Origin of the sequence: Microbacterium sp. NPDC091662 (assembly GCF_044756705.1) — a bacterium.
Classification (GTDB): domain Bacteria; phylum Actinomycetota; class Actinomycetes; order Actinomycetales; family Microbacteriaceae; genus Microbacterium.
Genome location: NZ_JBIVTM010000003.1, coordinates 1 through 84,136, shown reverse-complemented (window position 1 = coordinate 84,136; position 84,136 = coordinate 1). Strand labels below are relative to the sequence as shown.

Annotated in this window: 105 protein-coding genes and 1 pseudogene; 62 read left to right on the top strand and 44 right to left on the bottom strand. The window is 65.7% G+C overall.

The window, feature by feature from the left end; all coding sequences use genetic code 11:
* The first annotated feature begins 394 nt into the window (after positions 1-394).
* From ACIQLD_RS18685 to ACIQLD_RS18630, 12 genes are all read left to right on the top strand, one after another.
* A complete protein-coding gene (locus ACIQLD_RS18685) occupies positions 395-1,024 on the top strand; it encodes a hypothetical protein (protein WP_402610480.1) in 630 nt (209 codons plus the stop codon).
* Between the two features lie 148 nt (positions 1,025-1,172).
* The gene (locus ACIQLD_RS18680) at positions 1,173-1,658 is read left to right on the top strand and encodes a hypothetical protein (protein ID WP_402610478.1); all 486 of its coding nucleotides are present in this window, start codon (positions 1,173-1,175) and stop codon (positions 1,656-1,658) included.
* A 76-nt stretch (positions 1,659-1,734) separates the two neighbouring features.
* Positions 1,735-2,391, top strand: a complete 657-nt coding sequence (locus ACIQLD_RS18675; protein ID WP_402610476.1) for a hypothetical protein — start codon at positions 1,735-1,737, stop codon at positions 2,389-2,391.
* Between the two features lie 99 nt (positions 2,392-2,490).
* Positions 2,491-3,492: a DUF4192 domain-containing protein gene (locus ACIQLD_RS18670; protein ID WP_402610474.1), complete on the top strand. Its 1,002-nt coding sequence runs from the start codon at positions 2,491-2,493 to the stop codon at positions 3,490-3,492.
* A 54-nt stretch (positions 3,493-3,546) separates the two neighbouring features.
* Complete coding sequence (locus tag ACIQLD_RS18665) at positions 3,547-3,894, top strand: hypothetical protein (RefSeq protein WP_402610471.1); 348 nt, start codon at positions 3,547-3,549, stop codon at positions 3,892-3,894.
* Positions 3,891-4,088, top strand: coding sequence for a hypothetical protein (locus tag ACIQLD_RS18660; RefSeq protein WP_402610469.1), 198 nt, complete (start codon positions 3,891-3,893; stop codon positions 4,086-4,088). The genes ACIQLD_RS18665 and ACIQLD_RS18660 overlap by 4 nt, the downstream gene beginning before the upstream one ends.
* A 165-nt stretch (positions 4,089-4,253) precedes the next feature.
* On the top strand, positions 4,254-5,177 hold the full coding sequence (locus ACIQLD_RS18655; protein WP_402610467.1) for a DNA-processing protein DprA: 924 nt from the start codon (positions 4,254-4,256) through the stop codon (positions 5,175-5,177).
* 175 nt (positions 5,178-5,352) lie between these two features.
* A complete protein-coding gene (locus ACIQLD_RS18650) occupies positions 5,353-5,499 on the top strand; it encodes a hypothetical protein (RefSeq protein ID WP_402610465.1) in 147 nt (48 codons plus the stop codon).
* On the top strand, positions 5,496-5,765 hold the full coding sequence (locus ACIQLD_RS18645) for a hypothetical protein (protein ID WP_402610463.1): 270 nt from the start codon (positions 5,496-5,498) through the stop codon (positions 5,763-5,765). The genes ACIQLD_RS18650 and ACIQLD_RS18645 overlap by 4 nt, the downstream gene beginning before the upstream one ends.
* A complete protein-coding gene (locus tag ACIQLD_RS18640) occupies positions 5,762-5,959 on the top strand; it encodes a hypothetical protein (protein ID WP_402610461.1) in 198 nt (65 codons plus the stop codon). The genes ACIQLD_RS18645 and ACIQLD_RS18640 overlap by 4 nt, the downstream gene beginning before the upstream one ends.
* Positions 5,952-6,176 carry a hypothetical protein gene (locus ACIQLD_RS18635; RefSeq protein ID WP_402610459.1) on the top strand — a complete coding sequence of 75 codons (225 nt, stop codon included), beginning with the start codon at positions 5,952-5,954 and terminating at the stop codon, positions 6,174-6,176. The genes ACIQLD_RS18640 and ACIQLD_RS18635 overlap by 8 nt, the downstream gene beginning before the upstream one ends.
* A 207-nt stretch (positions 6,177-6,383) precedes the next feature.
* On the top strand, positions 6,384-6,911 hold the full coding sequence (locus ACIQLD_RS18630; protein ID WP_402610456.1) for a hypothetical protein: 528 nt from the start codon (positions 6,384-6,386) through the stop codon (positions 6,909-6,911).
* Between the two features lie 13 nt (positions 6,912-6,924).
* Here the strand turns inward: ACIQLD_RS18630 and ACIQLD_RS18625 are convergent, their stop codons facing one another.
* The 6 genes from ACIQLD_RS18625 to ACIQLD_RS18600 form a co-directional block, all read right to left on the bottom strand.
* Positions 6,925-7,449, bottom strand: coding sequence for a hypothetical protein (locus ACIQLD_RS18625; protein WP_402610454.1), 525 nt, complete (start codon positions 7,447-7,449; stop codon positions 6,925-6,927).
* On the bottom strand, positions 7,446-7,919 hold the full coding sequence (locus ACIQLD_RS18620; RefSeq protein WP_402610452.1) for a hypothetical protein: 474 nt from the start codon (positions 7,917-7,919) through the stop codon (positions 7,446-7,448). The genes ACIQLD_RS18625 and ACIQLD_RS18620 overlap by 4 nt, the downstream gene beginning before the upstream one ends.
* A 34-nt stretch (positions 7,920-7,953) precedes the next feature.
* Positions 7,954-8,358, bottom strand: coding sequence for a hypothetical protein (locus ACIQLD_RS18615; protein WP_402610450.1), 405 nt, complete (start codon positions 8,356-8,358; stop codon positions 7,954-7,956).
* Positions 8,355-8,699: a hypothetical protein gene (locus ACIQLD_RS18610; RefSeq protein WP_402610448.1), complete on the bottom strand. Its 345-nt coding sequence runs from the start codon at positions 8,697-8,699 to the stop codon at positions 8,355-8,357. Before ACIQLD_RS18610 ends, ACIQLD_RS18615 begins: the two co-directional genes overlap by 4 nt.
* 26 nt (positions 8,700-8,725) lie before the next feature.
* Positions 8,726-9,460: a hypothetical protein gene (locus tag ACIQLD_RS18605; protein WP_402610446.1), complete on the bottom strand. Its 735-nt coding sequence runs from the start codon at positions 9,458-9,460 to the stop codon at positions 8,726-8,728.
* A gap of 606 nt (positions 9,461-10,066) precedes the next feature.
* On the bottom strand, positions 10,067-10,768 hold the full coding sequence (locus ACIQLD_RS18600) for a hypothetical protein (RefSeq protein WP_402610444.1): 702 nt from the start codon (positions 10,766-10,768) through the stop codon (positions 10,067-10,069).
* A 132-nt stretch (positions 10,769-10,900) separates the two neighbouring features.
* Here ACIQLD_RS18600 and ACIQLD_RS18595 point away from each other — a divergent pair, with 132 nt between their 5' ends.
* Genes ACIQLD_RS18595 through ACIQLD_RS18585 form a run of 3 tightly spaced genes read left to right on the top strand, consistent with a single transcriptional unit; the run spans position 10,901 to position 13,317 of the window.
* Complete coding sequence (locus ACIQLD_RS18595) at positions 10,901-12,487, top strand: hypothetical protein (RefSeq protein ID WP_402610442.1); 1,587 nt, start codon at positions 10,901-10,903, stop codon at positions 12,485-12,487.
* 54 nt (positions 12,488-12,541) lie between these two features.
* On the top strand, positions 12,542-12,820 hold the full coding sequence (locus ACIQLD_RS18590; protein WP_402610440.1) for a hypothetical protein: 279 nt from the start codon (positions 12,542-12,544) through the stop codon (positions 12,818-12,820).
* A complete protein-coding gene (locus ACIQLD_RS18585; RefSeq protein ID WP_402610438.1) occupies positions 12,817-13,317 on the top strand; it encodes a hypothetical protein in 501 nt (166 codons plus the stop codon). Before ACIQLD_RS18590 ends, ACIQLD_RS18585 begins: the two co-directional genes overlap by 4 nt.
* Before the next feature lie 63 nt (positions 13,318-13,380).
* On the opposite strand, the gene ACIQLD_RS18580 is transcribed toward ACIQLD_RS18585, so the two are convergent.
* Positions 13,381-14,565 (bottom strand): DUF4113 domain-containing protein, encoded by a 1,185-nt coding sequence (locus ACIQLD_RS18580; protein WP_402610436.1) that lies wholly within the window; start codon positions 14,563-14,565, stop codon positions 13,381-13,383.
* A 92-nt stretch (positions 14,566-14,657) separates the two neighbouring features.
* On the opposite strand from ACIQLD_RS18580, the gene ACIQLD_RS18575 reads away from it, so the two are divergent.
* A complete protein-coding gene (locus ACIQLD_RS18575; protein WP_402610434.1) occupies positions 14,658-15,134 on the top strand; it encodes a protein-tyrosine phosphatase family protein in 477 nt (158 codons plus the stop codon).
* A gap of 90 nt (positions 15,135-15,224) precedes the next feature.
* Here ACIQLD_RS18575 and ACIQLD_RS18570 read toward each other — a convergent pair whose 3' ends face one another.
* From ACIQLD_RS18570 to ACIQLD_RS18555, 4 genes are all read right to left on the bottom strand, one after another.
* Positions 15,225-16,475, bottom strand: a complete 1,251-nt coding sequence (locus tag ACIQLD_RS18570) for a sodium:proton antiporter (RefSeq protein WP_270410509.1) — start codon at positions 16,473-16,475, stop codon at positions 15,225-15,227.
* Positions 16,476-16,553: 78 nt separating this feature from the next.
* Positions 16,554-16,898 (bottom strand): hypothetical protein, encoded by a 345-nt coding sequence (locus ACIQLD_RS18565; protein ID WP_270410248.1) that lies wholly within the window; start codon positions 16,896-16,898, stop codon positions 16,554-16,556.
* Positions 16,895-17,488 (bottom strand): Asp23/Gls24 family envelope stress response protein, encoded by a 594-nt coding sequence (locus ACIQLD_RS18560; RefSeq protein WP_402610432.1) that lies wholly within the window; start codon positions 17,486-17,488, stop codon positions 16,895-16,897. The genes ACIQLD_RS18565 and ACIQLD_RS18560 overlap by 4 nt, the downstream gene beginning before the upstream one ends.
* Positions 17,485-18,048, bottom strand: a complete 564-nt coding sequence (locus ACIQLD_RS18555; protein ID WP_270410253.1) for an RNA polymerase sigma factor — start codon at positions 18,046-18,048, stop codon at positions 17,485-17,487. Before ACIQLD_RS18555 ends, ACIQLD_RS18560 begins: the two co-directional genes overlap by 4 nt.
* Positions 18,049-18,187: 139 nt before the next feature.
* On the opposite strand from ACIQLD_RS18555, the gene ACIQLD_RS18550 reads away from it, so the two are divergent.
* From ACIQLD_RS18550 to ACIQLD_RS18490, 13 genes are all read left to right on the top strand, one after another.
* Positions 18,188-18,670 (top strand): Asp23/Gls24 family envelope stress response protein, encoded by a 483-nt coding sequence (locus ACIQLD_RS18550; protein ID WP_113680267.1) that lies wholly within the window; start codon positions 18,188-18,190, stop codon positions 18,668-18,670.
* Entirely contained in the window at positions 18,667-18,855 is a 189-nt protein-coding gene (locus ACIQLD_RS18545) for a DUF2273 domain-containing protein (protein WP_127011604.1), read from the top strand. The genes ACIQLD_RS18550 and ACIQLD_RS18545 overlap by 4 nt, the downstream gene beginning before the upstream one ends.
* A complete protein-coding gene (locus ACIQLD_RS18540) occupies positions 18,852-19,265 on the top strand; it encodes a hypothetical protein (protein ID WP_402610430.1) in 414 nt (137 codons plus the stop codon). Before ACIQLD_RS18545 ends, ACIQLD_RS18540 begins: the two co-directional genes overlap by 4 nt.
* The gene (locus ACIQLD_RS18535; protein ID WP_270410258.1) at positions 19,262-19,846 is read left to right on the top strand and encodes a DNA/RNA endonuclease G; all 585 of its coding nucleotides are present in this window, start codon (positions 19,262-19,264) and stop codon (positions 19,844-19,846) included. The genes ACIQLD_RS18540 and ACIQLD_RS18535 overlap by 4 nt, the downstream gene beginning before the upstream one ends.
* Positions 19,843-20,457, top strand: a complete 615-nt coding sequence (locus ACIQLD_RS18530; protein WP_402610428.1) for a hypothetical protein — start codon at positions 19,843-19,845, stop codon at positions 20,455-20,457. The genes ACIQLD_RS18535 and ACIQLD_RS18530 overlap by 4 nt, the downstream gene beginning before the upstream one ends.
* A 49-nt stretch (positions 20,458-20,506) precedes the next feature.
* Entirely contained in the window at positions 20,507-20,776 is a 270-nt protein-coding gene (locus tag ACIQLD_RS18525; RefSeq protein ID WP_270410261.1) for a hypothetical protein, read from the top strand.
* Positions 20,777-20,811: 35 nt separating this feature from the next.
* Positions 20,812-21,078 carry a GlsB/YeaQ/YmgE family stress response membrane protein gene (locus ACIQLD_RS18520; protein WP_270410263.1) on the top strand — a complete coding sequence of 89 codons (267 nt, stop codon included), beginning with the start codon at positions 20,812-20,814 and terminating at the stop codon, positions 21,076-21,078.
* Between the two features lie 52 nt (positions 21,079-21,130).
* A complete protein-coding gene (locus tag ACIQLD_RS18515; RefSeq protein ID WP_270410265.1) occupies positions 21,131-21,679 on the top strand; it encodes a hypothetical protein in 549 nt (182 codons plus the stop codon).
* 186 nt (positions 21,680-21,865) lie between these two features.
* On the top strand, positions 21,866-22,027 hold the full coding sequence (locus tag ACIQLD_RS18510) for a hypothetical protein (RefSeq protein WP_402610425.1): 162 nt from the start codon (positions 21,866-21,868) through the stop codon (positions 22,025-22,027).
* Between the two features lie 55 nt (positions 22,028-22,082).
* The gene (locus ACIQLD_RS18505; protein WP_113680274.1) at positions 22,083-22,253 is read left to right on the top strand and encodes a CsbD family protein; all 171 of its coding nucleotides are present in this window, start codon (positions 22,083-22,085) and stop codon (positions 22,251-22,253) included.
* An 83-nt stretch (positions 22,254-22,336) separates the two neighbouring features.
* Positions 22,337-22,543, top strand: coding sequence for a hypothetical protein (locus tag ACIQLD_RS18500; protein WP_402610423.1), 207 nt, complete (start codon positions 22,337-22,339; stop codon positions 22,541-22,543).
* A gap of 79 nt (positions 22,544-22,622) precedes the next feature.
* Entirely contained in the window at positions 22,623-23,564 is a 942-nt protein-coding gene (locus ACIQLD_RS18495; protein ID WP_402610421.1) for a diacylglycerol/lipid kinase family protein, read from the top strand.
* A 340-nt stretch (positions 23,565-23,904) separates the two neighbouring features.
* The gene (locus ACIQLD_RS18490) at positions 23,905-24,762 is read left to right on the top strand and encodes a phosphatase PAP2 family protein (RefSeq protein ID WP_270410277.1); all 858 of its coding nucleotides are present in this window, start codon (positions 23,905-23,907) and stop codon (positions 24,760-24,762) included.
* Between the two features lie 79 nt (positions 24,763-24,841).
* Here the strand turns inward: ACIQLD_RS18490 and ACIQLD_RS18485 are convergent, their stop codons facing one another.
* The 5 genes from ACIQLD_RS18485 to ACIQLD_RS18465 all read right to left on the bottom strand — a co-directional run bounded on the left by ACIQLD_RS18485 (position 24,842) and on the right by ACIQLD_RS18465 (position 28,669).
* Positions 24,842-25,528 carry an HAD family hydrolase gene (locus ACIQLD_RS18485; RefSeq protein ID WP_270410280.1) on the bottom strand — a complete coding sequence of 229 codons (687 nt, stop codon included), beginning with the start codon at positions 25,526-25,528 and terminating at the stop codon, positions 24,842-24,844.
* An 83-nt stretch (positions 25,529-25,611) separates the two neighbouring features.
* Entirely contained in the window at positions 25,612-26,028 is a 417-nt protein-coding gene (locus tag ACIQLD_RS18480) for a YsnF/AvaK domain-containing protein (RefSeq protein WP_270410282.1), read from the bottom strand.
* Between the two features lie 181 nt (positions 26,029-26,209).
* The gene (locus ACIQLD_RS18475; RefSeq protein WP_127011617.1) at positions 26,210-26,986 is read right to left on the bottom strand and encodes a mechanosensitive ion channel family protein; all 777 of its coding nucleotides are present in this window, start codon (positions 26,984-26,986) and stop codon (positions 26,210-26,212) included.
* 150 nt (positions 26,987-27,136) lie between these two features.
* Positions 27,137-27,946 (bottom strand): PRC and DUF2382 domain-containing protein, encoded by an 810-nt coding sequence (locus ACIQLD_RS18470; RefSeq protein WP_270410285.1) that lies wholly within the window; start codon positions 27,944-27,946, stop codon positions 27,137-27,139.
* 57 nt (positions 27,947-28,003) lie between these two features.
* The gene (locus tag ACIQLD_RS18465; protein WP_402610417.1) at positions 28,004-28,669 is read right to left on the bottom strand and encodes a hypothetical protein; all 666 of its coding nucleotides are present in this window, start codon (positions 28,667-28,669) and stop codon (positions 28,004-28,006) included.
* A gap of 159 nt (positions 28,670-28,828) precedes the next feature.
* Between ACIQLD_RS18465 and ACIQLD_RS18460 the strand changes: the two genes are divergently transcribed.
* Positions 28,829-29,533 carry a TetR/AcrR family transcriptional regulator C-terminal domain-containing protein gene (locus tag ACIQLD_RS18460; RefSeq protein ID WP_127011619.1) on the top strand — a complete coding sequence of 235 codons (705 nt, stop codon included), beginning with the start codon at positions 28,829-28,831 and terminating at the stop codon, positions 29,531-29,533.
* 126 nt (positions 29,534-29,659) lie between these two features.
* Here ACIQLD_RS18460 and ACIQLD_RS18455 read toward each other — a convergent pair whose 3' ends face one another.
* The 4 genes and pseudogenes from ACIQLD_RS18455 to ACIQLD_RS18440 all read right to left on the bottom strand — a co-directional run bounded on the left by ACIQLD_RS18455 (position 29,660) and on the right by ACIQLD_RS18440 (position 32,445).
* Entirely contained in the window at positions 29,660-29,929 is a 270-nt protein-coding gene (locus ACIQLD_RS18455; protein WP_270410290.1) for a hypothetical protein, read from the bottom strand.
* Entirely contained in the window at positions 29,929-30,561 is a 633-nt protein-coding gene (locus tag ACIQLD_RS18450; RefSeq protein ID WP_270410292.1) for a CPBP family intramembrane glutamic endopeptidase, read from the bottom strand. The genes ACIQLD_RS18455 and ACIQLD_RS18450 overlap by 1 nt, the downstream gene beginning before the upstream one ends.
* Positions 30,562-31,147: 586 nt before the next feature.
* Positions 31,148-31,456 (bottom strand): annotated as a pseudogene (locus ACIQLD_RS18445) (hypothetical protein); the annotation flags it as partial.
* Between the two features lie 50 nt (positions 31,457-31,506).
* Positions 31,507-32,445 carry an NAD(P)-dependent alcohol dehydrogenase gene (locus ACIQLD_RS18440; RefSeq protein ID WP_270410510.1) on the bottom strand — a complete coding sequence of 313 codons (939 nt, stop codon included), beginning with the start codon at positions 32,443-32,445 and terminating at the stop codon, positions 31,507-31,509.
* Between the two features lie 193 nt (positions 32,446-32,638).
* Here ACIQLD_RS18440 and ACIQLD_RS18435 point away from each other — a divergent pair, with 193 nt between their 5' ends.
* Positions 32,639-33,301: a TetR/AcrR family transcriptional regulator gene (locus ACIQLD_RS18435; protein WP_270410296.1), complete on the top strand. Its 663-nt coding sequence runs from the start codon at positions 32,639-32,641 to the stop codon at positions 33,299-33,301.
* 340 nt (positions 33,302-33,641) lie between these two features.
* On the opposite strand, the gene ACIQLD_RS18430 is transcribed toward ACIQLD_RS18435, so the two are convergent.
* Positions 33,642-34,022: a LexA family protein gene (locus tag ACIQLD_RS18430; RefSeq protein WP_402610414.1), complete on the bottom strand. Its 381-nt coding sequence runs from the start codon at positions 34,020-34,022 to the stop codon at positions 33,642-33,644.
* Positions 34,023-34,425: 403 nt separating this feature from the next.
* Here ACIQLD_RS18430 and ACIQLD_RS18425 point away from each other — a divergent pair, with 403 nt between their 5' ends.
* Together ACIQLD_RS18425 and ACIQLD_RS18420 are read left to right on the top strand one after the other, a co-directional pair.
* Positions 34,426-35,220 carry an HNH endonuclease family protein gene (locus ACIQLD_RS18425; protein WP_402610412.1) on the top strand — a complete coding sequence of 265 codons (795 nt, stop codon included), beginning with the start codon at positions 34,426-34,428 and terminating at the stop codon, positions 35,218-35,220.
* Positions 35,221-35,669: 449 nt separating this feature from the next.
* Positions 35,670-36,323, top strand: a complete 654-nt coding sequence (locus ACIQLD_RS18420) for a hypothetical protein (protein ID WP_402610410.1) — start codon at positions 35,670-35,672, stop codon at positions 36,321-36,323.
* Positions 36,324-36,346: 23 nt separating this feature from the next.
* Here the strand turns inward: ACIQLD_RS18420 and ACIQLD_RS18415 are convergent, their stop codons facing one another.
* From ACIQLD_RS18415 to ACIQLD_RS18405, 3 genes are all read right to left on the bottom strand, one after another.
* A complete protein-coding gene (locus tag ACIQLD_RS18415; protein ID WP_402610408.1) occupies positions 36,347-37,048 on the bottom strand; it encodes a hypothetical protein in 702 nt (233 codons plus the stop codon).
* Positions 37,049-37,311: 263 nt separating this feature from the next.
* On the bottom strand, positions 37,312-37,797 hold the full coding sequence (locus ACIQLD_RS18410) for a hypothetical protein (RefSeq protein WP_402610406.1): 486 nt from the start codon (positions 37,795-37,797) through the stop codon (positions 37,312-37,314).
* 8 nt (positions 37,798-37,805) lie between these two features.
* Entirely contained in the window at positions 37,806-38,141 is a 336-nt protein-coding gene (locus ACIQLD_RS18405; RefSeq protein ID WP_402610404.1) for an Lsr2 family protein, read from the bottom strand.
* Positions 38,142-38,289: 148 nt separating this feature from the next.
* Between ACIQLD_RS18405 and ACIQLD_RS18400 the strand changes: the two genes are divergently transcribed.
* The 3 genes from ACIQLD_RS18400 to ACIQLD_RS18390 all read left to right on the top strand — a co-directional run bounded on the left by ACIQLD_RS18400 (position 38,290) and on the right by ACIQLD_RS18390 (position 39,650).
* Positions 38,290-38,829 carry a hypothetical protein gene (locus ACIQLD_RS18400; RefSeq protein ID WP_402610402.1) on the top strand — a complete coding sequence of 180 codons (540 nt, stop codon included), beginning with the start codon at positions 38,290-38,292 and terminating at the stop codon, positions 38,827-38,829.
* Positions 38,819-39,052, top strand: coding sequence for a hypothetical protein (locus ACIQLD_RS18395; protein WP_402610400.1), 234 nt, complete (start codon positions 38,819-38,821; stop codon positions 39,050-39,052). The genes ACIQLD_RS18400 and ACIQLD_RS18395 overlap by 11 nt, the downstream gene beginning before the upstream one ends.
* Before the next feature lie 121 nt (positions 39,053-39,173).
* On the top strand, positions 39,174-39,650 hold the full coding sequence (locus tag ACIQLD_RS18390) for a hypothetical protein (protein ID WP_402610398.1): 477 nt from the start codon (positions 39,174-39,176) through the stop codon (positions 39,648-39,650).
* 15 nt (positions 39,651-39,665) lie between these two features.
* On the opposite strand, the gene ACIQLD_RS18385 is transcribed toward ACIQLD_RS18390, so the two are convergent.
* The 9 genes from ACIQLD_RS18385 to ACIQLD_RS18345 all read right to left on the bottom strand — a co-directional run bounded on the left by ACIQLD_RS18385 (position 39,666) and on the right by ACIQLD_RS18345 (position 44,134).
* Positions 39,666-39,974: a hypothetical protein gene (locus ACIQLD_RS18385; RefSeq protein WP_402610396.1), complete on the bottom strand. Its 309-nt coding sequence runs from the start codon at positions 39,972-39,974 to the stop codon at positions 39,666-39,668.
* A gap of 2 nt (positions 39,975-39,976) precedes the next feature.
* Positions 39,977-40,360, bottom strand: coding sequence for a hypothetical protein (locus tag ACIQLD_RS18380; protein ID WP_402610394.1), 384 nt, complete (start codon positions 40,358-40,360; stop codon positions 39,977-39,979).
* Positions 40,353-40,814, bottom strand: a complete 462-nt coding sequence (locus tag ACIQLD_RS18375; protein ID WP_402610392.1) for a hypothetical protein — start codon at positions 40,812-40,814, stop codon at positions 40,353-40,355. Before ACIQLD_RS18375 ends, ACIQLD_RS18380 begins: the two co-directional genes overlap by 8 nt.
* Entirely contained in the window at positions 40,811-41,368 is a 558-nt protein-coding gene (locus ACIQLD_RS18370; RefSeq protein WP_402610390.1) for a hypothetical protein, read from the bottom strand. The genes ACIQLD_RS18375 and ACIQLD_RS18370 overlap by 4 nt, the downstream gene beginning before the upstream one ends.
* The gene (locus tag ACIQLD_RS18365) at positions 41,365-42,066 is read right to left on the bottom strand and encodes a hypothetical protein (protein WP_402610388.1); all 702 of its coding nucleotides are present in this window, start codon (positions 42,064-42,066) and stop codon (positions 41,365-41,367) included. Before ACIQLD_RS18365 ends, ACIQLD_RS18370 begins: the two co-directional genes overlap by 4 nt.
* Before the next feature lie 5 nt (positions 42,067-42,071).
* A complete protein-coding gene (locus ACIQLD_RS18360) occupies positions 42,072-42,290 on the bottom strand; it encodes a hypothetical protein (protein WP_402610387.1) in 219 nt (72 codons plus the stop codon).
* A gap of 2 nt (positions 42,291-42,292) precedes the next feature.
* A complete protein-coding gene (locus ACIQLD_RS18355) occupies positions 42,293-43,051 on the bottom strand; it encodes a hypothetical protein (protein ID WP_402610385.1) in 759 nt (252 codons plus the stop codon).
* A complete protein-coding gene (locus ACIQLD_RS18350) occupies positions 43,044-43,322 on the bottom strand; it encodes a hypothetical protein (RefSeq protein WP_402610383.1) in 279 nt (92 codons plus the stop codon). The genes ACIQLD_RS18355 and ACIQLD_RS18350 overlap by 8 nt, the downstream gene beginning before the upstream one ends.
* 86 nt (positions 43,323-43,408) lie before the next feature.
* Positions 43,409-44,134 (bottom strand): hypothetical protein, encoded by a 726-nt coding sequence (locus ACIQLD_RS18345; RefSeq protein WP_402610381.1) that lies wholly within the window; start codon positions 44,132-44,134, stop codon positions 43,409-43,411.
* Positions 44,135-44,302: 168 nt separating this feature from the next.
* On the opposite strand from ACIQLD_RS18345, the gene ACIQLD_RS18340 reads away from it, so the two are divergent.
* Positions 44,303-45,019: an SOS response-associated peptidase gene (locus ACIQLD_RS18340; protein WP_402610379.1), complete on the top strand. Its 717-nt coding sequence runs from the start codon at positions 44,303-44,305 to the stop codon at positions 45,017-45,019.
* A 156-nt stretch (positions 45,020-45,175) separates the two neighbouring features.
* Here ACIQLD_RS18340 and ACIQLD_RS18335 read toward each other — a convergent pair whose 3' ends face one another.
* From ACIQLD_RS18335 to ACIQLD_RS18295, 9 genes are all read right to left on the bottom strand, one after another.
* Positions 45,176-47,224, bottom strand: coding sequence for a hypothetical protein (locus tag ACIQLD_RS18335; protein ID WP_402610377.1), 2,049 nt, complete (start codon positions 47,222-47,224; stop codon positions 45,176-45,178).
* 442 nt (positions 47,225-47,666) lie between these two features.
* Entirely contained in the window at positions 47,667-48,230 is a 564-nt protein-coding gene (locus tag ACIQLD_RS18330) for a hypothetical protein (protein ID WP_402610375.1), read from the bottom strand.
* Positions 48,231-48,351: 121 nt separating this feature from the next.
* Positions 48,352-49,521, bottom strand: a complete 1,170-nt coding sequence (locus ACIQLD_RS18325) for a M23 family metallopeptidase (RefSeq protein WP_141371104.1) — start codon at positions 49,519-49,521, stop codon at positions 48,352-48,354.
* A 1-nt stretch (position 49,522) separates the two neighbouring features.
* Positions 49,523-51,556, bottom strand: coding sequence for a hypothetical protein (locus tag ACIQLD_RS18320; protein WP_402610373.1), 2,034 nt, complete (start codon positions 51,554-51,556; stop codon positions 49,523-49,525).
* Entirely contained in the window at positions 51,553-54,102 is a 2,550-nt protein-coding gene (locus tag ACIQLD_RS18315) for an ATP-binding protein (RefSeq protein ID WP_402610371.1), read from the bottom strand. The genes ACIQLD_RS18320 and ACIQLD_RS18315 overlap by 4 nt, the downstream gene beginning before the upstream one ends.
* A 20-nt stretch (positions 54,103-54,122) precedes the next feature.
* A complete protein-coding gene (locus ACIQLD_RS18310; protein WP_141371098.1) occupies positions 54,123-54,701 on the bottom strand; it encodes a hypothetical protein in 579 nt (192 codons plus the stop codon).
* A gap of 27 nt (positions 54,702-54,728) precedes the next feature.
* Complete coding sequence (locus tag ACIQLD_RS18305) at positions 54,729-54,962, bottom strand: hypothetical protein (RefSeq protein ID WP_141371096.1); 234 nt, start codon at positions 54,960-54,962, stop codon at positions 54,729-54,731.
* A 10-nt stretch (positions 54,963-54,972) separates the two neighbouring features.
* Entirely contained in the window at positions 54,973-55,887 is a 915-nt protein-coding gene (locus ACIQLD_RS18300) for a conjugal transfer protein (protein WP_402610368.1), read from the bottom strand.
* A gap of 107 nt (positions 55,888-55,994) precedes the next feature.
* Entirely contained in the window at positions 55,995-56,225 is a 231-nt protein-coding gene (locus tag ACIQLD_RS18295) for a hypothetical protein (RefSeq protein WP_402610366.1), read from the bottom strand.
* A 269-nt stretch (positions 56,226-56,494) separates the two neighbouring features.
* Here ACIQLD_RS18295 and ACIQLD_RS18290 point away from each other — a divergent pair, with 269 nt between their 5' ends.
* The 19 genes from ACIQLD_RS18290 (at position 56,495) to ACIQLD_RS18200 (ending at position 72,449) form a co-directional block, all read left to right on the top strand.
* Positions 56,495-57,271, top strand: coding sequence for a hypothetical protein (locus ACIQLD_RS18290; RefSeq protein WP_402610364.1), 777 nt, complete (start codon positions 56,495-56,497; stop codon positions 57,269-57,271).
* Between the two features lie 479 nt (positions 57,272-57,750).
* Positions 57,751-58,722: a ParA family protein gene (locus ACIQLD_RS18285; RefSeq protein ID WP_402610362.1), complete on the top strand. Its 972-nt coding sequence runs from the start codon at positions 57,751-57,753 to the stop codon at positions 58,720-58,722.
* Complete coding sequence (locus ACIQLD_RS18280; RefSeq protein WP_402610360.1) at positions 58,719-59,378, top strand: hypothetical protein; 660 nt, start codon at positions 58,719-58,721, stop codon at positions 59,376-59,378. Before ACIQLD_RS18285 ends, ACIQLD_RS18280 begins: the two co-directional genes overlap by 4 nt.
* 27 nt (positions 59,379-59,405) lie before the next feature.
* Positions 59,406-60,095 carry an SAF domain-containing protein gene (locus ACIQLD_RS18275; RefSeq protein WP_402610358.1) on the top strand — a complete coding sequence of 230 codons (690 nt, stop codon included), beginning with the start codon at positions 59,406-59,408 and terminating at the stop codon, positions 60,093-60,095.
* 3 nt (positions 60,096-60,098) lie between these two features.
* Entirely contained in the window at positions 60,099-60,899 is an 801-nt protein-coding gene (locus ACIQLD_RS18270; RefSeq protein WP_141371083.1) for a hypothetical protein, read from the top strand.
* Positions 60,896-62,467, top strand: coding sequence for a CpaF family protein (locus ACIQLD_RS18265; RefSeq protein ID WP_402610356.1), 1,572 nt, complete (start codon positions 60,896-60,898; stop codon positions 62,465-62,467). Before ACIQLD_RS18270 ends, ACIQLD_RS18265 begins: the two co-directional genes overlap by 4 nt.
* Positions 62,464-63,345, top strand: a complete 882-nt coding sequence (locus ACIQLD_RS18260; RefSeq protein WP_141371079.1) for a type II secretion system F family protein — start codon at positions 62,464-62,466, stop codon at positions 63,343-63,345. Before ACIQLD_RS18265 ends, ACIQLD_RS18260 begins: the two co-directional genes overlap by 4 nt.
* A 3-nt stretch (positions 63,346-63,348) precedes the next feature.
* Positions 63,349-64,230, top strand: a complete 882-nt coding sequence (locus ACIQLD_RS18255) for a hypothetical protein (protein WP_141371077.1) — start codon at positions 63,349-63,351, stop codon at positions 64,228-64,230.
* 64 nt (positions 64,231-64,294) lie between these two features.
* Positions 64,295-64,501, top strand: a complete 207-nt coding sequence (locus ACIQLD_RS18250) for a hypothetical protein (protein ID WP_141371075.1) — start codon at positions 64,295-64,297, stop codon at positions 64,499-64,501.
* 2 nt (positions 64,502-64,503) lie between these two features.
* Positions 64,504-64,917, top strand: coding sequence for a TadE/TadG family type IV pilus assembly protein (locus ACIQLD_RS18245; protein WP_402610353.1), 414 nt, complete (start codon positions 64,504-64,506; stop codon positions 64,915-64,917).
* Entirely contained in the window at positions 64,914-65,357 is a 444-nt protein-coding gene (locus tag ACIQLD_RS18240) for a TadE/TadG family type IV pilus assembly protein (protein WP_141371071.1), read from the top strand. Before ACIQLD_RS18245 ends, ACIQLD_RS18240 begins: the two co-directional genes overlap by 4 nt.
* Positions 65,357-65,776 carry a hypothetical protein gene (locus ACIQLD_RS18235; protein ID WP_402610349.1) on the top strand — a complete coding sequence of 140 codons (420 nt, stop codon included), beginning with the start codon at positions 65,357-65,359 and terminating at the stop codon, positions 65,774-65,776. The genes ACIQLD_RS18240 and ACIQLD_RS18235 overlap by 1 nt, the downstream gene beginning before the upstream one ends.
* Positions 65,777-65,787: 11 nt before the next feature.
* Entirely contained in the window at positions 65,788-66,402 is a 615-nt protein-coding gene (locus ACIQLD_RS18230; RefSeq protein WP_402610347.1) for a hypothetical protein, read from the top strand.
* Between the two features lie 395 nt (positions 66,403-66,797).
* Complete coding sequence (locus tag ACIQLD_RS18225; RefSeq protein WP_141371065.1) at positions 66,798-67,229, top strand: ATP/GTP-binding protein; 432 nt, start codon at positions 66,798-66,800, stop codon at positions 67,227-67,229.
* A 14-nt stretch (positions 67,230-67,243) separates the two neighbouring features.
* Positions 67,244-70,648 (top strand): LysM peptidoglycan-binding domain-containing protein, encoded by a 3,405-nt coding sequence (locus ACIQLD_RS18220; protein WP_402610345.1) that lies wholly within the window; start codon positions 67,244-67,246, stop codon positions 70,646-70,648.
* Positions 70,649-70,653: 5 nt separating this feature from the next.
* A complete protein-coding gene (locus tag ACIQLD_RS18215) occupies positions 70,654-71,223 on the top strand; it encodes a prepilin peptidase (protein ID WP_402610342.1) in 570 nt (189 codons plus the stop codon).
* A 13-nt stretch (positions 71,224-71,236) separates the two neighbouring features.
* On the top strand, positions 71,237-71,914 hold the full coding sequence (locus ACIQLD_RS18210; protein WP_402610340.1) for a hypothetical protein: 678 nt from the start codon (positions 71,237-71,239) through the stop codon (positions 71,912-71,914).
* On the top strand, positions 71,911-72,141 hold the full coding sequence (locus ACIQLD_RS18205; RefSeq protein ID WP_402610338.1) for a hypothetical protein: 231 nt from the start codon (positions 71,911-71,913) through the stop codon (positions 72,139-72,141). Before ACIQLD_RS18210 ends, ACIQLD_RS18205 begins: the two co-directional genes overlap by 4 nt.
* Complete coding sequence (locus ACIQLD_RS18200; protein WP_402610336.1) at positions 72,129-72,449, top strand: hypothetical protein; 321 nt, start codon at positions 72,129-72,131, stop codon at positions 72,447-72,449. The genes ACIQLD_RS18205 and ACIQLD_RS18200 overlap by 13 nt, the downstream gene beginning before the upstream one ends.
* A gap of 10 nt (positions 72,450-72,459) precedes the next feature.
* Here the strand turns inward: ACIQLD_RS18200 and ACIQLD_RS18195 are convergent, their stop codons facing one another.
* Positions 72,460-72,753: a hypothetical protein gene (locus ACIQLD_RS18195; RefSeq protein ID WP_402610334.1), complete on the bottom strand. Its 294-nt coding sequence runs from the start codon at positions 72,751-72,753 to the stop codon at positions 72,460-72,462.
* Positions 72,754-72,853: 100 nt separating this feature from the next.
* On the opposite strand from ACIQLD_RS18195, the gene ACIQLD_RS18190 reads away from it, so the two are divergent.
* From ACIQLD_RS18190 to nrdH, 6 genes are all read left to right on the top strand, one after another.
* Entirely contained in the window at positions 72,854-73,255 is a 402-nt protein-coding gene (locus ACIQLD_RS18190; protein WP_402610332.1) for a hypothetical protein, read from the top strand.
* A gap of 72 nt (positions 73,256-73,327) precedes the next feature.
* Entirely contained in the window at positions 73,328-74,500 is a 1,173-nt protein-coding gene (locus ACIQLD_RS18185; RefSeq protein ID WP_402610330.1) for an ATP-binding protein, read from the top strand.
* Positions 74,501-74,518: 18 nt separating this feature from the next.
* A complete protein-coding gene (locus ACIQLD_RS18180; protein WP_402610329.1) occupies positions 74,519-75,502 on the top strand; it encodes a hypothetical protein in 984 nt (327 codons plus the stop codon).
* A 967-nt stretch (positions 75,503-76,469) separates the two neighbouring features.
* Positions 76,470-81,467, top strand: a complete 4,998-nt coding sequence (locus ACIQLD_RS18175) for a telomere-associated protein (protein WP_402610327.1) — start codon at positions 76,470-76,472, stop codon at positions 81,465-81,467.
* Positions 81,468-81,479: 12 nt separating this feature from the next.
* Positions 81,480-82,094 carry a helix-turn-helix domain-containing protein gene (locus ACIQLD_RS18170; RefSeq protein WP_402610325.1) on the top strand — a complete coding sequence of 205 codons (615 nt, stop codon included), beginning with the start codon at positions 81,480-81,482 and terminating at the stop codon, positions 82,092-82,094.
* Between the two features lie 36 nt (positions 82,095-82,130).
* A complete protein-coding gene (gene nrdH / locus ACIQLD_RS18165) occupies positions 82,131-82,364 on the top strand; it encodes a glutaredoxin-like protein NrdH (RefSeq protein ID WP_402610323.1) in 234 nt (77 codons plus the stop codon).
* A 71-nt stretch (positions 82,365-82,435) separates the two neighbouring features.
* Here nrdH and ACIQLD_RS18160 read toward each other — a convergent pair whose 3' ends face one another.
* A complete protein-coding gene (locus tag ACIQLD_RS18160) occupies positions 82,436-83,107 on the bottom strand; it encodes a hypothetical protein (protein ID WP_402610321.1) in 672 nt (223 codons plus the stop codon).
* Positions 83,108-84,136 lie beyond the last annotated feature (1,029 nt).

Here is an 84,136-nt window from a genome sequence, read left to right as displayed (position 1 = left end):
CCGGCGGGAGGGGGTGGAGCGCTCACGCGCTCCACCCGGGGCGACCGGCAGGCCGGTCGCATGCCCTCGTGGGCGGCGCTGCGCGCCACCTCTGCGCTGCTCTCGGCCCTGGGTCTGCCGATGCCCCCCGGGTCCGTTTTGGTGGTCTTAGCCGGCCCCTGCTTCCCCCGGCTCCTCACTCGCCTCTGGGGAGCCTTCTGCGGCTCCCGGGCCTCTCCCCCGGCGCTGCGGCTGCGCGCCCCTCCCCGCCCCTTTCTGGGGCCTGTGGGCTGGTGTTTCGCTGTGCCTCTCGGGGCGTGCCCCCCGCTGCGCGCGGGGCCGAAAGGTGAATGTCTGAGGCTGTCTATAGATTCTAACACGTCAGGTCATATATTCAACGCATTTGGAGGCAGAAATGAACATGTGGATCTCAGTTGAGGCTCACTTCCCGCAGGCGGTCGCAGATCGGGAGGCGGTAGCAGCTCGGCTCATCGCGCTGTGGAATCACCACGTTGACGGAGAGCACCAGATCGACCAGGACAGCAAGACCGTGGGCAGCGCTGATCCGACCTTCACCGATCTTCACTTCGACGGCGAATGCGCCAGCATCGAGTACCCGGGAAAGTGGGAGACCGAGGGCATCGCGAACTTCGCCCACGCGGCCTCACTCGCGTACCCCGAGGCGACTGTCCACACGCTGGAGGAGTGGACGGGCGAAGACCCCAACATCGTCCGCCAGCAGTGGGAAGGCGGCGCCGTGGTGGCCGAGAAGGACTCAGCTGGGCCGTTGGAGCCGGTGATCGCCGGGAAGAGCCTCTCCGTGGCTCACGCGGCCCTCAGCGGTGCCGTGGAGCGCCTAGACGGCCTGCTCCGAGCTATCGCAGTTGGCGAGGACTTCTGGGAGCACTGGTCATACTCCGAGGCGCAGGCGCTGGCCGATGTGTTCGACGCCGCCGCGCAGCCGGATGCCGCGCGAATGGTGCGCGAGCGCGTAGCCGAAGCCGACCCCGAGATGTGGGAAGAAGCCACCACGGCGAGCGAGTGACAGCGCGATAGATCGGCGGGCATCCCACCTCTCGGGATGCCCGCCGATTCGTGCATTCGCGTCCCCCATTCGGAGGACGCAGGGCTAATGTCGGAGGCTCCCCGTAGGTTTAGAGATGTCAGGTTACACAATCCATAGGAGGAACATCATGACCGACATCACCACCACCACTGAGGGCACCGAGGTCGCAGAGATCGTGCTCACCGACAACCGCAGGGTTGCCGTGGGCGAGATCGCACGCGCCGAGGAAGCCGCGAACCTCGCACGGGCGCGCGTGGTCGAACTCGAGAACGAGGTTCGGCGGCTGCGCACGGAGCAGATTCTCGACGGCGGCGACCCCCGACTCGTGGCCTTCTGGGACAAGGCCGGACGGATCGCCGACTACGCGAATTTCTGCGAGGAGTATGACCGGCTGGCGGACGAGCTGAACGGGGTTCCCCGTGAGCGCGAGTGGGACGTCTCCCTCGACGTCGTGATCCGCGCACGGGTCAACTACCGCCGCACGGCTCGCACTGATGAGGACGCGATCAGCGCCGCCGAGGATGACCTCGACCGCGAAGACGTGGCCGAGGCGATCCGCGAGCACGGATGGTACGACATCACCGTCGAATCGTCCGAGGCCGAGCGCTCCTAGCGCCCTCCGGGTGGGCGGGGCACACGCTCCGCCCACCCTCCCCGATCAGCACCCCTCAGCTTGGAGAGCAGCAGCCATGAAGACCACCGACCAGATCGCGGCAGCCGCCGCTACGACCGTCCTCGCATCCGTCGCGGATCGCGAGACACACGACGGGGAAGACCCCCTCACCGCCCTCGGGTTCGCCATGGGCGCGGACATCGAATACGAGGCCGCGATCCGCCAGATCGTGGCGGCCGCGATCACCCTCGACCGTGCGCAGCGCGGGCACGAAGACCACGGGATCGAGACGACGTTCTACACCGGCTTGGACGGTACGCCCGTGGTGCAGATCGACACCACCGAGGCGAGCGGCCTGGTGCGCGTGAACCTCAACGATTCCACCCTCTACAACGGCAACCCCGAACAGCACGAAGCCCCCGGCATCCCCGTCGAGCTCCCCGAGCATGAGCACCCGCCGAGGGACACGGCGCTCCGCTCCGCCCTCGTGATTGTGGGCGACGATCAGCGCCAGGGGTGGGACATGTCCGACCGCGAGGCAGCAGAGCATGCGCGCAACACGCTCCTCATGCCCGGCGCGCCGTTCGCACCCGGAGGGCACTACCTCGACGGGGACGAATCCGACGCGACCTTCCGCGCGTACCTCGCCGTGCTGAGCGCCTCATCGGCCGAGATCGCGGCGGCACTGAACGCCGCAGAATCCCCCTCGACCGCTCCCGAATCGGACGACTGACCACCCCTCCGAAATTACTTATCCCAACCTACTTGACACCTCTATCTCAGACCCGTATATTTACTGATGTCAGGTTACACAATCAAAGGAGTGATTCAGATGGTTCAGATTCTCAGGGCGGCATCCTCCGCCGATCTCCTCGCGGTGATCCCCCGCCTCGCCGGCTTCCAGCCGGAGAAGTCGATCGTCGTCGTCCCGTTCGTTGAGACCCGCACCCGTGGCGTCATGCGGTTCGATCTCCCCGAGCGGGCCAACGTCGACCAGATCAACCTCATGGCCGAGTACCTCCTCCGGGTGCCGGACGTGACGGGCGCGATCGTCATCGTCTACACCGACGGCGACCCGAAGGACTCGGAGGTCATCGCCACCATGCTCGCCGCGCGGCTGGACGAGCAGGGCATCCCCGTCGCCGAAGCGCTGTACGTGACGGGCGACGCCTGGGGCGACTACTTCCGCCCCACAGAGGCCGCTCAGCCCGCCGCGTGGATCAGCGCTTCCGAGCACGCCGACCCCACCGTCCCGGCGCAGTCGCTGGCACACACCCTGCCCGAGCGGGATGAGGTCGCGGCCGCCGGAATCGCCGGATGCCTCGGCGACTTCGCCTCGGTGACGTTCGACCCGCTCAAGGCCATTGAGCGGGCGACGGACACCACACCGGAGGAGCTGCGCTCCGCGCATGCCGCGCAGCTGCTCGCCGTCCTCGTCCGCCCCATGCTCCGCGACGTCGCCCTCATCCAGTGGGCGCGCGACACCGAGCACGGCGCCGCCGCCCTCGCCACTCAGGTGCAGTACCACCTGACGGCGCAGGTCGATGCGGACGTCGCAGAAACGCTCCTCGGACGCGGTGAGCGCCCCGACGTCGCCCGCCTGGAAAGCGCACTGGCGATCTGCCGTCACCTCGCCGCGAACACAGCCGACGTGCACGCCGCCGCCGCGCTGATCAGTGCCGGGTGGATCGCCTGGGCGCTGGGCCGGTCATCGGAGGCTCACGTCTACGTCGAGCGGGCAACGGCTATCGACCCGGATCTCTCCTTCGCGGGCCTCATGGCGAAGGTGCTGGATGCGGCGATGCTCCCCGAGTGGGCGTTCAACCGCCGCTAACCATCTGGGAGCGGCGGGGAAACCCGCCGCTCCCCCCACCCCGGAAGGAACGCCATGAGCGCCACCACCACGCGGGTGACCATCGCCCGCCACCGCCACATCGACATCTCTGCCACCCCGCCCGCACCGATCCCCGACGGCTGGCCCGCCGACCTCTGGGAAGCCGTCACCACGGGGCAGATGACTCCCCGCGCCGCCCGCGCCCTCCGCGACGAGCGGGCCGCCCTCGCCGCCGAGGATGCAGGGCCGCTGGTGTGCGCCGAGTGCGGCACGACGACCGCCGCGATCTACATCGCGACAACCCTCGACAACTCCGATCCGAAGAACACCCGCACCGAACTCTGTGCGGCCTGTGACGACGCGCTCCGCACCGTTGAGCCCTCCACGCCGGGGGAGCCATGAGCGGCGCGCAGGCGGTCGTCTACGCCGGTTCAGACGGGGTTGCGCGCCCGGCCGTGCTCATCGACAACAGGCCGCGCGGGGGAAGCCTGTTCGTCGAGTACTCCGAGGGCGGCGCCACCCGGATCGCCTACCTCGACACGATCCCCTCCCAGCTCATCGACGAGCTGCACTCCACGTCGGCGCGGCTCACCTGACACCCGCCCCGCCGACACCGGGCGACCTACGAACAGCGCTCCACGCGCTCGCCGTAGGTCGCCCTTTCTCATGACGGGAGAATAGTTATCCCAACTTAGTTGACAGTGTCGGAGGAAATGCGTATATTTAGTGATGTCAGGTCACACATTTCACTGGAGGACATCATGAGCACCACCACCGCCACCACGGTCACCGACACCCTCGCAGCTCGCGCCGCGTTCACCACGTTCATCGAGCCGGGCGACGGCGTCGCTGGTGCGCTCATCGAAGCCCTCGGCCCCGTTGCCGCCTTCGACACGATCACCTCGAGCGGAGACCGCCACGCGGCCCTCGTGGACGCAGGACTCAGCGCAGCTGAGGCCCAGGAAGCACTCACCCGGTGGACGCCACGCATCAGCACCAAGACGATCAGCGAGAACCTCGCCGCAGCCGAGCGCGCAGGCATCACCATCGTCGACCCCGACACCATCCCCGCGCTCGCCAGCCTCGGCACCCAGCGCCCCGTCGCCCTCTACGTCCGCGGAAACGCCGCCGCGCTCGCCGCATCCACCCCCATCACCATCACCGGCGCACGCGCCAGCACCGGATACGGCGAATACGCCGCCCGCGAGCTTGTCGACGACCTCCGCACCCACGACGTCACGATCGTTTCTGGCGGGGCCTACGGCATCGACTCCAGCACCCACAGAGCCGCCCTCGGCGCAGACCTCCCCACCATCGCCGCGCTCGCCGGAGGCGTCGATCGGGCCTACCCCGTCGGGCACAACGAGCTGTTCACCCGCATCGCCGTCAAGGGCGCGATCATCAGCGAGATGCCGGTCGGAGCCGCCCCCACCAAATGGCGCTTCCTCGCACGCAACCGGATCCTGGCCGCCCTCTCCCGTGCGACCGTCGTCGTCGAGGCCGGGTGGCGCTCAGGCTCCCTGAACATCGCCGGACACGCCGCCGCCCTTGGCCGCCCCCTCGGAGCCGTCCCCGGCCCCGTCACCTCCGCCGCATCCGCCGGATGCCACCGCCTCATCCGCGAGTACGACGCCAAGCTCATCACCGGAGCCGCCGACGTCCTCACGCTCCTCGCAGGCGAGTGACACCGTGGGCCGGGGTGGAGACACCGCCCCGGTCCACGGACCAAACCCCAACCGAGTTGACACGCGGTCATCAATACCGTATATTTAGATACATCAAGCAAGCGAAACAACGCACATGGCAGAGCGCGGCATTTGTCCAGCAGCCTGCTGGACAAATCGCAGAGAGGAGCAGCGAATGGCCCCGAACACCTACCCCGCCGGCAATCGCCCCGACTGGGCCACAATCTGCCGCTGGGAAGACGCCGGCCGCCCCGCCCTCAACCCCGACGGCACCTGGGACGAACCGCCGCCCGCGCTCGCCGCAGACCAGGAGGGGCCGTGAGCGGGGATCGGAAGCGGGGGCAGGCCCTCGAATGCCGGCGATGCCACCGGATCGGAACCCGCGGCTTCACCCCCTGGGGCTCCGAGGGGTGGGAGTGCAGCAACGATCGCGCCTGCACCGCTCGCGCACAGGAGCGCGAGCAGCCCGACCCGCGCGAGATGTCACAGGCCGAGCTGGACGACTACCTCGACCAACTCGTCACCCAGGGCCGCGACGACAGCCCCCAGTTCCACCGGGCCTTCAAGATCTGGGAGCGACACCAATGACGATCGCACTCGACGAGATCCGCGGCCTCGCCTGCACACTCTGCGAGGAGTGCTGGCTCATCGCAGCCGATCGCACCCTCGACGACGCGCTCGCCGCATTGTCGCTGCACATGTCCCGCACCCACCGCACCGCCCGGTTCGACATCGAGATCATGACCGACCAGCCGCACGAGGGGAACAATGACCATGCCTGAGACCAACACGGACGAGAAAGTCGTCCTCCTCGTCGAACTCGCCGGCGGCGACGTCGTCGCCGTCCCCTTCAGCTCCCGCGACCGCGCCGACTGGTGGGAGGAGCGGATGCCCTTCGAGATCCTCGGCCGCCCCCGCGTCGTCAGCGCCCGATCCCTCGCGGTCGGGGTCGCGATGCGCGCGCAGCGCGAACGCCAGGAGCACACCGACACCCCCTGATCGCCCCCGCGCTCGCCGCATGTCCCCCTCCGGGAAGGGACCGACTGCCGAGGCGGCAAACCCCCTCGACACAGCGCCCTTTCTCCCCTGCACGCACTCTGAGACACGCCGCGCTCGCCGCAGGGGCGCGGCGCAACACCAGTCCTGTCACCCCCTTCGCGCAGGATGAACGCAGACAGATCCACCACCGACGAGGAGACACCGCCCATGGACCCGATCACCCTCACCCTCGAGCACTACTCCACACTCAACCGCGCTGCAGCTGCACGTCATGGCTGGCAGACCGCGCGGACGATCGCGAAGTACGGCGCCGTGCGGATCTCGACGGCCGCGGTCAACCTGATCGCCCACGCCCGGCAGATCCAGCCCGGGAGTGAGCAGACAGCCCTGATCTCGTTCATGGACGCGCTGCGCGCGGAGTGCTTCGAGCTCGAGCAGGCCGTGCCGACCATCGGAGCTGTGGTCGACGCGCTCACGGACGACCCCGGCCTGTCGGTACTCGACGAGCGCGACCGAGCGGCAATGCTGCAAGGACTGCGCCAGGAGGCTCCAGGCATGGACGATTGGCACCTCTGGTACGCCGAGACTCGCCGCATTCTCGCCCGCGAGCTCGGAGAAGGGGCGCTGCGAGCTGCTACCTCGCTCCAGTACCGCGACGCACGCGACGCCGGCGAGACGCCCGACGCCGCGGCTCAGCTCATCGCTGCGCAGCTGCGCGGCATCGACGGGGACTAGTCGGGCTGAGGAGTCAGTCGTCGTCCGCGCTGATCTCGACATCGTCATCTTTGAGGGACAGCTGCCGCGCTGTCTCGAGACGATCGGCCACGGCCTCGGGTGTCGCGCCGCTGCGCCACATCGTGATCGCCTCTGCGAGGAAGGCGCAAGCCGTGCCGCGCTTGTCGAGTCCGGCGCCCGCGATCAGACTCCAGGCCCGACCGATCTCATCGGCGATCGCCAGCTCGCTGCCCTTGGTGCGCATCCGCACCAGCTCGACGGCGATGGAGACGACCGCGGCATGCGGCATCTGCCGTTGAGGGCGCCCGCCGGCACCCCAGTTCACCATCTCGAAGTCGCCGCGGTATGCCTCCAGATCCGCGACATAATCGGCGATCCTGACCAGCAGATTCTCAACAGCTCGATCTATGGCATCTCGCGCAGAGGCTCCTTGCTGCCATCGGAAGGCGAGCCAGACACCGAATACGCCGATGCCGCCACCGGCAATCGTGGCGAGGAGCTGCGGGATGAACGCTACGAGGAACTGTTCGACGGTCATGCGCCGTCCCCTTCTCGGCGGAGGACGAAGAGCGGGCGCGGCCTGTCGTCGCCGTCTGCTCGAGGGATGAACTCCCAGCCCGTTGATCCCCAGAACTGGTCTGCGCCTTCGGAGAACGCGAACAGCGTGACGTCCGGATAGATGGCCTCGATCAGCCGGACGACCCGGGTCCCGACGCCCTGCCGGGGGTGATAGAGATCTTCGCGGACCTCGATGAAGTCGACGGCCACCGCACGAGGGGGCAGCGAGATGCCGATCTTGCGGTTGGTGAAGCCGGCGTGCTCGCGGAGCAACGCTCGAGCCGCTTCGGCTCCGGTGTGATCTGTGAAGGAGTAGGGGCGATGATCAGGGTCGATCGTGTTCTGGAAGTAGTCGCCCCACCAGCCCGATCGGAACCCCGGCACGCGCGTGTCGAAGGGTGAGATGTAGTCCTGTTCCTGGGGAACGAAGAGGGAGGCGAGCATCTGCATGCGTCCAGCCTCCCAGGTTGAGCCGGGACGCCGGCTACGGGGTCACGTCTCCGAGATTGGCGAGTGCGATCAGGCCCCACCCCGCGAGCCGGAGCAGAGGAGGCAGGAACAGGCCGACGAGTGCGGTCAGGATGATCGCCGCGTAGATCTCCAGCGACACGAACATGAACTGATTGAGGAACGGGGCCATCACGAGAGCCCCCGCGCCTCCCCAGGTCATACGACGGCGCTGCAGGTGCGCCATAACCAGGAAGACCGGGAGGACGATCATCGAGATACTCGCCCAGAACCAGGCCGTGCCGACGAGCAGGGAGAACCCCAATCCGATCGCGCCCCCGATGCAGACAACCACCCGATCTCGGGCGTTGACGAAGCGCTGAAGCCGGTCGCTCCCCGCTGTCAGCGACCGCCCCCACCGTGCCAACTGCTCAGCATTCATCGACGACGGCCCATCTTCGCGACGTCGACGGAGCGGCGCCTCGTCGCCTGCCGAGGATCACGCGGCCACGCCGGACGCGCGAGGTAGATAATCCGGTCGTTCACCACCAGAGTCACGAGGAGGAGACCAGCCAGGCCGAGAACCTGAAGAGATCCGGACACGAACATTCCAGCGAGAACGCGGAGGCCGTCCCATTCGCCGGTGAAAACCATGGTGATGAGCAACAAGATCACTGACAAGAATGTGAGCGCTGCGATCGCCACAGCGGGGACGAGGAAGAACCAGCCCGCGATGAAGAACGGTCCGCGGCACAGCGCTTGCCAGGCGCGGGCAACGAGCACACCCCGGGAGGGGAAACGGACAGATCTCATGACGACTCCTGACTGGAAGAGCGCTCAACGGCGCGGAAAGCATCGGCTAGTTGCGTGGCGAGTTCCGCTCGACGAGCCTGCATCTGCTCGAGGGCCTCTTGCTGCTCTTCCTGGATCTGCTGCTCTTCGGTGCTGAGGTGGTGGGCGCGGCTCGAGGCGAGGATCTCCCCGAGCTTCGCGGCCCGCGTTGCGACGCTGTCATAGACCACGAGCAAACCGGCCGTCTCCCAGGCGAGCTTTTCGGGGACGCTCTCCGGGACCTTGAACTCCTCGATTCGGGGCGTTGGTCGGATGGCTCTGAAATCGGGGAGTACGAGCGAGTCGATCAGCGCCTTCCTCGCCGCCTCAATCGGCCCGATGATCAGCGTCACCAAACCGTGAAGGGAGATCGCGAGCACTGTCGCGCCGAAAATGGACCAGAAGAGGGGGCTGTCTGAGATCTGCTGGAGGAGGCTTTCGTCCTCCAGCTCCCCGCGATGCCAGAAGAACCGACTCAAGAGAATTCCGAACAGGCCGGCGAACCCGCCGATAACAGCGAAGCCAGCAGAGAGGACTTTTACGAGCTGGAGCGGAGTAACGATCCAGCTCAACCGGCGGAGCGTGCGGTTGAAGGCGAGCAGCTGCTCGATCGCTGCGCGCGCTTCGGGTGAAGCATCGGGGTTGACTGCCCACTGAGCCCAGCGCGGGGTCCGCCATCCGGTGACGAGTTTGAAGTCATAGTCGAGATACATGTCGCTTTCCCCCTAGAACCAGACCGGCAGCGGCTGGTGAACACCGGGGCGGAAATCGCCGAGGCGGGCCATCGTTACGCTGCTCATCGGTCCGAGCACGATCTGCTCGCCGAGATGCCGGCAAGACGTTGCCCATTCCGAGCAGATACGCGCCCGTACTGTGCACCCAAATAAAGAAGGGCCAAGGGCAAAACAGTTGCGGCGACGACTCTAGATACAGGCACTTCCCAGAGGGTGAGCTCGCTGAGATTTAGGGAGCATAGCGACAGGACGAGTACGGCGATCGGCACCGAAAGTACGGCCGTGCCCGCCATGCTGAGAATGCGATTTATGCCCCGGCCGCGGGACCGACGAGATCGCACAGAAAGCAAGTCATAGGTCCGTGTGTCCCGGTTAGACATCGCGCTGAGAAGTTCAGCTCTCGCACGGTTGCCCCGCATCTCGGAAGCGAACGCTCCGGCGGCTGATGAGAGAATCCGGAGACTCATTCGACGTCTCGCCGCCTGAGTGCGGTGCCGTTCACGACGACGCTCGAAGCAACCGTTCCTTTGCCCGGTGCCTGCTGTAGTGGCTCTGCTGCTACTCACTAGCTTCTCCATCCTTCTCTTAGAACCAGACCGGCAGTGGCTGGTGGTCGCCGGGGCGGAAGTACCACCCAGCGCCGATCGGTCGAATCGGCAGCTCCGTGACCCGATAGAGCCCCGCGGTGAGGCGGGCCATCGTTACGCTGCTCATCGGTCCGAGCACGATCTGCCCGATCCCGTCGCGGTGGCCCCACTGGGCGAAACTCGGCGTAGGGCCGGTGAGGATGACGTGGATACCGACGTCGCGGCCGAGGGCGAGGAGATCTCCCAGGTACTCGCGGATCCGGGCCGGCACTGAAGGGTTCATACTCCGAGTACTCGGAGAGTCGAAGAGCGAGGCGAACTCGTCGATGACGAGCACGATCGGCGCATCAGCCCGTGGACGCTCGCCAAGAAGTCGCTCCACCTCCAACGCCGCTAGGCGCCGGTTGAGATCCCGCAGCGTCGCTTCAATCACCTCGAGCGCCTGGTCCTGATTCTGAGCGACCGACGCCGGCGCCGGCGACAGAACGGACGAGCCGTGAATGCGGCGAATCTCAGCGCCGAAGCTGTCGATCGCGTACTCGGCCACTCGATTGGCGACGTAGGCCGTCCTCGTCCCGTACGCACCAGTGACCTCGAGGTGGACGTACTCCGTGGGGTCCCAGACATCGACGAACTCGGCCGAGTGCAGCTCGGGCAGGGTGGGCGATGTGGCCTCTAGACGTGAGGCGTCGGATTCCATGGCGTGCCTTTCGATCGAGCGGGGAGTCGGTTGTCTCCTGCCATGGGTCGGGACGAGCGCTCAGATCGGACACAGCCCACCGAATGCAAATAGAGTGAACATTTCGAGCGCTGAAATGCTAGCGTGGTTTGCATGGCCTCTCTTCGGATCCCACACATCGCCCCCGACGACTACCTGCACAGCTTCCAGGTGAACGCAGCGGAAGCCGCCGCGATCCTCGGCCTCTCGGGGCCGCGGTTTCGACAGGTCGCCGGCACACGGGAGATTCCAGATCCAGTGCTCGGGGCGCCGCAGCTCAAGATGGGCGTACGTGGCGGCCGATGGCCCCTGCGCAATGTCCTCGAGTACGGCATGCGTCACGGACGATCGATGAAGGTCCCGCTCCCACCGCTGCTCCCAAGGCCCGACGGTTCACCGCGATACCGGCCGTACGGCCAGCCGGAACAGGTCGTCAGCGTCATTGAGAGCGGGACACGCATCGAGGCATGGGCGCAGCTGTTCGAGTCGACATCCCACGCCCTCGGCGACGAAGATCTCTTCGTCCTCACCCCGTTGTGGCCCACGAACACCTGGCACATCCGCACGGCGCTACCAGCGTTGTTCGAAGCCTTCGTGCAGGGCGCGGGCCTCCCTCGAGAAACGACATGCCCGCCGGCGATCGTGATCCCGGTCGTCGAGGAGCACAGCCAGCTCTGGCGCGTTCCCGTGATCCCACCGACGTTCGCCGAGCCGGCGTACCACGCGCCGTACGAGGACGTCGCTCGCTGCCTCGGTTGGTCAGCAATGCCGGTGTGGCCGAAGGGCACGAACTCGGCCAGCACGGCCGCGGCATGGGCTCCGGGGCGTCCGGTGCCGGTGAGCATCCCCGTGGCCTGGCAGGCACGGTGGAGCGCAGCCCAGTACGCACTCCGCATGACGAACATCGCCGAGGATCCCGAGACCGCGGAAAGCTACCTCGGAGCCTGGTGGAGCATCCTGAGCTCGATGCGCAGTGAGCGCCTGTTCACCCCAGAACTCCCCGCCTCTGCCGAATGGGCAGCCGAGCTCGCACTCCCCGAGCTCCCCGAAGGCCCGTCCCCTGCGGTCTCCTTCATCCCCGCCGTCGACGACGTCGTCAGCACGCTTCACGCCCCCGGCTACGTCGCCGACACGCTGCTGTCATACTTCGGCGATTGGCGGTACTCGGGTCCCCACACGATCGAGCTCACACATCTCCCTTCGCCGTGGAGCGAGCGTTTCGACGCCGCCCGCACGGCAGGCCTGGCCGCAACCGAAGAGCAGCTGCGCACCGCCCGGTTGCAGCGGCTGCAGCGCGAGGCGATCGCCAACGCCGACGGCGCTTTCCCCGACGTGCGCCTGGTGGATCAGCACGTCTTCGCGTGGACTCCGCAGCACCTCACCTGGCTGGGATGGAACGGATACACGAGCGAGCACGTCGACGATCTCAAGGCGGCATGGCTGGCGGATCCGATCGAGGTTCTACTCACCCGAGACAGCAAGACCAATCAGCCAGTCTGCTGGACATCAACGGCCGATGGCCAGCTGAGCCCGCTGCCGAGCGAGCAAGCCCTCATGGGATTGATGCCGCTTACCCGGAAAGCTCTCGGCCTGGATCCGGTTACGACTCCCCCAGCTCTCGAGCAGCTGCTCCGATCGACGTCGAGCACGCAGCCCCGTGTCCTCGTGTGGCCCGACTTCCTCGCGCTTCTGCACGGCTAAGCATGCGTCCGGTTTTGTAGCACAGAACATTAGGTTTTGTGCTACACTACTTCTATGCCCATCGAGTTCACCGATTCCGCCGGAAAGCACGGCATTCCGGATGAGGACGCGCTCTATGCGATGCAGAACTCGATTTACACCAGCCCCAACGTCAAGGCGGCGCCCGGCGTCTCCTCGAACCCTCGGCGGGTCTTCATCGGTCCCCAGCACTCGGGAACGGAACGCCTTATCGAAGTGCTTATCGAGGCCAAGAGCCCCGGGGTTTTCACGATCTATCACGTTATGCCGCTCGGGTCGTACTACCGCAAGCAGATGGAGGAGGAACAGCAGTGACTCTCACGAAGAAGGAACAGGAGCGATACGCGGCCCTGGCTGCGATCGAAGAGCAGCCCGAGGGGGAACCCACAGGCGGAGAGGGCGCGCACGGAGCAGATGCAGCAGCCATCGGCCAGCAGATGCTCCTGGATGCGCTCGGTAGCCCAGAGGCTGTCCAGAAGGCCGTAGGCGGCCGGCCGCGCGTCGACGGACAGAAGGCCGGCGCCGGCCCCTCCCCAACGCTCCGGGCACGCATCGGAGCCCAGCAGCGCACGCGGTTCCTCAACGCCGCGCAGACCCTCGGGATCACGAACGACTCCGACGCCCTCCGCACTGCCGTGGAGGAATTCACCTCCCGCCACGATCCCGCCACAGGGCGCTACGTGCTCGAGGTGGACTTCAGCAATAGGCCCGCCATCATGGAGCAGCTCCTCCGGCTCGCCAGCACGAGAGGAACTGACCCCTCAGAGACCCTGAAGGATCTCCTCGCGAAGGATCTCCTCGAGAACGTCTGATGCCCTCCGCGAAAGAGGCCGCCCTCCGACCGGGGGCGGCCTCTTTCGCGTCAAACCACTCGGTCAGCGAGCGTGCGCGATGATGAGCTCGTCCCAGTGGGTGGTGGCTCTCTTCGACAGCATCCCGCGCTGCATCTGCCAGCTAGGGCCTGGCCGCATACCTCCCCAGCCCAACCCGAGGAGATCCTGACCGCCAGCCTTCTTCTGAACCTTGTCGATCAGGGTGGCGATGCCGGCCTCCTCGTGCGGGTGTCGGAACAGCTCAAGCGGTTGCACCACGTCCGCCGTCCGAAGATCCGTGAGCATGATGCCCGCGCGCGCCCACCTGACGCCCTCCTCGATCTGCGGCAAGAGGCGATGCGCTGCGCGCGTGAGCTCGACGGGATCAGCCGTCGGGAATGGCAGGCGGACCACCTGCGAGGGGAACCGGGTTTGCTCGGCCGAGTACGCCGTGAGGCTCTTCGCCACCTGGTTGTGCCGGACCAGCCTGCTCGAGGCCTGCTGTGCATAGATCGCCAACGCCTGACGCATGCCCTCCTTCGTGGTGATCTTCTCCGCGAAGCTGCGGGAGACGATCAACTGATCCTTCTTCCCCGTCCGATCTTCCTCAGCGACGATCGCCGGCACACCTCGCAGCTCGAGCGCGGTGCGCATCAGCGTGACATTGAAGGTCTTCCGGATGAGAACGGGATCCGCGGCCGCGAGCTCGGCGATCGTGGTGACCCCGATGCCAGCGAGCCGACGCTCGAGCCTGGACGCAATCCCCCAGACCTCCGAGACCGGAAGGTGGGACATCAGCGCCTCTCGCCACTCCGGACGAGTCGCCGGCCACACGCACACGCCATCGAATGCCTCGACCTTTTTGGCACAGCGATTGCTGAGCTTGGCCAAAGTGCGCGTGGGTGCGATTCCGACACACACCGGCACCCCGACGAGCCGGCGGAGCGTGTCTTTGATCTCTCGCCCCAGGGCGGTCATCGCGTCCGGATCCTTCGCGATGCGCGGGCTCACCTCGAAGAATGCTTCGTCGATCGAGTAGATCTGCAGATCGGGGGTGAACCGAGCGAGGATCTCCATGACGCGGCGGCTCATATCGGCGTACAGGGTGTAATTGCTGGACAAGGCCCGCAATTTCAGGCGGGCAGCATGCGGGCGCAGCTCGAACCACGGGCGGCCGAGATCCAGGCCCAGCGCTTTGGCCTCCTTGCTCGAGGCGACCACCATTCCGTCGTTGTTCGACAGCACCACTGTCGGAATCACGGTGAAGTGACATTAGATGTCACGCGAAATGGAATCGTTTCGGGTACTCGGGGTCTTCTTGTCGTGACACTTTCTGGGGTGTGGATGCGCGTGAAGCTTTCGGCGAGGATGATGGTGTGGAATCGTGGTCGCCTGCTCGGAGCGGGGTGGTAGTTCTGCCCAGCGGCCGCGCCGTGCGTGGACGAGCACTGAGTGATGGGGTTGTCGGTGACGGGGACGCACCGAGCTTTGGTCTGTATCTCACCTCGCGGCCGCACCAGGAGAGGTGGGAGTCGCGGTGGCTCATGTGGCCGGATTTCCGGATCCCCAGGTTTCCCTCAGACGCGATCGCGGCCCTTCGGGATGCGTACGACCGATCTTTGACGGAGCGAGTGGAGATCGCCTGTGCGGGCGGGCGGGGACGGACGGGGACGGCTATTGCCATCCTTGCCCGGTATGACGGTGTGCCGGCCGAGGCGGCGGTGGCCTGGGTTCGTGCTGCGTATCGCCGCGGGGCGGTTGAGACTCCGTGGCAGCGGAGGTTCGTGCGGGAGGCCCCGCTCGCGCGGTTGCCCTGATCCGCAGTACTGGGGTGTCGGCGCCCACATGAGGCCGCCGGTAGACCTTGCAGTGCGCGGAGCGCAGGCAGTTGCCGCGGGCCGGTCGGTTTAGACGGGTGTGGTGGCGATGTCGGTGTGGTCGCCGCCGCGTCGGCGGGTGACTCGGTGGCGGGTGGCGTCGATGAGTCGCATGGTGGGGGTGGCGGCGAGGCCGTGGATGAAGATGGAGCCGACGATGACGAGGCCGACGATGGACCAGAGCCGGTCGCCGTCGGGGAAGTAGCCGTTTTGGGTGGCGTAGGCGATGTAGAACAGCGAGCCGACGCCGCGGACGCCGAAGAACGCGATGACGCTGCGTTCGCGGGGTCCGGTCTTTCCGGGGGTGAGCCCGATCCATCCGGCGAGGGGGCGGACGATGAGCAGGATCAGCAGGGCGACGAGGATTTCGATCCAGCCGATGTCGGCGAATAGGCCCCGGGCGATGGCGCCGCCCAGGAGGACGACGACGGCGATGGTGAGGAGTCGTTCGATCTGTTCGACGAACTTGTGGAGGACTTGGTGGTAGCCGTGTCCTCGTTCTGATGCCCGGATGGTGACTGCGCAGACGAATACGGCGATGAAGCCGTATCCTTCCGCGGTTTCGGCGATGCCGTAGGCGAGGAATATCGCGGCGATGGCGACGAATCCTTCGGCTTGGTCGACGACTTTGCGTCCGGCGAGGTGCGCGGAGAAGAAGAGTCTGCCGAAGAGCCAACCGGTGCCGATGCCGGCAATGACGCCGATGGTGATCCTCCACAGCACGTCGATGAGGAACCAGTCGGTGAACCACGCTGACGGGGCGAGGCCGACCATGCTGATGGCGATGGCGGCGTAGGTGAAGGGGAAGGCGAGGCCGTCGTTGAGTCCCGCTTCGGAGGTGAGCGCGAACCGCACCTCGTCGTCGGCATTCTCGTCGTCGACGGGTTCGCTGACTTGCACCTCGGTGGCGAGCACGGGGTCGGTGGGGGCGAGAGCTGCGGCGAGAAGGAGTGCGCTCGCGGCTCCGAGTCCGAGCCCCACCCATCCGAGGACGGCCACAGCGGCGATGGACAGCGGCATGGTGATGGCCAGCAGCCGCCACGTGGTGGACCAGGTTCGCCAGCGCAGCGGCCGGTTGATGGCAAGACCGGCGCCCATGAGGGAGACCAAGACGCAGATCTCGGTCAGATGCAGCGTGATGTCGGGGTGATCGCTCGGGTGTGGGTCGGGGAGGTCGGGGATGAGAGCGAACACGATGATGCCGGCGGCGAGGAACACCATCGGGATCGAGATGGGAAGTTTGCCGAGCAGTCGTGGGAGGAGGGCTGCGGCGAGGGTCATCACGCCGATGGCGGCGAACAGGAGGGTGTCGTCGGTGAATTCCAACGCCGCTGTGGGCAACAAGGTACGCGGCTCGTCTTAGGCGATGCGGGAGATCTGGACGGTCACGGTCGCATCGTGGTCGTCGGGGATAAGGGCGAGGAGGGCGTCCGCCACGTGGGCTGCGGCTTGCGGTGCGGGGGTGTGGCGATGGGTGCCGATTCGGGCAGTGAGAGTGTGCGCGGCTCCGTCGCTCCGCACCTCGACCAGGTTGATGCGAGAAGGCGTGCCTGAAACCAGGGCGGTGACCAGCTGGGGCGCCTGTGTGAGAGTGAAGGCCGGTGGGTAGATGTCGATGACGCTGTCGATCTCGAGCACTGCCGCGGTGAGGGTCTCCGGGTCCAGGGCGTCAGCGGAGAGCGGGGTGTCGATGTTGCTGGTCATGGCATCTCCTGGGTGGTGGTGTTGTAGCCGTGCAGGTCTTCGACCGTGACGTTGACAGACATGACGTTGAGGTGAGTGTGGGTGGTGAGTGTCTCACGGACAGCGTCACGCAATTCGCTCGCGGCTTCGGGAATCGGGTACTTCCAGGCGATGCTGGCGGTCACGGTGACATCGACGGGTGCACCGGGGGTTTCGACGTCTCCGTTGAACTGGCATTTTCCGATGATGATTCCGGGCACGTCGTCGCCGACATTGCGGATCAGGGCGCGAAGAGCACCTTCGGTGACGGTGAGGATCACGCGAGGGTCAGGGTGGTGAAGCGGCACAGATCTACCCGCACGGACCTCGTCGTGGATGGTTGCCATGAGTTGTTCCATCCAGTTCGCCGGTGGCGCGGGAAGGTTCGCCGCGTCGTGGGCGAGCAGGTCTCGGCTGAGCTGCGAGACGCCGCTGAGCGCCTCGAGGGCGTTGAGGCATTCTGGGCAGGTCTCGATGGACGGGTCGTAGGGGATTCGGTCAGCGGAGAGGTAGTCGCTGAGCTCTTCAATGGTCTTCCCGCAGTCCAACGTGCGGGGTGTCGTGTCAGTCACCGCCATTCCTCCATCTGCGCGAATATCGACGCGCGTGCTCGGGATAATTTTCCCCGGACGGTTGTGCGGGGGATGTTGAGTTGTTTCGCGATGTCGTCGTAGCTGAGTTCGGCGACCTCTCTCAGCAACCAGGCTTGTCGGAGGTCAGGGGGGAGGGTGTCCAACGCCCCGGCGAGGGCTTGGAGCTGAGCGTTTCGGATCGCGACGTTCTCCGGTTGTGTATCGGACGGGTGGGCAGCTTCCAGGATGGGAAAAGGGTCTTCGTGCGGGCGGCGGCGGAGGTGTTTGAACGCCTGCCTGCTGGCGATCTGCATCAACCAGGCTTTCACCGCCTTCGGATCACGCAGTTCGGGTAGGCGCCGCCACGCGGTGTAGAGAGAATCTTGTACGACGTCGTCGGCTTCGGTGACAGACCCCACGATGCGGCTGACATATGCGCGCATCAGCGGCGAGTGCCTGCGGATCAGAGCCTCGAAAGCAGCCGCATCGCCCTGGGCTGCGCGTTCGACGAGGATCTCATCCGGTGCAGCTTCTAGGCCCTGTCTCCGTGGTGAGGTCATGGGTCTGAAAACTTTCTCAAACTATTTTGTGACGAATCGGCCGGAACGGGACTCTTACTTGTAGAGCGAACATATCGCTCTGAACGCGATGCCTGTGAGGTGGTTGCGTTCTCCTGTTCCAACCGTTAGAAGGACTGCAATGGCTACCGAAGACCAGACCCCCACCACCCCCGGTGCCCCCACGCCCGCTCTCGGCGGCTCGCGTGTGGACCGCACCACCCCGGCCCGTCCCACCGCGGACGACACCGCTGCCGGCAAGACGACTATCGCCGACGGCGTGGTCGCCAAGGTTGCCGGCATCGCTGCCCGCGAGGTTCCCGGCGTGTATGCGCTCGGTGGCGGTGGCGCCCGTGCGATGGGTGCGATCCGCAGCGTCGTGAACGCCGACGACAAGTCTCAGGGCGTCAAGGTCGAGGTCGGCGAGACCCAGGCGGCCGCCGACATCACCATCGTCGTCGAGTACCCGATGCCGGTCCAGGAAGTCGCTTCCAACGTCCGCGCTGCGGTCAGCGGTGCGATCAGCCAGCTGGTCGGTCTCGAGGTCGTCGAGGTCAACGTCGAGGTCAACGACGTGCACCTGCCCTCGGACGACAAGGACGAGGAAGAGTCGCGCGTCTCATGAACCCGACCGTCACCGGCGCCCTAATGGGCGTCATCCTCGCCGTCTCGATCCTGCTGTTCGGGTTCTGGGGGTTCCTCCTCGTGGCCCTGTTCATGGGAATCGGCGCGCTCGTGGGCCGCATCATGTCGGGCAAGCTCGACGTGCGCGGCCTCGCGAACGCATTCTCCGGCCGGCGCACCTCGTGATGAGTGCGGCTGGAGCCGGCCAGGCCGGCGGCGACCTCACGCGGGTCGCCGCCGGGGGGTCGCACGACGCCTCGCCCTATCCTGGCCGCATCACCATCAAAGAGCGCGTGCTCGTGAAGGTCGCTGAGGAAGCGACAGCCACCACCCTTCGGGTGGATCGCGGTGACGTATCGGTGGGGGTGTCGGAAGCGCGGGGCGGAATAGCCCTGACCATCCGTACACCCCTCCCGATCCCACACCTGGACGACACAGCTGCCATCCACGCCGGTGCCCCGGTCCTTGAGCGTGTGCAAACCGCGCAAGAACAGCTCCGGGACCGCATTGCGCACGTCACCGGACGTGAGGTCACCCGGGTGAACATCACCATCACGGGTGCCGTCATCGCCGAGCAGAAGAAGAGAGTGAAATGAGCTCCCCCGCGTTCCGCCGCGTCCTGCGGCGCGAGACCCACTCGCCCCGCACCGTCGCGATGATCATCGCGGTCGTGCTGCTGCTGGTCGTGCTGATCTACATCGGTACCGAGATCGTGCTATTCCTGCTCGCACAGCCGGCGCTGCTGCTGGGGCCCGCGGCCGCGGCGACGTGGCTCATCGGGTTGCCGACCGCGCAGCCCGGATGGCTCGTGGCCGTCTTCGGGGTCGTGCTCGCCGTCTTGGGCGGCATCTTCGTGTTTCTCGCCCTCGCCCCCGGGCGGCTGTCCAAACACCAGATGCAGCACGAGAACCGTGCTGTGCTCGTGGACAACGGCGTGATCGCCGCATCTGTCGCCCAGCATCTGAGTGACGAGACCGGCATCGCCCGCGAGGACATCACCGTCGGTGTCTCGCACCGCACCGTCGATGTCACCGTGCGCCCCGCCGTCGGCGTGCCCCTCGACAAAGACCCGATCCAGCAGCTCGCGGCCGCCGAGGTGGACAGCTACCAGCTCACACCCAAGGTGAAGACCCGTGTGCGTGTGGAGCGCCCGAAACAGAACGAGGACGAGCAATGAACCGCACCAACCGTGCCCTGAACAGGATCGTCCTGTTCATCGTCGGCATCCTGTTCCTGGCCATCGGCGCCGTGCTGGTCGCCATCATCGTCTGGCCCGCTGGCGCAGAATACTGGACCGGCGCAACCGAGGCCGGGCAGGGATGGCTGGACAACGCCATCGCGACCACGACCGTCGGAGCGACCACCATCAGCTGGATCGCTGTGGCCGCCATCGTGCTGATCCTGTTCCTCGTCATCCTCCTCATCGTCGCGCTCACCCGAGTCGGCGGCGGACGCTCCCACACGGTTCTGCGCTCCACAGGAGCGCAAAACCCGCTGGGACGCGTTACCGTGCAGGAATCGTTCGTCTCCGACGCCCTCAAGCACTCCCTGGACCAGCGCGACGAGATCCTGTTCTCCTCAGTCACCGCCAACGACATCCGCAAGACCCCGGTCATGCACGTCAGCGTGACACCGCGGCAGAACACCTCCCCAGCCCAGGTGGTTGCGGACGTGGACCAGCTCGTGACGAATCTGGCGACGTTGACCGGAAAGAACGTCCAGACATACATCTCGGTGCACTCCGGCCTGCGCGCCAAGCTCGCCCACGACCAGCGTCGACTTTCCTGACCGCCCGAAAGCGCCCAACCCCTCACACCGACCCCGCACAGAGAACCCCATGACTTCAGATCCTGACCGTTTCATCGATCCAGCCGCCGATCCGGCTCACCGCACCATCGACACGTCGCCCGCCACAACCGAAGATCACGCCTCCGGTGTTGGCCGCATCGTGACGGACACCATCAACAAGGCGCGCCCCGTCATCGAGGGTCAGCTGGACCGGCTGCGGACCGCCTACAACGACAACCCCACCCGTGTGCTCACCATCGGCGCCGTCTGCCTTGCGGGGCTGACCGCCATCCTCACCACCCTCACCCGCCGCGACTAACCCCGTCGCCCCCAATCACAGAAACGGACACGTTCATGGGATTCCTCGGATTTCTTCTCCTCGGCCTCATGGCCGGTGCTATCGCCAAACTCATCCTCCCCGGCAAGCAGGGCGGCGGCTGGTTTATCACCCTCCTCCTCGGCGTCGTTGGCGCACTGCTGGGTGGGTGGCTGGGAAGTGTGCTGTTCAACGCCCCGCTCGAGGAGTTCTTTTCCCTGCAGACCTGGCTCCTCGCCATCGGCGGATCGCTCATCGTCCTCGTCATCTACGGCTTCATCGTCGGCCGCAAAGCCAAGTCCTGACCGCACGCACCCCCACTCACAGCTCACAATCATCACCGATAGGAACCGCACCATGACCGGTCGCAACACTCTTGTTCGATCCCTGCACGACGTGGGACTCGCTGCGTGGTTCGGGGGCACCCTGATGGGCGCCGTCGGCCTCAACGGCGGCACCGCGAAAGCCACCGATCCTGCAGAGCGTCTGCGGCTGTCCTCCATCGGATGGGCGAAGTGGGCGCCGGTCCAGCTGGCTGCGATCATCGCGCACGGCTTCGGCGGCGCTGGCCTCATCGTGGGTAACAAGTCACGGCTGGCGGCGCAGCCGGAATCCCGCACGAACACGACCGTGAAGCTCGTGTTCACCGGTGCGGCTGTCGCCGCCACCCTGTATGCCGGGATCCTCGGCACCAAGATCGCTAAGCATGCCGACGAAGGCGGCGAGGGCGTCACCGAGGCTGATGAGGCAGCGTCACCGGAGTTGACATCCGCGCAGCGTCAACAGCGCGTCGTGCAATGGGTTCTTCCCGCCCTCACCGGTGTTCTCATCGTGCTCGGCGCACAACAGGGCGAACAGCAACGTCCTGTCGCCGGGCTGCTGCACCGCCTCACCCACCGGAGCTGAGCATGTCGAGCCAAAAGCACGACTCGAAGCCCGCCGACGATGCCGGCGAGGAACAGGACTCCAACACGCCTCGCGAGCCTCTCCCTGAGACCACGGACGACGAAGGTCGCCCGCTCGAAAACCCTTCGGGCTGATCCGGCGTGCACGCAAACCCGCTCATCACCACAACAACTGACAGGAGACCACATGAACGATTCGCGCATAGACCGCTCCACGCAGGGCGATGACGAGGACGACGCCTCGGTAGATGACGACTCCGCAGCATCAGCGGGATCCGAATCCCCTGAAGAGGGCCAGGCGGCGATGGATGCCGCCGAAGACGCCGTCATCAACTCCGACGACGACTGACCACCACACACGCCCCGCACACGCGGTGCACCACCACAAGGGAAGGGAACCCGACATGGGACTCGACGACAAGATCAAGAACGCCGCGCAGGACCTCACCGGCAAGGCCAAGGAAAAGCTGGGCAACGCCACCGACAACGACAAGCTCGCTGCCGAAGGCGCCGCCGACCAGGCAGAGGCGAAGGTCAAGAAGGCCGCTGAGAACGTCAAGGACGAACTCAAGTAACTAGCCGGGTGGGGAGGAACGTGCCCCCCGCGGGTCCTCCCCACCTTCCCCTCGAGAATATCAACGTCCAGAAAGATCCCACGATGACCGAGAACGACAAGCCGCTGTCAGAGGACACCTCCGTGGAAGGTCCCGAGGCGGAGACCCCCACAAACGACTCCGACGGCACCACCAAACCGGGCGGGCTCGGGGGCGACGGAACGATCCCCAACCACCCCGGCGGCATCGCCGCCGGCCACACCGGCAACGCGTCCACCTTCGAACCCGAAGAAGACGAGCACGCCGAATAGGCACTCGGAACACGCAAGCCGGTCGCACGCCAGCCCGAGGCGCGGCCGGCTTGCGCCGTTCCCACGAAAGGACCCACCCATGACCCGTCGACTCGCCATCGTGTGGAACCCGTCCAAGACGGACAAAGACACCCTCAGCGAAGGGCTCACCGTGTCCCTTCAGGAGGACACCACTCCCGAGGTGTCCTGGTGGGAGACCACCGAAAGCGATCCCGGCGGAGACGCCACCCGCCGCGCGGTCGCCTCCGAACCGGACCTCATCGTCGTCGCCGGTGGTGACGGTACCGTCCGTGCTGTCGCCGAGCACCTCGCCGACATCCAGTCGCCCATCGAACTGGGCATCGTCCCGCTGGGCACCGGGAACCTCCTCGCCCGAAACCTCGACGTCCCCCTGAACGACATTCCCGCCGCCTTCACTCGAGCCCTCACCGGCACCCCGCGTGACGTGGACATGGGCTGGGTGGACGTGGACCTGACCGACGGCAAAGAGCGTCACGGGTTCGTGGTGATGGTGGGATTCGGGATCGACGCGCACATGATCGCTGAGACCGACGATGACCTCAAAGACAAAGCCGGCTGGCTCGCTTACGTCGAGTCACTTGGTCGTGCTTTCGCCGCCAGCGATGTCGTCCCCTTCCACATCACCGTCGATGACCAGCCCGCCCGCGACGAAGAAGGACACACTCTCCTCATCGCCAACTGCGGCACGCTCCAAGGCGGGTTCACCCTGCTCCCCGACGCGGACCCGTCCGACGGCGAACTGGACTACCTGCTGCTCAGCGCAGAAGGCATCGCGCAATGGGCGGGAACACTGAAGACGATGCTGTGGGACAACGGACTCAAACGCCTCATCAGCAGTACCGATGAGACCACCAGCACCGATACCGTCACCCACGCCCGTGCCCGAAAACTTGAAGTGACCCTCCCCGGCCCGCGCCCGTTCGAGATCGACGGTGAGCAGATCGGCGACACCGACTCGTTCACCGTCACCGTCCAGCCCGCAGCCCTCCACATCCGGTAGCAACCGCGGCCCAGGATCAGAGACGACGACGTTCAGAACAACGAAACACGCTCAGCTGGGCCTGTTCATCTCCGGCACTACTCCCAGCATCCATCTGGATATTCGTGTGCTCGCCCACCTCTTCCATGGCAGCCGGGAACCGCGGATCAACCCACTACTGGGTCGAGCAACTCATACGAGCCGTGAACGGGGCCAGCGCTCTCACGCTCCTCCCCGAACCCGACGACACCGCCGGAAACGCCCGACGCACAGAACGACCGCGTTCACGCGCTGTGTCGCGTCAGTCGAACAAAATTGTGTCGACCACGGCAAGAAGTGATGACCCGGAACAGGGAACGTGATGCCAGCACCCCACCAACCACAAGATGACGCCGCCCGCGGCCACGGCACCGCCGGCGAGCTCGCCGAAGACCGCCGCATCGGCACCGATGACCTGACCGATTGGCCCACCCGGTTCGGTTCGGCGCTCGCCCGGTTCGCCCGATGGCTCGCCGAGAAGCTCGGCCCGTACGCCGCCCTGCTCATCAGCCTCGCCGTCGGGCTCGCCATCGCCTTCGCCCTGAGCGTCGTCGCCGTCGAGGTCTACGACGCGGTCACCGACGAAGACGGCGTCGCAGGCCTCGACCGCCCGCTTCTCGACCTGTCACTGCAATTCCGCAACCCGACGACGGATGCCGTGATCACCGCGATCACCGACGTGGCGGGAACGATCGGGATGCCGATCATCGCCGTCAGCGCGATGCTCATCCTCGGCATCCGGCGCCGTTCCTGGACACCGGTGATCCTGATCACGGTCGCCGCGGCAGGCTCGCTGCTGATGACCGTCGCCGGCAAGGAGCTCATCGGGCGCGAGCGTCCGCCGCTGGTCGACGCGGTGCCCCCGTACGAATACTCGCCGTCGTTCCCGAGCGGTCACACCCTCAACGCGGTCGTCGTGGTCGGCATCATCGTGTACCTGATCCTGCTACGACAGCACTCCCGACGCACTCGCATTTTGACGATCACGGGCGGCGTGGTCTTCGCCCTGGTGATCGGACTCAGCCGCGTATACCTCGGCCACCACTGGTTCACCGACGTGCTCGCCGGCTGGCTACTCGGCGCCGCGTGGCTCGCCCTCGTCATCACCGCGCACCGCATCTACCTCACCGCCCGCGCCCACCGTCCGGCAGGACCGGCGCCGTCAGACCGCGTCAGCTGACCGTCACGACCCTCTCGTTAGAGCGGTGACCTCTGGGGCGGGTGGGATTTCAACACTCGCCGTGGTAGTGGGCCGCACCTCAGTGCGTCTCTTTCCGTCGGGTTTCGGCAGAGGGGTGGGCCAGGGGGGTGATGTCCAGGTGATCGAGCAGGTCTTGCGGTGAGTCGAACACGGCAATCGAGGCGGCCTCGTTGAGCTCATCGCGCGAGGAGCCACCGGTGAGCAGGGCGATGGTGGGCACGTTGACTTTCTCGGCGGCGATGACATCCCACGTGGAGTCGCCGATCATGATCCCTGCGGATCGGGACACCTTCTGAAGCGCAGTGTTGACAAGGTCGGGTGCGGGCTTGCTTTCGGAGACGTCGTCGGAGGTGGTCCACGCGTCAGCGAGTTCGCGGCCGCCGATGAGCTCCATGCTGTGCTCGACGTGGGCTGCTTTTCCAGAGCTGGCCAGCACGATCCGGAACCCTCGCCTTTTCACCTCTACAAGAAGCTCGTGCGCACCGGGAAGGGGTTGGATCTCACCGATCAGGGACTCAAGTTCTTTCTCCCATGAAGTTCGCACCTCGTCTCCATGAGTCTTCTCGGCGTCAGGGCCGGCGAGCTCGGTGATGAGCTTGTCGCCACCCATGCCGATGGTGCGATGGATGCGCCAGATCGGCACCGTGATGCTGCTGCGCCGTAGAGCGCGGTACCAGGCCAGGGTGTGCTGGTAATTGCTGTCTACGAGTGTCCCGTCGACATCGAAGATGACGGTATCTGGCATGGTGCGCCCCTCTTGATGACGTGACGGCTCGGACTCGCGACGACTGGCGGCTATTGATGGGATCGGCGGGTGGCGTGCACCGACTAACCCGAACTCGGCTGGTGCTCGTCGATGATGTTGTGTTCGACGATGTCGATTTCTTCCCGTAGAAGGATGTCTTCGATGCGGTGGTCGTCGTTCACGGTGCTCACCCGCACTGTGACCGTTTCCACCGGAACAGCCTTCATCGTGATGGTGAGCTGCTCTTCGTGCAGGACCATCACTATCGACCGATCTGGGTCGGTGTTCACGGGAGGGCGGAGCTCGGCCGGATCGGTGACCGGCGTCCTCGTGACGCGGAGCTCTTCGCGCCGGACGTCGGCGGTGAAGGTCCGCCGCTCCGTGATGATGTACTTCTCGATGCGCACCGTTTCGAGGGCAATTGTTTCTGTGGCGACGTGCAGGATCTCTTCGTGCCGCACCACCGCGGCGGGAGTGCTGTCGTCGTCGGAAGAGATCATCGCCGGGGATTCTGCAAGCCGGGCCTGTTCGCCTTCCGGGATCGGAAGAACTTCACGACCAGGGGGAAGATGATGGGGAGAAAGCGGAGCAGCGTGCGAATCATGGGGTTCCTCTCAAGGGGGACGGGTGCGCTGACCCCGCTCAAGGCGAGGCCAGCGCACCCGGGTAGGTGCAGGTGGATCAGCGGCGAGGCGGCAGCGGCGGGCGCTGCGGCTGGTTGCGGGTGGCGTTCTGCACCTGCTCCTTCGCCTGCTTGGCCTGCTCAGTGACGCTGGGCGCGTTCTTGGCTTCCTGCTGGATCTTCGGTGCTTCTTCCTCGGCCTTGGTGAGCATCGCTTCCCAACGCTGCTGCATCGGCTTGATCAGTCCGCCACCGGCACCGACGATGATGACGCCGGCGATGATCGCGAGCACGGCGATGAGGATCGGCGTGGTGACGGTCGTGGCGACCTCGATCTGGTTCAGCGCGGCGGTGACGCCGAGGAACAGGATGAAGATCGCGACGATGTTGCCGAGGATCTTGCCGTAGGAAAGTCCACCCAGGGTGTTCTGGATGAGTCCCTTCGCGCCGGCGGCGATGGCTGCGGCGATGACGACGATGATGATCGCGACGATGATCTTCGGCAGGAAGCCGATGATGCCTTCGAGCAGGTCACTGACCGGGTTGGGACCGAAGACCCCGAACGCGAACTGCAGGACGAACAGCACGAGGGTGTAGTAGACGATCTTCCCGACGATGTCGGAGGCGTCGAGCTTCGACTTCGCCAGCGCCTTCTTGATGCCGCCGCGTTCGACGAGTCGGTCGAAGCCCACCTTCTCGAGGAGCTTTTCCAGGCCCTTGGAGATGAGCTTCGCCACGATGAGGCCGACGATGAGGATGAGCAGGAACAACAGGGCGAGCGGGACGAAGGCGATGACGACCGCGAGGGCGTCTTGCAGTGCTTGGAGGAAATTCATGATGGTGACTCTCTTTCAGATGGTTTGGTGACGCACACCGAGTGGGCTCGAGGGTGTCAGGGTGACTTGAATGGTTGCGGCGGGCTTGGCTGGGTGGGGCCGTGCCGGTCAGGAGCCCGCTCTGAAACTGACCGGCACGACTGTGGGCGTCTACCTCGAAGGATCCGAGTCGACGTCGGGGTCGACGAGTTCGATCTCTTCGTGAGACACATCTGCGGTCACCTGCTGCTGCTCGGTCACCGTCTCGGTGCCCAGGCGCACTCGCTCGACAGGAACGGTTTCCTTGCTGGTGACGACTCGCTCACCGGTGAGGACCACTTCGTGCTCCTCCGAGGTGAGCTCCCCGCCGCTCATCGCGTCGCCGAGGGTGGCGTCGGTGATGGGTTCGCGGGTGACGGTGATCTCTTCATGGCTGACCGGGACGGTCTTGGTGACCTGTTCGGTGACGATGTGCTTGCGCAGACGGGCACGGCCGGTCTCGACCTTCTCCGTGCCGACGTGCAACTGCTCCTCGGAGCGGGTCATCGCATCGTCGGTGTTCGGCCCGGAAGTGTCGTAACCTTCGGCCGCGTCGTCGCGGTCGGTCCGTCCCGAGCTGCCGGCTTCGAGGTCAGCGTCCTGGTCGTACAGCGGTGCGGCCGGTTCAGGTGTGCCGTTGCCGTAGTAGTGGTAGAGCGCCGCTTCTTCTTCGCGAGTGATGGACCCGTCGCTGGAGATCCGGGGCGCGTCCTTGACCATGTCCTTCGGGTAGGAGACCCGCACCCGGTCGCCGTCGAACGACGCGTCCTGGAGGGGAGCGAACGTTTCGGAGGTGCCGAACAGCCCGGTCTTGATGGTGACCCAGGTGGCTTCCTGCGTCTTGTCGTCCAGGTATACCTGTCCGACCGATCCGATCTTGTCGTCGTCGCTGCCGAACACGTCAGCGCCGATGAGGTCGTTGATTCTGTTGGTGTCAATCATGGTGATGGTTCTCTTTCCTCCCAGGACGGGCGCCCGGGACGTGAGGGGTGGGGTGGATCAGCGGCCGAGGCCGGCCTTGTCGACGCGACGGTGGTACCGCATTCCCGCGGCCCCGCCCAGGATCGCTCCGGCAAGGGCGATGACCGCTGCGACGATGACGGTGATGATGCTCCCGGCGGTGAGTTCGCCTTCGTTGATGGGAATCCGGGGGAAGCTGTTCAATGTGCCGAGGATGTTGAACTGCGCTCCCGCCACGGCCGTCAGAATTGCGAGCACCACGGCGATGATGAGCGCCCACAACCAGACCGCGACGCCCTGCTTCACGCCGTCGAATCGCGCCATCCGGCCGGCCACATACCCGCCGCAGAAATAGGCGACGAGCAGGATGACAGCCAGCACGATGGCGCCGACGACTCCGACGGTGCCCGCGTTCTCCGACACGGCTTCTGCCGCCTCGTTGGGGTTGACCTCGCTGCCCAGTCCGACCGCGGTCCCGGTGGCCGCGAGGACCGCGGTGAGGATGACGGCCGTTCCGGTGGCAGTCAGCCACCCGAAGAACGCGGACCCGAACTTCATCCCGCCGTAGCGCGCCTTCTCCCGCTCCAGAACCTCATCACGGGTGGTATCGCCACCAGCCACCGAATAGGCGGCCGTGTCGGACCTGTCCGATCTGACCGGAACGTCCCGGCGATTGACGGAACTGTCATCGCGGTTATCAGACATGGTTTGCCTTTCTCGAGCGGCGTACGCACGCAGGGCCGGTAACCTTGCCGGCATCAAATCTCTCGGCCAGCCGTCGCGATCACGTACCAAAAATGTTTACGCCGTAAGCGTGGAGCATCGCGGCTGTTTCCGGGGGAGGATTGACACCGGAGGGCACTTGTGAGTAAAGGCGCAGATGGCACCGCGGTTCCGAAGCTCAGCCGTGAGCTGATCATCCGCAGTGCGCTGGAGATGATCGATCGCAGTGGAGCGCAGGGACTGTCGATGCGATCTCTCGGCCAGCAACTCAATGTTGAAGCCATGTCGCTCTACCGGCACGTTCACGGAAAAGAAGACCTCCTCGAAGGCGTCGTCGCACTCCTAATGACCGACCTCACCGCAACCCTCGAAAAGGAGGCCGGCGAGCACTGGCAACCGTTCTTGCAAGCCGCCGCCCACGCAGTACGCCGCATCGCCACCGAACACCCCCTGGCGTTCCCGCTGGTCGCCACACGGCACCCCGCCGCCCCCTGGCTGCGCCCGCCGTTGCGCAGCATCGACGTCGTGAACACCTTCCTCAGCGCTCTCATCGACCAAGGCTTCACCGACAAGCAGGCGGTCAACGCCTACCGGTCATTCAGTAGCTTCCTGCTCGGCCAACTCCTCCTCGAATCCGCCGTCCGCGGCGCGCAAACAGGTCCCGTTGAAGAGCCCTTGGACGAAGGAGACGCCGACCTCCCGCACCGCGATGGCAACATGACCCTTGATGCCGCCCCAGAAGTCAAACGGCTCCGCCCCCTGCTCAGCGAAGATCGCAGCAAAGAAGAATTCGAGGTTTCCCTCGAGGCCCTCCTTGACCGGCTCGACCGCGAACTCTCTCAATAGAACGGCAGAACACCTGCCGGCCGATCGTCACGCACGGTAAGTCCGCGTCTCGAGTGCACGGGGCCGGTCCGGCTCGCGGACGCGGACCGAGGGCCGCGCACTTCCTGGCCCCTGGCGGGGAACCCTTTACTCTTCCGTTTGACGCGGAGACGCCCGACGTGGTGCAGAAGCTTTCGCGAACGTCGCCCGCCAGTTCTCTACGGGCACGGCACGCAGACGTGCTGCCAAAAGCGCCGCCGCACTATGGGGATCTTCCCGCACGCCAGGTAGGGGAATGTCCGCCTGGTCGATGGTGCCGTCAGCGTCGGCGCGCTGGAATCTGACAACATAGCCGTCGTCTTCCCAGGCGGGAATCACGCGGTGCAAGGGCAGGCCGGTGGGAAGGACGAGATCCATCAGACGCAGTCGTTGTTCGAGAAGCCGTGCGGTCTGCCGGCGCGGGGTTTCCCATGACCGGTCCTGCGATGCCCGCTCGATCTCGTCGGTGTAGAGGCCGAGGTCGAAGGAGAGATCGGGCAGACTCCAGGGTCGTCCAATGTTGTCCGCCTCAGTGTCCTCGCCGACGGCAGGGAGCGGGTGAAAGAAGACGCCAGCGTAGTTACCGGAAAAACGGAGAGGAACAGGCTCTGAGAACTGTGGGTAATGACCCCGATCAAGGCGCTCTGGTATCGACGTGAGGGTAGAGACAGGATGAAGGTGTCCAGCAGAGCGATCGGGATGACCCAGGGCACGTGGAGGTGGTACACGGCGAAGAGGATGCCGTTGGTTACCCAATCCTTCGAGCCGAAGATGCCGTTCATCCGTGGCAGCAGATACCCGCGAAAGAGGAGTTCCTCGCCGAGGACTGTGTTGAAGATGAAGAAGGCGAGCAGGATGGCCAACCAGGCCCACGACCCGTAGAGGAGGGCCGCCCCATCGGATGAGCCGAGAAACTCGCCGAAGTCTCTCCCCGCAACCGGGGGAAGCCCGAAGGGGATGAGCTCCACGGCGAAGAACGCAATGACGAAGACAGGGACGATCAGCCACATCCGTCCCCCTCGTCGTCATTGCGTTCTTCGGGTTTCGTGGAGCCCTCAACCACAGCGCTTCCCGGACGACCTCCCACCTGAGGCTGCGTTGCTCCCTGAAGACCAGGAACGCCACCAACACGAATTGCCAGACTAGGCCTGCGGTGAGGAGCAGGATCAGCGATCGCGCGAGGGCCGAGGGAGTGTTCCAGCCGCTGGCCAGCAGGGGCGCGATCAGCCACGCCAGCACTGCCATCGGTAATGCTGCTGCGGCCCAGACTCCCACGATGCCGGGCAGCGTGAGTTGGCGGATCGTCGTGCTCTGTGGCGGCGAGTCCTCGCCGAACAGTGCCGGTTCCGATGTCGAGTGCGCACGGTTCATCGCACTGAGCCAGTTGCGGCGACGTGGCGGTCGGTACGGATGCCACGTGTCCTGCCGCACCAGCCGATCAGCCAGACAAGCAGTACGACCTCGCCGACGAATGTGAATTCGCCGATCATCGTCGGGTTGGCGGGGAGGAGCGCGATCGTCGCGGAGTCGATGGCACCCGGCCCCGGCGATGAGCACGAGGAGACCGATCCAGGTAGGGATGGTTGGCGATCGGATAACGGCAACGCCGACCACGGCGAGGTGAAGTCCGAAGATGAACAGGCCTGCGTCCCAGATTGCCTGGAACCGCTCGGTGTCGGCGGGCACCAGGAGGAATCCGGCGGCGACGGCGAAGACGGCACCGTAGGCGACCCGCAGTGCGGCAGCACTGAGGGCGAGGAGCTCACCACCCGATTTCAGAACCGGATACAGCGCGACTCCGGCGAGGACATCCAGTACCGCGATCACGAGTACGGTGAGGGCCGCGGCGCCGTTCGCGCCGGCGGGCAGCGCCCACAGCAACCCGAGTGGGGCCAGGACCACCATGAGCGCGAGCGAGATTCCTGCTACCAGTGCAGGGGTTCGTAGTGACGTGTTCATCGGTTTTCCTGTTCGTTGACGTGGATGGCGATTTTTCCCGCGACTGCGCCCGAAGCGAGTTCTTCGAGCGCTGTGGGCACCCCGCTGAGGGGGTAGGAGGCATGGACGTGGGGGCGCAGGCCGCCCTGGCTCGCGAGGTCGGCGAGTCTCACTAAGTCGGCGGAATTCGTGCGGACGAGAAGGTTCACAAACCGCTGCCCGCCCCACGCCATCCGCAACTGGTACGCGAAGGGGCGTCCATACCCTCCGGTCCAGGTGCCGCCTGACTCATTGCCGACGAAAATGAGCGTTCCGCGCGGTACGAGCGCCCCGCGCAGCGCGTTGAGGGAGGCGCCGCCGGCGCCGTCGAGGATCACGTCGTAGCGTTCTCCTTGCGCAAGAGCGTCTTCGCTGCGGTAGTCGATGGTCCGGGCGGCCCCGAGGCTCTCCACGAGATTCCTTTTCGAATCGCCGCACACGGCGGTCACGTCAGCACCCCTGAGCGCAGCGATCTGCACGGCGAGGCTGCCGACGCCCCCTGAGGCGCCGATGATGAGGACTCGCGTTCCCGGGCGGACCGTTCCATCAATGCCGCCGCGATCGAGTGCCTGCAGAGCGGTCAGGCCCGACTCGGCCAGGACGCCTGCTTCGGTGTCATCGAGCTCGACTGGTGCCGGCGCAAGATGGCTGGCTTTGGCCACCGCATACTCAGCGAAAGATCCTCGCGCAATGCCGAAGACTCGCTGTCCGAGCTGCAGAGAGCTCACTTCGGATCCCACGGCCACGACTTCGCCACACACATCCATGCCGGGCACGTTCTGTCGAGGCCGGCGCAGACCGGAAGCCACCCTGACCAGTCGCGGCAGGCCCGTCATCATGTGCCACACGCCACGAGAGACCCCGGCCGTTGACACTCGCAACAGAACCTCGTTCCGCCGAGGTGAGGGCACGGCCATACTTGACACCCGGAGTACTGCGGGCGGGCCGTAGCGATCATGCGTGACCGCAGTCATCTCCACTCCCTGCCCCCGATCCACGGATGCCACCTCGCTCGGAACGCTCATCATCAACCTCTCGTGGGACATATCACCTGCAATAACGTACACAGTACGGTACGATGTACTGTACACAGTACGGTAATGTCGGAGCATGGCAAACCCGCGAGCACCAAGAAACACGCTGACGCACGAAAAGCTGGTCGCTGCCGCGCTGCAACTGGTCGATGAGGACGGGATCGGTGCCTTCACGATCCGTGAACTCGCGAGCCGACTGCAGGTCCGGCCAATGTCGATCTATCACCACGCATCGTCAAAGGACGCCTTGTTGGACTACCTCGTGGACGCCGTCTTCAGTGAGGTGTACCTTCCCGAGGTGCACGGGCACTGGCGAGAGGAACTCACGCACCGGTCACGCTCCATGCGTGAAACGCTCGCACGTCACCGCTGGGCGCTTGCCGTCATGGAGACACGAGCCCACCCTGGGCCCGCAACCCTCACGAACCACGAAGCGGTGCTGGATGTCCTTCGCACATCGGGGTTCTCCCTGGAAGCTACAGCGCATGCCTACGCAATCCTCGATGCATTCGTGTACGGCTTCGCTTTGCAGGAAGCGATGCTCGAGACCGCCGGTCTGCCGATGGACTCGGCGCGCGTCATGCGTGGAATGGATCTCCGAGGATTCCCCCGTGTTGCGGAGATGGCCGCCGACTATGCGACAGCTGACGCCTATCCACTGACCGACACGTTCGACGTCGGTCTCGAGATCGTCATGGACGGCATCCAGCAGTTCACCTCAGCGGCACCTGCTTCCTGAACGTGATGCCTGGCTGGCGATACGAGTGAGGGTTCAGACCGCGGCAGGGCCAAAGAGGACGTTCGTGTCCGACGCTTACAAATCGAAGCGATGCCACGTGTAACGCGACGAGTGCAACGAAACGGCGTCAGTGCAACGGGAAGCTGTTCCCGACAGGTGACGCCGAGCCCCATCGGTGTTGCGTGACACACCGTGCCATCAGAAGCGGACCGTGTGTCACCTATACCTGGCTTATGTCATCGGAAAGCGATTCTGACAACCACCGCCGGCACACCCTCGAGGGTCGGATCAAAGACGCGCTCCCAGCTCACGTACGCCGAGTTCACATCGCAATGCCCAATCACCGTCGTGGCCGATGGAACCGGAAGGACACCGTGACGACGCCCCAGATGACCAGCTCGGAAAGCTCGTCGACGACGACATCCGGCCATTCCGTGCTCTCAGCTCGCAACGCCCAAGTGCCCCGTTCGCGCACCAGGCGCTTGATCGTGAATTCCCCGTCCAGGACAGCCACGACGACATCGCCGGCGTGCGGCACTTTGGACCGGTCGACTAGGACGACATCGCCATCATCGATGCCCGCGAGGGTCATCGACGTCCCGGCAACGCGGACCAGGAACGTAGCAGCCGGATCCTCGACCAGCATCTCCGTGAGATCGATGGGATTTTGCTCATAGTCCTGCGCTGGGCTGGGGAATCCGCAGGCAACGGCATCGAGCATCTGCGCCAGCGGGACTAGGGTGAGCGGACTCGCGACCGGGGACAGATCTACGATTGTCATTGCTTCCGCCTCCTCCCTTTATCGAACGGGAATCCGATAAGTGTATGCCGGTGGCGCGACGTTCCCAACTCATCATTGAGCCCACGGGGGTGCTCGGTATCATTGTTCGAGGCGCCCAGCCCTTTGGACTTCCAGATGAACTCCGATGATTCGTGTGACCTGACATCCGCGATCGGCTGGGCGCCTTTTCTCTTGCACCGGCCTACTCCAATGCCGTATATTTAGTGATGTCAGGTCACATAAAAGGAGATTTCGAGAACGGCCCCTCATCGCTCAGGATCGAGGTCGGCGTCCGATCTTTCCGCGCCCGCTCACCCATGGTGAGTGACGAACGGAGATCATCATGTCCCGCAAGAGAACCCGCAGCCTCGTTGCCCTCATCCCCATCGCAGTTATCGCCGCCATCGTGGCGTTCCTGCCGAACTGGGATAACTCGCCGGCGCCGCTGCCCGTCGTCCCCCCGTCGGCGCCGGCAATCGCCACCCCGACGCCGACATCGGCCGAGAGTGCAGCGCCCACCCCGACGGCGCCCACTACGCCCGCGAATGAGTTCACGGCTGCAGCTGCTGTCGCTGCAGCGCTACCTCTGGTGGACGTCGGCCAGGAGATACCCCCGTACCGCCGGTCCTCGTTCGGGACGGCATGGACCGACATCGACGGGAACGGCTGCCGGCAACGCGACGACGTCCTCGCCCGCGACCTGGTCGACGTCGTTCTCGCTGAGAACAGCTGCACGGTGCTCTCCGGAGTGCTCGAGCACGACCCGTACACCGGGCAGCGCATCATCTTCCAGCATGACCGGATCGCCGAGCCCGGCAACCGAGGATCGCAGGGGGTGCAGACCGAGCACATCTTCAGCCTCTATGCAGCGTTCGTCGGCGGAGCGTGGGCCTGGACTCCAGAGCGGCGCCTCGAGTTCGCCAACACGCTGGAGAACCTCATCGCGGTCCAGGGCAGCGCCAATGAATCGAAGGGTGAGGACGGCCCGGCGAAGTGGCTGCCGCCGGTCGAAACCGGGTACCTGTGCACCTACGTGCTCAAGTACACGCAGATCGCCCAGACCTGGGGCCTGGCAGTCGACGTCGCTGATCGTGATGCTCTGGTGCACACCCTCACCGTCTGCGGCGACCCGTCATGAGCAGCGCAGATCTGCTCGAGGATTCCTTCCCGCACGGATCCGTCGACGGATATCGCGACGGCTGCCGCGGGGCACTGTGTCCCGCCGTGATCTCCTGCCGCGACGTACACCGACGGTACAGCGGAGATTTCTCGTTCAGGAAGGCGATCGACGCCGGCGCCACGCTCGCGGAAATCCTGCAGCGCGATCGCGAGGCGCGCTCCCAAGCCCGCTCCCGATCGCTCACCCCCTCGAGCGCACCCCGAGAGAAGCCGGCACCCGCGCCGCGCACCGCGTCCCCCGCTCGGCGGCGGACGCCAGGGACCCAGCCCTCATCCGGGCCTGCCCGAACCTCTCAGCGGCGTGCGGCGCGGCCCACCCCGACACCGCCGCGAAAGCGACTGACCACGCCGACCCCGAGACCAGCACGGACACCCTCAGCTCCCATTGTGCGCACGGAGCCTGCGTGGGTGGCGCAGCTGAAGGAGCTGCACGCGGCTTCGCGCACCGATCGGGAGATCGCCGAAGCGCTGGGCGTCGATCGGCCCACTGCAGCTCGTCGACGTCGCAGCCTTGACCTCCCTCTCAACCCGGCGCCCCGCAAGACGCCGGCGGTGAAGCCGAGTCGGCCGAAGCGCTCCAAGTGGGACGGCGTCGAGCTGCAGCCGTGCGGCACATACGCCTCCTACGTGCGCGGGTGCCGATGCGAGCTGTGCGGTGAGGCACGGCGGACCTACCACCAGGAGTACGTCGCTCGGCGCAGAGCCGAGGGCATCCCCGCCGAGCATCACGGCACGGCGTACGGCTACCAGCTGGGGTGCCACGACCGAGACAGCTGCCCGTCCACGCCCGCCTGCTCCGATGCGTCAATCGCTGAGGAGCGGCGCCGCCGGCGGGAGGCGGGGATCCCCGCACAGCCCCCTCGCGTCGATGCCGCCCCCGTTCGCGAACACGTCCGCAACCTGATGAGCAACGGACGAAGCGTCAAGGCAATCGCCGCTGACGCGGATGTCTCGCTGTCCGGGCTGAAGATGCTGCTCTACGGCCGCTCCGGTGCACGCAAGGGCGAGATGCCCACGAAGATCGATGTCACGAAGGCGACGAAGCTTCTCGCCCTCGCCTGATCGCTGACTACCGGCGGGGTTGCTCATGACGCCGCGGCGGGATCTTCATCGAGCCAATGCGCCGGGGCCTCTTCCGCCCAACTCTCGAGCGCGCTCGCATCAAGGCCGTAGTAGCTGGCGATCGTGTGGGCGGTCTTGTAGAGGATCAGGCAGCCGAGGCGGACCTGGAAGTCGAGGACGTCGGGGTTTACCGGATACGACCAGGACGTCACCCCTTCGGACTCCTCGGCCACCGACTGCGATGCCAGCGACGTCACCGAGGGGTGCGATCGGTCGGACAGGACGTCGTAGACCCCGCTGCCCTTGGTGAAGTTGAGCGAGACGAAGAGATCGATCGCCCGGCCAAGACCCAGCATGGTCTCCCCGCCGATCCGCCACTCAACGATCTTCTCCGGGCCGTCGAGGGGTGTGTCCACGTCTGAGAACAGGCTTCCGATCCGTCTCAGCAGATTGTCTCGGTCCCGCTTGAGGGCCTTCGCCAACGGGGTGGAATGTTTGCTCGCGGTGTACTTGTCTCGCTGCAGCGCTGAGGCGTGCTCGAGCATCGCGCGAGCCACCCGGCGAGATGCAGCACCGCTTCCCTCGAGGGGCTGGAGCAGCCATGCCACTCTGCCCGCATGCTCGAGCTCCGCGCGCACCAGCGGCCAGACAGCCAACGGCACCAACGGCTCCGCGCGCAGCTGCGTCCCGACAGACTGCAGCAGCAGCGCGATCGCGTCGACCATGCGCCCTGACATGTACCCCGCGGCGTGCTCCTCGTTCGCCCCAGCTGCAGGAAGTTCCCGGTGAGCCTCTGTCGCGTCGAGGGCAGCTTGCGAGCCCGGGCGAGCGCCCGCCCCACCCTGCCGGGCGACAACGCGCCAGGCATCGACGAGAGAGTCGCTCAGGTCAGCGAGCGCAATGGGATCGCGCTTCTCTTCTGCAGTAGCCATGTGCACCAGCCGTTCTGTTCGAGGACACCAGCCCCCTCATTGTGGCCGAGAGGGGCTCAGCGTTTCCGGTTCGCGAACGGCCACCGCCCATAGACGTCCGCGAACGCCGCCCGATATCGGATCTCGACGTCTTCCGCAGACTCGCCGGGCGTGAGCGCCCAGGCCACGAGGAGATCGTCCTGATCGGCCAGCTGCCAGATCGAGCGGCCTCCCTGATGGCTCGATCCCTTCCGGGCGTACTGGCCCAGACGCTTCCGCAGTCCGCCCACCTTCGCCTCCGCCTTGCCGATGTACACCACAGGAGTTCCCGGCACCCACCGCGCAGCAAGGTCATCCACCGGGTAAGCCGAGCCCGCTCGAGCGCGCGTCAGCTCGAGCATGGCCGGCGGCGTGGTCGCCGGGCGCAGCACGACGTAGATCCCCGCCTCGCGAGGCACGCTCGCGCCGGCGAGATCTCCGAAGCGGACGAAGCCCTCAAAGCCGACCGCCGCGAGCGATACCCGGTCCCACGCTTCGGGCAACGCCAGCGCAACGCCGACCATCAGCAGATCTACGCCGGCCGCTTATTCGCGAACGCGATCTTCACCTCGCGTGAGATCCGGCCCTTGTCCGCGACCTCGAAGCCGTTCTCTCGCGCCCACTTCCGGATCTCCTCGAGCTGGCCGGCCATAAACTTCGCCGGCTCAGAGTTGCGCTGCACCCTCGGCGCACGTCGCCCGGCTTCAACGAAGGGAGCGAGCGCGGCCGTGAGCTCGTCGGCATGCGCAGCGCTCAGATCGATCTCGTAGTCACGGCCGTCGAGCCCGAAGCGGATGGTCTTCCCATCGTCTCCAAGTTCTGTGCCGTCGAGGTCGTCAATGAGCTGGTGAATGATCTGGCGCGCCATGCGGTCACGATATCCCAGCACGCATCACAAGCCCGAGATCCTCGCGGCCGCCAGATCTTCCCCAACCATTACCCCAACTTGGTTGACAGCGTGGGATCTAACCCGTATATTTAGCGATGTCAGGTTACACATTTCATTGGAGGTTGAGATGGAAGTCATCATCGTCCCTACAGACACGATCGATCTGCTGATCACGGCAGCCATGCTCGGATTTCGCCCAGACGATTCCCGAGCATCGGCGCAGCCACGACAGATCCTCGAGCTGGCCGATCGCTATGGGCAGAGCCTGGTCGACGAGAACCACGCCTCGGTCTCCGCGGCACGAGGCACCTCGTTTCCCGCCCCGCGCTACGAGTGGACCCCGGTCTTCGATCTGCTCTGGCGCGATGCCGGCGCAGATCTTGTCACAGACGAGCAAGCGCTCCAGCTCGAGCGCAGCCAGCTGCTCGTCGTCGAGAACTCCCGCGAACACGACGGCTGGGAGGGAAGCCTCGCGGAACGGTTCATGGACCGCCTCGCCACCGCGCTCTCCGGTCGGCTCCGGGACTGGCCCCTCGAGGCCGACCCAGACAACGTCGGGGTGATCGAGCACCGCGGCCTGAGTAGCATCGATGGTCGCTGGACCAGAGAGTCACCGAACGCCCGCACCGCCGGCGCAACGAACGCCGGAGCTCGCGATGACCGTTGAGCTCCTCCGCAACGATCCCGAGCTCGACGAGCTCGTCCGTCGATCGCAACGAGTCATGCGGACCATGATCTTCCTGCTCATCAGCGCGGGAGCGGTCACGTTCGCATGGTTCGCCCGAGAGTGGCTGTGGCACTTCACCGTGCTACTGCTCTTGACCTCATCCACCTTGGTGCTGATGGTGATCGCGACCGTGTCGGTCGTGGACGCCCTCCGGGACCACTGAACACGAAGAAGGCCCCGGAGGATGCAGCACCTCCGGGGCCAGGCGACATCGGGTGTCACGCCACGCTCATTGTCTCATATATGAAAGCTGCAGACCAGAAATCGGCGATAGGAACCCCGCGATGAACACACACTCCCTCTCCCTCGAGGAGATCGATGCGCTGCGCGCTCGGCTGCGCGAAATCGCTGCGCTCATCGCTCGACAGGAAGCCCGTCATGGGGAGCTTCGACAGCTGCAACTGGACCAGATTGGGATCGCCCTTCGCCATGGCGCCAACGTCAGCCAGGCTGCGCGCGAAAGCGGTCTGAGCCGCTATTGGCTCCTGCAGGCCGTCCCCCGGCTGCCGCAGTCGCCGGATGTCCTACCCGATCCGGCTACCCGGGATGGTGCGATCGTACGGATCCGCGAGATCCGTACGGAGTTGGAGACGGTCATTGCGCCGGCGCTCCTCGAGGGCCGAGCCGATCGCGACGAGATCATCCGCGCGTTGGCGCCGTCGATGGGCCGGTCACGCCTCCCGCAGCAGGACGTCGCCGCGGACGCGGGCATCTCGTCAGAGTGGATCCGCCGACTCCTGAAGGAGCAGCCCAAAAGCTGAGGATCGCACCCGGCGTCAGTCAAGTGCGAGCTCGAAGGCCGCGGCGTCGACGTCGAGTGTGACCTGCCGGGCATTGTTGCGGTAGATCCTGGCGGGGAGGACGGTCAGACGGTCGCCTTTGTGGATCAGTGTGCGGGCGAGTTCGGCGCGCGGTCCGTCCGCGTGCACGCTATACCCCGGCCCGGTGGATGGCTCGAGGTGGAATGAGACGTGCGCGGTGTGGTCGGGCAGCGCCCAGGTGAACGTCGGGGGCGTTGTCACGACGCCGGCGATCGGGGCAAATGTCCCCTGCCCTTCGATCATCTCGACTGCGGTGGTGGTCATGATCAATCTCCTTCATCTTGTTGGTCGCCGACACCTTCTGTGCCGTCGGGACGTTCTGAGACTTCGCGATGCGCGAAGCGTGCGCGGGCGTCGACGACTGAACCGGAGGACGGTGCACAGCTCGAGCAGACGTCATCCTGGTCGTCGAGCCACCAGCAGCCGCCCAGGCAGGCACGCTCGTCAGTGCACCCGCAGACACGGCACGTCCTGATCAGCTCGAGGGTGACGTCGATGCCGAGACGGTCGAGATCCTCGGCCATTGCCGTGACTCGATCGAGGAGTTCCTGCGGGGCATTGGAGGAGACGCCGATGTCGACGCTCACGGGCGCTGCATCGGCGGCACTCTGATCGACCGTCGACGTCGCTTCGGGGTTGTTGTCAGTCATGGCTATCAGCCCTCTCGGTTTCGGCGACTGCTATCCACTCGGCCTTGGGGTCAACCTCGATCTCTCGCACTGCCTCCCCGCGGAACGCGCGGCCGAGCAGCTCGAGCCGCCTGTTGAGCGCGAATGCTCCCCGACCCGGTCGACCAATCACGAACGGGCTGGGGGTTTGCTGGAGTCGATCGATTCGAAGCATCTGCTGCACCACGAGCCGCTGGGCGCCATCGAGGATCTCCTGCCCGTGATCGACGGTGCTCTCGCCGCTCTCGAGGTCGGCTGCCTCGGTGCGCAGGAGTGCGGCGAGGCCGAACAGTTCGGAGCTCGCGTCGACATCGTCTGCAGCTGCCGCCCTGGCACCTTGGGTGTCCGCCGAGCGGGCGAGATCGTTCATCACCTCGCAGAGGGAGGCGATGCGGTCGGTGGGGGTTTCCATCAGTGAGTTCTCGATCGTCATCATCGTGGGTCGTTCAGATAGTCGGTGATCATGCGCTCGACGTCGTCCGCGGCGGGGCCGAGAACCTCGAGTCGGCTGCTGAAGTCGACGGCACCCATGGCGCCCCGATCGTTCGTGCGATCGAGGACGAGTCCCACGATGCGGCCGGCGAGGTCGGACATGCGGCTGTGCAGCGGAAGGACTGAGGTGATCTCATCGCCGGCAGTCCAGGGTTCGCTCTCGACGCCGAAGGAGCGTGCGATCGCGCGCACTGTCGGGCAGTCGGTCGCGGAGGTCCAGTCGCAGCTGCGGCATCCAACGCCGTGGTACCGATCTCCGATGTAGGTGGGTGCGAACGTCTGCCGCCAGATCTGCCATGGCCGGTGCCAGTCCAGCACCTCGAGGAGCGCGTCGAAGGAGCGCTCCTGGTCGCTGTCCCAGGCAGCGTCGCGAGCGTTGGTGATCTTCGCAAGGAGACGTTCCCGTGCGGGACTCACCGGCGCGGGAGTGTATCGGCCGGGAGCCGTGTCCTGGTAGATGCTTCCGACGATGAGGTCGCCCGCGAGCCGGTGAGTCATGAGGCGGCCTCTCCTGCTTTGCTCCGCGCGGCGCCGGCGGTCTCGTTGACGCTGTCAGGGTCGAGCGTGTGGACGATCTCGTCGACGAGAGCCTCTGCGGAACGCTGGAGGCGATCGAGTTCCTGCCTACGCGGTTCCGACAACGTCTCGTACCGCGCGAGGCTCTCGATGCGGTCGAGCATCCCGACACGGCGGTCCTCCTTCGCGGCGGCCTCCCAGAGCGCAACCGGATCGTGGGTCGCCACGTAATACCGGTCCAGCACATCAGCGCTGCGGAAGATCGTCGAATAGCGAATGCGCCCTCGAGTGACCTCACTGACGTACTGCGGCGCGGACCCGTCGCGCGCATCCGAAGCAATCAGCCCGTTCCACACCGGGATGGTCTTCGGCTGGCTGAGGAACAGAAGGACCGCCGCGGCGAAGCTCCCCAGGATCAGAAACGACGGGGCCTTGATCATGAGGAGCAGGACCCCGAGACCGAGGAAGGCGGCCGCTGTGAGGGGGATGATCAGTTGGAGGCGGCGCCGCCAGAGCACATAGCGGATGTGGCCGCGGAGGAGCGCAGCGGCGTCGTCGATCCTCTCCGGATCGACGAGCTGCCCTTCGGTGGGGTCGTCGATGGCCGCGACCCATGCCTCCATGCGAGCGCCCTCAAGCGGATTCCTCGGGGTGGGGAGCAGGTTGGTTGAGCGACGCATGGGGATCATTTCTCCTGCTCGGCGATGATCTGGGTGACGGCGGCGCGGACCTTGGCGATGTTCGCTTCGGTCGGCTCGAGGCCGTCGTCGATGAGGCCGTCGCGGATCTCGTCATCGCTCGGGGTCTTGCCGTTGATCTGCTGGACGGCGACGATCGCGATCGCGATGTCGGTGATCGGGTCTTCGGTGTTGCCGAGGCCCAGGTGCTTCAGTTCGTTCGTCATGGTCAGTTCCCTTCGATCTGTGCGGCGATGCGTTCGCGGCCGCCGCTGTTGGTCACGTTCACCGAGCCACCCATCTGGGGATCGTAGAACGCGGCCTGCTGGTGTTCTTGGCAGAGTCGGCGAGCTTCCTCGGCCGACTCGACGCGGATGGAGACGTCCAGGGATACAACCCCAGTGTCGGGGTCATGCCAGGCGCCCTCGTAGTGCCCATCGCGGGTGAGGAGATCTGCGTTGTCGCGAGCAAACCCACGCACGTCGCGGAAGCTGAGATCAGCGGCCGGGATGGGGCGCTCACGGTCCGGGTAGGGGGACACGAAGAATCCCATGCCGACCTCACGCCCGGTGCGCGGATCGCGCGTGTACCCGCCGTCAGGATGCCGCAGCCGGCGGAGAGCCTTCGCGACGTCCAGATTCTCCTCCTCCGCCGAAAGCCCCTTGGCTCGCGCGAGTGCACGCTTCTGGGCAATGCGCGTCGCGCGGCCGACATAGAGGCGGGTGCGCAGCTCGTCGACGACAGCGGAATCAGGATCCAGGCTCGTGCGGATCTCGTTCTGCAGATCCCTCTGGCCTCGCGGGGAGGAGTCGTAGGCGGCGAGCTTAGTGACGTAGTTACGCTGCGCCTGGTCCGCCCGCCGACGCGAGTTCTGATCGTCGGGGAACCGCTCGAGCTCAGCCTCTGCCGCACCCAGGCGATGAGCAGCCGACTTCAGCTCCTGCGCAGTATGGGCACTGCAGCGAGGCCCGGGCTTGGGGTCACACACGACGGTTTTCCTTCTGCTTCTTCCGGATGCCGGTGACGATCAGCGCGAGGGCCACGATCACCACGGCGGCCACTATCATCAGGCGCCAGATGTCGAGGCCTGCTCCGTCCCACAGCTGCACGATGACGCTCTCCCCCGTGACGAAGACACCATTGCTGATCGCCCACGCACGGACGGGCTCCAAGATGAGAGCTGTCGGTGCGAGGATCAGCATCCCCGCACCGAGCAGCATCAGGAGGAACGGGTCCTCTTCGGTGCTGTTGTTCGCCATCGTCTTCTCCTTCACGTTGTGTTCTGCCTGCCATGGGTGCGCCCGTCGCCTGAAATCGGACGAGCCAGCACCGCGGTATTCGTTTGCTACGGCTGGACCGCGCCGTCGGGGACCCAGAGGATGATCCGGTCCTCGCAGATCTGTTTGGGTGCATCGCCCCAGAACGAGTCGTCGGGGAGCTTCTCCCCTGTGCCCGGCTCGTAGTGGCTCGAGGAGTGAGGATCACCGGTGAAGCTCGGTTTCGTGGCGTCGATCGGCTGCACCGTGCAGCGCTGCGTCTCCACACGGGGCTCAGCGTCCACATCGTCGGTACCGATCACACGGACGGTGACGTCGACTTCGTCCCAGCGGGTTGTCCAGAGCACCCTTCCGGCCACGACGTAGTCCGCAACCGTCTTCTCCACCACGACCCCGTCCTCGTCGAGGGAGGTGTATCCGTAGCTGGTGACGCCGGCCTCATCGACGGACACGCTGTAGTACGAGCCGTCCACGCGGCGCAGCATGTCCTGATCGGAATCCTGCTCGAAGACGATCTTCGTGTTTGCCATCTCGGCGCGAGCTTGCACATCGCGCTTCACGTTGAGGTCCTGGAGGTAGATCAGCCCCGCAGCGACGAGGCCGATTACAGCCGTCGACACCACGACAGTGATCACCCGGCGCCTCACGGTGCGCTTCTTTTCCTGCACCTCACGCGCCGCACTTTCCTGGGCCGCGCGTTCCTGGGCCGCACGTTCTTCGCGGCTCTCATGCTCGCGAGCATCCGCTCGCGAGATGCTCTTGCGGCGCTTGCTTCGTGCGGTGGTGAGTCTCATGCCCCGCTCCTCTCATCAGTTGACGTTCTTGCCTGACATGGGTGCCGGAAGCACTTTGAATCGGACAACACTCGCCTGTCTTTTTTCTCATGTAGGAGACTATCTCCTATATGTAAATAAGACAAGATCGTCTATTCCGTGCCGGAGGCCGGAGCTATCCTGCGAGACATGTGCGGCCGCTATGCGCTCTCCGATTCAGTGAATGAACAGATCACCGAGTTCGTCACCGAGACGGGACGGCACCCCGAGGAGTGGTCCCCCGACTGGGAATCCAGCTACAACATCGCCCCGACCCAGGACATCCCGATCCTGCTCGACTCCGCCAAATCCGGGGAGCTCCGATTCGAGCGTGCTCGATGGTCGCTGGTGCCGTCCTGGTCGAAGGAACTCAAGCTGAAGTTCGCGACCCACAACGCGAAGGCCGAGGGCATCCTCGAGAAGAACACCTGGCGTAAGCCCGTCCAATCACACCGGGCGATCATCCCCGCTCACGGATTCTTCGAATGGACGGGCGAGCGCGGATCCAAGCAGCCATGGTTCATCCACCACCCGGAGGGGCAGCTGCTCGGTTTCGCCGGCCTCTACAGCTGGTGGGTCGATCGCACCGCGGCCGAGGATGATCCGAATCGATGGAAGCTCACCGCGACGATCATCACCTCGGATGCGGTCGAAACGCTCGAGGGGATTCACGACCGGAATCCCGTGATCCTCCCGCAGCACATGTGGCTGCACTGGATGGATCCGAGCATCGTCGGCACCCAGGAGCTCGTAGACGAGGCGGTTCGTGCGGGCGTTGCCGAGGCGTCCACCCTCACCTTCGACGAGGTCGCGCCGTTCAAGGTCAGCGACAACGGGCCGCAGCTTCTCGAACCTCTATCCCGCTGAGACGCCGGCCGCTTCGTCGGCCCGCCGTGCGGCGTGGCAGTCAGCACAGGTGGCGCGGCTCCAATCGGTGCTGATGCTGACGTCGCGGCGACCGCAGGCAGCTCGCGCGCCGACCATCGGGCCGTGCACGCGAGCTGCCTTGTCTGCCATGGCCGACTATCGCCCCGGGCTGAGGAGGATGGTGACCTCGTCATCGTCCGGGCGAGACGACAGCCGTTCCTCGCCGGACTCCGTGGTGAACGAGATCCGCGTGTACCCGTCGTCATCTTCGTCAGCGTCGACCGCGTCGATGGTTGCGGTCAGGGTGTCCCCGTTGACGTCGACGAGGATCGTCATGCCTGGCTCGAGGTCGCTGACGGCGAGCTCGAAGCTCTGCAGCCCACCCTCGCTTTCGCTCTCCTGCTGTTCTTCGGAGAGTTCCGGGTCCGGTACGGCAGCAGTGGCCATTTCGGGAGTTGTCGGATCGAGCTTCTCGGGTTCGGCGATGTACTCGTCGACGTCGACAGGCGGCTGGTAATCCGCATCGTCCTTGAGCTTGATACCGAGACCGTGGAGGATCTTGCGGTCGTGGTCCGGCAGGTTCTTCTCCAGTTTGGGTGTCCAGAAGATCTGCGCGTGCTCGGGCGTCACTCCCATGCCGATGGAGACCCAGGCGCGGCCGGCAACAGATTCGAGCCCTTCGGTGGCAGCCAAGGAGCCGAAGGTCATCATCGAGGTGGAGGCCTCGAGGTTGCGGAGGGCGATGCGGACCGCGAACTGTGAGCGGGAGCTGGTGCTCAACCACGATGACGCTGCCTGCTGGCTCGCGAGGATGACGTGCACCCGGGCCTCGCGACCGAGGCGGAGAACCGAGCCGAGCATCCGCATGACGGGGTGCTTGGTACCGGACGGTGGCTTCTCGAGTCCGAACCGAGCGCACCAGTGCTCTTTCCCCTCCCCCGACTGCCACCAGTCGTTGAGGATCTCGTTGACCTCTTCACCCTCGTCGATCACGAGGATCAGGGGCGGGAGGACCTTGCGCAGATGCGGGCCGTACTTCTCGAGGAAGGCGTATCTCTCGTCCATCCGCTCCTTCACCGTGAGCAGCATCTCGGTGATGCCGACTTCACGGGTAGCCGCCTTGTGGGCGCCGGGGATGAGATCCAGGTCGAACAGACCCAGTCGCTTCGGGTCGATCGGGTAGATCTCGACCCCGCCGTAGTACTCCTCGAGTTTGTGGTGTTCCACATCGAGATCCGCGAGTGCGGCACGAAGCTCCGAGCGGAACAGTTTCCGCAGCTTCTTCGAGATCGGCAGCTTCATCAGCAACGTCAGCAGCAGCACCGTCTTTCCACCACCGGTGCCGCCGACGATGAGCAGGTGCGGGACGGGGGCGTCGAGATCCCAGATGCACTCCCGGCCGCTACGGAACCGACCGAAGACGACCTTCATCGGATCCGCCTCGTTGCGCGGCGGGTTGGGGATCCGGTCCGCGAGCGGGGTGAGAGGCATCAACGTGCCCTTCCGCTCGGCGATGTCGTACACGCCGACGAGTGAGGAGTCATTCACGACCTCGCGGATCACAGAGGTGACGTTTTTCTGTATGTAGGCCTTCGACGCTCGCGCTGACTGCTTGGGTTGCCAGCCGAACTCGAGCTTGGTGATCGCCCCCTCGGCGTCGCGCTCGATCGTCGTCACCGTCGCGTCCGGTATCTCGGCACTGATGATCGTGCTGAGCTCGTCCTTCTCGGAGTCGGTCTCCTCCGGCTCGGTGTCGTCGACGACGAGGTCGACGATGCAGTTCCTCGAATCGTTCTTGGCCACTCGGTAGGGCACGCCCATCCGGTTGGAGACCTGCACGACGAGGGTGTCGAGGAAGTGCGGATCGGAGTCGATGACGTCGGCGGGGTACGCGATCCGGAATAGGTAGGGGATGCCGATCCAGACAGGGTGATCACTACGTTCATCCTTCCGCCACCGTTTCGCCGTGACCAGGTCGCGTGTTGGTGCTGCCGTTCGGATGGCGGCGTTGATCGCCTCGATCGTCTTGTCGATCGATCGGCCCCGCTGCCACTTCCGGTGCCCGAGTGCGATGATCGCCGCGATCACGAGCACCGCAGCTGTGATGGTGAGCGCGACCTTGTCGGTGCGGCCGGTGAGACCGAGGAACCCGATGAGGAGCAGGGTAAGCACCAGCACCACGGTGACGCGCTTCGGCCAGAGCATGGGGCGACGCGGCAGGGATCGGACTGCTACTTCCCCGACCACCTCCGGTTTCACGTCGATGCCAAATCGCATGCCTAATCCCTTCGCTACGGGCATGCAGTTTTCATGCCTCTACAGGTCATAGGTGCTGTTCTGCGGCTGGATCGGACATGCCACCTTGTTTTTCAACTGGCAGCCCAACTCGCGCGCACCTCGCACCCTCTTGACAAGGGTGATAGGCTTCCTGAGCACCGGAAGGATGAGGAGCGGAAGGAAGCCTAAACCCCCTTCTCACAGGGAATACCTACCCCGTATTCAAGGAATGCCTACCGGGTGCCTAGCTCCGTTCTCACGGCAGTTGTCAGTGATTCTCACCGACCTGTCGGGCCTCGTCCCGCGTGATTCCGCGGAAGATTTACGACAACTCTCGTGAGACTGCTGACAACTCCGATGAGATCGGAGGCTACTCGGCGGATGCGGCGTCGGCGTCCCGAACTTCACGAGCTCGTTGCCACTGCGCCGAGAGCTTTTCTGACTGCCGGCGTGCAGCTGCAGGGTCTACCCCGCGGGCCGATTTAGGCGCCGGCGGGAACGGGTTGCCGGCGTTGAACTCGCGCTCGAGCTCCTCTGCTCGAGCGGGGATCCGCTCGGCCATGAGCGCCGAGACGGAGGCGTAGCCACCGCTCTCCTGGCGCGTCCACCACCAGGCGGCGAGTAGCCGCCGGTGCGGTGTCGTCGGGATGTAGTAGCTGTGCATGCGGTAGTCGGCATCATCGCCGGCCTTGCGTCCGCGGGCTCCGCGGGGTGCCGGCGGGAACGGCTGTCCATCGTTGAAGTCCTGCTCGAGGCGATGAGCTTCGGCGCATTCGATCTCGGAGATCAGGGCGCCCAGGGTGGGCACGGTCTGTGTCGCCCACCACGCGGCTTTGAGCCGCTCATGGTCGGACGTGCGGATCCAGAAGCCCTGTAGGCGGCTTTCGGGTGCGGCGTCGGGCGAGGCGGAGTCGGGGGCTCCAATGGCAGCCACGTCGAGATCTCTCCTCGGGGAAGTCTTGAAAATGCAAGACGGCGAGACCGGAAATCCGCCGTTTTGTCTTTTTCTGTCGGGTGCGTTGAGTTTACCCGGCACCCCCTCCGAGCGCTTCCTATTATCCTTGCCCAGCCTCGAGGAGTTCGATTCCGAAGATCCGCATGAAGTCGACAGGGTGGACGAAGTTGGCCCAGTTGGGATCGCCGCCGACGTCCGCGACGGTCGGTAGCTGCGCAACCTGCGGGTTGGTGTTGCCGGTGACGTCAATACGGAGATCCAGGTGGCAACCGAAGCTGAGCCCCTGCTCAGAGCCACCGTTGCCGACGACGCCGATCTGCTGCCCCGCTTTGACCTGGTCGCCGACGTTCACGAGGTGGTCTTTCTCGTACATGTGCAGGTAGGACACCGTGAAGCCGTCCGGGTGTTTGATCGACAGCCAGAGGAAGTCGGACCGGGTCACGACTCCGTCCAGGACGGCGTAGACGGGCTTCTCGCAGGCTCCACCAGGGTTGACCAGGTCGACGGCCGCATGCCAGCGGCTCGCGTTGCCCTGACCGGCTCGAGGGCCGAAGCCGCTGGTCATCATGTAGGGAGGGTTCAGGGGGAGAGCGGCCTGACCGTTACCGCCACTGGGCTCGCACTCTCCACCGCCGCCGAGGGTGGTGGAGATGATCTCGGCCGCCCCGACCCAGGCCTCGTAACGGTCGGGGAACGCACTGACCTGGACGCGCTGGGCGGCGTCACCGAGAGGCATGCTCTCCCAGTCTTTGATGTCGAGAAGTCCGCGCGGGCTGCCGCCATTCGGTCCCTCGGGGCCGCCGAAGAACGCGCGCGCCGAGTAGCGGACGTCCATGAGCTCCGCGACGGTGCCCCACCCGGAGGAGGGGCGCTGCTGGAAGATGTTGACGGAGTCGTGGTCACTGCCCACGGCCTGGTGCGGGTACTCGAGGCTCTCGGGAACGCTGCTGTTGGCGTACATCTTCAGCTTCGACTCGACGAGCGTCGTGATGAGGGCGATCTTGACGCCCGTGGCGGGGATCTTCTGCTCGGCGGCGACCTCGATGATGACGCGGGCGTTGGCCAGCTGCTCGGGTCCGAGCGTGACGCTCTGGCCTGTCGAGCTGGTCACCTCGAGCGTCTGCACGCTGGAATCGACGGCGGCGCAGCTCTGACCGTTCCCTCCCCCTGTCGCCACCGCGATGAACAGCGTCGCGACGATAGCTATCACCGCAAGTGCAGGCGCGATGACGAACAGGGCGGGGACAACGAGCAGCGATTTCCAGTTCATCTCAGCGGACACTGCTCCGGTTGGCCGCGAGCCGGGCGCGGAGATCCTGCGATGCGGAGAGCCTCATCGCGGGACGACTGGCGGGCAGCCGGTACGTCGGCGACGTCGACGGGCGATCGACCGACGGGCGCACGACGATCCCTGCGCCAGATTCGCTCAGACGGATGCGCCGCGGTGCGGAGGGCGCAGAGGGCTCGGTGGGTGCGGGAACAGCTTTGGGAGCCGTAGAGGCCCCCTGCAGGGCCTGTGAGCCCGCATTCGCTGCCTTCGTGACCGACTTCTTGACGGCGGCCGAGCCGACCTCCTTCGCAGCCGCGACAGCGACGCCAGGCACACCTCCGGGAAGCCCACGGGCAATCCTGACGAGAGCGCCGAGGGAGGGACCCTTGCTCGGCTTCCTCGGTGCGCGCGTGCCCGTGGGACCGTCGCCGTCGCCGGGAGGCGTGGCTGCAGGTTCCGGTGCGGGGGGCTCCGACTGTCCGCTAGTGAGAATGTCGGTCGACGGCAGCGCCCTCGGCGTCGCGAAGTTGTTGGTGACGGCTGTGGCGGGGAGGGCGTTCTTGGCTGCCTGGACTCGGGCGACGCCGTTGATCGCGGCGGTGGCGAGCGAGCCTCCGACAACGGCGGCCGCCATGCGCTGCTTCGGGGAGGCTTTCCCGCCTCGAACGCCCATGCGCGACAGTTGCTCAGCCAGGGTCCTGCCCGCGCGTTTGGCGCTGACCTTCGCGCGGATCAGCATGAACACGATGACGATCACCATCATGTTGAGGAACCCCATCTGGACCATGAGAGGGATGCCGGCGTTCGCGATCGCCTTCACGACTTCGCTGGTGAACTTGAGCGCACCGGCGAGGCCGACGGTGAGGAACACCAGGCTCGAGATCCCGATGACAGTGTCAGCGAGGGAGCGCCACAGGGCGCTGCGGTTGATCGGGAGGATGCCGATGAGGACATGCCACATCGTCTTGAGAGCGGACCAGAGACCGCCGATCACCGAGAGCATGAACAGCAGCAGGATTGTGACGGGGAGGAAGAACATGCTCGTCGAGCCGTTCATCACCACGACCATGCCGATCACGGAGAGGAAGTTCGGGTTCTCGTTGAAGCTCTTCGCCTCGGGGTCGCAGGCGCGGACGTCGTCGCGGACGTCGTCGATGGTGATCGCGCCCTCGTAGGGAACCCAGAGGAACCCGGCCTTCTCCTCAGTGCCGCCCTTCATCTTCTCGTTGTAGATCGCTTCGCAGTCGCCAGTGAGGGTGTGACCGAAGCTCAACACCTGGGCGGGGTTTCGTACGTACAGGTCGGCGAGCTGGCCGGTGATCACCGTCTGCAGGGTCTCGCTCGGGTCGGCGTCGATCTGGGTGGTGTCGTCGGTGACGACGATCACGGCCATCTGTCCGCCGTACTTCATCGCGGTGTCGAGGAATCCGCCGTCCTTGGTGATGTTCGTGACGGGGTTCGCAAGGAATCCGACCGCAAGACAGGCGCAGACGACACTGATCAGGATCTCGCCGGCGCCCTTCCCGATGCGGCCGAGCATGATGTACAGCATCCCGATACCGCCGGCGATCGGGAGAGCGAATGAGACCCAGTTGATCTGACCGAAGACCCGCTCCATGGTCTCGGAGATCAGCACGAACGGCGTTGCGATCCACTCGACCCATTGGAACGAGATGACCCAGTCGAAGAGCCAGAGCATCCACGAGACGATGAAGATGTGGGTTGCCCAGAGGAAGTCGAGCGGGCCGGTGACGAGGAGCTTGCCGTCGAACCCGTTGCCGCGGTCGAGGGGCAGTTGCACGTACTGGGCGATCGGGATGCCGGCGCTGTCCTTGACTGCAATCCCCGGGAGCAGCTGGATGGGCGAGTCCTCGGCGGCGAAGGCGATCGTCGGCCATCCGATCATGAACGACGTCAGAATGATGGTCGCGAGGATCCGGAACGGCACCGGGTGGCGGTGCGCCCAGATCCGGATCGCCCAGAACGGACGGACGATCGCCTCGTCGATGGTGCGTGCATAGAACCCGAACATCATGCGACCTTCCTCGCCGGCGGAGTGGAGAGCACCGCGGCGCGACGGTGAGGACGCTCCGGCAGCGACTTCTGCCACTTGCCGATCCGGCCCTGCTGGTCGCGCATGAACGATTCGCCCTCGCGGCCCGGGAGCACCATGGAATCGGCGCCGACGGGAGACAGCTCGGTGACCTCACGGACCAGGCCGAGGTTGACGTCCTCGTCCTCCTTCATGCCGGTCATCCACTTCACGTTCTGGAACGCCACGGACTCGTCGGTCTGGCGCATGTTGTAGCGGATGCGGAGCAGGCCGCGGGCGCTGCCGAAGTCGGTATCCTCCTGCGATCCCAACCCGACGCGGGCACGGTGCTTGCGGCCGTCCTTGACCCAAATCTTCACGTCGCGGGCGCCCTCGGGGGAGCTGGTGACGGCGTAGCACTCGTCGATGTAGGCGGTGGCGAGGTCATCGTCGTCTTGGAAGCAGATCGAGCGGGAGACGCCGATGAGCATCGCGTTGAGGGCACGGCCCACGATCTTCTCGAGGTCCATCTCCTCGAAGAGGTGCTTGTTGAACAGCTCGCTCTGATCGGGGACCGTCAGGCCTGCCGTGAGGAAGACGATCGCTCGAGCGTCGACATCCATCGCCGGCAGCCCGTCGTTGAACAGGACCTCGCCGAGGTCCTTCGTCGAGACCAGGCGGATCGAGTTGGACAGCTCCTTGGTTTCGGGACTGTTGAACTGCTCGATGTGTGCCGCGAGAGCGGGCAGGCTGGTGATGTTCTGCGCCGCGAGGTACTCCTTCTCGAGGATCCTCGAGAGCATGAGGCCCCGCTCGTCACGAGGGGCGATGCCGAGCATCGTGGTGAACAGGGACTGGACCATCCGCGCACCGCGGCGAGGCCCGAACATCCGCAGCGGGTCGACGGACCACTCCGGACGCATGAGGTCGACGACCGCGGTGCGGTCCGGCTCCAGGCTGCGGGCGAAGTGCGCATACTCGCGCTTCTCGGTGCGGTCGAACGCGATCACGCGGCCGAGCATGTCCAGGGTGTCCCCCATGTCGCACTTCATCAGCACGCTCTTGCCGCTGCCGAGCTCGCCGGTCACACCGAAGCTCGAGGACATGTTGTGGACGATGGCGCCGTCCGGGTCGCTGAGCACGGGTGTGGGGCGGCCGCCAGAGATGTTGACGCCGATGCGGGCGCCCTTCGGGTCGCCGAGCTCGAAACCAACGAGGGGCACTCCCGAGGCGAACATCCGCCCGGAGGTGATGTGTGAGACCTCGCGGATGATGCGTGTCGTCGGGGCGCCGGGGATCCCTGCCCACCAGAACTCTTCCTGCTCGCCGAGGTCGTGGGTGATGGTGAAGTCGGTACCGGCATACGCGTCCGCGACGATCTGCGCCTTGGCGAGAGCGACCTCCGGGCTTGGGCCTCCGCTGACGAAGAAGATCGCGGCTTCGACCTCGACCTCGCGCTCGCTGTTGTTGAGCTCGGCGATGTATGCGCCCAGGTTTTCCAGGCTCTCGTCGAGGTCGGCGCGCCCGCCCGTGAGACTGTTGGCAGTCTGCTGCTGGTCGTACTGGTCGCCGAGGGTCTGCTCGGCCTTCTTGTTGCGGTGGCGTACATCTCGGGCGGACTTGATGGTGAGGCGCTGGATCCAGTCGACGTCGATCGGCAGCTGGTCGACGAAACTCATCCACTCGACACCAGGCGACTCCCACCCGCCCTTGGGGGCGCCGGCCAGGCGCTGCAGCACCTGGTACGAGGGCTCGAAACCGGCATCCGACTGCACCTTGAGGTAGCGGCGCTTGAACGGGACGCGACGCTTCCAGCGCGCAACGTCGGACTGTCCACCTTCGTCGAACGTGCACCCGGGGATCGCTGCGGGAAGAGTGAACTCCGAGCGCTCCCGCTCCCCCAGCAGATCGCGCTTGCTTCCGGCGGGCGTGGGGGGCGTCGGCACCGTGTCCGCGGCGAGACCGCGCTGCTGGCTGTGCAGGTTGACCCACACCATCTCGGCCGGGCTGGAAGGGGTCGGGTTGAACGCCGCCGGGATCCGCTTCTCGATCTGCCGGGCCGCCTCGAGTGCACGGTCGACCATCGGCGACGGGGGCAGCCGGCGAGGCAGGGCGAACGTGTTGCGTCCCTTCGCCTCCGCGGCGAATAGAGAGAGCTGGGCGAGATCCCAGATACCCTCGGCCGCGAGAGGGACCGCGAGCCAGAACGCGCGGGTACCGAGAGGGATCTGCTCGAGCGCATCGAGGGTGAGTTCCGCCTCCTCCTTCCACTCCGTGGCCCGCTCGAGGTCGATGCCGTCGATCATCCGCTGGACGATCTCAACCGGGTCGATCTCTGCCGTCAGCCCCAGGAGCAGGGCCTCCCCGCGCAGCTGCTGGTAGAAGGCCTGGTGGAAGCCCTTGACGGCCAGCTGCTCTTTGAACGAGGCGTAGGGGTAGATGACCTGACGTCCGCCGATCTTCGCCGGCTGCAGGCGCCACATCGCCCAGACAACGCCGGAGCGGGTCCACATCAGGTTCTTCGTCAGGGCGATCGCCGGGTGGTGCATGAGTCAGTCCTTCTCTCGGTCTACTTCGCTCGGGTCTGCTGGAGCAGACGCTCCACGCCGGTGACGGCGCGCGGAGTTGCTGTAGCAGGGGTCGGTGTCGGTTCAGCTGCAGGAGCAGCCACAGGTGCGGGCACCGGCGTAGCTGCCGGTGTGGCGGCCGGTTCCACCGGCACGTCGACGAGCTGCTCGAGCTCATCGGTCGACCAGTCGATGGCGGCGTCGCTGCGAACCCGGTGAGGGACGCGAATGGTGACCTTGCGGCCGTTTCGGCGGCCCTGAACGGGACTGCCGATCGCGTGCATCGCCGACATTCCGACAGTGAGGACGTTCCGGTTCTGTGTGGGGATCCGTCCCGACAGCAAGCCCAGGCCGATAGCAACGGCAGCGGCGACGGGGATGTCGATGATGAAGCTGCCGAATGACCACATCGGCTTCGTCAGCAGCGCCACCGCGGCGGCGAGGATCAACACGATCCCCTGCAGCAGCGTGTACGGGCCACCCCAGATCCTCGTACCGTCCGGCAGCTTCCCCAGCATCTTGGGGAACTTGCGCGCGGCCGTGAAGAACCGGGCGGTCTCCGGTGCGAGATTCTTGTCCATCACTCCCCCGTTGTCGGTTGCTTTTGATCAGCCGTTGTTGGGCAGGAGAGGTGCGACGGCGTCCTTGATGCCCTCGATGCCGCCCCAGATGATGACCAGGAGGATCGCGGCGAGGAACGCTGCGGCGATGACCTTCGTGAGCGTGTATCCGCCACGGCTGGGAAGCCACACGGCGAGAACGGTGACCACGAGGGACATGACGGTGCGGAACGCCGTGAGAGCTTCCGCAGACGTGGTGTTGATCCAATCGAAGAGGTTCATTTCGGGGTCCTTACTGCTCGGTGTCGCCGGTCGGCGACGGGGTTGGAGTGATTTCGGTGGTGGTGGTGCTGCTGGCGGTCGAGAACAGCGGCGCCGGGTCGACGGACTGCACTTCCCAGCGGCCCGCACGGACGGTGAGGGTGAGTGCGTACGTCGACGACAGGGCGCGGGAATCGACGTTGGCCGCGCGGATCGTTGCGAGTACGTGGATCTCGGTGCCATCCGCGGGCTCGCCCTCGGTCTTCGTGTCCGTGCGCAGCTCCACCGGCTCGAGCTGCACGAACAGCGCCGGCGAGACGGCGCTGATCTCGGAGTCCGGGGAGATGAATCGGGTGATGTCACCGGCGCCCGTCAGATACGCGGTGAGGAACTCCATGACCGTGGTGCCGGCGGCATCCGCGGTGGTCAGCTGCTGCCCGTATCCCAGTCCGGGAAGTGACGGACTCGACGGCTGCGCGATCGGCGTCGGGAGCGTCGCGGCCTTGAAGCCCTGGCCGGCTACCAGCACGGGTACCTGGAAGTAGCGGCGCGCCCAGATCTCGCTGGCGTCGCCGTCCTTGTCGTAGGAGGTCTCTTTCACGCTGACCGAGACGACGACGGTGGCGATGTCGTCGACGGCAGTGATGGAAGCCACGGCGGGATCCCGGTAGGTCCAGGGTTCTTCGGACAGACCAGCCTCGAACGTCGACCGGTCGATGTAGCTCTCCAGGTCCCCGGGAGCGTTGCGCGTGGCGGACAACCAGGACGTCGTGAAGGCGAGTGCGTACTCGCCGGCGGCCTGGTGCTCAACGCTCAGCCCTTCAGTTCCGGTGCTCTGCGCGGGTGCGGCGACGGGGCGCCCTTGCGCTGCGCACGAGTTCAGAAGCGCGAGAGGTCCGCTGACCACACAGAACGCGAGAGCGACGGTGCCGATGGTGGTAGCCATCGACCGTCCTTTGGTGTGGCCGCTCCCCCGCGCCTCGCGTTGCTTCTTCACGCGCTCCGGCTTCGGCTCTGGAGCCGGCTTCTCAGCGTTCTTCTTGAAGATCGACATCAGTCCTTCTCCCCCGGCAGACGGAGCTGGATGACGCGGCTGGCGGACTCGTTCGCCGCTCCCAGCCGCGCGGGCTCCAGCGCCCTCCGCATTCGTTCCTGCGCCATCGGATCCATAGGACGGTCGTGGAGATCAGGGATCGCCGAAGTGATCTCGTCCATCGCTCGCAGAGCGCGTGCGGCATCACGCACGAAATCCTCGGGAAACTCCTCCGCCACCGCTCCGCTCACTGCCCTGTCCCTTCCTCAAGCGCATCAGCGCCCGGTTGGGTCGCTGTCGCACACCATGGGTCGGCTTCTGAGGCGAGATCGGACAAGCGGAGTTTTGTCTTTTTCTGATAGCAGACATAACTAGCCGCTCATCTGGGAAATTCAAGACTCGTTCGAGTGGCTTGACGGCTGCTGCAGCGAGGTGATCTCGCGTCTGGGCAAGGGTTCGGGCAAGACCTCGTGAGGAACGTCGCTCGTGTCCATGTACCCCGACACGAGAGGCCGAACTCATGTCTTCCACCGCACTCCAGACCCCAGGGCTGCTCACCCAGCTGCGCTCCGAATGGCTGCGCACCGGCACCGAGACGATCGCTCTCGGCGACGCCGAGTACACCGCCGGCGAGCTGCTCACCCTCCTTCACGCACTGACCGGTCCTGCACAGGACGAGCTGCTCCACCAGCTGCTGGTCGCGGGCCACGAAGGCAACCTGCTCGCCGAGCGAATCGTCCTGCAACGCCTCCTCCCCAAGGCCGTCCACCTCGCCCGGAGCTGCGCTTCGCTTCGTGACATCAAGGGACGGGACAACACGTCGCAGGATGCGGTCGCGATCGCCATCGGAGCGGTCTGGGAAGAGATCCGGGTCTACCCGCTGCACCTCACCAGCAGCATCCACGCCAACATCGGCCTGAACGCCCTGAACAAGATCACCAAGATCACCGCCGGCGAGTCCGTCATCCTCGAACCAGAGATCATCCAGGAGTCGGTCGAGAGCACCCAGGCGATCAAGCACACCGATGAGTGGGACCCGGAGGCATGGGCGACCGACAACGCCCGAGCCGTCGAAGATCTCGCCTTCGTGCTGCGGTGGGCCATCGACACCCAGACCCTCTCCCCCGCCGAGGTTCGCCTGCTGGCTCGTTATGACCTCGGCAGCCTCGAGGACCGTGAAGACCTCGCCGACGAACTCGACATCAAGCGCGACAGCCTCAACCGTCGCGCCCACCGCATCCGTTGCACCCTCATCGAAGCGATCCAGACGCACATCCGAGAGAACGGCGGCTGGTAGGTCGCACGATCTCCAGCTCTCACCAGCCAACGCCCCCTGGACGGCCCCAGGGGGCGTTTTCTCGCCCACTCGCGCCACCGGCACCCCTGCCGACGGTCCTCGTGCAGGAGAATGGCCACAGAAGGCCTCCCCCCGTCCAGGTAGCAAGTTGCGCTCCCGGGGGCTCCCCCACCCCATGCCGAGTCTCGATAATAAGTAGGCATGGCATAGGCATCCCGTAGGCATTCATCTACTTGCCGATAAGCTGCATACTCAATGTCTAACGACTGCCTACATGCATGCTGGTTGTTATCCGCTTGTTGCTGACTGGCGGTCGCCTGGCTAGATGCTTGTTGTTTCTGTGCAGGACATAGGCGTCCATATTGTTAGTAGATTCCTCGCGATTTGTTGCAACGTTGCTTCCATATAGCAGTCATCAGGAGTACACTTGGCGGCATGCAGCAAACACATGTGTCATCTATGCCCTGCCGGTGGTCGTCATGCTGACAGCCACTGAGAGGGCCACGTTGAAGCGAGTTCTCGTTGTCAGCAACAAGAAGGGCGGCGTCGGCAAGACGAGCTGCACTTCGAATGTTGGTGGTGTTCTCGCGCAGGCCGGGTATCGGGTACTCGGCATGGACCTCGACCCTCAAGGACACCTCGGCGTTGAGCTCGGCTACAAAGGCACCGAGATCGATGACGGGGGAGCGGGTCTCTTCCAGTCGCTCATCCTCGGCCAGGAGCTGAAGCCGGCGAAGAACGTGCGGCCCGGGTTCGACGTCATCCCCGGCGGCCCTCAGACCTCGCACCTGGTGGACTCTCTCCTCGGTAAGGCCATGCGCGGAGAAGACCCGTCATACCTGCTCGCGAAGAAGCTTGCGGAGATTGCGGGCAACTACGACGTGATCCTGATCGACTGCCCGCCAGGGGAGAACCACCTGCTGACACAGGCCTTCGTCGCCGCGCGCTGGGTGCTCATCCCGACCGCCCCAGACAACGGCAGCATCAACGGCCTCGTGGAACTCGCTCAGAAGGTGATCGCCACCAGACCCCTGAATCCGACGATCATGCCGCTCGGTGCGGTTCTGTTCGCGATCGACTCCCGCGCCGTCGCGATGAAGGCACGCAAGGCCGAGCAGATCCGTACCGTCATGGGCGACGTCGCCCCGGTGTTCACCTCGGTCATCCGCTACAGCCAGACAGCCGGAGTCGACGCCCGCGACCGGGGACAGCTCATCATCGAGCTCGCCGCAGACGCCGAGCAGCAGAAAGCCCAACGCATCAACTGGGCGCGAATGCTCAAGGCGAGGAAGGCAGGGGAGGACGTCGACGAGACGACCCTCGAGGAGGACGTGAAGAAGAAGGGGCCCCGGATCAGCGAGTCGGCCGCCGGTCTGGCGAACGACTACCTCAGCCTGACGGGCGAGATCATCCACGCTCTCGCCGAGAACGAGAAGGAGCAGGTGAAATGAGCCCGGAAACCAAGCTGACTCCGAACGCCTTCGCCGGCCTACTTGCCCCGGTGGAGTCTCCTGCCCCTGTGGCGCCTGCTCTCGACGACATGCCCGCAGCAGTGGATAAGCAGGTTGTCGCTGAGCAGCCTCAGCCTGCGCAGGAAACGGCACCCAAGAAGGCGCGCAGCAAGAAGAAGACCGACCCGGAGGCTGCGGCGTCGCAGCCCGTGGTTGAGGTCGAGGCGCCGGCGAAGACCCCGAAGTCTGAACCGGCGACCAGCGGGGGAGAGGCGTCGACTGGCGCCAACCCGTACCACCCGATCAACATCTCGCTGCCGCTGAGCATCAACGAGCGCTACGAGGCGTACAAGCAGACCTCGGGATCTTCGCACCCTGAGATCCTCTTCGACGCGATCGACGCCACCGCCGAGCAGCTGCCCGACCTGATCCGCGCGAAGTACGGCGAGGTGAAGGCCACCAGCCTGTTCAACCGCCCGAACCGGACGATGAAGACGTTTGCGCCGGAAGAGAAGTCGAAGACGTTCATCGTGCGTGTCCGTGAGGACAACGCGAACATCCTCGAGGATCTGTGGCGTCAGCTCGGCGCCCCGAACAGGAACGCGATGATCGTCGTCGCCTATGACGAGTTCCTACCGAAGACCGAAGCCAACTAACTACCAACCAGGGGGGGACCCGGGATCATGACAACGACAGCACCGGAGACCGAAAACAAGAAGCGTCGCGGCAGCAAGAAGGCCGACACGAGCGCCGAAGCTACGCCGGGACTCCCGCCGACCAGGTCGCGGCGGCGTCCCGGGGTGATCGCCGCGGGTGCGGCACTCGTCATCGTCGGTGCGCTGGGCAGCTGGTTCTACATCAGCAACGCCCGGCACACCGAGACGGTCTTCGTCACCTCGACCGACATCACCAGGGGCGAGAAGATCGAGCAGGGCGACCTGACGACGATCGAGCTCGCCGCCGGCCAGAAAACGGATGCCATCCCGGTCGACCAGTCCGGGGACATCCTCGGCCAGACCGCGACGGTGGATCTTCCTGCCGGTTCGCTCATCACGCACGGAGCCTTCAACGCGCGGATCGAGGTGGGTGAGGATCAGTCGGTCGTCGGGTTCACGCTCAGCGGTCCTCAGATGCCGTCGACGCCGCTGACAGCCGGCGACAAGATCCGCATCGTAGAGACTCCCGTCGCACAGGGAGACCCGCCCGCCGAGACTCCGAAGACGTTCCCGGCGACGGTGTTCACGGTCAGCCAGGACCTCGACAAGGGCGTCTGGGTCGTCAACGTGATCGTCCCCAAAGACGAAGCCGCAGCCCTCGCTGCTCGCGCGACGACCGGGCGTGTGGCACTGATCCTCGATGGCGGAGGGGAGTAACCCATGGCGGTCATCGCTCTGGCGAGCTTCTCCGGCGCCCCCGGAGTCACCACCACGGCGCTCGCTCTGACCTTCGCCTGGCACCGTCCGGCGATCCTCGTCGAGGCGGATACCGCGAAGACCTCGAGCGTGCTGCTCGGCTACCTTCGCGGTCAGCAGCCTCACGCGAAGGGCATGACGCAGCTGGCGATCGCTCAGCAGAACGGCACACTCACCGCAGACGAGATCTCGGAACAGCGCATCCCGTTGACGGAGGAGCGCGACGTGATCCTCGGTTTCACGAACGTGTCGGCCGGGCAGGGGATGAACTCACTCTGGGGGAGCCTCGGTACGGTCCTCAGCACCCTCGACAGCGCCGGCACCGACGTCATCGTCGATCTCGGCCGACTCGCGGCGCGTGACCCTCGGATTCCGCTCCTGCAGATCGCGGACAGCGTCCTCCTCGTTATGCACCCCTCACTGCCCGACATCTTCGCAACCGCAGCGGCCGCCTCTGAGCTGCGCGAGCAGCTCGCCGCCGCCGGCCATGGCGAGTACCTGGACCTCCTCCTCGTGGACACCCCGTTCGAGACGTGGAACCGCGCTGAGGTCTCCAAGCACCTGCGGGCCGAGGTCGCGGCGGAGATCAAGCACGACCCCCGCGCAGCTGCAACCTTCAGCATCGGACTCGAGCCGCCCAAGAAGTTCCTCAGCAGCGGATACATCCGTTCCATTCGCGCTGCACAGGCCACCATCACGCAGCGCATCGCACGGCGGCGAGAGCACCTCGGTGCCCGCCCGAGCCAGCAGGAGAGCGAAGCATGAGCACCCCGAACAACGACAACACCGGCGCCGAGTCGTTCCTCGATCTCCCCGCCTTCACCTCCCCAGACCCGGCAGCGATCCCCGGACTCCCGTCGACGCCACGATCCGGCCCGGCAGCACACCTCATCGCCGCGGCCGGGGCACCCGTCCAGCCCACCCGCCGGTCTCAGCCGAACACGGCCACACCGGCGCCGACTCCGGATGCCCTGGTCGTCGATGAGTACGTGATCGGGGAGCAGGTCGACTGGACGCTGCTGCGGACGCTTCGACGGGAGGTCGCCGAGCAGCTGCAGCGATCAATCACTGAACGGCCCGGCATGAACGAGGCAGACCAGCGCGCGATCGCGCAGGCTCACGCCCTCGATGTGATCAGAGACCGTATGGCCATGATCACGGCGGAGAACGGCGACAGCGGCGTGTGGACGCAGGAGCTGCAGCAGCGGATGGCAAAGGCCATCATCGATGGGCTCTACGGCCTCGGCCGTTTCCAGGTGCTCGTCGACGACGATCGCGTCGAGAACATCGACATCTACGGCTGCGACAACGTCTGGGTCAAGTACGCCGGCGGCAAGAAGGTCAAGGTCGCGCAGATCACGCCGACCGATGAGGACCTGGTCGAAGAGATCCGGATGATCGCCACCCAACAGGGGGAGAGCGCCCGCCCCTGGTCCAGCGCACACCCGATTCTCTCGATGGATCTCCCCGGCGGCATCGGTCGCCTCGAGGCGACCCACCCTCCGATCGCGAAGCGCCCCAAGATCGTGATGCGCATCCACCGCTTCATCGACATCACCCTCGACGACCTGGTGCGTCAGGGATCCCTGACCATCGAAATGGCCAACCTCCTGAGAGCGATGATCCGTGCAGGCCGGTCCGTCGTCGTCTCCGGGCACCCCGCTGCGGGAAAGACCACCATGGTCCGTGCGCTCTCCAACGAGATCGACCCGCTCGAGGAGATCATCACGATCGAGAAGGAGCGCGAGCTCCACCTCGATCTCATGGGCGACCGACACCTCATCGTCACGCCTCTGCAGTACCGCCCGGGATTGGGAGAGCGCGCCGCAGACGGAAGCCAGCCTGGCGAGATCACCCTCGTCAACCTCCTCGAATCCGCGCTCCGACTCGACGCCCAGCGCATCATTGTCGGTGAGGTCCGCGGTGGCGAGGTCGACGCGATGTTCCAAGCCATGCAGGCCGGTATGGGCTCGCTCAGCACCCTTCACGCGGCATCCGCGAGCGACGCCATCGAACGCCTCGCCGACCTCGCCCTGAAGAGCCAAGGCAACGCCTCTACCGAATACGCCTACCGCCAGATCGCGCGACACATCGACTTCATCATCCAGGTCGCCAAAGTCCGACTTTCCGACGGCACGATCAAGCGAATGATCACCGAGATCTCCCAGGTCGCGCCCGTCGAGGGCTACCCCGTCGCGCACCCGATCTACGCCCTCGACAAGGCTCGCCGACAGATTCTCGTCGGCCGAGCCACCCAGGGCATGGACGAGGTGCTCTTCGAAGCCGGCCTCGATCGCGGGTTCTTCCACAACATCGAAGGAGCGGCAGCATGAGCCCCGCAGCGTTCCCGCTGATGGTCGGCCTGGCACTCCTCGGGTTGCTCATCGTCCTCGTCGGCATCTTCCCCTCACCCGAGGACCGCAGCCGCGAGTTCCCGAAGAGGGTCAAGCGGGCCGTCTCGCGAGGACGAAAGTTCTTCACCCGCCGGAACGTCATCGCCGGCGGCGCGGGCCTGGCCCTGGGCATCTTGCTGTGGATGGTCTCCGGGTGGACCGTGATGATCTTCGCCGGCCCGGTCTTCGCGATCCTTCTGCCCATCCTCATCGGCGGGAAGGTCGACAACGACGACATCGACAAGCTGCAGGCGCTCGAGACGTGGACGCGCAGCCTGTCCGGGATGATCTCCGGAGGCTCCATCGGTCTCGAATCCGCACTGCAGACGTCGGTGAATTCGACCCCTCCGCCGATCCGCAAGGAAGTCGAACGCCTCGCCGCTCGACTCACCAGCCGGTGGCCGATCGAGGATGCTCTCAGCGCGTTCGGTGAGGACCTGCACGACGCCACGGGCGACCTGATCGTCGCGCAGCTGCTCCTCGCGGCGAAGCAGCGAGGAGCAGGCCTCGCCAGTGCCCTCGACGACCTGGCGGAGGATGTCTTCGACGAGGTCAAGAGCCGCCGTCAGATCGCAGCGGACCGCGTCAAGCCACAGCGCACCATCCAGGTCATCACCATGATCACGTTGGTGCTTCTCTGCGCGTTCCCGTTCCTGGGTCAGTCGACCTTCTTCGCCCCGTACAAGACCCCCCTCGGGCAGCTGCTGCTCGCCATGTGGATGGCTCTCTACGTCGCCGCACTGTTCTTCTTGCGACGTCTCACTCGGACTCGGCCCCTGCCGCGGATCCTCGCCAACCCCAACGCCGCGAGGAGCTAAACCATGTGGCAGATCATCCTCATCCCCGGCGCGCTGATCGGCGCCGGTCTCGCACTCGTGGTCGCAGCTCTCCTGCCGCGTCAGCCTCGCCTCTCCGCCGTCGCCGAGAGAATCGGATCGATCCCCACCCTCGAGGGGGACACTCGGGGCGACCTGGAAACGCGCGTGGGCTCATGGGTTCACCGGCGACTGCCCGACCTCCCGGGCTTCACGGTCCCCGTCCGAGATCTCGAGCTCGTCGGAACCCCAGTAAACCGGTACCTCTATCAGAAGACCCGGGACGCCCTGCTGCTGCTGATCGCGCCGAGCCTGCTGGCATTCGTGCTCAACATGGTCGGCGTCGGCGGTATCGCCCTTCCCATCTCGGTCCTGGGCCTGCCGCTCGCCGTCATCGGCTGGACGGGTGCAGACCGTGATCTGAGGAAGGCCTCCAAGGCAGCACGCGAAGAGTTCTCCCGTGGAATCGCGATCTACCTCGAGCTCGTCGCAGCCGAGCGCAAGCGCAACGCACCCCCCACCGTCGCGCTCACCAATGCGGCCGAGATCGGCAAGAGCTGGGTCTTCGTCCGGATCCGTGAGGAACTCAACCGTGCGCGGTTCTCCGGCATCCCCGCCTGGGAAGCACTCAACCAGTTCTCCGAGAGCATCGGGGTCCCCGAGCTCGCTGAAGTCGCCCGGATCACCCGGACCGCGGACGAGAACGGATCTTCCATATATGAGACACTGAGGGCGACCGGAAAGGGGATGCGCGTGAAGGTACTCCAGGCCGAGATGTCCAAGGCGAACAAGATCAGCGACGACTTCACTTCGATCGGCGGCTGGACCGTCGCCATGGTGGTGCTCGGCATGCTCATGACCCCGTTCCTGATGAATCTCACGGGGTGATGTCCGATCAACCACGAAATCGCCACCTATGACTATCAACAGCACCGCAACGAAAGGCCGCACTATGAACCCAATCACCCGCGCAGCGATCTTCCTGCGCGTCTACTTCGACGGTCTCGTCGACGACATGAAGGGCCGGCGTGAGCAGGGCGACAGCCTCGTCACCTGGGTCCTCGTCATCATCGGCGTCATCGTCCTCGCCGGCATTGTCTACGGCATCGTGAGCGGCTGGTTCGAAGCCCGGCTCGCCGAAATCGTCGACCCGTTCTGAGCATGAACCTCTCCCGTCGCGTCACCGCGCTTCTCCACACTCTCCGCAAGAGGGTGTCGGGGGAGCGCGGTGACGGCAACGTGGAGTTCGTGCTCCTCTTCCCGCTGTTCGCCGGCATGGTCTTCGTGGCCATCCAAGGAGCGATCTGGTACGACGCCGGCAACGCAGCACAGTCGGCCGCGAACGTGGCACTCAACGAAGCCCGCCTCTACGAGGGCAACGTCTCCAACGCAACCTCCGTCGGCAACGACTACATCGACTCCCACGCCTCGAACCTCCTCGACGCGAGCGTGACGATCACCCGCAACGACACCGCCGTCACCGTCACCGTCACCGTCCGAACTAACTCGTTCTTCGACCTGTGGGGCGCCATCGAGCGCACAGCGACAGCCCCTGTCGAGAGGTGGATCGAATGAAGATCTGGATCCGCCGCATGATGCAGCGAGAGCAAGGCTCGACCGCAACCGAGATCGTGCTCGTCGCCCCGCTCTTCCTCATCCTCGTCCTGGCCCTCGTCGCCTTCGGACGCATCGGCATGACCGAACTGTCGGTGAAGTCCTCCGCCGGCGCCGCAGCGCGTGAAGCATCCCTGTCCAGCACCTCCGAAGCCGCGCAACTCAACGCCCGCAACATGGCCGAAGCCTCGCTCGCCAACGCCGGGGTGAACTGCACCAGCCTCTCGGTCACGATCGATAGCTCCGGCATCAACGCCCCGCTCGGGGTTGTCGGCACCGTGAGCGCCACCGTAACCTGCACACTCGACCTGTCCGACATCGCGCTCCCCGGGATCCCCGGAACGCGCGTGGTCACCGTCACCGAACAATCACCGGTCGACCCGTACAAGGAGCGCGAATAATGCGACAGCTGATCACCAAGCTCCGCCAGCGCGACCCCGAAGAAGGCGGGGTCATGGCGTTCTTCGTCCTCACCATCGCCCTCCTCATGGGCCTCGTCGGGGTCGTTATCGACAGCGCGATCTCGTACCACGGCAACGAGGATGCGCAGTTCGTCGCCAGCTCCGCGGCTCGAGCAGGCACCAGCGCGATCGGCGCCGACGCCGTATCCCTCGGAACCTCCACCATGGATACCGCTCGAGCAGAGCAAGTCGCTCTCGACTACCTTCGCGCCGCCGGCTACGAAGGCACCGCCACCGCACAGGGCGGCGAGATCACCGTCCGCGTCTGGTCCAACGTCCAGACCCGATTCATCAGCCTCTTCGGCGTCGAAACCCTCCCCGTCGAGGGCGAAGCCAACGCCACGTTGCTCACCCAATGAAGGAGATCCCCATGAAGGCCATCCGAACGATCGCCGGCATCACCGCCGCCGGCGTCCTCGCGCTCGGGCTCCTCACCGCGTGCACCCCCACCGCTGAGCCCACACCCAAGCCGACCGAATCGTCGACAAGCACACCGACTCCAACGCCGACGCAGACCGCGGCGACGGAACCTGCCAGCGACACCGACGCGATCGCCGCCGGGTACGCCACCGCTCAGGAGTACTTCCGCATCTGGGACGAGATCCGTAACGAACACCCTGAAGACGCTGCTCTCATCGACACCATCGCAGTTGACTCGGCAGCGGAAGCCGCCCGTCGCTCGATCGCCAGCGCCGCCGAGAAGTCCATCAAGTCCAAGGGGAACGTCAAGTTCACATTGCTCGAGGGACAGTCATACGCCGCACCCGCTCGCGCGAATGGCGTCACCGAGTCAGAGTTCGGACAGCCCATCCTCTACGGATGCCTCGACTACAGCGGCCTCACTGGAACCGACGCCAATGGGCAGGCGATCACGCCAGGTGCCCCGGTCAAGGTCGAGGTTGTCGCCCGTTTCGTGAAAGCCGAGAGCCGGTGGATCGTCATCAGCTACACGCAGGATCCGGGGAGCACAGAATGCGCAAAGTAATCAGGTCAGGCCTATTGGGCGCACTCGCCCTGATTCTGGTTGCCATCGGGTTTGCCCCGGCTGCCAACGCAGCGGGGTGCGCTCAGTACGACGAGTGGGGCCAGTGCATCATCGAGGTAGAGGTCCCTGGAGGTCCGGGTGGCGAAGATCCCGGCGATGGCGGCGGGGATGGCGGCGGGGAAGAGGGTCCCTGCTGGAAGCTCGTCGACCCGCAATCCCCGCCCCCTGCAGGCAAGGCAGAGGGCGAAGGCGCCTGGTATGAGCCATGCGATCCCGGGAGTGGTTTCTACGTGTCCCGATGGTTTGCCACTCCTCCGGACGGCGGAGGGATCACTCCCGCCCAGGCCGCTCGATTGATCTCAGCTCGGCTGAACGTCCAGGCGTTTGAAGTCGGGATGGCGCCGCAGGTGAATCCCGAGTGGGGGTACCGCCGCACGCATGTCGGTGTCCCGGTGTGGTTGTGGGTCGCGAACCCTAGCCCGACCACGTACAACGGCTACACGGTGAGCGAGACCGAGGGCGGGATCACGGTCACCGGTTCGGTTCGCGTGACGTCGATCCGGTGGGACATGGGCGACGGTGGCTCCGTCACTTGTGGCAACCCTGGAACTGCGTACACGCCCAGCGCCGGCGTCACCAACAGCCCGACGTGCGGCTATGAGTACACGCAGACGAGCGAGTCTCGTCCTGGCGATCGCTATCACGTCACGGCCACGAGCCAGTGGGTGTTCGAGTGGCAGGCAGGCGGACAGAGCGGGACCATCCCGCTGACGACCCAGAGCAACGCTGAGCTCGAGGTCAACGAGATGCAGTCCGTCAACAACTGAGAAGGAGCAGGATCATGAGGTTCTTCAGAGGTCTCGGTGCGCTGGTCGCGCTGGTCGTCCTGCTCGTCGGCATCCCCGTCGGGCTGATCGTCTTCGCAGGCAACCCGATCCCCTCGTGGGACGGGCTGCTGCGGATGCTCACCACGCCCGACTACGGTGGCCACTTCCTGATCGGCACCATCCTGCCGATCGTCGGGTGGCTTCTCTGGGCGTTCTTCGCTGTCGGATTCGTCATCGAGGCCGGCGCCCGCGTCCGTCACATCAAGGCACCGAAGATCCCCGCCTTCTCGTTTCCTCAGCAGCTCTCCGGCGCCATGCTCGGCGCGATCATCGTGATGTTCTCCACCGTCGCCGCACCGCTCGCTGCAGTCGCTGCAGATGCACCGGTCGACACCTCTACGCCCGTCGCGGCGACCGCGTCGGCTGACTCCACCGTTGTCGCTGCGGACGCTGCACCGGCACCGGCACCGGCGGCCGCGGAGACGCCGGCAGCGGATGCCCCGACGTTCACCGTGAAGGACGGCGACTCGCTGTGGCGGATCTCCGAACAGACGCTCGGCAACGGCGAACGGTGGAAGGAGATCGCGCAGCTGAACTACGGCGTCACACAGGCCGACGGCCACGCGCTCACCACCGATCACTGGCTCAATGCCGGATGGGTGCTCACCCTCCCCGCGGACGCCGCAACAACGGCCGCCAACTCGGCGCCGGCATCGACGGAAGCCGAGTCGGTGGTCGTGGAGACCGGCGACACTCTCTGGGACATCGCAGAGGACGAGCTCGGCGCCGGAGAGCGCTTCGGGGAGATCGCAGACGCCTCTCGCGACACCATCCAGCCAGACGGCCAGAAACTCACCGATCCGAACATGATCATGCCCGGCTGGGTCGTGACCGTCCCCGGAGCTGCTCCTGCCTCTGCAGCTGAGGCTCCCGCTGCGGTCACTCCTCCCGCTGAGGCCCCCGTAGTCGACCAGGCGCCCGTCGTCGATGATGCACCGATCGTGGACGACGTCGATGAGACCGCAGACCAGGACGCAGCAGAGAACCCGGCTACCTCCGGCACCTCGGCCGAGGACACCGCTACGTCGGGCGCTGCAGCCACGGACGTCGAGAAGCCGATCGGAGAGGCGCAGCACCGGCCGGAGGCCCCCGTCGTCGACGCGCCTGTCGACGTCGTCGACGATGATGCCGATGGCGCCTCTTGGATCGACGAGATCTTCAACATCCGCACTGCCGGCGGAATCGGTGCCGTCGCAGCCGCCGGGCTGCTCAGCGTTCTCGCTGTACGGCGCCGCAAGCAGCAGCGCGAACGGAAAGCCGGCCAGCGGATCGCCATGCCTTCCGGTGATGCGGAGACGATGGAGCTGGAGCTGCGTGCGGTCGAGGAGCGTCTCGGCATCGACGACGTCGACCACGCACTGCGCCACCTCGCCGTCTGGGCTCAGGACTCCGACAACGCACTCCCGCCGCTGTACGCGCTGCGCCTGGCCGAGGACGGCATCAGCCTGTTCCTCGACGCGCCTACGGATCTCCCCGCGCCGTTCGCTGCGGATTCGGAGGACCGCACTGCGTGGAGCGTCGATCCTCGACAGCTCCCGCCTCTCACCCGCACGCCGAGCGCGCCATACCCTGCCCTGGTCACCATCGGCCAGGACCCGCTCAACGCGCACCTCCTGGTCGACCTCGAGTTCATCGGCGCCCTCAACCTCGCCGGCAACGAGGAGCTCGTCGGGGGAGCGATGAACGCCCTCGCGATCGAGTTGGCCACAAGCCAGTGGGGTGAGGATCTCCGCGTGACCCTGGTGGGCGTCGCACCCGGCCTGCCGGTCGCTCTCGACACCGGGCGCGTTCGCCACGTCGACGACGTCGACCGGCTGCTCGAGGAGCTGCGCGCACAGGCCGCGGACACCGACCGCACTCTCGCCGAGCTCGGCGTGGAGTCGATCGAGGAGGCACGCTCCACCGGCGTCGACGCCGAGGGCTGGTTCCCCGAGATCGTTCTCCTCGGCGACCTTCCGGCACCGGAGCAGGCTGCGGAGCTTGCTGAGCTCGTCACGCGCGTCCCCCGCGTCGGTATCGCGGCGGTCTCGTCCGGCCATCTGGCAGGGGAGTGGGCGCTGAACGTCGTCGCCTCCACCACCACGGACACCGGCGCTGAGGCCACGCTGCAGATCCCCAGCGCAGATACGGGCATCCCGCTTACGCCGCAGATCATCGACGGCGAGGAACTGCGCCGGATCCTCGATCTCTTCGCGACCACCGATGCGCCCGCGGAGGGCGAGGAGGCGAAGAGCCTGGAGCTCGAGCTCGACGAGCTCCCGGCCGAAGCCGAGGTGTCGATCACGACCACGGCGTACGAGCCGGCTCTCGTCGACGCCACGGCCGCGGACGCGGAGAGCGACGGCGACGTCGACGAGGAGCACGAGGACGACGGCGAGTGGAAGAACGTGTTGCAGAGCATGCTCCCGTCCATCACCACCGGCCCTGCCGAGGTGGCCACCGCCAAGGAGACCGAGCCGGAGGCCGCAGTCGCCGCCGCCGAGGATGCCGCCGCGGACACCGAGAAGGCGGCCGAGCCTGCCGTCGAGCAGACGCCGGCGACGGCGGCTGCCTCGGTGGTCCCGGCTCCGATGCGACCGATCGTGCAACTGTTCGGCATCCCATACGTGCAGCTGCTCGGGAATGTGGAGATCCACGGCGCCCGCGGCCCCGAGCCCCGCACCGCGACCATGTCTCACACCGCCCGCGCAACCGAGCTGATTGCCTTCCTCGCCCTGCACGGGCCAGCGACCGCGGTCGACGTTCACGCCGCCCTCTGGCCGGGCAAGGACCCGCGCGGAGACAGCGCTCAGAAGAGCCGCAACGGTCTCACCTCTCGCGCACGGCGCTGGCTCGGCAAGACGAATGAGGGCGAGGAGTTCGTGCCCAAGGTCGGAACGCAGGGCTACCGCCTGCACTCTGAGGTGCGATCGGACTGGGACGTGTGGCGCGAGCTCGTCACGCCGGATCCGGCCTCGGCCGACACGACCGACCTCGTCCAGGCGATGCACCTGGTGAAGGGCCAGCCGTTCAGCGGGGTGGCCGAGCGCCGCTACGTCTGGGCCGAGCGGATCCGCACCGAGATGATCGCCGAGATCGCCGATGCCGCACACGAGCTCGCCACGCGCTCCCTGCGCGCCGGCGACATCCCCAACGCGCGGTTCGCGGCATCCGTCGGCCGACAGATCGACCCGAGCAACGAGCTCGCCTGGCGCAACGCGATGCGCGCCGAGCACCTCGCCGGCGACATGGTCGCCTTCGAGCGCATCGTCTCCCAGCTACACCTGCAGCTCGACGCGATCGAAGACGGCCTGGAGCCTGACGAGGAGACGCAGGAACTCATCAGCTCCATCCGCGGCCGCCACGCCATGGCCAGCTGACAACCATGACCGTCCTCGAGCAGAGCGCCGCCCCGCGCACCCTGACCTGGCAGCCCCTCGCGTCCGCCGCGGTCGGCGGCGTTCTGCTCGGACTGACCGCTCTCGTCGACGAGAACATCGCCAGCTGGTTGACTCTCGCGCTATTCGTCGGCTTCGGGATCCCGATCAGCATCATCGACGCTCGCGAGCACCGGATCCCCAACAGGCTCCTGTTTACCCTCGCCGCAGCCGTCTTCGCCTCTCTGACGGCTCAGACGGCCGTCTCCGGGGACTGGTGGCGTCTCCTGGGCGCTGTGGGCCTCGGAGCGGCTCTGTGGGGCGTCTACGCGGCCATGAGCCTGTTCGGGGCCATCGGATACGGCGACGTCAAGCTCGGGGCTGTCATCGGCCTCCTGCTCGGCTGGCACAGCATCACCGCGGTGATCGCCGCCACGGTCCTCGCCTACCTCCTCAGCGCCCCGCACGCGATCGCGCTCATCGCTCGTCGTGGGTCCGGTCAGCGGCTCCCGTTCGGCCCGTACCTCATCGCCGGCGCGATCGTCGCCGCAGCGGCCGCCTCCATCGCCGCATACTGATCGGACCTCGCCCATGCGACCCTTCATCCCGCTCTCAACGATCATCCTGACCACAGCTCTAGTGCTGGTCGCCGCCGTTGCCGGCGCGATCGCCTTGGATCTGATCTCCACGAAACTCGGCTCGCCCCTGCCCCTGCGCTGGTGGGAGAGCCTCGGCTACGCCGGTGCGGCCGTTCTCATCCTGCTGCTGGTGATCGCGGCCGGCGCCCTACTGCTGCGCCTGACTCGTCCGAAGGCGACTCTCGTCGTCGACGACTCCGGGCAGATCTCGATTCACCGCAGCAAGCGTCGTGCAGATCCCGAGGTGGAAGAGCTCGTGAACCTCAACCAGGTCGCCATGGTGACGTGGTACATCGACCTCTTCGACCCAAGCGGAACCGAGTTCATTCAGTTCTGGGACCGCGACCCAAAACTCAGGATGGACATCCTCGGCCTGACTCCCACCACACCGAACATCGCCCCTCTCACCGAGATCTCGCGATCTCTCATCACGGCCTCGCCTACCGCTGAGGCCCGCCTTCGCCTCGAGCTCAACCGAAGGATCACGGCCGGGACCCTCGAAAGCAACATCGACGTCGCGACCTGGGAGCCCATCGGTGAGAAACTTCCTCCGTTGGCACCCGGGGTCAGCTTCGAGGGCCGAAACGTCGTACGACGCCCCCTGCACGATGAGGAAAACACAGACCGATGAGCACAGAGAACCCGGCAGAGACCACCGCACCACCCACGGAGCGGCCGAGCTTGAGACAGCTGCTGAAGCTGCGAGAGTTCTGGATCTTCCTCGCCGTCACCGCTGTCATCGCCGGCGCCACGGTGGCGGTCATTTTCATGAACTGGTCGTCATGGACGACCTTCTGCCTATGCCAGCTGCCCAGCGACGCCGCGCCGATTGAACGGATCCCAGCATGGACACCCTGATCGCCCCCGAGCTCGCTTCCACGCTCTCGATCATCTTGATCGTCGCCGGCACCATCATCGTCATCCTCATGGGCCTCTTTCTGGAGTACGGCTTGTCGATGGAGAAGGTGATCGTCATCTCCGTGGTGATCGCGATCTTCGTGGGCCTGGTCTTCCTCACCAGCACCCTCGGTGGCGTCGCTCCCCACGGATGGTGGGTGCTCCTCATCGCACCTGTGGCAGCGTTCGTCGCGAAGGAGTACCTCGAGGCGGATCACTGGCTGAAGGTCGCGTACCGACGCCTCCGCCCCGGGCGCACAGACGGCTAAAGAGCGCCTCTCAGGTAATGCTGACGGTGACGACCGAGTCGGGGCTATCGAGGCGAATCAGAACGTGGCAGCCATGCTCGAAGTGGATGCGCGGCCAGGTGTTTGATTCGTTGTGCCGCTCGAACTCCTGCCACCGTTCGGCTCCGGCGAGAACACCCGCTGCGCAGCGTCGAACGACGCTGTTCCCGTTGGCCGTCTGACTTTCTACGGTGATGAAGACCTTCGTGCCGATGAGATAGGTCAGGACGGCGGGGTCGAACTCCTCCGCGGTGAAGCGAATGGTGTCTTTGACGGTGGTGGCCATGCGAGTGCTCTCCTAGAGTCGGTGGACGAGATTCACAGTGTGCCCTAGTGATCCGCGAGGAGCAGATGAACCATGCCACGACCGATGAAGATGCAGGCTGATGGCTGACGTCGCGGTCAACTATCAGGCGTATGTCGCGCAGCTGCAGCAGACCGGCAGCATCGCTCTGCTGCAGTCCGAAATCCCGGCGCCCGTTGACGAGTTCCGTCGTGAGCTCCGACGCGCAGCCCGAGCCGTCGGGATCCGGATGCGCAGCTCGAGCAGAGAGCAGTCGTTCATCGCGTGGGATCCCGCCTACGTCGTTCCACCGGAGGCGCTGCGCGCAGCGATGGACGCTCTCACGATCCTCCCGTCGACGCAGCCGGCATGCCCGGTCGACGGGACCATGATGCGAGACGAGGCTGAGGGGTGGCGCTGCGGAGACTGCGGGCACCAGGTGCCGGCACCACCGCTGACCCGCGAGATCCCCGCCTTTCACGGACCGACTATCAACGGCGGCTAGTGCCCTGTTCTTTAGGGCGATAGCTTGCGATAATCGATCTTGAACTATCGTCACCTATCGAAAGGCGGGACGATGCAACGCAGCCCCTACACACCCGGCGTCGTCGCACGATCCGTCCCCGGCCGCGGCGAACTCCTCGCAGAGTTCGACGAACGGCTCTCGATCCTCGTCGACCTGCAGCAGCTCGTCGGCCGGATCAACGTCGACCATGGCGAGCGGGGAATCGGGAAGACGTCTCTCTTGCGCGCCTACCAGCGACGCGCGCAAGAACGCGGGGTGCTCTGCATCTGGGTTACCGGTGGCGAGAAGAGCGGCCTGATCGCGCAGTTACTCAAGGGCATCCGCAAAGAGACGCAGCACTGGCCCCGCGCCGCGGCGATCGCGAAGCACCTCGACTCCGCCAGCATCACCCTCGGCATTCCCGGCGTCGCCTCCATCACGACCGGCGGTGACCCGACGCCGGCAGCCGGCGAACTCGACGCCCGCGACTTCGAAGAGATCCTCAACACAGTCACGAAGAATCGTGACCACACGTCGGCGCTCATCCTGTTCGTCGACGAGATCCAGTCCGCGGATCCCGACGGCATCCGAACTCTCGCCACTGCCTGGCAACACTTCCAGGCCGAAGCTACCGATCTCCCCGTGGCGGTCTTCGCCGCTGGACTCTCCAACGCTCCCGAACACATCGCCAGCGCCGTCACCTTCAGTGAGCGCTTCGCCTACCGCCCCCTCGAGATGCTCAGCATCGGCGCTATGGTCGCAGCGCTCAGGGATCCCGCAGCAGAGGTCGGCGTCTCCTGGACCCCGCAGGCCCTTGAGCGGGCAACGTCACTCGCGGCCGGCTACCCCTACTCGGTGCAGCTGTACGGCGACGCGGCCTGGACCGCTGCAGGGCGCCCCGACCCGGGCGCCACCATCACCCTCGAGCACGTCGAGCAAGCCCGCGCCATCGTCGACCGGGACATGAACGCGCTCTTCGCCGCCCGCTGGTCCGCGACCACCCCGGCCGAGAAGAAGTTCCTCGTCGCGCTCTCCTGGCTCCAAGAGGGTGTTGCCGGCGTCGAACGGGGCGCGATTGCCGCCGCCCGAGGCGTCACCACGACAAGCCTCTCCGACGTGCGATCACAACTCCTCGAGAAGGGACTGATCCAGACCGAAGGCCACGGCCGACTGCGCATCACCATCCCTGGGTTCGTGCAGTACATCCGAGAGCAGGAAGACGACCCACGACCGAGTCGTCGTTAGGCGAGGAGACACGAGGCGATGGTGACCGCGAACGAACTCGAGCCCTTCGACGAACCTCACACGCTCGAGGAAGCGCAGCAGCTGATCAATGAGGCCCGTCGACTGCGCGCTCGCGCGGAAGATATCCACGATCAGGCGCTCGGCTCAGCCATTCGCCTCGCCCTTCGCGGTGGACGCCGCCTCTCCGAGATCCCCGAGCTGCTCGACATCACTCACTCACAAGCACGGCGCTACGTCGGCCGCGACGACGTCAAACTCCTGCCCATCAACCTCGACGCCGCCGTCGACGTGTTTCTCCGCTACCTCTCAAAGATCGACCGTGACGACATCAGCTGGACGCGAGGGGATCAGCTCTACATTCAGCCCACCGCGGCCGTCGATCGGGTCGCTGCATTGGCCGCCCGCGATGGGCGCGAGTTCCCCTACACCGTCCGCACGATCGGCGAGGGGCTCATGAACCGGGGAGTCGTGCAAGGCGCTGGCCGTCGAAGCTCTGTCACCCGGACCCGTCACGGCGAGAAGCACAAGGTCTGGGTCCTGGAAGCCATCCTCCTCGAGGACATCGACCTGGCGTGGAACGCCGACTTCACAGACCCGCTCGCACGCTCATTCCGAGCCCTCGAGCACATACCTCACACCGCCCGCACCACTGCTGCGGAAGAAGCTCGGATCGCAGCGCTGCGCTTCCTGGACTACCTGGCACTCGTCGAGACATCGTCCACCTTCGGAGGCCTCGAACGATTCGGCGCGGTCCGAAGCAATCGGCTCTACATCACCGATCCCACGCGCACGATTCACACGCTGAAGAACATCGCTCGCGCGCAGGGCGAGCACTTCATCACCACCACACCCCAAGTCGAGGCCGGCCTTCACGCCATCTCCGCGCTGAAGATGGACTCGGCTGGGCGCCTCAAAGTCGGGCGGCGAATCGACGGCAAACTGCAGCGTGTCTGGGATCTCGATCGCAGCTTCATCCCCGCGGCTCAAGCCCGGTACATCTGACCGCTCTAAGTCGCGTTACCTCCGCACCCCTCTCTGTTACACACCCATGCCCTGAGGGCTTCTCGACCTGTGTAACGGCACCTAAAAACCCTTCTAATCAGGTCTTTTTATGTGTGGAGTCAGCCCGATAGAGTTACACACCCAAAAAGGCGGTGTAACAGCTAATTTATTTTGCCTGAGCAGGTATTTTCTGCACCAAAATGGCGCTGTTACACCGTTGCCACAACATAACCCCCGTATGTACACGCGCGAGAACCGGGAAAGAATCTTCAAGTTCGATGTCCGATCCCACTGGCAATCTGCACCTATGGCTAGCGTGAAGACAACACGCGGACACGCCACGCAATCCTTGATGCTGAATCAGGTAGCCGCTATGGTGGCGGCATGCCTCCCAAGAGCCGCGGTGACCGAGACGCCTTCACAGTGCGTCCTCCCGCTGACCAGGGAGCCGTCTACCGAGAGCACGCCGAAAAGCTCGGTATCCCGGTCGGTTCATACGCGACCATGCGCCTCGCTGAGGCAGACGGGTTGCCTATCCCGGGCTATGTGCTCGAGGAGATCGAGAAAGCAAAGCTTGAGCGAGCTGCAGCTGCGGAACAACGTAAGCAGCAGCAGCTCTCGGGGCTCGAGGAGGAACAGCGTTCAGCTGCGACTGCTCGCGCTCGTGCAGCCATCGCACGGAAGGAGCGGCCTCTGGCGCGATCGGCCTAGAAATGAAGAAGATCCCCGCGAGTTGGCGCTCGGGGGATCTTCGAAGAAGGTGAGGTTCGACATCTACTTGGCGGTAGATCCGATCCTGTGAAGTTGTAAGTCCTGTCGAGGGACAAGAACCGGAAAACCGGCCCTTTGTTGAACATGTAAGGAGGTGTTCGAGCACCATGGTAGCGCAGTTCTGTCTTTTTCTGAACCAGATACTTAGTCGTGTTGTTCGTCTCCTCCGTGCTCCGCGCGGGGGAGGACAGCTGACGTGACGCTGATCTCACCCCCTACTGCCACGCAGCGCTCCTCGGTCGATCGCGTCTGGAACGCCCTCGACGCCGGCGGCTTCAAGCCAGAGTCGATCCGCGGCGACAAGTTCATGGCGCTCTGCCCCATCCACGGGGATTCCAACCGGTCCCTCAGCGTCAAGTGGGACAGCCGCCGCGGCATGACGATGCTTCACTGCTTCACCTGCAAGGAAGGCGCCAGCTACCGTGACATCGCCGCGGCCATCCAGCTGACCCCGCAGGATCTCTTCGACGAGCCACTTCCCGAGACAGAGCGCGGCGAGCGAAAGAAGCGCACCACCCGCACGAAGTTCGTTCCCAACCACAAGGTGCCCCGTCGTATCACTGAAGATGACGACAACGGCCTTGAGGAGCGTCTGAAGAAGGCCACCTGGAAGCGCGTTCTCACGTACCCGTACGCCGACACCGCGGGCAACGTGGTCGAAGAGGTCATCCGCGAACAGACCGACCTCGACGGCACCACGCACAAGAGGTTCCGGCAGCGGTTCATGGGAGAGAAGGGGCGCTGGCTCACGAAGAAGCCGGCCGAGTTCGCCCCCGTGCTGTACCACCACACCGAGCTGCTCGACGCGATCGCCAACAGCACCCCCGTGTGGGTCGTCGAGGGCGAGAAAGACGCGGACAACGCGATTGCTGCGGGCCTCACCGCCACGACGAACGCACAGGGAGCGGGCAGTTTCCCCGAGGAGCTCGCTGCTCTCTTCGCCGGGGCGACCGTGAACGTTGTCGTCGACCGTGACACCGCCGGCTACAAGCGCGGCGTCACCATGCACCGCCTCCTCAAGGGGATCGCCACCTCCGTCACGCTGCTGCGCCCCGCCGTCGACGAAGACAAGTCAGACCTCAGCGACCACCTCGCTGCGGGACTCGGCGTCGACGAGCTCGAGGAGATCTCCGCCCGTCAGTCCGCCCTGCTCGCTGCCGTCGGCGAGGCCCACCGCGCTATCAAGTCGATCGAGGTGTGCCGGCGAGAGATCCAAGCGCACCTCGAGCTGATCCCTTCCGCCGGCCCCGTTGCCCCACAGCACCGCGAAGCTGCTGAAACCTGGGCGACCGAGTCAGACATACGATTCCGCCGCATGGTCGACACCCTCACCCGGGCGCGGATCGATTACTCCGGGGACGACCCCATCACCCACGGCGCCCTCAACGACGCCGACGCCATCATCGAAGAAGCTGCAGATATCGCCCGCGAGGCTCACGAGCTCGCCGATATGCGTCCGCCGGTGAGCATCACCGCCTGGCGCGACCAGGGCCAGAACGTCGCCCCGATCGAGACCGATGATGACGTCGACGGAGTGGACGAGCCGCCGCGGTTCGGTGGCCACGAGTTCATCCCCGGCGACGATGGCGCTCCGAACATCGGCACGGAGTACCGAGTCCGCAACGGGCAGACCGTCCAGGTCAAGTACGTTCCGGACGAGGATGGCGGCTACAAGCCCCGCTTCCACCTGATCATGGACGGGTGGGCCGAGATCATCTCTGCCTCCCTCGAGGACGATGGCGACGAGAACACGGCATCCCCGCTCAGCGAGATGATCGTCGAGTTCTCCCGCTGGACCCGAGACCCCGAGACCGGGCGGCCGCTCTACGACGACGAGCAGAACGTGATCGTTGAGCGGGCAACCGTCGTCTGGGATGTGGAGGTCCTCCAGAAGGGTGAGTGGCACCAGCGCCTCGGTTGGCCGGGCATGCTCGAGGACTCCTCTCGTCGCGGCCGTGACATGGCTTGGAACGCGATCCACCGCGCCCGCCGCGCGCCGTCCTCGTACAACCGGATCTACACCGCCACGGGATGGCGCAAGACCGATCTCGGCGACTTCTTCGTCCATGGCGGTGGTGCAATCACGAGCAGCGGTCAGCTGGACGTCGATGTCCGCATGCCCGGCAGCATCCAGAAGCTCACCGTCCCCGAGCCCACCCAGGACCCGAAGGTGCTGCGCGAGGCCTGGATGCAGGGCACGGTCTCGCTGCGGGATAAGCTCCCCGCTCGTGTGATCGCCCCACTGCTCGGCCTGGTCTGGGAGGCCCCGTTCGCCCCCGTCCCGCTGATCACCTACCTCGAGGGTGCACCCGGTTCCGGCAAGTCCTCGTGCGGGCGGCAGGCCATGCACTACTTTGCGCCTGACCTCAACGACCGTGTCGGAGCGAGCAAGACCATCCTGTCCGCGACCCAGGCCGGTGGATCTTTCATCGGCATGATCCGGCTCCTCGCCCAGCACGTCAGCCACATGCCCGTGCTCGCCGACGACTTCGTCGACGCCTCGGATGCCCGCAAAGCCGAAGCGAAGATCGACAACTTCGCCCGCGCCATCTTCGACCGCGCCCCCCGCGTTATCGGCAAGGCCCGTGGCGGCACCACCGAGAGCAAGCCGATCGACGCATCCGTGATCGCCACCGGACAGGTCGGACTGCACGGCTCCGGTCTGCAGCGCGTGTTCACGATCGGCATCAGCCCGGGAGACATCCCGAACACCCCCGAGACGTTCGCCGACCTCGAGAAGAAGGACCGCCGTCAGGCCCGCGCCATCCTCGGCGCCGCGCTGATCCAGTGGCTCTGCAAGCACCGCCGCTCGCTCGAGAAGGAGTTCTTCGACGAGGACACCCCCGGTGCCTCGAGCAACGAAACGCTCTCCACGATGTGGCTGCAGCGGATTGCCCCGCTGCCGCACGCCGATGGCGCCAAGGGCCGCATGACCAAGGCCGCCGTCGCTGCAACGCACGGCGTTCACATCATGCTGCGGATGCTCGTCGACGTCGGCGCACTCAGCCGCGAAGAGGCCGACGAGTTCCTCACCTGGGCGATCGAAGGCATCCACGTCGCGATCCGCCGCCAGGACCACGGCGCCGGCGACCCGGGCATGACCGCGATCGAGCTGATCCGAGAGGGTCTGGCCACGAACATGGCACACCTCAGCACCACCGAGGGAGATGCGCCCGAGCATGCCCAGCAGTTCGGATGGACGGTGCGCGGCAACCCGCCACATGACATGCTGCTGCCCAACGGACCCCGGATCGGTGCGATCAAGGGCGAAGGCCCGGACGCGAAGCTGCTGCTTCACCCCCGAGTCACCTTTGAGCTCATCTCCCGCGTCGCCCGTGGCGGCGTCGAGAGCATCAGCGACACCCCGATGTCGATCGGATCCTCGTTCATCGCTCACGGATGGGTAGTTCCGGACAGCGGCGGCAAGTCTGCTGTCGGTCGGCGCATCGGTGGCGTTCTGCAGCGCGTCTGGGAGATCCCGCTCTCCGTCATCACCGGCACTGGTGAGGACGGGGACGCCCCGACGCCCGCGGACGGCCCGGGAGGCCCCACAGGCCCGTTTGACGGCTCGCCCGCTGCACCCTCGCTGTTCGACGTCGACCAGGTCGACGCCGGCGAGCGTCCGACCGCTGCTCCGGCTGCGGAGGCACCAGCGGCGGCGCCGGTGGCGGCTCCTCCTGCTGCTCCGACGCAGCCCGCAGCTGTAGCGTCCCCCACACCGGCTCCCGCAGCCTCCGTGCAGCCCTCGAGCGCTTTCTCAGGGGCAGCGGCCGTGCTTCACGTCGACGGGCTCTGGATGTCTTCTGGAGAGCGTGTGGAGCTGCCTCACCCGATCCGCCACCTCGGCGACGTCGCCCAGCTCATCGCTCACCTCCGCCTCGGCGCAAAGAACGGCTGGAAGACCGAGGATGGACAGCTGTTCGTCACCCTCGCCGCTGCTCTGCAGCTCGGACTCCCGCTGCAGGATCTCCCCGAGCCGGGAACGTTCGACTTCACCGAGGAGCTCAAGAAGCGCACGAAGGACATCCCGTTCATCACTGACGCGATCGACGCCGGCTGGGAGGTCGGCGGCACCGAGCGCTCACTGAACGCAACAACGCGGGTCTGGCACCCGGAGAACCCGCAGCTGCGCGGCCGGTTCGTCATCATCCCGGCACTCAAGGACGACTTCCAGCCCATGCTCGAGGGAGCAGCCGGCCCGGGCGACGTCGCCCGTCGCCTGCAACGGTTCGCTGAAGCGCTCGGCGCTCCCTATTCGATCTCCGCAGCCACAACCTGCCACGACCTCATGAAGACCACCGCCCCGAACAAGGAGCAGCGCCTGCTGCGGTTCGCGCCCTCTGACCCGGTTCCGCCGGCAGAGATCGCATCCCTCGAGCAGGACATCAACTGGCACCGCAAGCCCACCGAGGAGGAACTCAGCCACACGTACGTGCACGGTTTCGACCGTGGTGGTTCCTACCTCGCCGGCGTCGCCGGCCTACAGCTCGGTGTCGGCGCCCCGACCTACATGCAGCCCGGATCCGCGATCCAGTTCAACAAGAACATCCCCGGATACTGGCGGATCGAGATGCCCGCCAAGAGCGAGTGGCTCTACCCGAACCCACTGGATCCCCGGAACCGTGACGAGGACTTCACCGGTCAGCTGACCTGGGTGACCACCCCCACTCTGGAGATCGCGATCGACCTCGGGTACGAGTTCGAGATCCAGGAGGCGTACGTCTGGGAGAACCACACCAGGCTGCTCGACACTTGGTACGGCAAGGTCCGCGATGCGCTCCTCACCCTCGACACCGTCGACCCGGATGACATCGCAGCTCGATCTGTGGTGAAGACGCTCTACAAGCGCGGACTCGGCCTCATGGCCAGCTTCGAGCACCAGCGCGGCCGCGACCTCTTCGCCCCTGAGCGGTACCACGCCATCCAGGCCAAGGCCCGGGGCGCGATCATCCGCCGCGTGCACCAGATCGGCACCGACACCGGCCGGTGGCCCGTGGCGATCACCGCTGACACCGTCCTCTACACGAGCAACGAGTCCGACCCCGCGAAGGCATGGCCTGGCCACGAGCGCAACTTCGGCCGCGGCCTCGGACAGTTCAAGCCCGAAGGGGTCACCGACCTCGCCAGCCACCTGCAGTTCCTCACCGGACGCGGCCGGTACGAGGGCAAAGCCTTCCTCACGGAACCCTTCTAAGCGGAGATGACGATGAGCGAGAAACCATCCCAGGACCCCGCCGCGCGGCGGAACAAGATCTTCTCCGGCCTCTCCGGCCGCACGCCCACGCCGGCGAAAGACGTGGGCATCAAGGAGATGCTGCAGAACGTCTATGGCACCGTCCGCGGCGGCGCTGAGAGCGTCGACACCAAAGAAGCGGCCCGCCGCCTCGGCGTCAGCCAGCGCACCGTTCAGCGGTGGATCCGCGGCGAGAACAAGCCCAAGGCCGACAACCTGAAGAAGCTCTCCACGAAGAACCGACAGTCGGTCACTACGAAGGCCGGCCGAGCCCGCACCCTCCGCCGTGCAGCGCAGCACCACAAGGCCCTCACCGGCAGCAAGCCGGTTCGCGTCCGCGTCCACGGCTACCAGGGCATCGCCGACAGCGACCACGGCATGCGCCAGCGCAACAGCCAGGTGAAGATCACCGCCGAGGAGTACTCGACTCTCATGCAGATCGCCGCAACCGACGGCGAAGACGCCGCGCTCGGCTACCTGCAAGCCCTCTACAGCGATGGTCGCTACCCCGACAACTGGGAGTTCCGCAGCATCGACGAGTTCCGCGTCGACGAGCACCCGTACGGCGACGACCCCCGAGCCAACTAACCATCAACCCCACATCATCAGAGAGAGGAGGTGAACATGTCGATCACGGTCTACACCAAGCCATCTTGCGTGCAGTGCAACGCGACCTATCGCGCGCTGGACGCCAAGGGCATCGAGTACGAGCTCCACGACCTCTCCGAGGATCCCGCGGCGCTCGAGCACGTCAAGGCGCTCGGCTACATGCAGGCGCCGGTCATCGTCACCGACGAAGGCCACTGGTCGGGCTTCCGCCCCGACAAGATCGACGAGCTCGCCGCACGCCTGGCGTGAACGTCACAAAGAGAGGGCCGCTCCCAGCCGGGAGCGGCCCTCTCTGATTTGTCCAACGATCCGTTGGACACTCAGGCGCTTGTCTTTTTCCGAGGTTTCGTGTGCGGGATCTTGACGGCCGGATGCGTCCGGAGCTCCTCGAGCGTCGGCCGCGGCGCCGACGCCAGCCAGGCCTCCGTGTGGCCACGACTCACCGCGGCATGGGGGAGAGAGACCCTCCACTCCGACACCTGCTGCAGAAGCTCGATCTTGGCGATCTGAGCCGCGAAGCGGTTGCGGAACGTCACCAGCTCGATCACCTCACCGCCATCGGCACGCATCCGCGCGTTCGTGCGCTCACCATCCGTGCGACCAAGACGAGCCGTGCACAGCTGCCGATCGCCGAACGAGACGACCGCGAGGGAATGAGGCTTGAGCCACCCGTTCTCGACCCAGAGATCGCTCACAGGCGCTCCGCGGCCGCCGATGTCCCACAACGCCTCACGGGCGTACGCGAGGTCGATATCCTCCTGGCGCAGCACCGTCGACGGCGGCAGCACGAGCTCGCGCAGCGCCTCCACCCTCGAGCGGGGCACACCTTCCCGAATCCACCGGCGCACCGTCCCGGGAGACACCTGGAAATGCTCCGCGATCAGACGAGTGTCAACGTGGCCTCGTCGACCGAAAGCGCTGAGACGGTTCATCAGAGCGATGCCGAGTCGGCGATCGCTCCAGACCTCGTTCAGCTCCATCTCACCGCTCACTCTCCGCGAAGCTCAGACTCTGAGACTCCGAGGTGCTGTGCGAGCTTCGGGAACTCCGCATCGACCCACGAAGATCGACCATTCAAACGGGTGCGCATCGTGACCTCAGAGATCCCCAGCACACGAGACGCAGCAGCGATCGACCCATGCTCACGCACCAGGCGGCGGATCCTCTCGTTTTGCTCCGCAGAGAGCTTCACACGGCGGCCCTCAGCCGTTGCCGGCGGACGTCCGACCCGACCCAACGATCTCTCTGTTCGGGTCTTGAGGTAGGCGTCGATCACGCCCTCGTCCCAACCTGGCGAGCGAAACCCCGGCGGGGTGAGCGGCTCGGGGAAGTCCGGATCACTAGACACCGCGATTCGGGCATGCCGCAGCACAACGCCCATCTTCTCCGCGATCTCCGCGAAGCCGATCATCTGGCCAGCCATGACAACCTCCGATACAAGTACAAATAGAGCCTTGATGACACCTAATATATAGAGAGTACACCTCGACCAAATTGGTAGGACAGCATGACCGCGGCCTCGAGCGCACACCCCCGCCCATGGCTCCTCACCGTCCGGTCAGAGATCGCAGACCGGAACCTCCCCACACCGGATCCCGAGTGGCTGCTCCGGTGCCGCAACGCAGGCCTCACCGTCCTACAGGCCGTAGAAGCCCACGAAGATCGCACCCAGGGGAGAGCCGGGAAACACGCTCGCCACCACCTGACGATCCCCAAGCGATATGAGGGCCACGGAACCCACCGCACCGCGATCGTCGAATGCAGCTGCGGAGCCCAGGCTGAAGCGAGCAATTTCTCCCGAAGCGAGGAGAGCGCGTGGCGAGCCGCGCACCTCGAGCAGGCAGGGCAGGGCACCCCACCCACCTGATCACCGCGAGCCAAATTCGAGCCGGCCCTGGCCGAAGCGGAGGGCGCAGCCCGAGCACCGCGGACCTGACCACGAGCAACGCACCACGAGGTACACCTCGGCCTGCCGAGGTGCCTTCGGCTGAGCGCGTGAGCGCTCTAGCCGGCCCCGCCGG

What these genes read in the sequence shown, in the direction of transcription:
- ACIQLD_RS18440 (WP_270410510.1), bottom strand. Translation starts at nt 32,445, where the DNA reads ATGGCCGTGCCCTCACCTCGGCGGAACGAGGTTCTGTTGCGAGTGTCA.
- ACIQLD_RS18595 (WP_402610442.1), top strand. Translation starts at nt 10,901, where the DNA reads ATGGCCTCTCTTCGGATCCCACACATCGCCCCCGACGACTACCTGCAC.
- ACIQLD_RS18615 (WP_402610450.1), bottom strand. Translation starts at nt 8,358, where the DNA reads ATGAATGCTGAGCAGTTGGCACGGTGGGGGCGGTCGCTGACAGCGGGG.
- ACIQLD_RS18535 (WP_270410258.1), top strand. Translation starts at nt 19,262, where the DNA reads ATGAGCTCCCCCGCGTTCCGCCGCGTCCTGCGGCGCGAGACCCACTCG.
- ACIQLD_RS18315 (WP_402610371.1), bottom strand. Translation starts at nt 54,102, where the DNA reads ATGCACCACCCGGCGATCGCCCTGACGAAGAACCTGATGTGGACCCGC.
- ACIQLD_RS18370 (WP_402610390.1), bottom strand. Translation starts at nt 41,368, where the DNA reads ATGACTCACCGGCTCGCGGGCGACCTCATCGTCGGAAGCATCTACCAG.
- ACIQLD_RS18680 (WP_402610478.1), top strand. Translation starts at nt 1,173, where the DNA reads ATGACCGACATCACCACCACCACTGAGGGCACCGAGGTCGCAGAGATC.
- ACIQLD_RS18525 (WP_270410261.1), top strand. Translation starts at nt 20,507, where the DNA reads ATGACTTCAGATCCTGACCGTTTCATCGATCCAGCCGCCGATCCGGCT.
- ACIQLD_RS18275 (WP_402610358.1), top strand. Translation starts at nt 59,406, where the DNA reads ATGACAACGACAGCACCGGAGACCGAAAACAAGAAGCGTCGCGGCAGC.
- ACIQLD_RS18450 (WP_270410292.1), bottom strand. Translation starts at nt 30,561, where the DNA reads ATGTGGCTGATCGTCCCTGTCTTCGTCATTGCGTTCTTCGCCGTGGAG.
- ACIQLD_RS18435 (WP_270410296.1), top strand. Translation starts at nt 32,639, where the DNA reads ATGGCAAACCCGCGAGCACCAAGAAACACGCTGACGCACGAAAAGCTG.
- ACIQLD_RS18640 (WP_402610461.1), top strand. Translation starts at nt 5,762, where the DNA reads ATGACGATCGCACTCGACGAGATCCGCGGCCTCGCCTGCACACTCTGC.
- ACIQLD_RS18655 (WP_402610467.1), top strand. Translation starts at nt 4,254, where the DNA reads ATGAGCACCACCACCGCCACCACGGTCACCGACACCCTCGCAGCTCGC.
- ACIQLD_RS18590 (WP_402610440.1), top strand. Translation starts at nt 12,542, where the DNA reads ATGCCCATCGAGTTCACCGATTCCGCCGGAAAGCACGGCATTCCGGAT.
- ACIQLD_RS18635 (WP_402610459.1), top strand. Translation starts at nt 5,952, where the DNA reads ATGCCTGAGACCAACACGGACGAGAAAGTCGTCCTCCTCGTCGAACTC.
- ACIQLD_RS18280 (WP_402610360.1), top strand. Translation starts at nt 58,719, where the DNA reads ATGAGCCCGGAAACCAAGCTGACTCCGAACGCCTTCGCCGGCCTACTT.
- ACIQLD_RS18320 (WP_402610373.1), bottom strand. Translation starts at nt 51,556, where the DNA reads ATGATGTTCGGGTTCTATGCACGCACCATCGACGAGGCGATCGTCCGT.
- ACIQLD_RS18200 (WP_402610336.1), top strand. Translation starts at nt 72,129, where the DNA reads ATGGACACCCTGATCGCCCCCGAGCTCGCTTCCACGCTCTCGATCATC.
- ACIQLD_RS18180 (WP_402610329.1), top strand. Translation starts at nt 74,519, where the DNA reads ATGGTGACCGCGAACGAACTCGAGCCCTTCGACGAACCTCACACGCTC.
- ACIQLD_RS18365 (WP_402610388.1), bottom strand. Translation starts at nt 42,066, where the DNA reads ATGCGTCGCTCAACCAACCTGCTCCCCACCCCGAGGAATCCGCTTGAG.
- ACIQLD_RS18350 (WP_402610383.1), bottom strand. Translation starts at nt 43,322, where the DNA reads ATGGCGAACAACAGCACCGAAGAGGACCCGTTCCTCCTGATGCTGCTC.
- ACIQLD_RS18490 (WP_270410277.1), top strand. Translation starts at nt 23,905, where the DNA reads ATGCCAGCACCCCACCAACCACAAGATGACGCCGCCCGCGGCCACGGC.
- ACIQLD_RS18255 (WP_141371077.1), top strand. Translation starts at nt 63,349, where the DNA reads ATGTGGCAGATCATCCTCATCCCCGGCGCGCTGATCGGCGCCGGTCTC.
- ACIQLD_RS18665 (WP_402610471.1), top strand. Translation starts at nt 3,547, where the DNA reads ATGAGCGCCACCACCACGCGGGTGACCATCGCCCGCCACCGCCACATC.
- ACIQLD_RS18425 (WP_402610412.1), top strand. Translation starts at nt 34,426, where the DNA reads ATGTCCCGCAAGAGAACCCGCAGCCTCGTTGCCCTCATCCCCATCGCA.
- ACIQLD_RS18340 (WP_402610379.1), top strand. Translation starts at nt 44,303, where the DNA reads ATGTGCGGCCGCTATGCGCTCTCCGATTCAGTGAATGAACAGATCACC.
- ACIQLD_RS18190 (WP_402610332.1), top strand. Translation starts at nt 72,854, where the DNA reads ATGGCTGACGTCGCGGTCAACTATCAGGCGTATGTCGCGCAGCTGCAG.
- ACIQLD_RS18215 (WP_402610342.1), top strand. Translation starts at nt 70,654, where the DNA reads ATGACCGTCCTCGAGCAGAGCGCCGCCCCGCGCACCCTGACCTGGCAG.
- ACIQLD_RS18325 (WP_141371104.1), bottom strand. Translation starts at nt 49,521, where the DNA reads ATGAACTGGAAATCGCTGCTCGTTGTCCCCGCCCTGTTCGTCATCGCG.
- ACIQLD_RS18620 (WP_402610452.1), bottom strand. Translation starts at nt 7,919, where the DNA reads ATGCAGATGCTCGCCTCCCTCTTCGTTCCCCAGGAACAGGACTACATC.
- ACIQLD_RS18360 (WP_402610387.1), bottom strand. Translation starts at nt 42,290, where the DNA reads ATGACGAACGAACTGAAGCACCTGGGCCTCGGCAACACCGAAGACCCG.
- nrdH (WP_402610323.1), top strand. Translation starts at nt 82,131, where the DNA reads ATGTCGATCACGGTCTACACCAAGCCATCTTGCGTGCAGTGCAACGCG.
- ACIQLD_RS18225 (WP_141371065.1), top strand. Translation starts at nt 66,798, where the DNA reads ATGGCGCCGCAGGTGAATCCCGAGTGGGGGTACCGCCGCACGCATGTC.
- ACIQLD_RS18500 (WP_402610423.1), top strand. Translation starts at nt 22,337, where the DNA reads ATGACCGAGAACGACAAGCCGCTGTCAGAGGACACCTCCGTGGAAGGT.
- ACIQLD_RS18505 (WP_113680274.1), top strand. Translation starts at nt 22,083, where the DNA reads ATGGGACTCGACGACAAGATCAAGAACGCCGCGCAGGACCTCACCGGC.
- ACIQLD_RS18285 (WP_402610362.1), top strand. Translation starts at nt 57,751, where the DNA reads ATGCTGACAGCCACTGAGAGGGCCACGTTGAAGCGAGTTCTCGTTGTC.
- ACIQLD_RS18210 (WP_402610340.1), top strand. Translation starts at nt 71,237, where the DNA reads ATGCGACCCTTCATCCCGCTCTCAACGATCATCCTGACCACAGCTCTA.
- ACIQLD_RS18685 (WP_402610480.1), top strand. Translation starts at nt 395, where the DNA reads ATGAACATGTGGATCTCAGTTGAGGCTCACTTCCCGCAGGCGGTCGCA.
- ACIQLD_RS18565 (WP_270410248.1), bottom strand. Translation starts at nt 16,898, where the DNA reads ATGACCAGCAACATCGACACCCCGCTCTCCGCTGACGCCCTGGACCCG.
- ACIQLD_RS18260 (WP_141371079.1), top strand. Translation starts at nt 62,464, where the DNA reads ATGAGCCCCGCAGCGTTCCCGCTGATGGTCGGCCTGGCACTCCTCGGG.
- ACIQLD_RS18380 (WP_402610394.1), bottom strand. Translation starts at nt 40,360, where the DNA reads ATGACTGACAACAACCCCGAAGCGACGTCGACGGTCGATCAGAGTGCC.
- ACIQLD_RS18265 (WP_402610356.1), top strand. Translation starts at nt 60,896, where the DNA reads ATGAGCACCCCGAACAACGACAACACCGGCGCCGAGTCGTTCCTCGAT.
- ACIQLD_RS18480 (WP_270410282.1), bottom strand. Translation starts at nt 26,028, where the DNA reads ATGATCTCTTCCGACGACGACAGCACTCCCGCCGCGGTGGTGCGGCAC.
- ACIQLD_RS18515 (WP_270410265.1), top strand. Translation starts at nt 21,131, where the DNA reads ATGACCGGTCGCAACACTCTTGTTCGATCCCTGCACGACGTGGGACTC.
- ACIQLD_RS18335 (WP_402610377.1), bottom strand. Translation starts at nt 47,224, where the DNA reads ATGCTCTGGCCGAAGCGCGTCACCGTGGTGCTGGTGCTTACCCTGCTC.
- ACIQLD_RS18475 (WP_127011617.1), bottom strand. Translation starts at nt 26,986, where the DNA reads ATGAATTTCCTCCAAGCACTGCAAGACGCCCTCGCGGTCGTCATCGCC.
- ACIQLD_RS18305 (WP_141371096.1), bottom strand. Translation starts at nt 54,962, where the DNA reads ATGAACCTCTTCGATTGGATCAACACCACGTCTGCGGAAGCTCTCACG.
- ACIQLD_RS18520 (WP_270410263.1), top strand. Translation starts at nt 20,812, where the DNA reads ATGGGATTCCTCGGATTTCTTCTCCTCGGCCTCATGGCCGGTGCTATC.
- ACIQLD_RS18170 (WP_402610325.1), top strand. Translation starts at nt 81,480, where the DNA reads ATGAGCGAGAAACCATCCCAGGACCCCGCCGCGCGGCGGAACAAGATC.
- ACIQLD_RS18345 (WP_402610381.1), bottom strand. Translation starts at nt 44,134, where the DNA reads ATGAGACTCACCACCGCACGAAGCAAGCGCCGCAAGAGCATCTCGCGA.
- ACIQLD_RS18415 (WP_402610408.1), bottom strand. Translation starts at nt 37,048, where the DNA reads ATGGTCGACGCGATCGCGCTGCTGCTGCAGTCTGTCGGGACGCAGCTG.
- ACIQLD_RS18660 (WP_402610469.1), top strand. Translation starts at nt 3,891, where the DNA reads ATGAGCGGCGCGCAGGCGGTCGTCTACGCCGGTTCAGACGGGGTTGCG.
- ACIQLD_RS18495 (WP_402610421.1), top strand. Translation starts at nt 22,623, where the DNA reads ATGACCCGTCGACTCGCCATCGTGTGGAACCCGTCCAAGACGGACAAA.
- ACIQLD_RS18310 (WP_141371098.1), bottom strand. Translation starts at nt 54,701, where the DNA reads ATGGACAAGAATCTCGCACCGGAGACCGCCCGGTTCTTCACGGCCGCG.
- ACIQLD_RS18300 (WP_402610368.1), bottom strand. Translation starts at nt 55,887, where the DNA reads ATGGCTACCACCATCGGCACCGTCGCTCTCGCGTTCTGTGTGGTCAGC.
- ACIQLD_RS18230 (WP_402610347.1), top strand. Translation starts at nt 65,788, where the DNA reads ATGAAGGCCATCCGAACGATCGCCGGCATCACCGCCGCCGGCGTCCTC.
- ACIQLD_RS18570 (WP_270410509.1), bottom strand. Translation starts at nt 16,475, where the DNA reads ATGACCCTCGCCGCAGCCCTCCTCCCACGACTGCTCGGCAAACTTCCC.
- ACIQLD_RS18485 (WP_270410280.1), bottom strand. Translation starts at nt 25,528, where the DNA reads ATGCCAGATACCGTCATCTTCGATGTCGACGGGACACTCGTAGACAGC.
- ACIQLD_RS18235 (WP_402610349.1), top strand. Translation starts at nt 65,357, where the DNA reads ATGCGACAGCTGATCACCAAGCTCCGCCAGCGCGACCCCGAAGAAGGC.
- ACIQLD_RS18390 (WP_402610398.1), top strand. Translation starts at nt 39,174, where the DNA reads ATGAACACACACTCCCTCTCCCTCGAGGAGATCGATGCGCTGCGCGCT.
- ACIQLD_RS18185 (WP_402610330.1), top strand. Translation starts at nt 73,328, where the DNA reads ATGCAACGCAGCCCCTACACACCCGGCGTCGTCGCACGATCCGTCCCC.
- ACIQLD_RS18545 (WP_127011604.1), top strand. Translation starts at nt 18,667, where the DNA reads ATGAACCCGACCGTCACCGGCGCCCTAATGGGCGTCATCCTCGCCGTC.
- ACIQLD_RS18555 (WP_270410253.1), bottom strand. Translation starts at nt 18,048, where the DNA reads ATGACCTCACCACGGAGACAGGGCCTAGAAGCTGCACCGGATGAGATC.
- ACIQLD_RS18240 (WP_141371071.1), top strand. Translation starts at nt 64,914, where the DNA reads ATGAAGATCTGGATCCGCCGCATGATGCAGCGAGAGCAAGGCTCGACC.
- ACIQLD_RS18465 (WP_402610417.1), bottom strand. Translation starts at nt 28,669, where the DNA reads ATGTCTGATAACCGCGATGACAGTTCCGTCAATCGCCGGGACGTTCCG.
- ACIQLD_RS18245 (WP_402610353.1), top strand. Translation starts at nt 64,504, where the DNA reads ATGAACCTCTCCCGTCGCGTCACCGCGCTTCTCCACACTCTCCGCAAG.
- ACIQLD_RS18675 (WP_402610476.1), top strand. Translation starts at nt 1,735, where the DNA reads ATGAAGACCACCGACCAGATCGCGGCAGCCGCCGCTACGACCGTCCTC.
- ACIQLD_RS18470 (WP_270410285.1), bottom strand. Translation starts at nt 27,946, where the DNA reads ATGATTGACACCAACAGAATCAACGACCTCATCGGCGCTGACGTGTTC.
- ACIQLD_RS18530 (WP_402610428.1), top strand. Translation starts at nt 19,843, where the DNA reads ATGAACCGCACCAACCGTGCCCTGAACAGGATCGTCCTGTTCATCGTC.
- ACIQLD_RS18270 (WP_141371083.1), top strand. Translation starts at nt 60,099, where the DNA reads ATGGCGGTCATCGCTCTGGCGAGCTTCTCCGGCGCCCCCGGAGTCACC.
- ACIQLD_RS18550 (WP_113680267.1), top strand. Translation starts at nt 18,188, where the DNA reads ATGGCTACCGAAGACCAGACCCCCACCACCCCCGGTGCCCCCACGCCC.
- ACIQLD_RS18385 (WP_402610396.1), bottom strand. Translation starts at nt 39,974, where the DNA reads ATGACCACCACCGCAGTCGAGATGATCGAAGGGCAGGGGACATTTGCC.
- ACIQLD_RS18455 (WP_270410290.1), bottom strand. Translation starts at nt 29,929, where the DNA reads ATGGATCTCGTCCTTCCCACCGGCCTGCCCTTGCACCGCGTGATTCCC.
- ACIQLD_RS18650 (WP_402610465.1), top strand. Translation starts at nt 5,353, where the DNA reads ATGGCCCCGAACACCTACCCCGCCGGCAATCGCCCCGACTGGGCCACA.
- ACIQLD_RS18205 (WP_402610338.1), top strand. Translation starts at nt 71,911, where the DNA reads ATGAGCACAGAGAACCCGGCAGAGACCACCGCACCACCCACGGAGCGG.
- ACIQLD_RS18600 (WP_402610444.1), bottom strand. Translation starts at nt 10,768, where the DNA reads ATGGAATCCGACGCCTCACGTCTAGAGGCCACATCGCCCACCCTGCCC.
- ACIQLD_RS18630 (WP_402610456.1), top strand. Translation starts at nt 6,384, where the DNA reads ATGGACCCGATCACCCTCACCCTCGAGCACTACTCCACACTCAACCGC.
- ACIQLD_RS18400 (WP_402610402.1), top strand. Translation starts at nt 38,290, where the DNA reads ATGGAAGTCATCATCGTCCCTACAGACACGATCGATCTGCTGATCACG.
- ACIQLD_RS18430 (WP_402610414.1), bottom strand. Translation starts at nt 34,022, where the DNA reads ATGCTCGATGCCGTTGCCTGCGGATTCCCCAGCCCAGCGCAGGACTAT.
- ACIQLD_RS18625 (WP_402610454.1), bottom strand. Translation starts at nt 7,449, where the DNA reads ATGACCGTCGAACAGTTCCTCGTAGCGTTCATCCCGCAGCTCCTCGCC.
- ACIQLD_RS18410 (WP_402610406.1), bottom strand. Translation starts at nt 37,797, where the DNA reads ATGGTCGGCGTTGCGCTGGCGTTGCCCGAAGCGTGGGACCGGGTATCG.
- ACIQLD_RS18395 (WP_402610400.1), top strand. Translation starts at nt 38,819, where the DNA reads ATGACCGTTGAGCTCCTCCGCAACGATCCCGAGCTCGACGAGCTCGTC.
- ACIQLD_RS18605 (WP_402610446.1), bottom strand. Translation starts at nt 9,460, where the DNA reads ATGTATCTCGACTATGACTTCAAACTCGTCACCGGATGGCGGACCCCG.
- ACIQLD_RS18290 (WP_402610364.1), top strand. Translation starts at nt 56,495, where the DNA reads ATGTCTTCCACCGCACTCCAGACCCCAGGGCTGCTCACCCAGCTGCGC.
- ACIQLD_RS18670 (WP_402610474.1), top strand. Translation starts at nt 2,491, where the DNA reads ATGGTTCAGATTCTCAGGGCGGCATCCTCCGCCGATCTCCTCGCGGTG.
- ACIQLD_RS18510 (WP_402610425.1), top strand. Translation starts at nt 21,866, where the DNA reads ATGAACGATTCGCGCATAGACCGCTCCACGCAGGGCGATGACGAGGAC.
- ACIQLD_RS18195 (WP_402610334.1), bottom strand. Translation starts at nt 72,753, where the DNA reads ATGGCCACCACCGTCAAAGACACCATTCGCTTCACCGCGGAGGAGTTC.
- ACIQLD_RS18250 (WP_141371075.1), top strand. Translation starts at nt 64,295, where the DNA reads ATGAACCCAATCACCCGCGCAGCGATCTTCCTGCGCGTCTACTTCGAC.
- ACIQLD_RS18405 (WP_402610404.1), bottom strand. Translation starts at nt 38,141, where the DNA reads ATGGCGCGCCAGATCATTCACCAGCTCATTGACGACCTCGACGGCACA.
- ACIQLD_RS18375 (WP_402610392.1), bottom strand. Translation starts at nt 40,814, where the DNA reads ATGATGACGATCGAGAACTCACTGATGGAAACCCCCACCGACCGCATC.
- ACIQLD_RS18220 (WP_402610345.1), top strand. Translation starts at nt 67,244, where the DNA reads ATGAGGTTCTTCAGAGGTCTCGGTGCGCTGGTCGCGCTGGTCGTCCTG.